Genomic DNA, 115343 nt, shown 5'->3' with positions numbered 1-115343 from the left:
CTGGCCGCGCGCGGTCTGGCACCTTGAAACCGACGGCTGGCATGCCAGCCACGCCGCGTTGCTGGCGCTTGCCGAGCAGTGCCGCGCCGACGGCGTCAAGGTGCTGCTCACCGGCGAGGGTTCCGACGAGCTCTTCGGCGGCTACAAATGGCAAGCATCGACGATCAGGGTCTGGCGCCAATCCTGGCTGCAGCGCCTGTTCCGCTCGAAGGCCAGGCAGGACCGCAAATTCGCCGAATTACGCCGCGCGCCGTTTCGAAACTCGATCGGTCGCGGCTCGCCGACTGACCGCACCATGGCGCTCAGAGCCCTGTCGCCCGAGCTGAACTTCCTGCAGACAAAGCTGTTGGACAGGCTGGAAGGCGTCGCGCCGGCCAGCGACCGCGCCTTCCTGGCAAGCTGTTTTTACGACCTCTACTCGCATCTGCAGGACCTGCTGCACCGGCACGACCGGTTGAGCATGGCGGCGTCCGTTGAGCTCAGGGTGCCGTTCCTGGAGAACCGGCTGATCGACTTCGCCCTTCACCTGCCGCGCAAGCAGAAATACCGCGACGGAACCGGTAAGTGGCTGCTGAAAAAGGCCGCCGAGCGCCATCTGCCGCGCGAAAACATTCGCGCCGCGAAGAACGGCTTCGAGATGGATGCCGCCTTTTCAGCTGGCACTCAAGGGATGCTGCGCGGCGGTGTGCTGCGCGACGCGATGAAATGGTCTGCTTCCGAATTGGACGACCTGATCGACATGGCAAGAAGCCAGGAGACGTCGCGCCTGCGTCTCGTCGGCATGGAAATGCTGCTCAGGCTTTACATGAATGGCGAGACGGCAGGCGGCCTGACCGAGGCCCTGCATGCCGAGGCGAGAAACGCGAAATAGCCAAAAGTTGGTCCAGACCGGCCAGATGCTTGGTTTAAAGCTTCGCCGACGCATTTTCGCCTTTGCCTTCCTGTTGTTGGGCCGCACTCTTTGGCGAGTCGCCTGCCCTTCCGGGTGCGGCGAGCCTCTACAGCGGACGAAGGCGCAACTATGATCGACGACGGGCCGGAAAGCGAACGCGTCTCCGCGCTGGCGCCGTTCCGGCACGGTATCTTCCGCGCCGTCTGGTCGGCCAGCCTGGTGTCGAATTTCGGCGGCCTGATCCAGGGTGTCGGCGCCGCCTGGATGATGACCACGATCGCCACCTCGCCCTACCAGGTGGCGCTGGTCCAGGCCTCGACCACCTTGCCGATCATGCTGTTCGCGCTCGTTGCCGGCGCCATCGCCGACAGCTTCAACCGCCGCAAGGTGATGCTGGTGGCGCAGACCTTCATGCTGGTCGTCTCGGCGCTGCTGACCTTGTTCACCTGGCAAGGCTGGATGACGCCATGGACGCTGCTTGCCTTTACCTTCCTCATCGACAGCGGCACGGCGCTGAACAGCCCGTCATGGCAGGCCTCGGTCGGCGATATGGTGCCGCGCGCCAAGGTGCCGGCGGCCGTCGCGCTCAACTCGCTGGGCTTCAACATCACCCGTAGCGTCGGCCCGGCCATCGGCGGCGTGATCGTCGCCGCAGCGGGTGCGGCGGCCGCCTTCGCCGCCAACGCCGTCAGCTATATCGGCCTGATCGTCGTGCTCGCCCGCTGGAAGCCGGCGCTGCCCGAGCAAACCCTGCCGCGCGAGTCGCTGGGCGCGGCGATGGGCGCCGGCCTGCGCTATGTCGCCATGTCGCCCAACATCGCCAAGGTGCTGGTCCGCGGTCTGGCCTTCGGCTTCAGCGCCGGCGCGGTGCTGGCGCTTCTTCCCCTGGTGGCGCGCGACGTCGTCAAGGGCGACGCGCTGACCTATGGCATCATGCTCGGCGCCTTCGGCATCGGCGCGGTCGGCGGCGCGCTGATCAGCGTGCGGCTCAGGCAGCTGCTGTCGAGCGAGGTGATGGTGCGCATGGCCTTTTGCGGTTTCGCCCTATGCGCCCTCAACGCCGCCGTCAGCCACAATGGCTGGCAGACGTCGGCGGGCCTGCTCATCGGCGGCGCCTGCTGGGTGATCGCGCTCTCGCATTTCAACGTCACGGTGCAGATGTCGACGCCGCGCTGGGTGGTCGGCCGCGTGCTGTCGATCTATCAGACGGCGACCTTTGGCGGCATCGCGCTGGGCAGCTGGATCTGGGGCGTCGTCGCCGACGCGTATGGCGCCGAGACCGCGCTGATCGCCGCGGCGGTCGCGATGCTCGCCGGCGGCGCCATTGGCTTCGCCCTGCCGCTGCCGCGGCAGACGGTGCTCAATCTCGATCCGCTCAACCGTTTCAAGGAGCCGATGCTGGCGCTCGATCTCAAGCCGCGCAGCGGCCCCATTGCCATCATGATCGAGTACGTCATCCGCGAGGACGACGTGCCGGAATTCCTGGCGACCATGGCCGAGCGCGGCCGTATCCGCCGCCGCGACGGCGCGCGCAACTGGACGCTCGCGCGGGATCTGGAAAATCCGTCGGTTTGGATCGAGCACTACCACACGCCGACCTGGGTCGAGTATATCCGCCACAACCGGCGCGCCACCCATGCCGACGCCGTGGTTGGCGAACGCATCCGCGCGCTGCACAGTGGCGAGAACCCGCCGCGCGTGCGCCGCATGATCGAGCGCCCGACCACCGCGGGCACGACGCTCGTCTCGCCGAAAGGCCCGATCGATCACTGACGGCACGTCGTTCGAAGCACGCTTCCGGCAAACGACATGCGCCGAAGGGTCAGGGATCAATCGGCGCTCTGGATCATGTAGAGCTTGCGGGTGGTCTCGTGGATGCACCACTCGCCCTTCCATCCCTGCGGCAGGACGAGAAGGTCGCCCGGCCCCAGCTCGCGCATCTCGCCATCGGCGCGGCTCACCTCGGCGCGGCCGCAGATGATGTGGCAGATCTCCGACGAGTTCGTGCGGTCGGCGGTGAACCGTCCGGGCGTGCATTCCCAGATGCCGATATCGATGGTTCCGTCCGGCGATTGGAAGAACGACCGCGCGGCCTCCAGCTGATCCCCTTCGAAAGAGGTCGGCTTCGGTGAAAAAGCGCCGATGTCGGCCTTGGCGAGGTCGTGGAAAGTCGAAAGATCGATCAAGCTGGTCTCCATGGATCAGGGCAATTCCAGCGGTCTGGAACTGCGCGAAAACGAACGATTGGGCGGACGCCGAACCGCCCTAGTGGCCAGTCAAGCTGTCGGCCAGGGCGGCCAGCTTCGAGGTATGCGAAAGCCCGGCCGCCTCGCGGTTATCGGCGATGCGGTAGAGCTGGTACATCGAATGGACGCCCAGCCAACGGAACGGCTCCGGCTCCCATGGCCGCACTTTGCGGTTGACCCAGGGCAGCCGCGTCAGTTCGGTGCTCTCGTCGAGCACGAGATCGCTCAGCGTGCGCCCCGACAAGTTGGAGCTGGACACGCCGAGCCCGACATAGCCGCCGGCCCAGCCGATGCGCGTCGCGGGATCGAGGCCGACTGTCGTGCACCAGTCGCGCGGCACGCCGAGCACGCCGCACCAGGCATGATCGATGCGGCATCCGGCGGTCTGCGGCAGCAGCGTCGTCAGGATCGCGTGCAGCTGGTCGATCGTCGCCTGCTGCGTCTGCCCGTTGACGTCGGTGCGCGACCCGTAGCGGTAGGGCACGCCGCGCCCGCCCATGGTGATGCGCCCCTCGCGCGTGCGCTGGGCATAGCAATAGGCATGCGCGGCATTGCCGAGCAGCTCGTGCCCCTCCCAGCCGATCTTGCGCCAGAGCTCTTCCGACAGTGGCTCGGTGACGATCTGCGCGCTGTTGAGCGCCAGCCAGGTCCGCTCCTCTCCTGGAATGCCGGCAGTGAACCCTTCCGTGGCGCGAATGACGGTTTCGGCCCGCACCGTGCCCCGGTCCGTTGTCACAACGCCCTTGGCGATCGCCGTCACCGTCGTCTTTTCGTAGATCGAAACACCGAGACGCTCGACCGCCGCCGCCAGCCCGCGCACCAGCTTGGCCGGCTGCACGCGCGCCTGGCCGTGGATGACGAAGCCGCCGAGTACATTGTGGATGTTGATGCGCGCGCGGGTCTCAGCCTGGTCTAGCAGTTCGATGCGTTCGGGGTCGGCATCCCAGGAGCGGATCGTCTCGAATTCCTCGCGCACCCGCTCCAGCTGCGCCGGATTGGTGGCAACCGTCAGATTGTCGACGCGACGGATGTCGGCATCGATGCCTTCTTCCGTCGCCACCCGGATCACCTCGTCGACACAGCCGGCCATCGCCTTCTGCATGGCGGTGACGCCTTGCCGTGTCGAGGTCTTCAGATATTTTTCGCGCGACCAGCCGAAGCCGCCCGACAGCCAGCCGCCATTGCGCCCCGAGGCGCCGAAGCCGGCAAACTCGCGCTCGACGAGCACGATGCGCAGCGATGGCTTCGCCTTCTTCAGATAGTAGGCTGTCCAAAGCCCGGTATAGCCGGCGCCGACGATCGCGACATCGGCCTCGATGTCGCCGGGCAAAGGCGGTCTCGGCGCCGGGATATGACCCATATCCGCATACCAGAACGAGATGTCGCCGTTGCGCTTGACTTGCATGGGATGGCTTCCGCTAGAGCAATTCCAGGAAAAGTGTGAAACGGTTTTCCGTCCGGGATTGCGTTAAACCAAAGAGATGGATCAGGTGAGCGTTGTGTCGGCCGTGCTGTCGTCGGGCAGGAGTTTGGCATCGGCGCCGTCGAAGCAAAGCTCGACCTTCTCGCCGAGGCCAAAGCTCTCGCCGGCGAGCGGCGAGCGCACGATCGCGGTCGAGCCGTCTGCGAGCTTCACTTCATATTTCGACCCCGAGCCGAGATAGATCGCCTCGGCGATCGTCCCCGACAACCGGTTCGTGCCGGCGGCATCCTGGCCCGATCGGCGGATGGCAAGCTTCTCCGGCCGCAGCAGCATGACCGGATTGGCTTCGCCGGCCAGCCGACGGGGCGCGGTGACCATCTCGCCGGCGACGGTCAGAGCCGTCCCGGTGCCGTCGCTTTTCGCCTCGCCGCGCAACACGGTGGAATCGCCGATGAAGCGGCCGACGAAGAGCGTCGCCGGTTCGTCATAGAGCTGGCGGCCGGTGCCGACCTGCTCGATGCGCCCGCGATTGAAGACGGCGATGCGGTCCGACAGCACCAGGGCCTCCTCCTGGTCGTGCGTGACATAGACGAAGGTGGTGCCGAGCTCGCGATGGATGCGCTTGATCTCGAGCTGCAGCCATTCGCGCAGCTTCTTGTCGAGCGCGCCGAGCGGCTCGTCCATCAGGAGCAGCGGCGGATCGAAGACGATGGCGCGCGCAAGCGCGACGCGCTGCTGCTGGCCGCCGGACAATTCGCTCGGATAGCGATGCGCGAAGTCGCCCATCTTGACCATGTCGAGCGCTCTCGCGACCCGCTTCTTGCGCTCGTCCTGCTTGATGCCGCGCAATGTCAGCGGATAGGCGACGTTGCGGCCGACCGTCATATGTGGGAACAGCGCGTAGTGCTGGAAGACGACGCCGATATTGCGCTTGTGCGCCGGCACGCCGACGACGCTCTTTCCCCCGACCAATAGCTTGCCGCTGGTCACGTCGGTGAAGCCGGCGACGACGTTGAGCGTCGTCGTCTTGCCCGAGCCGCTCGGCCCCAGCAGCGTCATGAACTCGCCTGGCTCGATCCTGAGCGAGACACCGTCCAGCGCCTTGAAGGACCCGTAGGCCTTGCTGACCATGTCGAGATCGATCGCGGCGCCGCGATTTTCCGCTCTCGGGTTCATAGGCGTCCCTTCCGCTCGCGTCCAAGGAGGAGCATGCCGCCGCCGATCAGGATCGTGGTGGCGAACAACAGGATGGTGCCGACGGCCGCGACCGTCGGGTCGGCATCGCGCGTGATCGAGGAAAATATCTGCACCGGCAACGTCTTGAGATAGGGGTTGGTGATGAAGAGCGACACCACGATCTCGTCGAAGGACGTGGCGAAGGCGAACAGCAACCCCGACAGGATGCCGGGCAGGATCAGCGGCAGCGTCACCGTGCGGAACGTGGTCAGCGCGCCGGCGCCGAGGCTCGCCGCTGCCGTCTCCAGCCGCCTGTCGAACACTTCGAGATTGGCCGAAACCGCGATCAGCACGAAGGGCAGCGCCAGGATCGTATGCGCAAGCACGAAGCCGGTCAGCGTGCCCACGAGCTGCGCATCGAGATAGACGGCATAGATGCCGATGGCCAGAACCACGCCCGGCACGACCATCGGCGTCAGCATCAGCATGCGCAAGAGATTGGCCGGTCGCGCTTTCATGCGGTCGAGGCCGAAGGCGGCGAGCGTGCCGAGCACCGTCGCCAGCACCGCCACCAGCGAGGCGACCTTGAGCGAGTTGAGAAAACTGGAAGACCAATCCGGGTTGGTGGTGAAATTCAGGTACCACTGCCAGGAAAAGCCCTGCGGCGGAAAGGCGAGCGACTTGTTCTCGTTGAACGACATCGGCACCACGACCAGCGTCGGCGCCACCAGCCATATCGCCACCAGCAGGCAGACAAGCCCGAGGACGACGCGCGTGAGCGGCTTCATCTCCATCAGCGTCGCCCCGCTTCCCGATGCCTCGACCGCATCACCGGCGCCGCAAGCGCGAGCAGCACGAAGGTCGCGACCAGCAGCACCACGCCCATGGCGCCACCGCGTCCCCATTGCAGCAGGCTGAGCACCTGCGTCTGCACCAGCGTCGACAGCATGGTCGAGCGCGGTCCGCCGAGCAGCGCCGGCGTGATGTAGAAGCCCAGCGCCAGGATGAAGACGATGATCGCGCCGGCATAGACGCCTGGCAGCGACAGCGGCAGGTAGACGGTGAAGAACGCGCGCGACGGTCGCGCTCCGAGACTCCGCGCCGCCTGCACCAGCCTGAGATCGATCCCCTTCATCACCGAATAGAGCGGCAGGATCATGAACGGCAGGAGCACCTGCGCCATGCCGATCACCACGCCCGTCTGGGTGCGGATCAGGCGGATGCCGTCGAAACCGGCCGATCTCAGCAGCGAGTTGATGACGCCGGAATCCTGCAGCAGGATCACCCAGGAAAGCGTGCGCACCACGCCGCTCACCCAGAACGGGATCAAGACGCAGAGCACAAGGACGAGCCGCGCGCGTGGCCCGACGGCGGTCATCAGATAGGCGTAAGGGTAAGCGCAGAGCACGCAGACCACAGTCACCCAGGCCGAGATCGTAAAGGTGCGCTGGAGCACCGTCAGATTGACGGGTGCGCCGAAAAACCAGGCATAGTTCTGCAGGCCCCATTGCGGCTCCGACAGGCTGCGCAGCACGATCGTGATCAGCGGATAGCCGATCACTGCGGCCAGCAGCACCAGCGCCGGCAGCGTGAGCGCGAACGGCCGCCATGCCCAGCCCGCCCGTTGCGGGGCGGAAGGCGTCGTCGGTTCGAGCGCGCTCACGGACCTCTCCTTCAGCCGGTCAGTTGCCGGCCATCAACGCCGACCACTTCTCCTGCGCCACCGCGAAGTTCGGGACCCAGAACTTGAAGTTCTGCTTGTAGCCCTGCTTCTGGCGCTCAGGCGTGTTGGTCAGGAAGGCGGCGACGGAGGCGTCGACCTTGGGCTGCGCGTCGCTGTTGATCGGCGTGTAGGACGTCTTCTCCGCCAGGATCTCCTGCGACCGCTTGCCGAGATAGGCGTTGAGCAGCGCGTAAGCGGCATCCGTGTCCTTGACGCCGACCGGGATCGTCATCTGGTCCATCACCACCAGCCAGTCCTGCCATGCGGGCGCATATTTGGCGCCGTTCTTGACAGCGGTCATGGCGCGGCCGGTCCACATCATCAGCATGTCGGCTTCGCCGGACTCCGCCAATTGCTGCGATTCAGCGCCCGTCTTCCAGAAGATGGTGTCGGGACCGAGCTTGCGGACCACGTCGATGGCCTTGTCGATATCGGCCACCGTCATCGCCTTCGGGTCGCCGCCGGCGACCTTGAAGGCCTGTTCCAGCAGCCCGCCCGTTGGGCTGCCGGAGCCGTCGATCCCGCGCACGCCCGGGAACTTTTCCGTGTCGAAGAAGTCGGCCCAGCTCTTGGGCGGATTATCCTTGTACTTCTCCTTGTTGTACATCAGCACGACGCCGTAGTTCATCGCCGGCACCGAGCATTCGCCGACCTGGCCTTCCGGGATTTTCGAGACGTCGAGCTTGGTCAGGTCGAGCTTCTGGAACAGCTTGCCGCAATAGACGTAAGGCGGCAGGTCGTCGGTATCGACGACGTCCCAGGTGACATTGCCGGATTCGACCTGCGCCTGCAGCTTGGCGATCTCGGTCGGACCGTCATTGAGCAGCTTGACGCCGGACTTGTCGACGAACTCCTTCAGCGCCGCCGCCTGTCCGTCCTGGTAGATGCCACCATAGGAGACGAGCGTCAGGGTCTTGCCTTTCAGCGACCCCTCCTTGACCTCGCCCGCCACAGGCTTGTCCTGCGCAAAGGCCGCGCCGGTCAGAACGCCGAGCGCCAGAACGGCGCCGATGCCATATCTCGATTTCAACATAACGATAACTCTCCCATTCATGCCCGCGTTTTGATCAGCTACCTGGCGGCGGGCGGTTTCCAGGTCGTGTATTGGTCGAGCTCGGCGCGCGCCGAGGTCGGCGGCGCGATGATCCACATCACTTCGGCCCGGCCGCTGCCGATGTTCTCCGTGCGATGCGGGGTGGACGTGGTGTATTCGACGCTGTCGCCCTCCTCGAGGACATGGCGCGCCTCGCCGAGCGACACCTCGACGATGCCGCGTAGGACGATCAACATCTCATGCGCGTCGCCATGCGTGTATTGGTCGGACCCCGTCGAGCCGCCGATCTCGAACTCCCCGACATAGACTTCCATGTCGCTCAACGGGGGCCGCGACAAGAGCATCTTGCGACACCCGTCGCTGGGCGGCAGGCTGGGCCGCTCGCTGCGCCGCAGCACGCCGTGATGATTTTGAGCCGTGCTTTCGGCAAACAGCAGCGCGACGCTGACTCCGAGCGCCGAAGCCATCTGGTTGAGCGATGCCGTGCTGGCGCCGGTCAGGCCGCGCTCCAATTGGCTGATGAAGCTGGCGCTGGTTCCAGTCGCCTCGGCGAGGTCGCGCAAGGAAAGGCGGCGGGCAAGGCGCAGGCTCTTGAGCCGCATGCCGAGCACCTCTTGCGCGGCTGCTGCGACCGAACCGTTCCTGTCCCCGGTTGAAGCCTGGCCCTTATCGATAGCCTTGGGCATCTCGTTTGTTCTCCACTGAACATTTTGTACAGTGAGACTGTACAGAGCGCAAGCAGCAAGAATCCGTCGCTGCAGGCGGCTTCATAATGGGAGCGAACCGACACTCACCCTTTTGGAATTGAGATCAATTTACCGGCTTGGAATTGACAGGCTGCGGACCTGCCGGCGGCCAAGATCTCGCGGTTCCCCCCGTGACCCGTCTGGTTGAGCCCTTCCAACGTCGTCATCCTCGGGTCTGCACGTCCGCTTCGCTCCCGCTCCGCCCGTGGCTGACGAAGTTTAGACGTCTCAGCTAATCTCCGGGGCTGCGATGTGCCGGGGTAGTATGCACCGGCAAGATTCCTGTGTTGAAAACTAGCCCTCGCCGGCCAGGTCGCGGCGCGCCTTGTCGAGCTCTTCGGCGTAGCGGCGCATCAGATGGCTCTCGGTGAGCAGGCCAAGCACGATGCGCTCGTCGAAGTCCTCGACCACCGCCAGTTCTTCGGCCCCGGTGCGCTGGAAGGTCTCGGCGGCGGTCTGGACATTCATCGACGGCACCAGCACCGCATCCTTGAACTGGGCGAGCGCGCTCACCGGCGTCTCGCCATCGGAGGGATCGCTGTGCAGTTCCGGCACGAGCAGCATGCCGACATACTGGTCGGCCTGTTCGACGGCGATGACGCGCTGGCCGGAGCCGAGCGGGATCTCCTTGCGGAATTCGGAGAGCGTGATCGAGGCGGGAATGGTGCGGACGTCCTTGCGCATCATCGAGCCGACGGTGAGGCTGCGCATCCAGCCGACGTCATGGGCGCTGCGGATCGTCTCGCCGCGCAGATGGAAACGCCAGGTCGAGAAGGAGTAGCCGAAGGTCTCGCGCACCAGGATCGCCGACATGATCGAGGCGGCCAGCACCACGCCGGTGAGGGTCAGGTCGCGGGTCGATTCCAACGCCAGGAACGTCATGGTCAGCGGGCCGCCGACGACGCCGACCGCAAGCGAGGTCATGCCGACGACGGCGGCGACTGCCGGGTCGATGCCGGCGGATGGCGCGGTCAGCGCCATGACGCCGGCGAAGACCTTGCCGAGCAGCGCTCCCAGGAACAGCGAAGCGAAGAACAGGCCGCCGCGGAAGCCCGAGCCGAGCGAGATGGCGGAGGCCGCCAGCTTCATCACGAAGACGCTCGCCACCACCGGCAGCGCATAATTCATGGCGAACTCGCGATGCAGCGCGCCATGGCCGCTGGAGAGCACCTGCGGCGTGACCAGCCCGAGCAGGCCGACGAAGATGCCGCCGATGAACGGCCGGACCGACGCATCGATCGACAGCCGCACGAAGAGACGCTCGACGATGCTCACCAGATGCATGATGGCGATCGAGGCTGCCCCGCCGAGCAGTCCGAGCAGCAGGAACGGCACATACTCGCTGGCGGTCAAATTCGGCAAACCTGACAGCTCCAGCGGGAACGGCACGCCGCCGAACATTTCCGCCGTCAGCGAGGCGGCGATCGCCGCCGTCATAACCGGCGCCACATTGACGACGGAATAGATGCCGATGACCAGCTCGAAACCGTAGAAGGCCCCGGTCAGCGGCGCGTCGAAGGCGGCGGCAATCGCGCCGGCCGCGCCGCAGCCGACCAGAATGCGGACGTCGTTGCGGCGCAGCCGGAACGCGCGCGCAAGCCGGGAAGCTACGCCGGAGCCGATCTGCGTATAGCCGGCTTCCAATCCCACCGAGGCGCCGAAGCCGCTGGAGATCATCGTTTGCGCCACGATGATGAAAGTGTCGGTGAGCGACATGCGCCCGCCATAGAGCGCGTTGGCCTCGATCGGGTCGACCGGAGTGCGGAACTTGCGCTTTCTCAGCCAGATGACGGAAAGGCCGAGCAGCAGGCCGCCGATCGCCGGGAACATCGCCTGCACCGGGTCGGCGAGCGAGAACATCGCCGAAAGGCGGCCGCCCGGTTGCACGTCGAACAGCAGCCAATGCATGCCTTGCACCAGCGCGCTCATGCCGGTGACCAGCGCGCCCGCGATGGCGCCGACCATGCCGGCCATCAGCACGATCGCAATGCCGCGCGCCTCGAGCACGGGGATCGAACTGATCAGCACCGCGCGAAGCCGGCGGGCATAGACTTGTGGTTCGTTTCTGGCAGGCAACGGAACGGCTCGCCGGTATGCGAAAGATAAACAACTGCCGTGCCTGATACGCGCGGCGGCCTTGCGTGGCAACCGCAATGCCGACCGCTTGTGGCGCCATTTTGGCGTTGTGCGAATTAGCGTTAAGAACGCTTGCCGCCGCGATAAAGGCGATAGATTTAGTTGGGTAACGGAATGGTCAGCGGGCCGCAGTCGTCCTCCGCGACGAAGATCGCCAGCAGTTCCGCCGGTTCGGTGGCGCTGGCATTTTCGGCGAAAGAATGGATCGCGCCTGGCGCTTCGAACCAGGTCTGGCCTCGAGTGTAAGTAACTGCCGGTCCGCCTTCCATCTGCGAACGCAGCGCTCCCTTGATGACGAAGGCCGTGACGGAACCGGGATGGCGATGTCGCGGCGTATGGGCATTGGGCGGAAACTCGACCAGCGCCGTGGTGATCGAATGCCCAGGCACATTCGGCAGCTTTTCGCAGGAGAGCGGCTTCACCGTGGTGGTCGGGCGCGCCGTCGTCCCCTCCCCGGCATCAGCCCCCGTCATGTGGACATGCGCGCCCATTCCGTCAGCGACGGTGGATGCCCTGTTGCTCTGGACTACGGCCATGCCAAGCAACCCCGCAGCGATGGCGGCGACGCCGACCCGTTTACGGCCGCGTGAAGAAACCTCTTCGATCATGACGGCAACTCCCTCGCTTACTCGGCCAGGCGAAAGCCGGCGCGCCAGCCGAGCTCGGCGGCAGCCTTGTCGGTCGTGATATGGCCGTTCGGCTCCGCGACATTGAAGGCGCCCTGCGTTCCCCGCTCGACGGCAAGCAGAGCCGCGTTGGCGGCGGCATCGACATGCACCGCCGGGTCCGAGGCGGCTGCCGCGCCGGTGCCTGGCCCGTAGAGATGACCGTAGCGCAGCACGATGCCGGCGATCGGCGAAGCGCCGAGCACATGCTTCTCCAGCGCAATGACGCCGCCGACGCTGACGGCCCGGCCGCCTTCCGCGCCACTGTCCAAAGGATCGGTTTCGTCGTGTGGCTCGGGTCCCGGCGCGTAGGCCCAGGCGATGCTTTGCGCGATCAGCCGCTTCGCACCGGCAGCCTTCGCCGCTTCGACGAGGTTGCGGGTTCCTTCATCGCGGATGCGGGCGTTCCGAACGATTGCCTCGGCCATTTTCGATGGATCGAGCCCGGCCGGGAGGTCCGTGAGCTGGTGGATGACGATCTCCGGCTTTGCCGCCAAGACAGCCGCGCGCAACCCGCTCGCATCGAACACATCGACCACCACCGGATCGGCGCCGAGCGCTCGAATATCTTCTGCTTTTGCCGCCTGACGCGTCGTCGCCGTCACCCCATGCCCGGCCGTCACCAGCTGCGGCACCAACCGGCGGCCGATCGCGCCCGAGGCGCCCGCAAGAAAAATGCGATAGCCCATCGTCTTTCGCTCCTTGACGCGATAATATCAGAATACGAACAACATATAAGAGCTATGATATTATGCGCAAGGGGAATCCATCCATTCCGTCCGCCGGTGAAGGCAAGCGCGGCGAGCAAGGCTATCTGGGCTATCTGCTGCGCCAAGCGGCTGGCGCCTACCGCCTGAAGGTGGAGCGGGCGCTGGATGAATTCGGCGTGACACAGGCGCAGTTCGCGGCCCTCACCATGATCTCGGCCTATCCCGGCCTATCCAATGCCGATCTGGCCCGGCTCGCGGTGCTGACGCCGCAGACGGTGAGCGTGATTGTCGGCAATCTGGAAAAGGCCGGTTCCCTCCTCCGTCGGCCCCATGCCGTCCACGGCCGTATCCAGCATCTCGACCTTTCGGACAGCGGCCGCGCCTTGCTGAAGAAATGCCGAGAGCGGGTTTACAAATTGGAAGGCGAGCTCACCGCCGGCCTCTCCGCCGAGGAGGAGCGTGCCGTGCGGCGCTGGCTGGTCGCCGTCGCAACCGCGGATGCGGCACAGCCGTAAATGCCTCTGACGATCAGGTCGGCGCGCCGCAGTCCGTTTCGTAAAGCGTGAGCTTGCGGTCGCCGATGCCGAGTTCCGCCCAACTCGCGCGCCATTCGGCGATATGCGCCGATTTGAAATGCGCTTCGAGCGCTGCACGGTCGCTCCAGGCCTCCGAGACATGGATGAGCCCGGCATCCAGCACGTCCTGCGCGTAGGAATAGCCGAGGCAGCCCGGTTCGGCGCGGCTCGCCAGGATCATGCGTTGCATGGCCGGCTTTGCCTGGTCGAGCCTGTCGGCTGGCAGCCGGATCGTGCCGGTGATCAGGAGCATCTGCCATCCTTTCGCAAGATCGTGGCCAGGTCCCGTAGCCACTCTCCCACCTTCGCGCAAGCTTGGAGAGTTACGGTCAAGGGCCTGCCCTGTGCGTGGCGGCCCTGGATTTGAGGACGATATGGCGATCAGCGAAACACTCCCGTCCGGCCTGGCGGTCAAGAACGGCCGCGACATCTTCTTCGCGCTGGGCATCGTCTTCATCCTGGCAGTGCTGTTCCTGCCGATCCCGGCCTTCCTCATCGATATCGGCCTTGCTTTCTCGATCGCGCTTTCGGTGCTGATCCTGATGGTGGCGCTGTGGATCCAGCGGCCGCTCGACTTCTCGTCCTTCCCGACCGTGCTGCTGATCGCCACCATGCTGCGCCTGTCGCTCAACATCGCCACCACCCGCATGATCCTGTCGCACGGCAACGAGGGCACGCATGCCGCCGGCTACGTCATCTCGGGCTTCTCCAAGCTGGTGATGTCGAGCGACTTCGTCATCGGCCTCATCGTCTTCATGATCCTGATCGTGGTGAACTTCATCGTCATCACCAAGGGCGCGACCCGTATCGCCGAAGTCGGCGCGCGTTTCACTCTCGACGCCATCCCCGGCAAGCAGATGTCGATCGACGCCGACCTTTCCGCCGGCATGATAGACGAGAAGACCGCGCAGCTGCGCCGCCGCGAATTGGAGGAGGAATCCTCCTTCTTCGGCTCGATGGACGGTGCCTCGAAATTCGTGCGCGGCGACGCCATCGCCGGCCTGATCATCACCGCCATCAATATCGTCGGCGGCATCGCTATCGGCTATCTGCGCCACGGCATGGGTCTTGGCCAGGCGGCCGACGTTTTCATCAAGCTGTCGGTCGGCGACGGCCTCGTCACCCAGATCCCGGCGCTCATCGTCTCGCTCGCCGCCGGTATGCTCGTCTCCAAGGGCGGCACGCGCGGCTCAACCAACCAGGCGGTGTTCGGTCAGCTCGGCGCGCATCCGCGCGCGCTTTACGTCGCGGCCTCGCTGCTGGTCATCCTCGGCCTGATGCCCGGCCTTCCGCTGTTCCCCTTCTTCGCGCTTGCCGGCGGCATGGCCGGCCTCGGCTACATCATCCCGCTGCGCCAGAGCCACGAACGCGCCGCCGCCGAAGCCCTGAAGACGCAGGAGAAGGCGAACAAGGTCGAGGAGGAGAAGAACTCGGTCAAGGCCTCGCTGGTCACCGCCGAGATCGAGCTTCTGATCGGCAAGCAGCTTTCGACCAGGCTGATGGTGGCGCATCAGGAACTGGTGTTCCGCATGTCGAAGATGCGCAAGAAATTCGCCCAGCAATATGGCTTCGTGGTGCCGGAGGTGCGCGTCGCCGACGACTTCGCCATCCCGCCGAAGAGCTATCAGATCAAGGTGCACGGCACTGTGGTCGCCGAATACCAGATGCGCGTCGGCGAGATCATGGTGCTGCTCGGCACGCGCGGCGTGCCGGAGATCCCCGGCGAGGAAATCCGCGAGCCGGCCTTCGGCATGCGCGCCTATTCCGTGCTCGAAACCTTCGCCGAGGACCTGAAGCGCGAGAACTTCACCTTCGCCGACAACATGTCGGTGCTGCTCACCCATCTTTCGGAAGTCATCCGCAACAACCTGCCGCAGCTTCTATCCTACAAGGACATGAAGGCGTTGCTGGAGCGGCTCGATCCGGAATACCGCAAACTTGCCGACGAGATCTGCACCTCGCACATCTCCTATCCCGGCCTGCAGGCGGTGCTGAAGCTGCTGCTCGCCGAGCGCGTCTCGATCCGCAACCTGCATCTGATCATCGAGGCGATCGCCGAGATCGCGCCGCATGTGCGCCGCACCGAGCAGATCGTCGAGCATGTGCGCATCCGCATGGCGCAGCAGATCTGCGGCGACCTCTCCGAAGGCGGCACGCTCAAGGTGCTGCGCCTCGGCAATCGCTGGGATCTCGCCTTCCATCAGAGCCTCAAGCGCGACGCCAAGGGCGAGGTGCGCGAGTTCGACATCGATCCGCGTCAGCTCGAGGAATTCGGCCAGGACGCCACCAAGGCGATCCGCAAGCATCTCGAGGCCGGCGAGCGCTTCGTGCTCGTCACCGCGCCCGACGCGCGTCCCTATGTGCGCATGATCATCGAGCGGCTGTTCACGACGCTTCCCGTTCTCAGCCATGTCGAGATCGCCAAGGGCGTCGAGATCAAGGTGCTCGGGACCATCTCGTGAACGCGCTCTCGCAAGGCGTCGTCATCGCCGCCTTCCTCGCCTTCTGCCGTATCGGCGCCTGCTTCATGCTGATGCCGGGCCTGTCGAGCGCCCGCGTGCCGGTCCAGATCCGGCTCTTCGTGTCGATCGCCGCCACCGGCGGCCTGCTCGCTTTCCTGTGGGACCGCATCTACCCGTTCGTCGATCCGCGCCCGCAGGTCCTGGCGCCCATGATCGTCTCCGAGTTGCTGGTCGGCGGGCTGATCGGCGCCATGACCAGGCTCTACATGGAGGCACTGCGCTTCATGGGTTCGGCCATCGCCATGCTGATCGGCTATGGCGGCTCGGGTGGGCCGGCGATCGAGGAGCCGGAACCGCAGGCGGCGCTCGCCGCCATCATCTCGTTCTCGGCGCTGCTTCTGCTCTTCGTCTTCGACTTCGACCACGAGATCGTCAAGGCGCTCGTCGCCTCCTATCAGGTCGCTCCGGTCAACGTGCTCTTCAACCCGCAGGCGGCGCTGGTCGACGTCACCGACACCGTGTCGGACGCCTTCTTCCTGGTCATTCGGCTCGGCAGCCCTTTCGTCGCCTATGCCATCCTGGTCAATCTGACGATCGGCTTCGTCAACAAGCTGACGCCGCAGATCCCGGTCTATTTCATCTCGCTGCCCTTCGTCATCGCCGGCGGCATGATCATCTTCTATTTCGCCGTCGGCACCTTGCTGTCGCTGTTCGTCGACGGCTTCGTCGACCTCACGCTGGCGAGATAGGCTCAATGACCGCGCGAAAGGACCGCCTGAAGAAACTGGTCAAGGTGCAGCAGCAGTTGAAGGCGCTGCACGAAACCCGCCATGCCGGCTTCCTCGCCGCCGCCGTCAAGGCCGAAGCTGAGGCCAGGGACCTGATCGAGCGTTTCGACACCGGCGCCTCGCTGGGCGCTCTCTTTCCGGAAATCTATCATCGCCGCATCACCGGCGCGCTCGAGCGCCAGAAAAAGAACCTGGAAGACGCCCGCCAGGAAGCCGCGTTGATCGCCACCGCGACGGCGCGCACCAACATGGTCGAGCGTGCCTACAAGGACGTGCGCCGCCGCGACGAGCGCGAGCGCTCTGACCGCGAGCGGCTCGATCTCATCACGCAGAAGCGAGTGGACGAAGGCTGACCTCCCGCAAGCCTGCCACAAGCTTGTTCAGTCATTGTGCGGATGACAAAAACGGCAAAGGGCGGACTTTCTTGGCCATTTCCCCACCCAGCGACATCGTCATGGACGTTGCCCGCGCAGCGGAACCGGCCGATGTCGAGGCCGCGCGCGCGACGCTTGCCAGACGAGCGAATGGCGCCTCGGCATCGTTCGCTCTCGATCCATCCGCGACGGTCGATGCCGGCTCCATCCTCTCGCGCGCGGCGGCCGACAAGGCGGAAGCCGCCAATCCGGCGAAGAAGTTCCAGCGCTTCGAGGCGATGGTGCTGACGACCTTTATCCAGAACATGATGCCCAAGGACACCGAGGGCGTTTACGGCAAGGGCTTGGCCGGCGACATGTGGAAGTCGCAGCTGGCCGAAAAGGTGGCCGATGTCATGGCCGCGCATGGCGGCATCGGCATCGCCAAATCGATGCTCGCCGACCATTATCTCGACGGCAAGCACAAGGTGCCGGTTGGCCCTGTTGCCGGGGGGCAGCAGAAAACCGAGATCGACCAGCAGACCAGGCTTTCGACCTCGATGATCGAGCAGCTTGAGCGCAAAGCCGCACGGTCGATGACGGGCGACGACACAACCATAAAAACGGACATCAAGATCTAGGGACCTACATGGCCGACCAAACGGACCTTTCCAACCTTCCCGCACGCACCAACGCAATGGAGGCGCCCGCCGCCGCACGACCCGGCAACCTCGCCGCCATCATCGGCCGTATCGAGGAAGTCGTGGACGAGGAGACCGCCGGCATCCGCAGCGGAACGGCCTATGACCTCAAGGCCTCGAACGCGCGCAAGAGCCGATACCTCTACGAGCTGAACCGCGCCTTGAAGGGCGCCAACGAGATCGAATTCCTCGAGCAGCATCGCGAAGGCCTGCTGCGGCTGCGCCAGAAGCTGGCCAGGAACGAGGCGGCGATCCTCGCCCATCTCAACGCGGTCAACGAGGTCGCCACGCTTCTGAGGAACGCCATCCAGCGCGCCGATGCAGACGGCACCTATTCGGCCGGCGAGTTCGGAATGGCGCGAGCCTGACAAAGATGATCAAGGCGCAAGGACAGACCCGGTGATAAAGTTCATCGCCGCCGCGCTGTGGATCTGCGCCGTGACGCTCGGCGCGGTCTTCTATTCCTTCCAGGCGGCCGGCCAGCGCGGCGCGGCCGAACCGCCGAAGCCGATGCTGGGCGGCCTCGACTACGTCAAGACCGACATGATCTCGGTGCCGTTGCTGCGCGACGGCACGATCGACGGCTATTTCCTCACCAAGCTGGTCTACACGGTGGAGCCGGAACAGATAAAGAAGCTGTCGGTCCCGGCGCAGGCGCTGATGACCGACCAAGTCTATTCCTATCTCTATTCCAACCCGCAGATCGATTTCACCAAGAAGGAATCGATCGATCTCGACGTCTTCCGCAAGTCGATCCGAGACACCATCAACAGCCGGGTCGGCGTCGAGCTGGTGCACGAGGTGCTGATCGACCAGGTCAATTTCCTCTCCAAGGACGATATCCGCGACAACGCGCTTCGCCGCCGCAGGAATGCCGGCGAAACCGCGGCGGCGATGACCAAGCCCTTCCAGGCAGCGCCGGAGCATTGACCGCCTGGCCGCCCTCCGGCGGCGATGGGCATGGCCCAGCTCCCCTACGCGATATGACGCAAGGTGACCGCGTTGACGTTAACGTCAACTCGAAGCTATATGCGCCTGTGGTCGCGCTAGAGCGCGGCGCGTCTACCTCGCCCAGCGGCCAAGCGCCGGTGCGCGTCAACGCAACCAACGAGGAGAACCGCCATGGGCGTTCAGGAGATTGCCGACAAGATCAAGTCGCGCGTGACAAGCGCCGGTTTCGAGCATTCCGTCAAGTTCGACACTGGCGGCGACGGCGTCATCGTCATCGACGGCGCGACCGTCTCGACCACCGACGCGCCGGCCGACTGCACGATCAAGCTGTCGCTCGACGATCTGGATTCGCTGATTGCCGGCGACCTCAACCCGACCATGGCCTTCATGGCCGGCAAGCTGAAGGTCGAAGGCGACATGACCGTCGCCATGGCGCTCAGCCAGTTGCTCGGCTAACCTTCGCAAAAAGCAAAACGCCGCCCGATGGGCGGCGTTCTTGTTTTGTCGGACCTAGAGCAATTCCAGGAAAAGTGCGTAACGGTTTTCCGTCCGGAATTGCGTGAAAACAAGACTCAAGCGACAAAGCCCGGCACCTGTTCCTTGATCTTGCGGCCGGCGGCCTTGATCGTGCCCGTGGCGCCGTCCAGCGCGCCTTCCTTCAGCTCCAGCGCCAGAAGCCGGTGCCGCTCATAGGGGCCGGGCATGGCAAGCGCTCCGGTGCGGTCGGCCGAGAAGCCGAACCGTCCGTAATAGGGCGCGTCGCCGACGAGCAGGATCGCGCCATGGCCAAGCCGCGCGGCTTCGGCGGTCGCATGCCGCATCAGCGCCGAGCCGATGCCGCCGCTCTTCAATCCCGGCTCGACCGCGAGCGGGCCAAGCAGGAGCGCCGACGGACCGCCCTCGCCCAGCCTCACATCCCACAGTCGCACCGTGCCGACGATCGCGCCCGAGGGATCGCGCGCGACAAAGGCCAGGCCTTCCGAGGGCCGGCGGCCGCGTCGCAGCTTCTCGGATGACTTCTTCCTGCGCTTCGGCCCCATGGCGCGGTCGAGCAGCGCTTCGCGTGCAGCAACGTCGCCCGCGCCTTCGCCAAGGATGACGAAGGCAGGCGCCTGGGCGGCTCCCTCGTCCGGCGCGCCGCGCGAGCCAGCCTGTGCCCGGAGGACCAGGGAGGGCGCCAACGCATTTTCAGGCGAAGTGGAAACCGGTTCGCCGTAAGAAAATGCGCCAAGAAGCACTGCCGTCGAGCCATTCTCCCCCGCGGAGAAAAGCTCAGCCGACGGTCCGGACGAGGGGGCAATTTCAGTGGCCGCGAAGGCCGATTTGGTCAGGTATTCCATGTCCGCGATCCTTCACGAGCGGAGATCTGTCCCACAAGCGAGCCCGGGTGGGCGACGGCGCCCACCTGGGATGATCTGAGCGGCCTTTGCGAGCCGCTCAGATCACGTAGGATCGGAGGGGCTCGAAGCCGTTGAAGGCAACCGCCGAGTAGGTGGTCGTGTAGGCTCCGGTGCCTTCGATCAGCACCTCGTCGCCGATGGTCAGCGACAAGGGCAGCGGATAAGGCGTCTTCTCGTACATCACGTCGGCCGAATCGCAGGTCGGGCCGGCGAGCACGCAAGGCGCGGTCTCCGAGCCGTCATGGCGGGTGACCAGCGGATAGCGGATCGCCTCGTCCATCGTCTCGGCGAGACCGCCGAACTTGCCGATGTCGAGGAACACCCAGCGCACATTGTCGTTGTCGGCCTTCTTCGAGATCAGCACGACTTCCGACTTGATGACGCCGGCATTGCCGACCATGCCCCGGCCCGGCTCGATGATCGTTTCGGGCAGCGCGTTGCCGAAATGCTTGCGCAGCGCCGAGAAGATCGCCTGGCCATAGGCCTGGGCCACCGGCACGTCCTTCAGGTAACGGGTCGGGAAACCGCCGCCCATGTTGACCATCTTGAGCACGATGCCTTCCTCGGCGAGCGTCGCGAACACCTTCTTGGCGTCGCCCAGCGCGCGATCCCAGGCCGTCAGGTCGGTCTGCTGCGAGCCGACATGAAACGACACGCCATAGGCGTCGAGGCCGAGGCCCTTCGCATGGCGCAGCACGTCGACGGCCATCGCCGGCACGCAGCCGAACTTGCGCGACAGCGGCCACTCGGCGCCTTCACCGTCGGTCAGCACGCGGCAGAACACGCGCGAGCCGGGGGCGACGCGGGCGATCTTCTCGACCTCCTCGACGCAGTCCACGGCGAACAGGCGGATGCCGAGCTGGTAGGCGCGTGCGATGTCACGCTCCTTCTTGATGGTGTTGCCGAAGGAAATGCGGTCCGCCGGCGCGCCGGCATCCATCGCCATCTCGACCTCGGCAACCGATGCGGTGTCGAAGGACGAGCCCATCGCAGCAAGCAGGCGCAGGATTTCCGGCGCCGGATTTGCTTTCACCGCATAGTAGATCTTGGAATCGGGCAACGCCTTCTCGAAAGCGCGGAAATTGTCGCGCACGACATCGAGGTCGACGACGAGGCAGGGGCCGTTCGGACGTCGGGTGGCGAGGAAATCAAGGATGCGCTGGGTGGCCATCGGGGTCTCTCCATAACGCCTTTCGGCGCGCAATAAGGCTGCGGGACGCGGGCTGTCGGCCTCGCGAACACGCGGTGGACAAAGGCGGGACGGAAATCCATGGAACCAGCCGGTGGAGACCCCGGAACCATGAAACGCCGTCTCGCGGCGGTGAACCTTGGCCTTGCCCGGCCTCGGTTCGCTTTGTCTGCCTTGGCTTGGATGGGAAACCCGTCCGCACTGCCGGCAATGAAGGTGTGCCTCTTTAGTAACCCCGGTCTTTGGACAACCGGAAGAGAACCAGAAAGGCCCGCACCGTCGTTGCTTCAAGGTGTCCTCGGTCTTGTGGTTGGCCACTGACCGACTGGAGGGGTTGGCTCCAGTTACCTTACCGATTGCCCTCACCATTCGAGGATCGGCGGACACCCACAGGCACGTGCGACTTTGGGCAAGCGCGATATAGGAGCGAAGGGTTTCACAATCAATAAAAATCGTAAGCGCAGGTTGTAAAATTTCTGGCATCGAACAATGTTTGTCGCACTGTATCCGGAAATCGAACGATGCCAGGAACTCAAGGACCGCTTAACGCCTTCCTCGATCTGCGCCAAATGCCTGTGGCGAATGCGGAATTGGGCCCGCTCGCCGGCCTGCACCTGGCCGTCAAGGACATCTATGACGTCGCCGGCTACCGCACCGGCTGCGGCAACCCGCAGAGATTCGCGGAGGCGCATGCCGCCTCGCGCACGGCGCAAGCGGTGCAGACGATCCTCGATGCCGGCGCGCGATTCGTCGGCAAGACCCAAACCGACGAGCTGGCTTTCTCGCTGTTCGGCCAGAACGCGCATTTCCCTTACCCGGTCAATCCCGCCGCGCCCGATCGGGTCACCGGCGGCTCCTCCTCCGGCTCGGCGGCCGCGGTTGCCGGCGGGCTGGCGAACATCGCCACCGGCTCCGACACCGGCGGCTCGATCCGCGCGCCGGCGAGCTTCTGCGGCCTGATCGGGCTGCGCACCACCCATGGCCGCATCCCGCTCGACGGCGCGATGAAGCTGGCGTCGAGCTTCGACACCTTCGGCTGGTTCGCCGACGACATCGAAACCTATGAGACGGTCGGCAAGCTTTTGCTCGGCCGCGATCCGCACCAGCACCCGCTCAACCGCCCGCTGTCGATCCGCTGGCTGGATGCCTTCGTCATGGGGCCGGCGGAAGCCGCCGAATATGCACGCATGAAGGCGCTGGCCGCCGGCGTCATCGGCCAGCCCGTGGAGACCGAATACGCCTTTGCCTCGTTCCCCGACGAGCTTTACTGGTGCTTTCGCCGCTTGCAGGCCTTCGAGGCCTGGCGCGAGCATGGTCCCTGGATCTCGGCCGGCGGCCGCCTGAGCCCCGGCGTCGAGGAGCGTTTCGGCTTCGGCCGCACCATCGACGCCAGGGCCGCCGCGGCCGAAGCCGCGCGCCGGCTGGCGTTCCGGGCCGAGTTCGGCGCGCTGCTCGGCAACAACGGCTTCCTCGTCCTGCCCACCGTTCCCGGCGCGGCGCCGCTCGCCGCGGGCACGCCGGAACAGTTCAAGGCCTATCGCGAAAGGGCGCTGCATCTTTTGTGCCTTTCCGGTCTTTCGGGCTTTCCGCAGATCACCTTGCCGATCGGCTCCGTCGACGGCGCACCCTTCGGCCTGTCACTGCTCGGGCCTTCCGGCAGCGACGTTGCCCTGATACGGCTCGGCCGCAAGATTCTCGACGCGGCACGAAAGGTCTGACCATGGATACATTGACGCGCATGCGCGCCTTCATCGACGTGGTCGAGGCGGAAGGCTTTTCGGCCGCCGCGCGCAAGATCGGCCGCTCCAAGGCGCTCTTGTCGAAATATGTGCGCGAGCTGGAGGACGAGCTCGGCGCGCTGCTGCTCAACCGCACCACGCGCCAGTTCTCGCTGACCGAAGCCGGCCACACCTATTATCAGCGCGCCTCCGAAATCGTGCGCGAGGTCGACAACCTGGCCGAGGCGGTGCGCCAATCTTCCGGCGACGTTCGCGGCAGGATCAAGCTGTCGGCCGCCCGCACCTTCGCCGACGCGCCGATCGGTCAGTCGCTGGTCGACTTCGCCAGGCAGCACCCCGACATCGTGCTCGACGTCCATCTCGACGACCGCTTCGTCGACCTTGTCGAGGAAGGTTTCGACCTTGCCGTGCGCATCTCGCGGCTGGAGAATTCCTCGCTCATCGCCAGGCGGCTGGCGCCGTTTTCGGTCAGGCTTTGCGCGTCGCCGGAACTGATCGCCAAACATGGCAAGCCGACACGTCCGCAGGATCTCGCCAACATGCCCTGCATCGTCGACACCAACGGCCGCTCGCTGGCCAACTGGCGCTTCAAGGGCGAGGGCGAGGATTCCATGAGCGTCGCTGTTTCAGGCCCGATCGAGGTCAACAGCCCGATCGTGGCAAGAGCCGCCGCGCTCTCCGGTCTGGGCTTCGCCATGCTGCCGGATTTCATCGCTGCTCCCGACGTCGCGTCCGGCAAGCTGGTCACCGCGCTCGACGACCGTATACCGGCCGGCACCGGCATCTTCGCCGTCTACCCGCACCGCCGCTATCTGCCAGCCAAGGTGCGTGTCTTCGTCGATTTCCTGGTGCAGTGGTTCAAGACGCGCGACACCGTCTGATGCATGTCTCCCGGACGCATGCAACGGCACGCGTCGAAAAGAAGCTGAGGCGCGTCCCAATTTCGCCCGCTTTCTGTCAACTCTGGGGCTCGCTCCCGAAATCGATGGAATCGCGGCCCGGAATGCATCTGAAACGGCAAGCAACCATGCTGGCTTCGGTCGTGGCGGCGACATTCGCAGCGGTCGAGCCGGCCGAGGTGCACCCGCATGTCTTCGCCGAGGCCCGCCTCGACGTCATCCTCAGCCAGGATCACCAAAGTGTGACGGCGCTGCGCCACCTTTGGCGCTTCGATGACCTGTTTTCGAGTACAGTGATGATGGAGTTCGACAAGAACTCCGATCTGAAGCTTGACGACAAAGAGCTCAAGGAAGTGGCCGACACCGTCCATTCCTCGCTGGCCGAGTTCAACTACTTCCAGCTCGTCACCCAGAACGGCAAGGACGTGCCGATGGTCCCGCCGCCGCATCTGATGGCGAACTTCGACAACGACCAGCTGATCATCCTGTTCGAGTCACAGCCGAAGACGCCGATCAAGCTCGCCGGCAAGATCGACATCGGCGTCTACGATCCGACCTTCTATACGGCGATCGACTTCACCGACGACACCAACCTCACCGTCGAAGGCCTGCCCTCGACCTGTACCAAGAAGGTCATCCGGCCGGATCCGGACGAGGCGATCAAGGAAAACCAGAAAACCCTGACGGACGCGTTCTTCAACGATCCGACAGGCACCGACATGAGCAAGATCTTCGCTACCAAGCTCGAATTGGACTGCCCGCCGGAAGGATGATTTGGTGATGAAACCGTCGCTGCGCGCAAGCAGGCTCCGCAAAAGTGCCCTACGGGTTTGCGATCGGACCCTGCGACAAACAAGGGAATCTAAGCGGATATTCGTGGGGCATCCCACGAATATCCGCTTAGCGCTCGTCCTGCTGGCCACCACGCTGGTGATCGCCCATTTGCCCGTCGTCGCGCACGCGCAAAGCTCGCTCGGCATCGGCACCAATGACGGCATGGCGCCAACCACCACGGGGCCGTTCGCCCATATCCTGATGTGGATCAATCTCCAGCAGCAGGGATTCTACCATTCGCTCGCCGCCGCCATGAAGGCGATGCGCCAGGACGGCAGCAAGCTCTGGCTGCTGATCGGCCTGTCCTTCGCCTACGGGATCTTCCATGCCGCCGGCCCCGGCCACGGCAAGGCGGTGATCTCCTCCTATATGATCGCCAACGAAGTCGCGCTCCGGCGCGGCATCCTGCTTTCCTTCGTCTCGGCGCTGCTGCAGGGCCTGACGGCGGTGGTCGTCATGATGCTTGCCTATTTCGTGCTGCGCGGCACCGCGATCTCGATGACCGACGCCGCCTGGTTCCTCGAAATCTCCAGCTTTGTGCTGGTCACCTTGTTCGGCGCCTGGCTGCTGTGGCGCAAGCTCGGTCCGTCGGTGCTGCGCCTGTTTGGCAGAGCGCCCGCCTACAGCCTGTCGGCGGCCCATGCCGGCCATTCGCATGGCGGGCATTCGCATGCGGGCCATTCCCACGCACATGCGCACGCCGCGCATTCCCGTACCATGCACGTGCATGACGATCATGATCATCATGGCCATTCGCATGCGCACGCCCATGATCACGGTCACCATCACGCCATGCATGACCACGCCCATCACGACCACGGCCCGGGCGAAGTCTGCGAGACCTGCGGCCATTCGCATGCGCCGGATCCGGCAATGCTGTCGGGCGACCGCTTCGACTGGCGCACGGCCTGGTCGGCGGTCGCCGCCGTCGGCATCCGCCCCTGCTCCGGCGCGCTGATCGTGCTGAGCTTCGCGCTGCTCAACGGGCTTTGGCTCGGTGGCCTGCTGTCCGTGCTGGCGATGTCGATCGGCACCGCGATCACCGTCTCGGCGCTGGCGACGATCGCCGTGCTGGCCAAGAACTGGGCGATCTATTTCGCCGGCGACGGACGCATCGGCAACCGCATCCACTCCATCGTCGAGATCGGCGGCGCCGCCTTCATCTTCCTGGCCGGGCTGCTGCTTCTGTCGGCCAGCCTGTCGGGCGGCGTCTGATCAAAAGCAGTGGCCGAAGCTGGGTCGATCTGCGGATCAGCTCAGCATCACCTGGTATCGACAGACATCAGGCGATCTTCCCGCCCAGCTCATCCTCGATATGCGCGCGAATAATTTCGTCGAAATTCTTCTCGGCGGCAAAGCCCAGTTCCCTCGCCCGCCTGGCTTCGAACCGTGTCGGCCAGCCTTTGACGATCGCCCAGATGATCTCGTCGGGCTGCTCGCGGATCCGCTTCACGACCTCGGGGCCGGCGATGCGCTCAAGCGCCTCGATCTGCTCGCCGACGGTGACGGCGACGCCCGGCATTGTGAGGTTGCGGCGGGGTCCGACCTTGTCGCCGTCGATTTCGGCAGCATGGATGAGGAAATTGACCGCCGAGCGCGGGCTGGCATGGGTGTGCAGCACCGAGCGCGGCACCGGCAGGATTGCCTCCTGGCCAGCGAGCGGCTCGCGGATGATGCCGGAAAAGAAACTCGACGCTGCCTTGTTCGGCTTGCCGGGGCGGACGCAGATCGTAGGCAGCCGGATGCCGATGCCGTCGAAGAAGCCGCGCCGCGTATAGTCGGCAAGCAGCGCTTCGCTCATCTGCTTCTGCGTGCCGTATGAAGTCAGCGGCGTCGGATGGAATTCGTCCGGGATGACCTCCGGGAACGGCGCGCCGAACACGGCGATCGACGAGGTGAAGACAAGGCGCGGCGCGAACGCCGCCAGCCGCACGGCGTCGAACAGCGCGCGCGTGCCGTCGAGATTGACGCGGTAGCCGAGGTCGAAATTGGCCTCCGCCTCGCCCGACACGATGCCGGCCAGATGGAAGATCACATCCGGGCGGGGAGCCACGAGAGCGGCCATGGCGCCGGGCGCGGAAAGATCGCCGGTGTGGACCGAGACATCCACGCCCACGAGCACCGGCGCCTGCGGCGCCACGATGTCGTGCAGGTCGAGCGCCGTGATTTTTCGCCCGCGCAAGGCGCCGTCCTTGGCCAGGCGCGCGATAAGCTTGCGGCCCACCATGCCGGCGGCGCCCGTGATCAGTATTCTCATCTTCAGAGACCTTTCTTGCGCTGGCTGCGTCCGCGCAGCCACAGGACGACGAACAGTCCGACCATGAAGACCACGGCGATAACGGCCGCCAGCACCGTCGATACCTTGCCAGCGGCCAGCATGATGACCGGCAGGAAATAGGCGGCGAGGCCGAACACAACCAGTATCACCGCCGCGGCGGCCGCGGCGTTGCGGGTGTCACGATCCATCAGCGGGCGTTCTTCATGTCGAGGCTGCTCGGTTTTGTCATCAGGCCGCGGTCAGTGATAGTGCCGGCGATCACGCGGCGCATCATGTGCGTGGTCGTGATCATGATGATGATCGTGCTCGTCATGGCTGTCCGCGCATTGGCCGAATTCGGGTTCGACGGTGGCATGCTCGATACCGTGCTTGGCCGCAAGCCGTTTCTTGATGGCGCTCACCGCTACATGCGCATCGACGCCGTCGTTCAGGCAAGCGTGCAGCGTCGCCATGTTGGAGGTGCCGTCGAGCGACCAGACGTGCATGTGATGCACCTCGCGCACGCCCTTGACCGCGCCTTCGATGTCCCTGGCGATCACGTCGCGGTCGAGCCTGGCCGGCACGCCTTCGAGCAGGACGTGGGCCGCCTCGCGCATCAGCGACCATGCCGTCGACAGGATGAGCAGCGACACCAGCACCGACAGGATCGGATCGATCGGCGTCCAGCCCGTCGCCAGGATGATGATGGCGGCGACGATGGCCGCGGCCGAGCCCAGCAGATCGCCCAGCACATGCAGGATGGCGCCACGCATGTTGAGGCTCTCGCGATCACCGCCATGCAGTACGAAGAAGGAGGCGATGTTGACCAGAAGGCCTGCCACCGCGACCACCAGCATCGGCCCGCCCAGCACTGGCGCCGGGTGCATCAGCCGGCCCCAGGCCTCGTAGACGATCCAAAGCGCGATGACGCAGATGGCGATGCCGTTGGTGTAGGCGACCAGCGTCTTCACCCGGGCGAAGCCATAGGTGAGACGGCCGGTGGCAGGACGCCCGGCGAGATGAAAAGCATACCAGGCAAGGCCGAGCGCGATGGCGTCAGCCAGCATGTGCCCGGCATCGGCGACCAGCGCCAGCGACCCGGTAAGCCAGCCGCCCAGCGCCTCGGCGACCATGAAGCCGGCGGTCAAACAGGTAGCGATCAGCACCCGCTTCTTGTCGGTTGAGCCATGCACATGCCCGGCTCCATGGCTGTGGCTATGACCGGCCGGGCCGTGGTCGTGCGAAGCATGGTCATGCGCCATCGCCAAACTCCTGTCTGCCGACCATGGTCCTGAAAACCGGTTTCCCGGCTCTCAGGATCATGATCTACGCGCCGAACTCGGCGCGGAAATCTTCAAGCCGCCGTTTCTGGCTTCCCTGGGCATCGAAATTTGCCGGATCGAGCCAGGCCTCATAGGCTTTTCGCAGTGTCGGCCACTCCTTGTCGATGACCGAATACCACGCCGTATCGCGGTTTTCACCCTTGACCACGAAATGCTGGCGGAAGATGCCCTCGAACTTGAAGCCGAACCGCTCGGCCGCGCGCTTCGACGGCTCGTTGCGGTTGTTGCACTTCCACTCGTAACGGCGATAGCCGAGCTCGTCGAAGACGTATTTCATGAACAGGAACTGCGCTTCGGTCGCCGCCGGCTTGCGCGAGATCAACGGTCCCCAATAGATGTTGCCGATCTCGATGACGCCGTTGTTGGCATCGATGCGCATCAGCGTCTGTCGTCCGGCGACCTCGCCGCTTGCCTTGTCGATGACGGTGAAGAACAGCGGATCCTCAAGCGCCTCGGCCTTGTCGAGCCATGGCTGGAAGGCGGCGCGGCTTTTCGGCGGATAGTCCGGCAGCCATGCGAAGCGCCCATCGATATCGGCGACGGACGAGGTTTCATAGAGGCCGTCGCCATGCTTTGCCGCGCTGAACGGCTCAAGGCGCACATAACGGCCTTCGAACACCTTGCGTTCCGGCCGCGGACGCGGCTGCCAATTCTTCAGATCTTCCGACACCGGCCACTCCAATCCGTTGACTTTTACCTGCGGACCGTCACAAAAACGCTCGCTCACAGAAAGAACCACAGGGACGGGAAAAATGCTCCACACGATCGCGGCCTTCGACCGTCTCGGCGAGGAAAATGCCTTCGCGGTGCTGGCGAGGGCCACCGCGCTTGCCCATCAGGGGCGCGACATCGTCAACCTCGGCATCGGCCAGCCCGACTTCAAGACGCCGCAGCACATCGTCGAGGCGGCGATCAAGGCGCTGCGTGACGGCCACCATGGCTACACGCCGGCCAACGGCCTTTTAGCCACCCGCGAGGCGGTTGTGCGCCGCACGCTGACCACCACCGGCGTCGAGGTGTCGCCCGAGAATGTGATGATCCTGCCGGGCGGCAAGCCGACGATGTTTGCTGCGATTCTGATGTTCGGCGAGGCGGGCGCCGAGATCCTCTACCCCGATCCCGGCTTTCCGATCTACCGCTCGATGATAGAGTTCACCGGCGCCACGCCGGTGCCGGTGCCGATCCGCGAGGAAAACGGCTTTGCCTTCTCGGCGGAAGAGACACTGGCGCTGATCACGCCGAAGACCAGGCTGCTCATCCTCAACTCGCCGGCCAATCCGACCGGTGGCGTCACTCCGCGGGCCGAGATCGAGAAGCTGGTCAAGGGCCTGGAGAAGCACCCTCAGGTCGCTATCATGTCGGACGAGATCTACGACGTCATGACCTATGACGGCGAGACTCACTGCTCGCTGCTGAACTTCCCCGAAATTCGTGATCGGCTGATCGTGCTCAACGGCTGGTCGAAGACCTGGGCGATGACCGGCTGGCGCATGGGCTGGTCGATCTGGCCGAACGGCGACAAGGGCGCGCATCTCTACGACAAGGTGCGCAAGCTGGCGGTCAACTGCTGGTCCTGCGTCAACGCGCCGAGCCAGTTTGCCGGCATCGCGGCGATCGACGGCCCGCAGGACGATGTCGAGAAGATGATGCGCGCCTTCGACAACCGCAGGAAGATCGTGGTCGAGGGGCTGAACGCGCTCCCCGGCATTTCCTGCATCACGCCGAAGGGCGCCTTCTATGCCTTCCCCAACGTCTCGAAAACCGGCTGGAAGGCCAAGAAGCTCGCTTCGGCGCTGTTGGAGGATGCCGGCGTGGCGTTGATCGGCGGCCCCGATTTCGGCGTTCTCGGCGAAGGCTATATCCGGCTTTCCTATGCCAATTCCGAGGAGAACATCCTGCGCGCGCTGGAACGGATCGAGGCTTTTCTGAAAAAGTGACCCGTCGGGCGTTCACCCGCGCCCGACAAACGGCATCTTCGTCGCCATCACCGTCATGAACAGCACGTTGGCATCGAGAGGCAGGCTCGCCATGTGCAGCACCGCATCGGCCACGCGCTCGACATCCATCACCGCTTCGGCGGCGATCGAGCCATTGGCCTGCGGCACGCCGACCGTCATCGGCTGCGCCATCTCGGTCAGCGCATTGCCGATGTCGATCTGGCCGCAGGCGATGTCGAAGGGCCGGCCATCGAGCGCCAGCGTCTTGGTGAGCCCGGTGATCGCATGCTTGGTCGCCGTATAGGGCGCGGAGCCGGGGCGCGGCGCATAGGCCGACACCGAGCCGTTGTTGATGATACGGCCCCCCATCGGCTTCTGCCGGCGCATGGCGCCGAAGGCTGCGCGGGCGCATAGGAACGAGCCTGTGAGGTTGACGCCGACGACGTCGTTCCAGACCTCGACCGGGATTTCGTCGATCGGCGTCGACTTGTAACCCATGCCGGCATTGTTGAAGAGCAAGTCGACGCGGCCGAAGGCCTCGAGCACGGTCTCGAACATGTCGTCCACCTCGTCGGCCTTGCTGATGTCGCAGGCGACGGCCAATGCCTTGGATTGCGTCTTCCCCGCCTCGGCGATCGCCTCCTCCAGCACTTTCTTGCGGCGGCCGCAGAACACCGTGTTCCAGCCTGCCTTGAGCAGCACCGTCGCGACGCTCTTGCCGATGCCGGTGCCGGCGCCGGTAACGATGGCGGTCTTCTGTGCTATGGCTGTCATCGTCGTCCTCCCGGTCATGGATGGAAGAACGTGGCATCGCAAATGCCATGGGTCATGGCAAGCAGCTGTTGGTGATAAAGAAGAGGTCAACAAAAAGGGCGGCCATTAGCGACCGCCCCGATCTGAACCGCGCTTGGGAGGAGGAAAAGCCGGTCCGACTGGTTAGAATGATGCGCTTGCTGGGTTAACGAGAAGTTAACGGACGGCAAGGCGTCCCCGAAGGACGTTTACCACGCCGAATCACCACGGTGAATTGGGCGCCGTTCCCGCCGGCACCTTGGCAGCCGAAACCGTCGCCTCGACATGATCGACCAGGGCGTCCGGCAGGCCGAGGCGGCCGGCGAGCAGGTCGAGATAACCGCGCTCGGCGCGCGTGTCGGGATCGATGGTCAACCGCGAGGCGGTGTAGAGCTCGAGCTTCTGCGCATCGGTCTTGGCGCCGGCGACCAGCGTGTCGAGATCGAGCGGGCTTTCGAGCTCGGCGAGCAGGAATTTTTCCGCTTCGGCGCCGATGCCTGCGAGCTTGAGCTTGTCGGCGATCTTCCTGCGCTCGTCGTCATCGACATGGCCGTCGGCCTTCGCCGCCGAGATCATCGCCCTGACCAGCGTCAGCGTGAACTCGGCTTCGCCTTGCGGCGCCTGCGAGGGATCGAAGGCGGTATCGGCGGGCGGCGGCAGCAACTCCGGCTCGCCGGACGCCGGCGCCTGGGCCGGCTCCGCGCCGTTCTTGTAGTTCTGGTAGGCCTTGTAGGCGAGGCCGCCGATCGCCGCCAGGCCGCCGAGCTTGATGGCCGCGCCCGTCACCTGCCGGCCGGTGCCGGTGCCGAGCAGCACGGCGGCAAGCGCGCCGGCGGCGAGCGGATTGTCCTTCGCCATCTGCACCGCCTGCCCCGCCTTGTCGCGGACGGTCGATCCGGTGCCGGGAATTTGCGAGCCGAGAAGGTCGTCGAGCAGCTTCTTGGGGTCGAGCATCAATGCCTCCAGAATTGGCCCGGCCGAAATGCGCGCGGGCACGGTTTCGGACCGGCAAGAGGTAGGCCCCGCGCATTGACATTACAATGACGAGGCGAGTTTTACGCGCAAGGGCGTGTGGCTCTAGCTTCCGATATGGCGCTTGCCGCCGCGCGCTTGCGCAAGTTCGACCTGACGATGGCGTTCGGCGTAGCGCTCGCGATCCGCATCGGACCGCGTTTCGAAGCAATGCGGGCATGAAACGCCGAGCACGTATTTCGGCGACAACCTGTCCTCGACCGTCAGCGGGTGCCGACAGGCGCGGCAGAGTTCGGCTTCGCCCTCAGCGAGACCATGCGAGACGGACACCCGTTCGTCAAACACGAAACATTCGCCTTGCCAGAGGCTCTCCTCGGCCGGGACGTCTTCCAGATATTTCAGGATGCCGCCCTTGAGATGAAAGACGTTTTTGAGGCCGAGCGACTTCACATAGGCCGTCGCCTTCTCGCAGCGAATGCCGCCGGTGCAGAACATCGCCACCTTGCGGCCTTCGAGCTCTCCACGGTGCTGCTCGACCCAGGCCGGGAATTCGCGGAAGCTGGTGGTCCTGGGATCGACCGCGCCCTGGAAAGTGCCGAGCGAAACTTCATAGGCGTTGCGCGTGTCGATCACCAAGGTATCGGCATCGGAAATCAGCGCGTTCCAGTCGGCCGGCGCGACATAGGTGCCTGCGCTCGCCGCCGGATCGATATCCTCGACGCCCATGGTGACGATCTCGCGCTTCAACCGCACCTTCATGCGGTGGAACGGCATTTCGGCGGCGCTGCTGTATTTGACTTCCAGTCCGGCAAGGCCTTCGATGGCCTCGAGGTGACACATCAGCGCGGCGATCGCCTCCTCGCTGCCGGCGATGGTGCCGTTGATGCCTTCATGCGCCAGAAGCAACGTGCCCTTGATGCCGCGCCCGCAACAGAAGGCGGCGAGTGGCGCGCACAGAGCCTCGTGTCCATCGAGCGGCGCGAATTTGTAAAGCGCCGCGACGCGGACTGGCTGAATTTCCATGGCTGTTGTCATGGTCATGCCACTAGACCGTGGTGAAAGCGGTTTCAAGGCTCAAAGGGCCGACGGCGATCCGCTGCGCGGCATCGCGACACGCCTGCCTTCGTGGACTTGGCAAATGCCTTCTGCTAATCGGTTGAAATCGATCGAAATGGAGACCAGCAAATGACCAGCAAGACCGAAAAGCTCCTGTCGCTTCTCAACGGTCAACCGGTCATCCCGGTGCTGAAGATCGCCAATGTCGCGGACGCGGTGCCGCTCGCTCGCGCCCTTTCGCGCGGTGGCCTGCCGGCGATCGAGATCACGCTGCGCACCGCCGACGCGCTGGAAGCGATCCGCCGCGTCGCTGCCGAGGTCGAAGAGGCGATCGTCGGCGCCGGCACCATCCTCGATGCCAAGCAGTTCGATGAAGCAGCCCGCGCCGGCTCGAAATTCATCGTCAGTCCCGGCATCACCAGCCAGCTTCTCGACGCAGCCAAGGGCAGCCCCGTGCCGCTGCTGCCCGGCGCCATCACGCCCGGCGAGATCATGGCCGCGCGCGAAGCCGGCTTGCGCTTCCTGAAATTCTTCCCGGCCGAGCAGTCCGGCGGCATCGCTTCGCTGAAGGCTTTCGCTTCGCCGCTCGCCGACGTGAAATTCTGCCCGACCGGCGGCATAACGGCCAGGAACGCCGCCGACTATCTGAGCCTGTCCAACGTCATCTGCGTCGGCGGCTCCTGGGTGGCGCCCGACGATCTCATCAAGGCCGGCAAGTGGGACGAGATCGAAGCGCTGGCGCGTGAGGCGAGCAAGCTCAAGAAGTAAATCAGCGCCCTCACCAGGGCAGCGCGCCGTTCTCATCGAAATAGCCGCCGGTCGGTCCGCCCGGCTCCAGCGTCGCCAGCCGCACGATGATCTCGGCCGCCTGCTGCACCGTGCGCCCGCCTCTGTGCGCATTGAGGTCCGTCGCGGTGTAGCCGGGAGCGGCGGCGTTGACCATGATGCCACGTGGCGCAAGCTCTCGCGCCAAGGCCAGTGTTACCGCGTTGAGCGCGGTCTTCGAACTGCCATAGCCCATAACGTTGGGCGACTGGCTGTTGCCGGCCGCGCGCGCCAGCGATCCGAGATAGCTGCTCACCATGACGATCCGTGCAGCGGGCGCCGCCTTGAGCAGCGGCAGGAACGCCTGGGTGACCCGCACCGGACCGAAGACGTTGACATCATAGGTGGCTTTCATCTCCGCGACACTCTCGCGGCTCGGCGGCCGTTCATAGCGGCCGTCCGGGCCAAGCGCATCGACATAGCCGGGCGCAATGCCGGCATTGTTGACCAGCACGTCCAGGCCGGGCGCCTGCGCGGCGACTGTCTTGACCGCGGCCGCCACGCTGTCGTCGCTGATGACGTCGAGCTCGAGCCACTCGACGTCGAACCCTTCGCCGCGCAGCGTTTGCGCCGCGGCCTCGCCACGCGCGGCATCGCGAGCGCCGAGCCACACTTTGTAATCCAGTGCCGCCAGCCGCCTGGCGGCCTCGAGCCCAATACCTTTGTTGGCGCCGGTCACCAGCGCATTCTTTTGCGTCGTCATTCCAGGTCTCCTTCTTGGCGACCTAGATTTGGCGTCAACCGACCTGCTTCGCGCGCCGGATCCTCGCGTCCTCTTGCCTAATCCTCTCAACTGGATGCGCGGCTCCGAGTCACTTGGTTGCGCGGCTTGCATGGATCGGCAATGCTGAAACGATGAATGAAGAGCTTCAGGAATTGATCGCACTCGCCAGCCGACATGCGCGCGGACGGCGGACGAAGACGGCCATTCCGCGCGTCACCATCGGCCGCAGCGAGGTGCCGACGCCGCCGCTGCCGGAGCTTTGCCAGCCGACCACGCTGTTTGTCTTGCAGGGAACCAAAACGGTCCTGATCGGCGACCGCACGCTTGCCTACGGCGCCGGCAGCTATTTCGTCTATGCGGTTGAAACACCCGCGACCAGCCAGTTGCTCGAGGCGAGCGTCGCACAGCCTTACCTGGCCATCGCCTTCTCGCTGGATACCGAGCTGATCGCCGGCCTGCTCATCGACCACAAGCCGGCGATCGACGGCGATAGCTTCGTGACCAATCAGCTCGATGACTTGCTGCTCGACGCATGGCGCCGAATGCTGCGGCTGCTCGACAAACCAGCCGAGATTCCTGTTCTCGCGCCCATGCTCGAACGGGAGATCGCGTTCAGGCTCCTGCAAGGCCCGCAGGGCGAGAAGCTGCGTCAGCTCGCCCGTGCCGATGGCCGCCTTTCGCAAATCCGCCGCGCCACCGCCTGGATCCGCGCGCACTACAACGAACCGATCGATGTGACGCAACTGGCCGAGCTGTCGCATATGAGCAACGCCGCCTTTCATCGCCACTTCAAGGCGGCGACGGCGATGAGCCCGATCCAGTATCAAAAGCAGCTCCGCCTTCTGGAGGCGCGCCATCTGCTGATCGCGCAACCGGGCAGCGCCGCGCATATCGCCTTCACCGTCGGCTACGAAAGCGCCTCGCAGTTCAGCCGCGAATATGCGCGCCAGTTCGGATTGCCGCCCGCGCGCGACGCCGCGCGGCTCCTGGCCAGGGGCGAAGCGCCCACGCTGGAAATTGACTGAGCACTAAAAGACCGGCCGGCTTGCGCCGGCCGGGATTAGTCTTGCAAACGCAACTATCTGCAGACCCTGACCTTCTCGACCACCTTGTGGTGGTGGCGCCAATGCGTCACCAGCTTGGTCACGCAATGATGTCGTCCGGTCTTGACGATCACGGTTTCGGCTTGCGAGGGAGCGACGACAGCCGAAGCCGCGGCCAGCGCCAGAACTGACGCCAATACAATCTTCTTCATGAATATCCCCAGTTTGGAACGAACCCCTTTTAACCCATCATTGGGCGCGGCGCTCCAACCTCACGGTAAGTTTAGCCTGGCGTGAAGATGCGCACACCGAACGCCTACCGAGCATTGCCATGTCTGGTTCCCGCTCATGGATTCGAACCACGATTCACGCCTTCAAAGGGCGCTGTCCTACCATTAGACGAAGCGGGAAGATCGGGTGGTCAAATAGGCCTTCGAGGATGAAAAACGAAAAGCCGCGTTGTCCTCCAACGCGGCTTTCTGGTGTCTGGCGGGGTCGCTATTTCGTTTGGAAGCGCGCGACCGAGAGGAACTTCACCGCGTTGCCGGTGAACCGGCTTGCGTCCGGCACCCCGCCATCCGCCTGGAAGCCGGCCGTATACACTTCGCTCGGCGGCGTATGCACGATGTTGTAGGCATAGCGCGGCGCTGTCGTCGGGTCGGAAACCGAGGCGATGTTGACGCCGCTGCCCAGCGCCCAGCGCGCGGCTTGCGGCGGCGTCGCCACCACCATGGCCTTGGGCCCGGGCTTCAGATCGTGGGCGGACGCCCTGCCTTCCTTGGCCGTCGTCTTCACGCCGGCGCCGATCGCCTGCGCCGGATCGGCCCCGGCCGGGAGCGCGGCGATGGCCTGGCGCGGCGAGGCCGCATCGACGCCCGACGGATCGTTGAACGCGGAGCGCGGTTCCGGTTCGGTCAGCGACGCGAGCTGGTATTCGGCGCCGCCGCCATCGGCCCCGACGGTTGCATTGGCCTGTTCGAGAACGGCTTTCACCTCATCCTGCTTGCCGGGCTGCGGCCGTGCCGTCGGCAGCACCGAGAACGCGTCGGTCGCGCTCTTGTCCTGCGAAGCGGTTTCGGCCAGCGCCAGAAGCACGTTCTTGTCCTTCGGCGCGAGTTCCGCCGGCGCCGAGCGGTCAGGACGCCAGGTCGGCAGCGGGATGTTGTTGACCGCCACCTGCGCCGGATCGGTGCTCGCGACCTCCGCGGCGCTGGCTGTGCCGAACGGAACCTTGTCCGGCACGGGCGCCTGGGCCGTCGCAACCGCCTGCTCCGTCGTCGCCGAGGCATCCGCCGTGGCGAACGGCACGTTCTGCGGCGTCTGCTGGCCGACATCGACCTTCGGACGCGGCGCGAAGTCGGGCAGCGGGATTTCCTTGGGCGGCAGGGCGGCGATGATCGTCTCCGGCGTATCCTGCTGCGGCTGCTGCGAATCGTCGGCGCTGTCATCCGCGATCTGCGGGATGTTGGCGCGCTTGGCATCCTTCGGGGCGACAATCGCGATGCCCGGAAGATTGCTGTCGCGTGCCGTGGCGGCGCCGGCGACCTGGACCTGCTTCACGGCTTTCCGCTGAGGCGCCGGGGCACTTTCGTCGGCGTCGTCATCGGCCTCGTCGGCGCCGCCGCCGAACCAGGCAAAAAGGCCGCCGGAGCGCTTGGTCGAGCCGCCCGCGCTGGCCAGTTCGATGTTCGGGGTGCCGGCGCCCTTACGCGCCTGATACGCTGCCACTGCTTGCTCATATCCGGGCAACGGGCGTCCGTCGCTCGGCACATGCAGCGTCTTGCCGTTCGGGAACAGGCTGACCAGTTCCTGGCGGCTGATGCCCGGCCAATGGCGCACGTTGCCGACATCCATATGCACGAATGGCGAGCCGGAAGTCGGGTAATAGCCGACGCCGCCGCCCTGCATCTTGAGGCCGATGTTGCGCAGTTTCTTCAGCGGCACGCCGGGAATGTAGAAATCCATCGCCTTACCCAGCATGTGCTGGCTCTTCTCGGCGACGCCGCGGCTGCGCGAACGCAACAGCGCGTTGGTTGACGGCGAACGATAGCCACAGACCACTTGGATATAGTCGGTCGCGCCGCTTTCGCGATAGGCTTCCCAGACGAGATCGAGCAGCCGCGGATCCATCTTGGTCGGCTCGTTGCGGCGCCAGTCGCGCAGAATGATGTTGATCTTGCGCAGGCCTTCCGGATCGTAGCGGCCATTGCGCTTGTAGACGATCTCGGCCTTCTCATGCGTGTGCAGGTGATAGAGCTTGAGCGTACGCACTTCGGCCCTGGCGCCCGACGTCACCACAGACAGGAACCCGACGGCCAAAATCACGAATGTCAGCCACCTCGGCCAGACGCTCATGTGTAAATGCCGCCCGTTTTTGCGTCGTTCGATTTTGTTCAAATCAAATGGCTTTCAGGCTGCCGTTTGTCCCCGGATTTGACCAAACGGATGCGTGGTTTTCACATCCGAATATCGATCCTAATGGTTAATCATCGTTTATTGAAGCCGAAATGCGGTAACACCGTGGCGATATCCCGTCAAAAATTATGCACAGCATTTCGTGGTAAACCGCTGGTTTAGATCAAGAATCCGCCTCGGCCAGAACACGATCTGTTACCGTTAGCGTTAATGCGTGATCCTCGGCAACGCCAACCGCTGAAAACCCTGTGTTTTCACGTCAAAAGCGACAATTTGACTCGGATTTTAGGCAAGCAAGCTGGTTCGAGGCTTGCCTGTCATGAGGCAAGCCGGTCGACGCGGCCGGCTTCGGGGTCAATGCCATATTCCTTCAACTTGCGGTAGAGCGTTGAGCGACCGATGCCCAACCGGCGGGCGACTTCGCTCATCTGGCCGTTGTAGTGGTCGATCGCAAGCTTGATCATCTCGAGCTCCACGTCGGCCAGCGCCCGCACATTGCCGCGCTCGTCAAGCGCGCGAAGCGTCCCGAAACGCGGCTGCGGCCTGGCTGGCGCCTCGCCATCGGGCAAGCCAGCCCCCATTGCATCGGCAGCGGTCTCATCCGCTTGCCGGGACGCGTCCGCAATCGTTTCGGCGACTGCGGATGCCGGTTCCGCTTCGAGATTGACCGTGCCTTCCACCTGCGCCCGGATCTGCGGGAACTCCTCCTCGGTCAGCACATCCCCCTCGGCAAGCACCGACGCGCGGAAGACCGCATTTTCCAGCTGGCGGATATTGCCGGGCCAGTCATAGGCCTGCAGCATGGCAAGCGCCGTGGCCGATATGCCGGCAAGGCGGCGGCGCGAATCGGTCGGCGCGACCTTTTCCATGAAATGCCGGACAAGGTAGGGAATGTCGTCGCGGCGGTCGCGCAGTGGCGGCACGAAGATCGGGTAGACGTTCAGCCGGTAGAACAGGTCCTCGCGGAACTTGCCGTCCTTGACCTGCTGCAGGAGGTTCCGGTGCGTGGCCGAGATCAGCCTTATATCGACCTTGACGGTCGAGCGGCCGCCGACCGGGTCGACCTCGCCTTCCTGCACGGCGCGCAGCAGTTTGACCTGGACGTCGAGCGGCAGATCGCCGATCTCGTCGAGGAACAGCGTGCCGGAGTTCGCCTCGACGAATTTGCCGGTGTGCTTGTCGGTGGCGCCGGTGAAGGAACCCTTCTCGTGGCCGAACAGGATCGATTCGACGAGATTGTCAGGGATGGCGCCGCAATTGACGGTGACGAACGGTTTCGAGCGGCGGTCGCCGCTGCCCTGGATGGCGCGCGCCACCAGTTCCTTGCCGACGCCGGATTCGCCCTCGATCAGGATCGGGATGTTGGAGGCCGCCGCTTTCTGCCCAAGGCGTATCACCCGGTCCATTGCCGGGCTGCGCGTGATCATGTCCTTGAAGGTGAGATGGCCGCCGCCGCGCCGCCGCGACGCGCGCTTCATCTCGTCCTCGACGGCTTCCACCTTGAGCGCGTTGGAGATCGCGGTCTGCAGCCTGTCGGGCGACGCCGGCTTGACGACGAAGTCAAAGGCGCCATGCCGCATCGCCGAGACGACGGTCTCGATGCCGCCTTGGGCCGTCTGCACGATGACGGGAATGTTGATGGCGCGCTCGCGCATCGCCTTCAGCACGCCGATGCCGTCGAGGCCGGGCATGACGAGATCGAGAATGACGACGGAGACCTCGCGCGCGTTCGGGCCATCGAGCGCGTCGAGGCCGGCCTCGCCGCTATCCGTGACGATCGCGCTGTGGCCGAACTTGGTCAACGCGGCCTCGACCAGCCTGCGCTGCACCGGATCGTCATCGACTATGAGTATGGAACCTGTCATGACTGTTTGAGTTGTCCGCCCGAGAAAATCCTCGTGGATCATCTTGGCACAGGGTTCTAAATAAGGTTTCAAAAAACCCGGTGAACGAATTCCTTAGGATTTGACCGGCTTCTCCTTTCCCTTTGATTCTGGCCCCTTGGTTCAAAAAAGGTATTGTTGATGCGCATGATGTTTGGTCAGCGGCTTGCGGCGGCGTCGTCCGGACAGGGCGCGGCGGAGCTCGGCGACCTGCCGGAGTGGAATCTCGCCGATCTCTATTCCGGCATGGAAGCGCCGGAGTTGAAGCGCGACATCGCCAAGGCGGCCAGCGACGCCATCGCCTTCGAGACCCGCTGGAAGGGTACGCTGGCCGCGGAAGCCGGGCGCGGCGCCGCCGGCCGGCTGGGCGAGGCGCTCAAGGCCTATGAGGCGCTCGAGGAACTGATCGGCCGCATCGTTTCGTATGCCGGCCTCGTCTATGCCGGCAACACGGCCGATCCGCAGCGCGCCAAGCTCTATGGCGACGTCCAGGAAAAGATGACGGACGCCAGCGCGCATCTCCTGTTCTTCGCGCTCGAACTCAACCTGATCGACGATGCGGCGATCGAAAGCGCTTTGGCCGCCGACAAGGCCTTCGGCCACTACCGGCCTTGGGTGCTCGACCTCAGGAAGGACAAACCCTACCAGCTCGAGGACCGCGTCGAGCAGTTGTTCCACGAAAAGTCGGTCACCGGGCGCGGCGCCTGGAACCGCCTGTTCGACGAGACGATGACCGACCTGCGCTTCGACGTCGAGGGCGAGGAACTGACACTCGAGCCGGCGCTGAACCGGCTGCAGGATTCGAACGGCGAGGTGCGCCGCCGCGCCTCCGAGGCGCTGGCCGCCACGTTCCGCAAGAACCTGCGCACCTTCACGCTCATCACCAACACTTTGGCCAAGGACAAGGAAATCTCCGACCGCTGGCGCGGCTTCCAGGATATCGCCGACTCGCGCCACCTCGCCAACCGTGTCGAGCGCGATGTGGTCGATGCGCTGGCCGCGGCTGTGCGCGAGGCCTATCCGCGGCTGTCGCATCGCTATTACGCGATGAAGGCGCGCTGGCTCGGCATGGAGGTGATGAACCATTGGGACCGCAACGCGCCCCTGCCGGAAACGCCGCAGGCGGTGATCAGCTGGGACGACGCCAGGGACACGGTGCTCTCCGCGTACCAGCGCTTCTCGCCGGACATGGCCGAAATCGCCCGCGGCTTTTTCGATCGCAGATGGATCGATGCGCCGGTGCGGCCCGGCAAGTCCCCAGGCGCCTTCGCCCACCCGACGGTGCCGTCGGCGCATCCCTATGTGCTGCTCAACTACATGGGCAAGCCGCGCGATGTGATGACGCTGGCGCATGAGCTCGGCCATGGCGTGCACCAGGTGCTGGCCGCCGGCCAGGGCGCGCTGATGGCCTCGACGCCGCTGACGCTGGCCGAAACCGCCTCCGTCTTCGGCGAGATGCTGACCTTCCGTTCGCTGCTCGAGCAGACCGGCGACAAGCGCGAGCGCAAGGCCATGCTCGCCCAGAAGGTCGAGGACATGATCAACACAGTCGTGCGCCAGATCGCCTTCTACGAGTTCGAGCGCAAGGTGCATGCCGAACGCAAGAACGGCGAGCTGACCTCGGACAGGCTCGGCGAATTCTGGCTGGAAGTGCAGGCCGAGAGCCTGGGGCCGGCGATCAAGCTGCGCGAGGGATACGAGGTCTTCTGGACCTATATCCCGCATTTCATCCACTCGCCCTTCTACGTCTATGCCTATGCTTTCGGCGATTGCCTGGTGAATTCGCTCTATGCCGTCTACCAGAATGCCGAGCGCGGATTTCAGGAGAAGTATTTCGAGATGCTGCGCGCCGGCGGCACGAAGCATCACTCCGAGCTTCTTGCGCCCTTCGGCCTCGACGCCACCGATCCCGCATTCTGGCAGATCGGCCTCGGCGTGATCGGTTCGCTGATCGACGAATTGGAAGCGCTCGACAGTTGACGACAACTACGGCGCGGCATCGGTCGTAATAGTTTAGCCGGGATGCATATTAGCAAGGGTCTATTCTTGCCCTAAATAGCTGCTCTTGAATAAACTCTCCGGGGCATTTTTTCAACTGGCTTTCGACAAGCCATATGATAGCGTCCGGCCTCAAGCTCAGCCGCACGCATCGCGGGCCAGAGATGGCCTGTCGCTACGCCACGGCGAATGCGATGATGGCCGTCGGCCCGGACAAGGCCGAACGCCGATGGCTCGATTGAAGCCGGCGGTTCCGCCGACCACGGAACCTTTGACGATCCTTGGCGTGCGCTCGCCTTTCCGGGCCTCGGCCGACAGATCGGACTGGAGAGGGAAATGAGCACTTTCTTCTACATGCTCCTGGCGTTCGTTGTGGGTATCCTGGTTGGCTGGTTCATCTGGGGCCGCCTGCGCGGCGAACTCGACAGTCTGCGCGGAGATCTCGACCGCAAGCGAGGCGAGCGCGACAGGCTGCGCGCCGACAGCGATCGGTTGAAGGGCGAGCTCGACGCCTGCGGCCGTGCCCGCGCCGACCTCGAAAGCCGGCTGCGCGACGCGCCTTCCGCGAAGGCCGGCGCCGATAAGGCCGCGACGCCGGCGCCGGCAGCGCTGATGACCGCGACATCGGCGGCGGCAAAGGCCGGGCCCACAAAGCCCGCCGCTGCAAAGAAGCCGGCCGCAACGAAGACTGCAGCGGCACCGAAGCCGGCGGCCAAAGCCGCCGCGCCGAAGAAGGCGGCAGCACCCGCGGCAAAGAAGGCGGCAGCGCCGCAGGCCGCGACCGGCAAGGCCGACAATCTGCGCCGCCTCATCGGCATCGGCCCGGTCAACGAAAGGCTGCTCAAAGGCCTGGGCGTCACCACCTATGCCGAGATCGCCGCCTGGACCGCCGCCGACGTCAAACGCATCGAGGAAGTGCTCAATTTCGACGGCCGCATCGCGCGCGAAAAATGGATCGAGCAGGCGAAATTGCTGGCCGCCGGCAACGAGGCCGAATTCGCCCACCAGTTCCCGACGGCCGGAACCGCAAGCAACACCTGAGCAACCTGCCTAGTTGGCAGCAAGGCGGCGTCCTTACGGGCGCCGTCTTTGTTTTGGGCCAGCCACCTTTGCGCCGCCGGACGCCGCTCCCTCGATTGCGCCCCGCCGGCCCCCCATATAGAGCGGTCGACGGCGCTTTTTGTACGCATTCGAGGCTTATGTCCCTGCCTGCAGCCCTTTTTCGCAACGACGCGACCGCTCGTCAGCTGGTCTTCGACCGGCCGCGCGAGATCATCGTCGCGCAGGCCGCGGAAGAGTTCATGCCCGCGCTTGAAAGGGCGCAGGCCGCATCGGACGCCGGCAAATGGCTGGCGGGCTATTTCTCCTACGAAGCCGGTTACCTGCTCGAGCCGAAACTGGTGCCGCTGCTGCCCGAGGGCCGCCGCGCGCCGCTGGTCTGCCTTGGCGTCTTCGATGCGCCGGTCGAGCAGGCGGTGCCGCAAATGCAGGCGTCAGCCAGCAACGGCCCGATCTTCGATGCCAGGGCAACATGGTCCGCCGAGGACTATGCCGGCCGCTTCGCACGCCTCCACGACCACATCCGCAAGGGCGATTGCTACCAGGGCAACCTCACCTTCCCGGTTCATGCGCAATGGTCCGGCGATCCGCTTGCGGCCTTCGACGCGCTGACGGAACGCCAGCCGGTCAAATACGGCGCGCTGGTCTCGCTCGGCGATCCGATCGTCCTGTCGCGCTCGCCCGAATTGTTCTTCGAGATCGATGCCGACGGCATGATCGAGACACACCCGATGAAGGGCACCGCGCCACGCGGCGCGACCAAGGCCGAGGACGCGCGGCTGAAGGCCTTCCTGCGCAATGACGAGAAGAACCAGGCCGAGAACCGGATGATCGTCGACCTTTTGCGCAACGACATCTCGCTGATCAGCGAAGTCGGCACGCTGGACGTACCGGAACTGTTCCGCATCGAGACCTATCCGACTGTGCACCAGATGGTAAGCCGCGTGCGGGCGCGGCTTTTGCCCGGCATCGGCATCCGCCAGGTCTTCGCCGCGCTCTTCCCCTGCGGCTCGATCACCGGCGCGCCGAAGATCCGCGCCATGGAAATCCTGCACGAGCTGGAAGACGCACCGCGAGACGTCTATTGCGGCGCCATCGGCTGGATCGCGCCCGGCGGCAGGATGCGGTTTTCGGTGGCGATCCGCACCATCTCGCTCTTTGCCGATGGCGAGGCCGTCTACAATGTCGGCGGCGGCGTCGTCTTCGATTCGACCGCCGAGGAGGAATATCGGGAGTGTCTGTTGAAAGCGCGCTTCGCGACGGGAACGGTGCCGGCTTCGAACTGATCGAGACCATGCGCTGGGAGCCTGGTTCCGGCTTCCTGCGCTTCGAGCGCCATCTTGCTAGGCTTTATGCATCCGCCGCCGAACTCGGCTTCGCCTGCGATCCCGAACGGATCGGCGAAGTGCTGTCGAACACCGTTGGCGGGCACGGAACTGCCTTACGCGTGCGCCTTGCCTTGCAGCGAAATGGCGAAGCGACGGCCGCGGCTCAAGCCTACGAACCGCTGCCGGCGGACAAGGTCTGGCGGCTGCAGTTGGCACGTATCCGTCTCGATTCCGGCGACACGCTGCTGCGCCACAAGACGAGCCGGCGCCAGATTTACACGCAGGCACGCGCCGAATATCTCGCGACCCGCGCCGACGAGGTGCTTTTGGCCAACGAGCGCGGCGAACTCTGCGAGGGCACGATCACCAATTTCTTCGCCGATTTCGGCACCGGCCCGCTCGCCACGCCCCGCCTCGACTGCGGCCTTTTGCCTGGAATATTGCGCGGCCAGCTTCTGGACGAAGGCCGCGCCGTGGAAGCGATATACAGCTTCGACGACCTGAAGGCGGCGAAGGCGATCCTCGTCGGCAATTCGCTGCGCGGGCTGATCCCGGCGCAACTGGGCTGATTGAGCCAGGAGACAGGAACTGGATAGAAGCCAAGCGGACATGACAATTCGCCAGCCGACCCATACGCCCTATGATGGGTCTTCGAAACTCTTCACGATCGGGCTGAAGCCGCTCGAAATCGAGCGCTGGATCGAGGTCGACGAATTCCTTCTCCCGCACCTCGCCGAAAAGCAGCGGCTCTATGCCGATATCCCCGAAAAGGTCTTTGTCGAGGAGGCCGACACCCGCGACGCGCAAAGCGAAGTGCTGGCCCTGCTCAGCCCGCATCTCATCGCGAAACACCCGCGCACCCATTTCGGCGCCGGCTCGGATGTCGAGGTCATCGGCCTCGCAAGCGCGACCGACCGGCTGCCTCCTGCCCTGCGCGAGGCGCCGCTTGCAAGAGCATCCCTGCTCGTCCAGGAAGACCTGATCCTGATGCGCCGCGACGAGCGCGGCTGGCGGCTCGCCGCCGGTTCGCTCTGCTTCCCTTCGTCCTGGTCGCTCCAGGAAAAATTCGGCAAGCCGTTGCAGGAAATCCATGCGCCGGTGCCTGGATTCGGACCCGGCACGCGGCCGGCCGAGCTCATCAACCGGATGTTCGACGGCCTGCAGGGCCAAGCGGTCGAGCGCTTCAACTGGTCGATCCAGGCCGGCGACGCACTCTACCATCCGCTCTCGAATATCCAGCGCATCGACCGTGCCACCAACCGCCCGACGCGATTCGCGGACGGCGACATCAACGCTCATGCCTTCATGCGCGTCGAGCGTCAGACGCTGCGCAAGCTGCCTGTCTCAAGCGACATCTTGTTCACCATCCGCATCCATCTCGATCCGCTCAAGGTGCTCGATGCCCATCCGGACCGGGCAACGCTGGCTGCATCCTTCGTGGAGCAGCTCCTGGCCCTCGACCAGGAACAACTCGACTACAAGGGCCTGACCGCCGACCGCGACCGGCTGGTTGCATTCCTCAACGGTATCGCCGGATCGGCTTAACCACGCCGCCAAACCGGCTTACCCGCGATTGGCGCTTTTCGCTGGTTTATGACAATGATCTGTGGTGTACGGCTTGGCCGTCGGGCGAAAAATGCCCGGTTTTGCGCGTGTTTGAAGGAGTGTGCGAAAAAATGGCGAATGAAAACTGGCCCGTTTACGGTGAAATCACCGGTCCCGTCGTGATGATCGGCTTCGGTTCGATCGGGCGGGGAACGCTGCCGCTGATCGAACGCCATTTCAAGTTCGACAAGTCGCGCATGACGGTCGTCGATCCGCGCGACATCGACCGCAAGCTGCTCGACGAGCGCGGCATCGCCTTCGTCCAGGAAGCGGTGACCGAGAAGAATTACAAGAAGCTGCTGACGCCGCTTCTGACCAATGGTGGCGGCCAGGGCTTTTGCGTCAACCTGTCCGTCGACACCGGCTCGGTGGACCTGATGAAATTGTGCCGCAAGCTCGGCGTGCTCTACATCGATACCGTCGTCGAGCCGTGGCTCGGCTTCTATTTCGACGCCGAGGCCGACAATGCCAGCCGCACCAACTATGCGCTGCGCGAGGCGATGATCCAGGAAAAGCAGGACAAGCCCGGCGGCCCGACGGCGGTCTCCACCTGCGGCGCCAATCCCGGCATGGTCTCGTGGTTGGTCAAGAAGGCGCTGGTCAACCTCGCCACCGATCTCGGTCTCGAGTTTTCGGAGCCCGCGCAGGAAGATCGCGAGGCTTGGGCCAGGCTGATGAAGAAGGCTGGCGTCAAGGGCATCCATATCGCCGAGCGCGACACCCAGCGCACCAAGAAGCCAAAGCCGATGAACGTGTTCTGGAACACCTGGTCGGTCGAAGGCTTCATCTCGGAGGGCCTGCAGCCGGCCGAGCTCGGCTGGGGCACGCATGAGAAGTGGATGCCGAAGAATGGCAAGAAGCACAAGCACGGCTCCAAGGCGGCGATCTATCTGGAACAGCCAGGCGCCAACACGCGCGTGCGCTCCTGGTGCCCGACGACGGGCGCGCAATACGGCCTCTTGGTGACGCATAACGAGGCGATCTCGATCGCCGATTTCTTCACCGTGCGCTCGAAGAAGGGCAAGCTTCAATACCGCCCGACTTGTCACTACGCCTACCATCCCTGCAACGACGCCTTGCTGTCGCTGGACGAGATGTTCGGCGCCGCCGGCAAGCCGCAGCCGGTTCACCACGTGCTCGACGAAAACGAGCTGGTCGACGGCGTCGACGAGCTCGGCGTGCTGCTCTACGGCCATGACAAGAACGCCTACTGGTACGGCTCGCAGCTGTCGCTGGCCGAGGCGCGCAAGCTCGCCCCCTACCAGAACGCCACCGGCCTGCAGGTCACCTCGGCGGTGCTCGCCGGCATGGTCTGGGCGCTGGAGAACCCGACCGCTGGTATCGTGGAGGCCGACGAGATGAACTACCGGCGTTGCCTCGAAGTGCAGTCGCCTTATCTCGGGCCGGTCAGGGGCTACTACACTGACTGGACGCCGCTGGACAATCGGCCGGGACTCTTCCCGGAGGACCTGGACAAGGACGATCCGTGGCAGTTCCGCAACATTCTGGTCCGATAGCGCCGGGACTGACCGGAGCCACCGCCTTGCAATCGCCCGGAAATCGGGCGATTGAAGGATGCGGACTGAGGAGAGGATTTTCAAAAATGACCATTGCGCGCAAACTGCTTTCGGCAGGCGCCGCGGCAAGCCTTCTGGCTGCGGCCGCCTGCACCACCACCGGTCCCTCGGACCAGCCTTCGATGGCGGCGGCGCCGAAGGGTGTCGAGGGCAACTGGATCGACGCCAAGGGCACCGGCCTGTCGACCTTCATGGCTGGCAGCTTCACCACCGTCGCCACCGACACTGGCCAGAAGCTGTCGGAAGGCAGCTACACCATGACTGGCGCGACCTCGGTCGAGATCCACGGCACCTCGTTGATCCGCCAGACGCCGGTCAGCTTCAACTGCCTGATGATCTCCACCAGCCAGCTCAACTGCACCAGCGCCAGCGGCCAGAATTTCGTGCTGACGCGCCGGGCTTGAGGTTCGCAAATCTTCGGCTGACAGGGACGGCGGCGCAAGTCGCCGTCCTTTTTTGTGCCGGCAAAACACTTCCTGATTTGTGCTTGCATCGACCGGACCCCGATGTGAACATGGCCCAAGGTTGACTGTTATTTTCCAGTCAAGCGAGGGCGTTAAGCATATTCGAAGTCAGCTTATCCGGGAGACGAAGATGAAGAAGATTGCCGCGATCCTGGCCCTGTCCGCTTCGACGCTCGGCCTGTCGGCTGGCGTATCTTTTGCCGACTACACGCTGAACATCCTGCATTTCAACGATTGGCACAGCCGCATCGAAGGCAACAACAAATACGAGTCGACCTGTTCCGCCGACGAGGAGACCAAGGGCGAATGCATCGGCGGCGCCGGCCGGCTGATCACCGCGATTGCTGAGCAGCGCAAGAAGCTCGAAGGCCAGAACGTGCTGCTGCTCAACGCAGGCGACAACTTCCAGGGATCGCTGTTCTACACCACCTACAAGGGTGCGGTGGAAGAGGAGTTCCTCAATCAGATCAAGCCCGACGCGGTAACGCTCGGCAACCATGAGTTCGACGACGGCGAGACCGCGCTGGTGCCGTTCCTCGACAAGGCGAAATTCCCGATCGTCAGCGCCAATGTCGTGCCCAACGACAAGTCCGGCGCCGCGGGCAAGATCAAGCCGTCGATCGTCGTCGAGGTCGGCGGCCAGAAGATCGGCATCGTCGGCGCCGTCACCAACGACACGCCGGAACTCGCCTCGCCCGGGCCGAACATCGCCATAACGGACGACGTCAAGGCGATCACCGCCGAAGTCGAGAAACTGAAGGGAGAGGGTGTCAACAAGATCATCGCCGTCACCCATATCGGCTATAGGCGCGAGCGCGACGTCATAGCGAAAATCCCCGGTATCGACGTGGTGGTCGGCGGCCACAGCCACACGCTCCTGTCGAACACCGATCCGAAGGCGGCGGGCCCCTATCCGACGATGGTCGACAACCCCGACGGCTATAAGGTGCCGGTGGTGCAGGCGGCGTCCTATTCAAAATATCTCGGCGAGTTCAAGGTCGTGTTCGACGACAACGGCGTCGTCAAGGAGGCCAGCGGCGACCCGATCTATCTCGACAAGTCGATCACCCCCGATCCGGCCGTGCTGGCCCGCATCAAGGAACTCGGGGCGCCGATCGAGGCGCTGAAGAACAAGGAGGTGGCCGAGACCACCAAGGCGATCGACGGCAGCCGCGAGAATTGCCGCGCGCGCGAATGCGAGATGGGCAATCTCGTCTCCGACGCCATTCTCGACCGCACCAAGGGCCAGGGCGTCGAAATCGTCATCTCGAACGGCGGCGGCCTGCGCGCCTCGATCGACCAGGGCACGGTGACCATGGGCGAGGTGCTGACCGTGCTGCCGTTCCAGAACACGCTGGCGACGTTCAAGATCTCGGGCAAGGACCTGGTCGCGGGCCTCGAAAGCGGCCTCAGCCAGATCGAGGACGGTGCCGGCCGCTTCCCGCAGGTTGCCGGCATCAAATATTCCTTCGACAGATCGGTCGCGCCCAATGCCGGCCGCGTCAAATCGGTCGAGGTGATGGAGAACGGTGCCTGGACGCCGATCAATCCCGACAAGCAGTACCTCGTGGCCACCAACAACTACGTCCGCCAGGGCGGCGACGGTTACAAGGTTTTCGCCGACAAGGCCACGGATGCCTATGACTACGGCCCCGGCCTGGAGCAGGTAGTGGCCGACTATCTCAGCGCGCATCAGCCCTACACGCCGAAGCTTGACGGCCGCATCACCGAAATTGCGGGGGCGACCGCGGCGGCCGAGCCGGCAAAACCAGCCGAGACGGCGCCTGCCGCACCGGCGGCAGAACCGGCAAAGCCGGCTGAGGCCGCTCCTGCAGCCACGACCCAGCCGCCGGCAGCCGAAGCAGCAAAATCGGCCGAGACCGCGCCGGCCGCGAGCGAACCGGCAATGCCGGCTTTGCCTTCCAGTTCCAGTGACATCGCCGGCACGCCGCCGAGTGTCTCGACCGAGGCCCCTCCGGCACCGGAAGGGACGAAGCCGGCTGAAACCGCTCCGGCGACGCCTGCTCCCGCCCCAGCCGCCGAGACGGCCAAGCCGGCGGCCGCGGCGCCCGCTGAAACCAAGCCGGCTGAGACCAGCCACACCGTCGCCGCCGGCGACACCTATTGGGACCTGGCCAAGAAAGCCTATGGCGACGCCACCCGGTGGAAGCTTATCTCCGAAGCCAACAAGGATTATAAGCCGCGTCGCCTGCCGCTCGGCGCGACGCTGACCATTCCGCCGGCCGCGAAGTAAGCGGCCACCCGGAATTCATGGCACCCGCCCGGAAACGGGCGGGTGTTCCTTTTCGGGTGCCAAACGCGATAAAGTGCGGCCAGACGCAGCATTGAAAACCGGCAGGGCATCGCTAGTTTCGCGGCGCTACCGGAGACTGTTCATGACGCTTGCCAGCCCCACCGATGCCAGAACCGCGAAGGTCCCCGGCCCGCCGCTGGCGGGCGCTCCGCCAGCCAGGACGGGCAAGATCGGCATCATGCTGGTCAATCTCGGCACGCCCGACGGCACCGATTTCAAGCCGATGTGGCGCTACCTGCGCGAGTTCCTCTCCGATCCGCGCGTCATCGAGCTCAACAAGGCGATCTGGTATCCGATCCTCTACGGCCTCGTGCTGACCACAAGGCCGAAAAAATCCGGCGCCAACTACGCGCGTATCTGGAACCGGGAGATGAACGAGTCGCCGCTACGCACTTTCACCCGCGCTCAAGGTCAGAAGCTGGCCGCTGCGCTGGCCGACTTGCCCAACGTGACGGTCGACTGGGCGATGCGCTACGGCAACCCCTCGACGGCCAGCGTCGCGCAAAAGCTGGTCGCGCAAGGCTGCGAGCGCATCCTTTCCTTCCCCCTCTACCCGCAATATTCGGCGACGACGACGGCGACCGCGAACGACCAGCTGTTTCGCGCGCTGATGAAGATCCGGCATGCGCCGGCAATCCGCAGCGTACCGCCCTATTACGACGAGCCCGTCTATATCGAGGCGCTCGCCCGCTCGATTGAGAAGCACATCGCAACGCTCGATTTCGAACCTGAGGTGGTGATCACCTCCTATCACGGCATCCCCAAACCCTATTCCGACAAGGGCGATCCGTACGGGGCGCATTGCCTGGAAACGACAAGGCTGCTGCGCGCGCGCCTCGGCTGGGACGAGAACAAGCTCATCACCACCTTCCAGTCGCGTTTCGGCGCGCAGGAATGGCTGCAGCCCTATACCGATGTCACCGTCGAGAAACTGGCCAAGGACGGCGTGAAATCGATCGCCATCGTCAATCCCGGCTTTTCCGTCGATTGCATCGAGACGCTGGACGAGATCGGCCGCGAGGCGGCCGAAACCTTCCATCACGCCGGCGGCAAGAACTTCGCCCATATCCCCTGCCTCAACGACAGCGCCGAGGGCATGGCGGTCATCGAAGCGCTGGCGCGGCGCGAGCTTTCCGGCTGGGTGTGACCGGCTTCACCGACTAATGCATGTCGCCCAGAAGTGTGCAGCGGTTCTGGGACAACGACATGCATCAAGGCAAAGACTTAAAGCGTGTCGACTGAATCCGTTTCAGCGCGACGCGCTTTAGCTTGAAACCGGTGCGCAAAAGCCTCCGCTAACCAATATTAGCGATCACCTGATTGTAACGTTGCGGAAACACACTTAAGTGATTCCGTGAAGTCGGTGCCTATTGAGGGAGATACGAAATGGGCTTCAGCGGTTTCGATATTGCCATCGTCGTTCTTGTTTTCCTGGTTATCATCCTTCTTTTCAAAGGCATCAAGACGGTGCCGCAAGGTTACAATTACACGGTGGAACGCTTTGGCCGGTACACCAAGACGCTGACGCCTGGCCTGAACATCATCAATCCGATCTTCGAGCGCGTCGGCGCCAAGATGAACATGATGGAGCAGGTGCTCGATGTGCCGACGCAGGAGATCATCACCCGCGACAACGCCATCGTCGGTGTCGACGGCATCGCCTTCTACCAGATACTCAATGCCGCGCAGGCCGCTTATCAGGTGGCCGGGCTGCAGAACGCCATTCTCAATCTGACCATGACCAACATCCGTACCGTCATGGGCTCGATGGACCTCGACGAATTGCTGTCCAACCGCGACGCCATCAACGAGCGCCTGTTGCGTGTCGTCGACGAGGCGGCGCATCCGTGGGGCATCAAGATCACCCGCGTCGAGATCAAGGACATCAATCCGCCGGCCAATCTCATCGAATCGATGGGCCGCCAGATGACGGCCGAGCGCAATAAGCGCGCCCAGATCCTGGCCGCCGAAGGCCTCAAGCAGTCGCAGATCCTCGAGGCCGAGGGCCGCAGGGAAGCAGCCTTCCGCGACGCCGAGGCGCGCGAGCGCTCGGCCGAAGCGGAGGCCAAGGCGACGCAGGTCGTGTCGGAAGCCATCGCCAAGGGCGACGTCCAGGCGCTCAACTACTTCATCGCCCAGAAATACACCGAGGCGCTGACCAGGATCGGCTCGGCTACGAACAGCAAGATCGTGCTGATGCCGCTGGAGGCCTCGTCGCTGATCGGAACGCTCGGCGGCATCGGCGAGATCGCCAAGGAAGTTTTCAGGAGTGAAGGTACGGCTGGGGCGCAGCGGCAGGCAGCACGCCCGCCGCTGGTTCGGCCGAACGAAAACTGAGATCATAGGAGGCTGCTCCCATGTTCGACCGTATCGTTTCCGAACTCGGCCCGTGGAACTGGATGGTTCTGGGCTTCGTGCTCCTGGTGATGGAGATCGTCGCGCCGGGCGTCTTCATGCTGTGGATCGGCATCGCCGCGCTCATCGTCGGCGCGGCGTCGCTGGCGATATGGGACGCCGCTTTCTGGACCTGGCACGTGCAGGTGCTGGCGTTCCTGATCCTGTCGCTGATATCGGCTTTCGTCGGCAAGAAACTGATGGCCGGCCGCCACGACGATGCCGACCAGCCACTGCTCAACCGCCGCGGCGCGCAGATGGTGGGCAAGCTGGCGACGCTGGCCGAGCCGATCAAGGACGGCCGCGGGCGCATCAAGCTCGGCGACACGCTGTGGCGCGTTTCGGGCCCTGACCTGCCCGCGGGCACGCAAGTGCGCGTTGTCGGCGCCGCCGACACCGACCTTGAGCTGACGGTCGAGGCGGCCTGAACCGAGACAGGTATCGGACGGGCTGAGACTAAGGCAATTCCAGGAAAAGTGCGTGGCTAGGCTGCGCCAATGCGCAGCAGGTCGTGGAAATGAACCACGCCCACCGGCATTTTGTCTTTGGTCACGACCAGCGCGCCGATATTGTGCTCGTTGAGCATGGCGATCGCCGTGCCCGCCAGCGTCTGCGGATCGATCGTCTTGGGCGTGCGGGTCATGACCTCATCGACGGTCACGTCGGCCAGATTGCGATGCAGATTGCGTGCAACGTCGCCGTCGGTGACGATCCCGACCAGTTTGCCGCTCGCATCGACGATGCAGACGCACCCGACTTTCTTCTGCGACAGCGTCATCACCGCTTCCGGCATCTTGGTGCCGAGCAGGGCGAGCGGAACCTGATCGCCGGTCCGCATGATCTCCGACACCAGGGTCAGGTTGGCGCCAAGCTGCCCGCCGGGGTGCAAGGCTCGGAAGTGATCCGGCGTGAAGCCCCGCGCTTCGAGCAGAGCGATGGCCAACGCGTCGCCCAGCACGAGTTGGAGAAGCGTCGACGTCGTCGGTGCCAACCCGTGCGGACAAGCCTCGGGCACGACCGGCAGCAGCAAAACCACATCGGCCGCACGCGCCAGCGCCGAGCTCTCGCCGGAAGTAATGGCGATCAGCGGGATGGAAAAACGCCTCGAATAGGCGACGATGCCCATCAATTCCTTGCTTTCGCCCGACCACGACATGGCGATGATGGCGTCGTCCTTGGCGATCATGCCGAGATCGCCGTGATTGGCCTCGGCGGGATGGACGAAAAAGGCTGGCGTGCCGGTCGAGGCAAGCGTCGCGGCGATCTTTGCGCCGATATGGCCGCTCTTGCCGACGCCGGTGACGATGACGCGGCCCTCGATCCGCGAGATCAGGTCGATCGCGGCGGCAAAGGGCTCGGTCAGCCCATTTGCGAGCGCGGCGGCCAGGGCCGCCACGCCGGTCTGCTCCGTCGCCACCGTTCTCAGCGCCGATTCGATCGCGGCCTGCTTGTCCGGCTGCTTTCTCTCTGGGGACCCCGCATGCATGGCGCAAGCGATTAGCGCTTTGCCGCGTCCCTGTCCAACAGAATTGCCGCGGCCTGCCGATCCGGGCGGCTCCAAGGCGGCTGTCTCAACCCTCCGTTAACCATCCGCATTTACGGTTCGGTAAGTATGGCGCAACCGCGCCGCGCAAGCAGTGGTGACGATGTCCGGGGGCCAGTCTGAAACGAAAATCGGTCGAAGGGGCATTGCCGTTGCGGCACTGCTGCTGACGGCAAGCGCGCTTGCCTTGCTGCGTCCCGCGCCGGCATTTTCGCAGGAAACCGAGCTGCGCGGCGAGGTCTCCGAATCGGCCATACTCGCCGACCAGCAGCGCAAGGCCAGGCAGTTGAGGGCACAAGGGTCGCTGGATCAGACCCCGCCGGCGGCCGCGGCTGTCCCGGACACGGCACCGACGACCTACCAGCCGTCGAGCCCAGGCGCCGTTCCCGATGACGATCAGACGGCGGGCGCGACAGACAGCATCTTCGACCAGTCGCAGGCAACAGACGATCCATTGGCCGACACGAAGGCGCCGGCAAAACCCCGCCGGCCCTCGACGGCTGCTCAGCGTGCCCAGGACGCCAAGGCTGACGCCAAGTCGAACACCAAGACCGCCGACAAGAAGAAGACCAAGAAGAAGGCGGGCGAGGCTACCGACGGCACGACCACCGCCGCGACCACCGCCACCGGCGACCAGACTGACGCTGCAGCGACTGAGGACGACGGCAGCAACCGCCGTGCCGTCACCATCGACAGTGTCGACAAGCAGAAGCTCGACCCGGGCCAGGAGCGCACCGCATCCATCGAAGGCCAGAAGGTCAAGCCGGAGGACGATCCCTTCGCCGCTCCCGGTGTCAAGGTCGGCACCTTTGTCTTCCGGCCGACGCTCGAGCAAGGCTTCACCGCCACCTCCAACGCCGATTCCAGCAGCACCGGCAAATCGGCGGTTCTGTCCGAGACCGCGCTGCGTTTCACCGCGACCTCCGACTGGCGCGAGAATTCAGCCTTGATCACCGGCTACGGCCAGTTCCGCAACAGCGTCTCGGGCGAAAAGATCAACGATGCGCAAGGCCGCATCGAAGGCCAGCTCAATGTCGATCTCGACAACGAGCTGCGCGCCATCGCCAAGCTGGGCTACGAAGCCGCACCCGAATCGGCCTCCGCGCCGGATGCTGTCGCCGGCGTCGACCACCAGCCGTTGCGCCAGACGGTGGACGGCAGCCTCGGCATCGAAAAGGATGTCGGCAAGATGCGTTACACGCTGACCGGCGCGGTCTCGCACGACTTCTATGGCGACGCCGAGCTCACCGACGGCACCACACTGTCGCAGAAGGATCAGGACAACACGCTCTACACGGCAACCTTGCGCACCGGCTACCAGATATCGCCGGCGCTGACGCCCTTCACGGAAGTCGAGCTCGGCCGCCGGGTCTACGATCTGCGCCTCGACACCGACGGCTTCGACCGCGCCTCGAAGAGAGTTGGCGCGCGCGCCGGCCTCGCGCTCGATATGGGCGACAAGCTTTCGGGCGAATTCTCCGTCGGCTGGCTGCGCGAGGCGCTCGACGACAGCCGCCTCCCGGCAATCGCCGGGCCGTCCATCGACGCCGACCTCAAATGGTCGCCCGAGCGCGGCACCACGATCGGGCTCACCGGAAAGACCGAAGTAGAGACCACCACGACGGCAGACCAGAGCGGCGATATCCTCTACTCCGGCCGCCTAACCGGCGAGCGCCAGATCCGCGCCAATCTGACGGCGAACTCGTCGCTAGGCCTCGACTGGCGCGATTACACCGGCTCCGACGGCCACGATTTGATCCTGAGCGCCGAGGCCGGGCTGACCTGGTGGCTGAACCGCTATGCCGGGGTCACCACCAGGGTGAGAACGGAGAAGCTGACCAGCAACCTGCCTGGACGCGACTACACGGCCAACAGCGTCTATCTCGGCCTGAAGGTCCAGCGCTGAACGCAGTGACGACCAAGCCTATGTCGAGATTCAGGTCAGGCCGGCCTCACATAGGCTAAGAGGCGGCGCCGCGCCGCTCTACCGGCTGCACCTCGTCCAGCAGCGTGCGGATGACGCCGGCCATGCTTGCGTTCATGTCGCTGCGCCACAGCGCGAAGGCGACATTGGCCTCGACGAAACCTTCCGGCGAGCCGCAGTCGAAGGTGCGCCCCTTGTAGTGATAGCCGTAGAAGGGCTGCTTTTTCTCCAGCTTCAGCATCGCGTCGGTCAGCTGGATCTCGTTGCCGGCGCCGCGTTCCTGGCTTTCCAGGATGCCGAAGATCTCCGGCTGCAGGATGTAGCGGCCGTTGATGTAGAGGTTGGAGGGCGCTGTGCCCTGCTTCGGCTTCTCCACCATGCCGGTGATGCGGAAGCCGTGATGCGTATCCTCGCCGCGGCCGACAATGCCGTATTTATGCGCCTCGGACGGGTCGCATTCCTGCACGGCGATGATGTTGTTGCCGGTCTCGGCATAGAGCTCGACCATGTCCTTCATGCAGCTCTTTTCCGACTGCATGATCATGTCCGGCAAAAGCAGCGCGAAGGGTTCGTCGCCGACCAGCTCGCGGGCGCACCAGACGGCGTGGCCGAGGCCCATCGGCACCTGCTGGCGCGTGAAGCTGGTCTGTCCCGGCGCTGGCTGGAGCCGCTGCAGTCGGGCGAGCTGGTCGTCCTTGCCGCGCTGAGCCAGCGTGTCATACAGCTCGAACTGGACGTCGAAATGGTCCTCGATGACCGCCTTGTTGCGCCCGGTCACGAAGATGAAATGCTCGATGCCGGCTTCGCGCGCCTCGTCGACCACATATTGGATGACCGGCCGGTCGACGACGGTCAGCATTTCCTTCGGGATGGCCTTGGTGGCTGGAAGAAACCGCGTGCCGAGGCCTGCGACCGGAAAAACTGCCTTGCGAACGCGCTTCATGCTGACACCCCTGCGTTTCGGCCAATTATCCGCTCGGCGACGCGCTCCGCAATCCCCCCACGCTTTTTCACGCCGGAATCATTTTCACGCCGGAATGTTGGACTACCGAACGGCCAAAGTTGAATGTGAGAGCTAAAAGCCGCGACACCTCTTTTCGTTCCCAGCGGCACCTATGGTAAACTAAATACTAACCCGGTTCGGCGTTGAATGATCCTTCCTGATTTGACGAAGGAGGAAATGATGTCCGTTCGCAACACCGCGAGGCGCATGACGGCACTGGTGACGGCCGCCGGTCTCACGCTGGCCTTGCTGATGCCCGCCGGACCCGCTTTCGCCGACGCCGGGTTCCGCCAGTGGGTCTCGGGTTTCCGCGCCACCGCGGTGGCGGGCGGCGTTTCGGGCGCTGTTTACGATCAGTCCATGAGAGGCATCGAGCCCGACCCGGTCGTGCTGGAAAAAGCCCGCACCCAGCCGGAATTCACCGCGCCCGCCTGGGACTATTTCGACAACCGCGTGCATGACCAGTCGGTGGCCAACGGCCAGGCGATGGCGAGGAAATGGAGACCGTGGCTCGACCGGATCGAGGCGCGGTTCGGCGTCGACCGCAATGTTCTTCTCGCCATCTGGTCGATGGAATCGAACTATGGCGAGATCCTCAAGCGCGACGACATCATGCGCAACGTCATCCGTTCGCTGGCGACGCTCGCCTATGGCGACCCGAAGCGCTCGAAATATGCCCGTACCCAGCTGATCGCCGCCTTGAAGATCCTGCAGACCGGCGACATCGACGAAAGCCATCTGATGGGTTCCTGGGCCGGGGCGATGGGCCAGACCCAGTTCATCCCGACCAGCTATCAGCGCTATGCGGTCGACATGGACGGCAACGGCAAGCGTGACATCTGGAATTCGATCCCCGACGCGCTGGCGACGTCCGCCAATCTGCTCAAGAAGAACGGCTGGCAGGCCGGCAAGACCTGGGGATATGAGGTCTCCATACCAGCCGGCAAGCTGCCCGGCGGCGCAAAGACGATCGCCCAATGGCAGGCGCTCGGCGTCGTCCGGGCCAGCGGCAAGCCATTCAAGAACCTGACCGACAAGGCGACGCTGAAAGTACCGGACGGCAGGGGCGGCCCCGCCTTCCTGATGATCAGGAATTTCTCGGTCATCAAGGCTTACAACAACGCCGACAAATACGCTTTGGCCGTCGGCCTTCTGGCCGACGAGATCGCCGGCGGCAACGGCCTGGTGCAGGACTGGCAGCGGCCTTTCACCAAGCTCAGCTTCGAGGAACGACAGGAACTGCAGAAGCGGCTTTCAGATCACGGCTATTATGACGGCAAGTTCGACGGCAAGATCGGCGATGGCTCGAAAGCCGCCATCATGGCCTATCAGGCCAAGGTCGGCTTGAACCAGGATGGCTATCCGAGCATGGAAGTGCTCAAATGGCTCCGCAAGCAGTAGAGCCGTCCACGCCGCCAGGCATCCTTTCAAATAGGGCAAGGATGCTGTAGCGCTTCGGTTGCGCATGACTTCCCGCGTCTGCCTAGTCATGCGCCAAGGGATGGAGAGGTGTTTGGTGTCGGTCGCGCGTATCAGGCAGGGCATTCGCCGGGCGCCGATCCTGATTCTCGCCTTGGCCGTGCTTGTCATCACCGCCGCCGGCGCTTTCCACGCACCTGCATTCGCGCAGGAGGAAAGCCGCGGCTGGTCGTTGCGTGACCTTCTGTTCCCGCGCCGCAGCGAACGCGTCGAGCCACCGGTCGAAATCCAGAAATCAAGGCCGAAACCGAAGAAGAAATCCAAGCCGCGCCCACCGGCCGAGCCGGAAACGCCGATCGTCGAGAAGACGAACGACGCCCGTGTCGTGCTGGTGGTCGGCGATTTTCTGGCGGGCGGTCTGGCCGAAGGCCTGGACACTGCCTTTGCCGACAATCCCGCCGTCAGGATCGTTGCCCGCAGCAATGGGTCGTCGGGCTTCGTGCGCAACGATTTCTATAACTGGCCGGTCGAGATCAAGTCGCTGATCGAGACCGAGAAGCCGTCGGTCGTGATCGTCATGCTGGGCTCCAACGACCGCCAGCAGATGCGGGTCGGCGAGGTGCGCGAGCAGCCCCGCTCAGAGAACTGGACCAAGGAATACGAGCGCCGCACCGATGCGTTCGGCAAGGCCATCCAGGACACCAAAGTGCCGTTCCTATGGGTCGGCATGCCGGCTTTCCGCGTGTCGAAGATGAACTCGGACATGCTTGCCTTCAACGACATCTATCGCTCGGCCGCCGAAAAGCATGGCGGCGAATTCGTCGATGTCTGGGACGGCTTCGTCGACGAGAACGGCGCTTTCGTCACCTCTGGCCCGGACATCAACGGCCAGCCGGTTCGCTTGCGTTCCGACGACGGCATCAACGTCACCAAGGCCGGCAAGCGCAAGCTCGCTTTCTACACGGAAAAGCCGTTGGCCAAGATCCTGGGCCTGGCGGCGCCGGGAAGCGTCACGACCGTGTCGGCGCCGGCCGGCGCTCCGGTCGAGGCGCCGAAGCCGGCCGCGGCGCCCGTCATCGTCAACCGCACCGCGCCGATGCTGCTCGGCGACCCGTCGCTCGACGGCGGCACCGAACTTCTGGGCGCCGCGCAGCCGGCCAGGGCCGATCCGAACCTGCCCGGCGAAAAACTGATCATCGAAGGCAAGGCGCCGGCCGCCTCGCCTGGCCGCGCCGACGATTTTTCCTGGCCGCCGAAGCCGCAGCCGGCGACCACGGCTGTAGAGTCCGACCCGACGCCGGCGACTCCGTGACCGACATTCCTGCGTAGCGGCAATTTCGCGCCAAGCCGAACAATGACATTGTTGGATTTTGGCCGAAGTCAAAGTCCGGGGGCGAATATGTCGGCAACAGGCTATGCCTTGCTTGGGTTCGTGACTTGGACCCTCTTATTGCTCATATGGATGGAAATCCTGCGCACCCATCTTGTGGTGAGCGGCCGCGTCCCCGCGAATGGCTTCGCACCGGACAACGCCGGTCTTTCGCCCTTCTTGCAGCGGCTGGCGCGCGCCCATGCCAATTGCATCGAAGGCCTTCCCATATTCGGAGGTCTCATGGCCCTGGCCATAATGAGCGCGCGCGCCTCGATTACCGATCCGCTCGCATATTGGTTTCTGGGCGCGAGGCTGGTGCAGTCGGCCATTCATTTGACGTCGACAAGTCCGACCGCTGTCAAGGCTCGATTTTCGGCGTTCTTGGTCCAGATGGCCATCGGCCTCTATTGGGCGATAAAGCTGTTGCTTAGCTAGGCTGCGCTTCGCGAAAGGCTGCGGCTCGTTAGCCCAATTTAACGCGGCAGAACCGTCGATCCCATCAGCGTCTCGTCGATCGAGCGCGCCGCCTGGCGACCCTCGCGGATCGCCCATACCACCAGCGACTGGCCGCGGCGCACGTCGCCCGCCGCATAGAGCTTGTCGATACTGGTCCTGTAGTCGCGATCGTTGGCTTCGACATTGTTCGAGCGGCGGCTGTCGGTGACGACCTTTATCTCGCCGTCGAGCTCCTTCATCAGGCTGTCGCCCGCCGGTCCGGCGAAGCCGATGGCGATGAAGGCGAGATCGGCGCGGATGACGAACTCGGTGCCGGCGATCGGCTTGCGCTTGTCGTCGACCTCGCAGCAGCGCACACCGGTCAACTGGCCTTCCTCGCCGATGAACTCGAGCGTCGCCACCTGGAATTCGCGCTCGGCGCCCTCGGCCTGCGAGGACGAGGTGCGCATCTTGGTCGCCCAGTAGGGCCAAACCGCAAGCTTGTCTTCCTTCTCCGGCGGCTGCGGACGGATGTCGAGCTGGGTCACGCGCACCGCGCCCTGGCGGAAGGCGGTGCCGATGCAGTCGGACGCGGTGTCGCCGCCACCGACGACGACGACATGCTGGCCGCCGGCGATGATCGGGTGCGAGGGCCACGCCACCGACTGGATCGGCTCGCCGCCGACACGACGGTTCTGCTGCACCAGATAGGGCATGGCGTCGTAGACGCCGCTGAGATCGGCGCCCGGAATACCGGCCGGGCGCGGCGTTTCGGAGCCGCCGCAATAAAGCACTGCGTCGAATTCCCCGAGCAGGTCAGCCACCTTCATGTCGACGCCGACATTGACGCCGCAATGGAAGGTCACCCCCTCGCCCTGCATCTGCTCGATGCGCCGGTCGATATAGTGCTTCTCGATCTTGAAGTCCGGAATGCCGTAACGCATCAGCCCGCCGGGACGGCTTTCGCGCTCATAGACATGCACGTCGTGGCCGGCGCGGCCCAGCTGCTGCGCCGCCGCCATGCCGGCCGGGCCGGAGCCGATGACGGCAACCCGCTTGCCGGTTTTCCTTTCCGGCGGATAGGGCCGGATGTGGCCGGTCTCATAAGCCTTGTCGGCGATCGCCTGCTCCACCGTCTTGATGGCGACCGGGATGTCCTCGAGGTTCAGCGTGCAGGCTTCCTCGCAAGGCGCCGGGCAGATGCGGCCGGTGAATTCGGGGAAATTGTTGGTCGAATGCAGGTTGCGGATCGCGTTGTCCCAGTCGCCATTGTAGACGAGGTCGTTCCAGTCGGGGATCTGGTTGTGGATCGGACAGCCCGTCGGCCCATGGCAGAACGGAATGCCGCAATCCATGCAGCGAGCGGCCTGTTTCTCGACCTCCTTGTCCGACATCGGCAATGTGAATTCGCGGAAATGCCGGATGCGGTCCGAGGCAGGCTGGTACTTGTGCACCTGCCGGTCGATCTCGAGAAAGCCTGTTACCTTGCCCATAGTCCAGTCCCTGCTGTCCGAGGCACGCTTTTTGTCGGCGCACCCGTTAACCCCTTAAGGCTGCCCTGGCAACCGCACCTTGTTGGAGCATGACCTTCGCCCGAAAACCGGTTCCCACTTGTCGGGGTCATGCTCTCGGGGTCAGGATTGTTGGCGAGGATGCCGGCCGGAGAGCCATCTCTCCGGCCTGCCCGATGCTTATTCCGCCGCCACGCTCATGCGCATGCGTTCCATCTCGATCAATGCGCGGCGATATTCCACCGGCATGATTTTTCGGAATTTCGGCCGGAAGTTCTGCCAGTCGTCGAGGATCTCGCGACCGCGCACCGAACCGGTGAAATGCACGTGGTTCGAGATCAGCTGGTAGAGCCGTTCCTCATCATGGCTGGTCATATCGCCGGAGACGTCGACGCGGCCCTTGTGGTCGAGGTCGCCGCCATGATGGAGCAGTTTCTCCATCAGGTCGTCCTCTTCGGGGACCGGCTCCAGCTCGACCATCGCCATGTTGCAGCGTTCGGCGAAATCGCCCTTCTCGTCCAGCACATAGGCGACGCCGCCCGACATGCCAGCGGCGAAGTTGCGGCCAGTCTTGCCGAGCACGACGACGATGCCGCCGGTCATGTATTCGCAGCCATGGTCGCCGACGCCTTCGACGACGGCCGCCACGCCCGAATTGCGTACCGCGAAGCGCTCGCCGGCGACACCGGCGAAATAGGCCTCGCCTTCGGTGGCGCCATAAAGCACCGTGTTGCCGACGATGATCGAGTCCGCCGCGACGATCTTGGCTTCTTCCGGCGGGCGGATGACGATGCGGCCACCCGACAGGCCCTTGCCGACATAATCGTTGCCGGCGCCGACGAGCTCGAACGAGACGCCGCGCGCCAGGAACGCGCCGAAGGACTGACCGGCGGTGCCGGTGAGCTTCACATGGATCGTGTCTTCACGCAGGCCCTTATGCTTGAAACGCTTGGCGACCTCGCCCGACAGCATCGCGCCGGCCGAACGATCGACATTGCGGATCGGCAGCTCGATGGTAACGGGCTGCTTGGCGTCCAGCGCCGGCTTGGCCAACTCGATCAGCTTGCGGTCGAGGACGTCGTCGATCGGATGCTTCTGCCGCTCGGTCCAGTGCAGCGCCTCATGCGGGGCGTCCGGCTTGAAGAACATCTTCGAGAAGTCGAGCCCGCGCGCCTTCCAGTGCTGGATGACGTCGCGCTTTTCCAGAAGGTCGGTGTCGCCGATGATCTGGTCGAGATGGGTGTAGCCCATTTCGGCAAGCAGCGCCCGCACCTCTTCCGCCACGTAGAAGAAGAAGTTGATGACGTGCTCAGGCGTGCCCTTGAAGCGCTTGCGCAGCACCGGGTCCTGCGTCGCCACCCCGACCGGGCAGGTGTTGAGGTGGCACTTGCGCATCATGATGCAGCCGGCGGCGATCAGCGGCGCGGTCGAGAAGCCGAACTCGTCGGCGCCGAGCAGCGCGCCGATGATGACGTCGCGACCGGTGCGCAACCCGCCATCGACCTGCAGCGCGACGCGCGAACGCAGGCCGTTGAGCACCAGCGTCTGGTGCGTCTCGGCAAGGCCCATTTCCCACGGGCTGCCGGCATGCTTGAGCGAGGTCAACGGCGAAGCGCCGGTGCCGCCATCATAGCCGGAGATGGTGATGTGATCGGCGCGCGCCTTGGCGACGCCCGCCGCAACCGTGCCGACGCCGACCTCCGACACCAGCTTGACCGACACATCGGCTGCCGGATTGACGTTCTTCAGATCGTAGATCAGCTGCGCCAGATCCTCGATCGAATAGATGTCGTGATGCGGCGGCGGCGAGATCAGGCCGACGCCGGGCGTTGAGTGCCTGACCTTGGCGATGGTCGCGTCGACCTTGTGCCCTGGCAGTTGGCCGCCCTCGCCGGGCTTGGCGCCCTGCGCGACCTTGATCTGCATGACGTCGGAATTGACCAGATATTCCGCCGTGACGCCGAACCGTCCGGACGCGACCTGCTTGATCGCCGAACGTTCCGGGTTCTTGCCGCCGCCGGGCAGCGGCAGATAGCGGTCGGCCTCTTCGCCGCCCTCGCCGGTGTTCGACTTGCCGCCGATGGCGTTCATGGCCCGCGCCAGCGTGGTGTGCGCCTCGCGCGAAATCGAGCCGAACGACATCGCCCCGGTCGAGAAGCGCTTGACGATCTCGGCCGCCGGCATGACGTCCTCGATCGCGACCTTCTTGCGGCCGGTCTCTTCCGCTGTTCTGAGCTTGAACAGGCCGCGAATGGTCTGGGCGCGCGCGGTTGCGCTGTCGATCTGCGCCGAATAGTCTTTGAACGTGCCCCAGGAGCCTTGCCGCACGGCGTGCTGCAAGGTGGCGACCGCATCGGGCGACCACATATGCGCCTCGCCGCGCATGCGGAACATGTATTCGCCGCCGACCTCTAGGTTGTTGCGCAGCACCGGATCGCTGCCGAAGCCATCGCTGTGGCGGCTGAGCGTCTCGGTGGCGATCTCGTCCAGGCCGACGCCTTCGATCAGCGTCGCGGTGCCGGTGAAATACTTCTCGACGAAATCCGACTTCAGCCCGATGGCGTCGAAGATCTGCGCACCGCAATAGGACTGGTAGGTCGAGATGCCCATCTTGGACATCACCTTGAGGATGCCCTTGCCGATCGACTTGATGTAGCGCGAGACCACCTCGTACTCGTCGACCTCTTCCGGCAGCTCGCCGCGCTTGTGCATGTCGAGCAGCGTGTCGAAGGCAAGATACGGGTTGATCGCCTCGGCGCCGTAACCGGCCAGGCAGCAGAAGTGATGCACTTCGCGCGGCTCGCCGGATTCCACAACCAGCCCGACCGAGGTGCGCAGGCCCTTGCGGATCAGGTGATGGTGCACGGCCGCCGTCGCCAGCAGCGACGGAATGGCGATGCGGTCCGGCCCGACCTGGCGGTCGGACAGGATGATGATGTTGTAGCCGCCGGCGACCGCCGCCTCGGCCCGTTCGCAGAGCCGGTCGATGGCGCCCTGCATGCCGGCAGCGCCCTCGTTCGAGCCGTAGGTGATGTCGATCGTCTTGGTATCGAAACGGTCTTCGGTGTGGCCGATGGAACGGATCTTCTCCAGATCACCATTGGTCAGGATCGGCTGTCGCACTTCGAGCCGCTTGCGGCGCGACGTGCCGACCAGGTCGAAGATGTTCGGCCGCGGGCCGATGAACGACACCAGGCTCATCACCAACTCCTCGCGGATCGGGTCGATCGGCGGGTTGGTGACCTGGGCGAAGTTCTGCTTGAAATAGGTGTAGAGCAGCTTCGACTTGTCCGACATCGCCGAAATCGGCGTGTCGGTGCCCATCGAACCCACCGCTTCCTGGCCGGTGGTGGCCATCGGCGCCATCAGAAGCTTGGTGTCTTCCTGCGTGTAGCCGAAGGACTGCTGGCGATCGAGCAGGCTGACATCCTTGCGCAGCGCGCGCGGTTCGACCGGCTTCAGGTCTTCGAGAATGAGCTGCGTGTTGGCGAGCCAGGTCTTGTAGGGGTGCTTGGTCGCGATCTCCGACTTGATCTCCTCATCGGAGACGATGCGGCCCTTGGCGAGATCGATGAGCAGCATGCGGCCCGGCTGCAGCCGCCACTTCTGCACGATCTTTTCCTCCGGCACCGGCAGCACGCCGGCCTCCGACGCCATGATGACGCGGTCGTCATCGGTGACGATGTAGCGCGCCGGACGCAGGCCGTTGCGGTCGAGCGTGGCTCCGATCTGGCGGCCGTCGGTGAAGACCACCGCCGCCGGTCCGTCCCACGGCTCCATGAGCGCCGCGTGGTACTCGTAGAAAGCCTTGCGGTCTGTGTCCATGAGCTTGTTGCCGGCCCAGGCTTCCGGGATCAGCATCATCATGGCGTGGCTGAGCGAATAGCCGCCTTGGAACAGGAATTCGAGCGCGTTGTCGAAGCACGCCGTGTCCGACTGGCCGTCATAGGAGATCGGCCACAACTTCGAGATGTTGTTGCCGAACAGTTCGGAATCGACCGAGGCCTGACGCGCCGCCATCCAGTTGTTGTTGCCGCGCACTGTGTTGATCTCGCCATTATGCGCGACCATGCGGTAGGGATGCGCCAGCTTCCACGACGGGAACGTGTTGGTCGAGAAACGCTGATGGACGAGGATCAGCGCGGTTTCGAAGCGCGGATCGGTGAGATCCTTGTAATAGGCGCCGACCTGGTAGGCCAGGAACATGCCCTTGTAGACGATGGTACGCGCCGACAGCGACACGCAATAGGCGCCGATGTCCTTGTTGTCGTTCTCGGCATAGATGCGGCCCGAAATCACCTTGCGCAGCAGATAGAGCCTGGCCTCATACTCCTCGTCGTCGGTAATGTCGGACGTGCGGCCGATGAACACCTGCCGATGGAACGGCTCGGATGCCACGATATCGGGCGCCTTCGACAGCGACGAATTGTCGACCGGGACGTCACGGAAGCCGATGAGCGGCAGCCCTTCCGACTGCGCCGATTCGGCGATGACTTCTTCGATATGGGCGCGCAGTGCCGCGTCCTGGGGCATGAACCAATGGCCGACGCCGTATTGGCCGGCCGGCGGCAGTTCGACGCCCTTGGCGGCCATTTCATCGCGGAAGAAGCTGTCCGGAATCTGCACCAGCACGCCGGCGCCGTCGCCGACCAGCGGATCGGCACCGACGGCGCCGCGATGGGTGAGGTTTTCCAGCATCGCCAGACCGTCCTCGACGATCTGGTGCGACTTCAACCCCTTCATATTGGCGATGAAGCCGACGCCGCAGGCGTCATGCTCGTTGCGCGGATCGTAAAGGCCCTGCGCGGCCACGCCGTTGGCAGTTCGCAGCTCTTTGGTCAGGACGGTATTTTTAACGGCTGCCGCTTTCGTCTGCGCGGCCTGGCCGTTGATCGCAGATGGCGTCAGTTCCGTCATCGTCCTATCCTCCGTTCTCCACCTTGGCCCCGACTGTCTCGGGGCGCTGGTTTGCCTTGGGAAGCATGATGCTTCCCCTTCATCCTGCGGCACGTCTCGCGAAATCAATCGAACCAAACGGCTATACGCCCGGTTCGCATCCGGTATCGTACAGGCCAGAGCCGGGCCGTCTACCCGCCGCTCGCGACAATGGCCGGAATGGCAGCGATCATACGCCAGTCCAGCCTGTTTTGTGCGACAAAATAAGACAGCACTACTGTCCTAAATTTTTTATGCCAGAAATCAGACAGCCGCACAAGACCGATTCACAAAAAACTTGGGCGTGCCGCGACACAAAATTTCGTGACAAGCGCAGGAAACGCAAGCTTTGGTCCGGGTCCTTTGGCCTCGATTTGCTGGCTTCACCGCTTTGCCGGCGATTGGCCCTTGCGCTTCGAGCGCCGAAGCGGTCAAGTCCCGCCGCTTTTGCCAATCACGATATGGACCTTTCGATGTTCTTTGCATCCGACAACTGGGCCGGCGTCCACCCCGACATTTCGGCCAACCTGTCGCGCCATGCCGCCGGCACCGCTGTCGCTTATGGCGACGGCGACCTGGACCGCGCCGTCTATCGTCGCTTCAGCGAGATCTTCGAGCGTGAGGTTCAGGTCTTCTTCGCCGCGACCGGCACCGCGGCCAACGCGCTTTCGATGGCTGCGTTGAACCGAATAGGCGGCGTCGCGCTCTGCCATTCCGAGGCGCACATGAATGTCGACGAGTTCGGCGCGATGGGTTTCTACACCGGCGGCGCGCGCATGGCGCCGGTGCCGGGACTGCTGGGACGCATGAACCCGGAGGCTCTCGACCGCGCGATAAGGCGCTATTCGCAGGATCTGGCGCCCGCCGGTCAGCCGATGGCGGTCACCGTGACCCAGGCGACCGAGGTCGGCACGGTCTACAGCGTCGACGACGTCAAGGCGATCGCCGAGGTCAGCCGCCGCCACAAGCTGCCGCTGCACATGGACGGCGCGCGCTTCGCCAATGCGATTGCCGCGACGGGCGTCAGCCCGGCCGAGATGACCTGGAAGAGCGGCGTCGACCTCATCTCCTTCGGCGCCACCAAGAACGGCTGCTGGATGGCCGATGCGGTGGTGATCCTCAATCCGGATGTCGGCAAGGACCTGCGCCTGCTGCGCCAGCGCGCCGGACAGACCTTCTCCAAGGCGCGCTTCATCTCGGCCCAGTTCGAAACCTATTTCACCGATGATTTGTGGCTGCGGATGGCCGCACACGCCAACCAGATGGCCGCGCATTTGGCCGAGACGATCGAGGACGCGCCGGCCGGCAGGCTCGCCTGGCTGCCGCAGGCCAACGAAGTGTTCGCCATCCTCAACCGCGAGACCGCCGACAAGCTGCAGGCGGCCGGCGCCAAATTCTACGAATGGGGCGTTCCGCAGGGTTTCGATGGCCACCTCGGCGACAATGAAGCGATCTACCGCTTCGTCGCCAGCTTCGCCACCACGACGGCAGAGATCGACCGTCTCGGCCAACTGCTGGCTTGAGCTTGTAATAGTCGAGGGCAAGCTGATGACCAGACCGCCTCTCGGCTCGACGATGCGGCTGATCCGTCCGGCGCCGAACGTGCTCGGCTTCTACGATGGCCGTGTCGATGGCGTACGCATCTGGTCCGACGAGTCGAATTGGCTCGACGACGGCGCTTACACGCTCGGCATCTGCACCTATGCGATCGTCGATGAATCGCAGGCGCTCGTCTACGACACGCACATATCCCTGCCCCATGCCCGCTTCATCCGGAAAACCCTCGAAGAGCTGGGCGTGACCTCGATACGCGTCGTTCTCAGCCATTGGCATGACGACCATATCGCCGGCAACGAGGTGTTCCAGGACTGCGAGATCATCGCCAACACCCTGACTGCCTCGGCACTCGAACGCGGCCGCGCCGAGATCGAAAGGGGCAACCCGCCGATCAAGCCGCTCGTTATGCCCAATAGGACGTTCGACAACAGCCTCAGCCTGACGGTGGGAGCGATCCCGATCGAACTGCGCCAGGTCGAAATCCACAGCCATGACGGCACGGTGCTGCTGATGCCCCAAGCTGGCCTGCTGCTTGCGGGCGATACGCTGGAAGATTCCGTCACCTATGTCTCGGAACCGGAGCGTCTGGCGGAACACTTGATCGACCTCGAGCGCATGTCTGGCTGGCGGTTCGATCGAATCCTGCCCAACCACGGTTCCTTCGAGGCAATCGAAGCCGGCGGCTATGACAGAAGCTTTATCGCGGCGACCGAGGCCTATGTCCGAAAGCTGCTTGCCTGCCGGCAAGACCCCGACCTGGCGAAGCAGGATTTGAGGACCTTCGGCGCCGACATTTTTGCGACAACGGCGGTTGAGTATTTTGCGCCTTATGAACCCGTTCACCGGCAGAACGTGGAGGCCGTTATCGCGGCGAAGCGCCGGTAATGTGCGCTAGGCGAGGAAGGGCCGCAGCAACAGCTCGACGCCGAGCAGGACCAGAAAGATCAGGAACCACCGACGGAAAGTCGCTGGGCTGATTTTCTGGCGCAGCACCTGCCCCAGCCACATGCCGAGCAAGGCCGGCAGCACGGCGAGCGAGGACATCGCCAGATGCCCGGCCTCGAAGGCGCCATGCGAGGCAAGGCCTAGCGCCAGGGCGATCGTCGACACCGTGAAGGAGAGGCCGAGCGCCTGGATGAGATCATCGCGGCTCAAGCCCAGCGCCTGGATGTAGGGGACGGCAGGCACGACGAAGACGCCGGTGCCGCCCGTGACCAGGCCGGTGAGGAAACCCACAAACGGCGACGACCAGCGTTCGGCGCGTGCCGGCACCGTCGGCTGCCGCGCGAGCAGGCTGTAGGCGGCATAGACGATCAATGCCGCGCCGAGGCCGGCGGTCGTCCATTTGACGTTGTCGCTGGCGAGCAGCCGCGAACCGGCGATGGTGCCGATCAGGATGCCCGCCATCATCAGCCACAGCCGGCGCAGGATCGCGGAAAAACTCGGGCCGGCGAAAAGCTGCCAGACATTGGTGACGAAGGAAGGCACGATGAGCAGCGATGCCGCGGTCACCGGCGGCATGATGGTGCCCAGCAATCCCATCGCCAGCGTCGGCAGGCCCATGCCGGTCACGCCCTTGACGATCCCGGCCAAAAGGAAAGTGATTGCGACGGTGAGCGTCAGCAGCAGGGAAAAATCGGACATCGCCCTTCATGATCCGCCGCTGCATGCTTCAAAAGAGCCAGAAAGGCTCGTTGCGGGTGGCACAAAAAAGCGGCGCCTCTCGGCGCCGCTTCCGTCTCGGGAGGGAGACGTCGTCTGCGATGGAGCCCCGCGGATTACGCGGCGGCCTTGGCCTCGATCTGTTTGGCCTTGTCCGAAGACTGGGTAATCGCGATCTTGCGCGGCTTCAGCTCCTCGGGAATGTTACGCTTGAGGTCGACGAAGAGCAGGCCGTTCTTCAGCGTGGCGCCTTCGACTTCGACGTGATCGGCCAGCTGGAAGCGGCGCTCGAAGGAGCGGGAGGCGATGCCGCGATAGAGCAGTTCCGAACCCTCGCCGTTGTTCTCTTCCTTGCGCTCGCCCTTGACGGTCAGCACGTTGCGGTGCGCCTCGATCGAGATCTCGTCTTCGGAGAAGCCGGCAACGGCCATCGAGATGCGATAGGCGTTCTCGCCGGTGCGCTCGATATTATAGGGCGGGTAGGTCTGCGCGGTCTCGGGCTGGCCGAGCGAGTCGAGCATGGTGAACAGCCGGTCGAAGCCGACAGTCGAACGATAAAGCGGGGAAAAATCAACGTGACGCATAGGTGTTCTCCTTTGAGCAACATGGTTTGCGTGTGACCGGTGCGAAACCCTCGAAAGGCGTTCCGTATGGGCCAGCGGCCCCGACATCGGCGGCCACAACCTTCATTTGGGAAGCTCAAAAAGCCATTTCAAGGTTTTCTTCGCGGTCGCAATGCGGCCACGTTCATGAACGGTGGATGAACCACCGCTTCGGCATCCGTTCAGTCATGCAGCGCTAGGCTTGGTCACGTTCGAGCAATTCCAGGAGAAGTGTGAAGCGGTTTTCCGTCCGGAATTGCGTCAAGACAGAGAGACAAGCGGCGCCTCTTTCCCTGCGCCGCGACGAGGCCGAACCGGGTGCAACGTCCCTTCCTCCCGGATCGACAGAGGCCGGAAGTGCGCCGCAGGCACTTCCGGCCTTCCCCCTGCGCTGGCAGCCGCGTAAATCCTCGCAACGCCTTTGCTTTTGCCGCCTGGCCGTCTATCACCATGCCGACGCCTTCCGGGCAAAAGAGCAACCATCGACGCGCCGAATGACGGATCTTTTCCATCGCACAGAAGACAACCCCGCGCCGCAGAATGCCGCAGGCGGCTTCTTCATCACGCGAGACGGCAAGAAGATCCGCTACGGCGTCTTTGCCGCTGTCAGCCGCCCGCTGCAGGGCACGGTGGTTCTGCTGACCGGGCGCAACGAATGCATCGAGAAATATTTCGAGACCATTCGCGATCTCGCCGATCGCGGCTTCAGCGTCGCTGTCCTCGACTGGCGCGGCCAGGGCGATTCCAGCCGCCTGCTGCGCGACCGCCAGCGCGGCTATGTCCGCAGCTTTCGCGACTATACGCGCGACCTCGAGCAATTCTTCGAGGAGATCGTGTTGCCTGACTGCCGCGGCCCCTATTACATCCTCGCCCACTCCACGGGCGCGGTGATTGCGCTGCTGGCCTCGCCATCGATGGTCAACCGCGTGCGCCGCATGGTGCTGCTGACGCCCTTCCTCGCGGTGCCCGACCTGCCGGTTTCGATAAGCACGGTGCGGCGCGTCTGCGCGGTCTTCTGCGCGCTGGGTCTCGGCTGGCTCTATGCCGCGCTCGGTCCGCGGCCGAAAGTGCCGCCGCCTTTCGAAATGAACAAGGTGACCTCGGATCCCGGGCGCTACCGACGCAATGTCGGGATCTACGAGGCCTGGCCGCAGCTCGCGCTCGGCGGCCCGACGATCCGCTGGCTGAAGGCCGCCGCTGCCGCCGCGGAAGCCGTCAGCGATCCGGATTTCATGGCCAGGGTGAAGGTGCCGATGCTGATCGTCGCCGCCGGCGCCGATCGGGTGGTCTCGACCAGGGCGGTGGAAGCCTATGCCAGGAAACTGCGCGTCGGCTCGCTGTTGATGATCGATGGCGCCGAGCACGAAATCCTGCAGGAGAAGGACATCTACCGCGAGCAACTCCTGGCCGCCTTCGACGCCTTCATTCCGGGCACCGGCGACGCTCCCTGAGCGCGATCGAAATCCTGCGGCGACCAGCCCTTGCCGCTTGGCGCATCAGCCGCGCAGCGCCGCCATCGCCGCAGCGTGAAGCTCGGGCGTCGCCGCTGCCAATACGTCGCCGCCCTTTTCCGCCGGTCCGCCTTCGAAAGTGGTGATGACGCCGCCGGCCTTCTCAATGATCGGGATCAGCGCCACAATGTCGTAGGGCTTCAGGCCCGGGTCGGCGACGATGTCGACGCTGCCCGCGGCCAGCATGGCGAAGGCGTAGCAGTCGGTGCCGTAGCGGGCGAGTTGCACCTTTGTCTCGAACTGGTCGTAACGCTTGCGCGCATCGCCCTTGAACAGGGCCGGCGTGGTCGTGAACAGCGTCGCTTGCGCAAGGTCGGTCGTCTTGCGGGTCGCGAGCCTGCGCGGGCCGCCCGGTCCCTCGTAGTGCGAGCCGGAAGCGTTGGCGTAGAACAGCTCGCCGGTGAAAGGTTGCGACATCATGCCCGCGATCGCGTCGCCGTCGACGGTGAACCCGACCAGCGTTCCCCACACCGGGACGCCGGAAATGAAGGCGCGGGTGCCGTCGATCGGGTCGATCACCCAGACATGCCGGCTGGTGAGGTTCTGGCTGCCATGTTCCTCGCCGAGAATGCCGTGCTCGGGATATTCGGCGGAAATCAGCGCCCGGATCGCACGCTCCGCCTCGCGATCGGCCTCCGTCACCGGATCGAAGCTTCCCGCAAGCTTGTTGGTGACCACCCCCTGGCTGCGGAAGCGCGGCAAGGTTTCGGCGGCGGCGGCATGCGCGATGCGCCGCATGAAATCGGTGCTGATATCCAAGTCGCTCTCCCCATCGCGGCCTTTGCCAGCCACTCTTTCTCACGGAACAGGCGCGCTGAAGACCGGCCAGATGCCCGTTTTCTGTTGCCCGAATGTCACATCTGAGCCGCCGAAGCGGAATTTCCACATCATATTGAATTAAAAAAGCCTGCTGTCGATTGACATTTGTGCGGCGCACAATAATTTTGTTATCGGACAGGGTTTCCTGTCCATGCCCTCCTTGGGCGTTTCCTCCCTAGACTTCGACCGTGTCGTGAAAACGATGCGGTCTTTTTTTCGAGCAATTCCAGGAAAAGTGTGAAGCGGTTTTCCGTCCGGAATTGCGTTTATAAGAACTCGGCGCGCCGACCGCGCCGTCATTCCGCCGCGAGCGGCAAATCGACGAAATGATGGTCGGGCATCGACATCAAATCGGCCGAGAAGCGGGTCAGGTTGCAGGCCAAAGCGTCGAAGCCGGCCGATTTCTGGAATGTCCGCTCGTCCATGTAAAGCCCGCGATTGACCTCGATCTGCAGCGCATGCAGATGCCTTGCCGGCCTGCCATAATGCTCGGTGATGAAGCCTCCGGCATAGGGCTTGTTGTGCGCGACCGTGTAGCCCATGCCGACAAGCAGGCTGATGGCCATCTCGGTGAGCGCCGGCGATGCCGAAATGCCGAACCGGTCGCCGATGATGAAGTCCGGCCGCACACCATTGTCGCCGACGCGGATTGAGGCCGGCATCGAATGGCAATCGATCAGAACGGCATAGCCGAACCTGGCATGTGTCCTGGTCAGGAGCCGCTTAAGCGTCTCGTGATAGGGCTTGTACACCGCTTCGACGCGTCCCACCGCCTCGGCCAGCGGCAGCCGGCCGGGATAGATATCGAGCCCCTCGCCGACCAGTTTCGGCACCGTGCCGAGCCCGCCGGCGACACGCGCCGAGCGGATGTTGCAGAAGGACGGCACTGGCTCCGCGAACATGCGCGGATCGAGTTCCCAGGGCTCGCGGTTGACGTCGAGATAGGCACGCGGAAAATTGGCGGCCAGCAACGGCGCGCCGAGCGCCACGGCGCCGCCGAAGAGCTCCTCGACATAGCAGTCCTCCGACCGGCGAATGGCGTTGCGGTCGAGCCGCGCCATGGCCAGGAAGCGCTCCGGATAGTGGCGGCCGCTATGCGGTGAGTTGAACAGGAAAGGCACGCGCTGTTCGGCGCCCGATCGGATTTCGAAGGGTGGAACGACCGAAAAATCCTCGGCTGCCGTCTTCAATTTGTACGAACCAGGAAACAGCACTGCATCATGGCATGAAATTGCCATCTTGCGTCCGGCATGTCCAGCATTTCAGGCGGTGAAACCGCGCCTCGAGCCGGATGTCGGATGCCCTTCATTCACTTGATGTTTACCGGCGCGACCGCATATACAGGATGGTTAACGGTCTTGCCCGGCGGCAGGCTTGGGGCGGGTGATTCGGACGGGATATGATGGCACGCATTCTGCTGGCGGAAGACGATGACGATATGCGCCGCTTCCTCGTCAAGGCGCTGGAGCGCGCCGGCTACCAGGTAAGCGATTTCGACAATGGCGCCAGTGCCTATGAGCGGCTGCGCGAGGAACCTTTTTCGCTGCTCCTGACCGACATCGTCATGCCGGAGATGGATGGCATCGAGCTCGCCCGCCGCGCCACCGAGATCGATCCGGACCTCAAGGTGATGTTCATCACCGGCTTTGCCGCGGTCGCGCTCAATCCCGATTCCAAGGCACCCAAGGACGCCAAGGTGCTGTCGAAGCCCTTCCATCTGCGCGACCTCGTCAACGAGGTCGAGAAGATGCTGCAGGCGGCCTGAGCCGTCTCTGGTTCGCATTGAGGCCCCATCGGCAGGCGCTCCGCCGATGCGACAAACGGAAGCCGTCTTTCCACATTCCCGCTATTGACGCGCCGGATCAAAAGTGGTGTATGCGCGGCTTCGGATGGGCGTGTAGCTCAGCGGGAGAGCACTGCATTGACATTGCAGGGGTCACAAGTTCAATCCTTGTCACGCCCACCATCCTTCCAATAACTTCGCCGATCTCCGCCACTAGACCCCGAGCACACCGGCTAGGAGCATTGCAGCCACTGGTCGCGCCCGGTGGCGACGTGAGCAGGCGGCGTCTTAATATTTGTGAAAGTGCACGCAGCCGTGCTGCGATGGATTCCCCTCGCTGAACAGCCCGTAGGCCTCTGTCGGCGGGATTTTTGTTGCGCGGCCTAATTTCATTAGTTGTCACTAAAATCATTGATGCAGAAACCTGCCAATTGGCGCATAATATTCGCCTGCCCCGCGCAGCAATCCCGGGGTAAGGGCCCGGCCTGTCTGCCCTAGTCCCCCGACTTCCCGCAGGCCGGGTATCGTATGTCTGGCCAGCTAATTCAGCCTGGGCGCCTTGTCGGCAACGAAGGGCGCCAGCGCGTCGGAGCAGCGCAAGAGCTGGACGCCTTCCCCATAGAGCGGCCCGACAGTTCCGCGTTGGGGTTTGCGTTGGGTTGAACCGCCGGGCCTAACCGACTCGGTAAGGGTGAGTCGGCCAAAGAGAAGGCTAAATTAGCATCCATGCATTGATATAGATTTCTATACCTTTCCACTGGTTTCGTTGGCCGGATACGCGGCTTGCGCAATGTTGCTCAATCATATGACAGGGCTCGTCTGAACTAAGGCGGCAAGAGCAGCACGGCCATGAGAGTGTTTGCTGCCATCCCGATCATAATCGCGCTGCCGGTAGCGCCAAACTGCGATGGCGAGCATCACGGCGCCGATGGCGGCGATGTAGGTTGAGACGGGATCGATAGCGTTCAAGGTGCGTCCGCGGCGATGGTGAACGGGCGGGCCGTGGTGCTCTCCGAGGGAACGCGAATTGCGCTACTCAACCTTCACGTTGATCGTGATGCTGTAGGATGCATGTGTGTACCGACAGGGCGATCTGGTCATGGCCTTTGAACCCTGACATGGACCGGTACAGCACCTTTATGCCGTCCACCTTACGGAAATTGCATTTCCATCGAATGTTGCTTTTGGTGAAGTGAGGAAACGTCTTCGCGTTGACGATGGAGATTTTCCCGTGACTCGGTCCGGAAACCGCCTTCAGATCGACCGGGCCCGCGTTCGAGCAGTCGGGGCTAACGCTAGCTCCGTCGTAGACTTTGATTTCCTTCCCCGAAAGCGCTGTCCTTTCGAGGGTTTTCGAGTTCCCCCATGCGGCGGCCTGGCCTCCGCCAAGTCCCAAAAAAATAAGCGCGATCCCAACAGCAGTAACGCGGTAGCCCATCTTTGTTGCCCCTTCGTTGAAGTAGATATCCCGAGTGTTCTAGAGGCGCCCCGGCAAAACACCATGTGTCGTGCTATCAAATGACCGTTATTGGCGAAGAATTCGATAACCGCTCGATTGAGTATCGTATTTTGCCGGCCCGCCGAAACGGCACCTTTTCCTTTGGCTGACACACAGGGAAGATCGCACTCTCTGGCACAGGAACGGCACAGATATTTCGAATGTTTTTGCTCTGTTCACGTTCATTTGGGGGCCCATTTCGCAATGAAATCAGAGAACGAACTGCATTGACATTGCAGGGGTCACAAGTTCAATCCCTGTCACGCCTTCCGAATAACTTAGTCAAGCCATCTGGCGGAGAACACTCCGGCGGCACAACTACTCGAGATCCCCTTCGAACATCACGAGCACGCGATTCGACGCCTTGAGCGCGAAGCGCATGGCTTCCTCATAATCCGGGTCCGCGTAACAGGCCTTGGCGATCTCCAGCGACGGAAATTCCACAAGGACCATGCGCTTGGCATCGCGCGCCTCGACGAGCAGAGGCGGCTGCTTTGTCGTGTTGGTTCGTGCCTGGTATTTTTCGCCGATCGGCATCCAGAGGCGGCTGTACTCGGCCTGCGCCTCCTGGTCCGAAATCTCGGGTCCGACGATGAGCCAGTATCCTTTCACGCTGAAGCGCTCTCCCTGATGATTTGCCGGCCTACACCATGAACTCGCCGATTGAACGCGTCTCGTTCGGACCGATCGCCGACCTTGGCAGCCGCCGCGATCGCCGCATTGCCGCGCTCATCCTGAATTTGGGAAGCGAATACGATTTGCCGGCGGAACGCAAATCCCCTCACGGGGGATCGGCTCAGACGCCCGCCGTCGCCAGCAGTGCCTTCATCCTGGCGGTAGCAAGATCGGGGTCTGCCAGCAGGCCGGCCTGGTCGGAGAGCCGGAAGACGTCCGCGTAATGGCATATGCCGCGCGCCGACTGCATGCCTCCGACCATCGTGAAATGATCCTGATGCCCGTTCAGCCAGGCCATGAAGACGATGCCGGCCTTGTAGTATTCTGTCGGCGCTTCGAAGATCTTGCGCGACAGCGGCACGGTTGGCGCCATCAGCGCGTCGTAACGGGCCTTGTCACCGTCTGCCAGCTTCGCCAGCGCGGCATTTGCCACCGGCGCGATGGCGTCGAAGATGCCGAGCAGCGCGTGCGAGTGTTTCCTGCCGTCGCCGGCGATCAGTTCCGGATAATTGAAATCGTCGCCGGTGAACATCACCACCCCGCCGGGCAGCCGGTCGCGCAGCAGCACTTCCTTCTCGGCATCGAGCAGCGATATCTTTATGCCCTCGACCTTGTCGGCATGCCGCTCGATGATGGCGACGACCGTGTCGAGCGCGGCGTCGAAGTCGTTGCTGCCCCAGTAGCCCTTGAGCGCCGGATCGAACATATCGCCCAGCCAGTGCAGGATGACCTTGCCCGACGCCTGGGAGAGCATGCGGTCGTAGACGCGGGCATAATCGTCAGGCCCCTTGGCCACCGCCGCCAGAGCGCGGCTCGCCATAATGATCGCCTTGCCGCCCTCGCCTTCGATGAAGGCGAATTGGTCTTCATAGGCGCGGATGACGTCGTCGAGCGTCTTGGCCGCAGCCGGCGCCAGATGATCTGTCCCCGCCCCCGATGCGAGGTCGGCGCCCGGCACCGTTTTAGCCTCCGCGATCGAGCGTCGGATCAGTTCCTTCGCGCTCGCCCAGTCAAAACCCATGCCGCGCTGGGACGTGTCCATGGCCTCGGCGATGCGGAAGCCGAGCCGCCACAGATGATGGCGAAACGCCATCGTCCTGTCCCAGTCGACCGCTGGCCGAGACCAGGGATTGGTCATGACGATGGGATCGGCAACGACATGGGCGGCGGCATAGGCGATGCGTGAAAACCGCGCGCCCATGCTCGGTTCGACCGGTTTGCCGACGAGCCGGTAGCTGACCCGGCCGCAGTTTGCCGCAGGCAAGACGATGTCCATGGAACTCTCCCGTTGCGACCGCTATAAATGGAACGTTCCAATAAATCAAGAACCTTTATGATTCAAGGCGCCCCAGCCGGTGGAGCATCGTGTCTCTAGAGGATAATCCTTGCATTCATTGAGATTTTGAACCGCTCCAATCAATTTTTTGAATCTTATCGGAATCGCAATTGACTCTGATTTCGAACGATGATTAGAACGTTCCAATAAATTCGTTCAAAAAACACGGAGGACGGGACGAGGATGGCCAGCCGGGCCAAGGCAACGATCCTGGACATCGCCCGCGAGGCCGGCGTGTCCAAATCGACGGTGTCGCTCGTGCTGCAGGGCAGCGGGCTGATCCGGCCTGAAACCGCGACCAAGGTGCGCAAGGCGATCGAGGATGTCGGCTATGTCTACAACCGCGGCGCCGCCAATCTGCGCAAGGCCCATTCCAACGTCATCGGCATGGTGATCAACGATCTCACCAACCCGTTCTTCGCCGAGCTTGCCGTCGGCATGGAGCGCGTCTTCCAGGCGGCGGGCGTCGTCCCCTTCATTGCCAACACGGCGGAAAACCCGGTGCGCCAGGAAGAGGTACTGAAATCGCTGATGGAGCAGGGTGTCGCCGGACTGATCGTCTCGCCGGCGCGCGGCACCACGCCGGGCGCCTTCCGCCGCATCGAGACGGCCGGAGTGCCGATCGTCTTTGCCATGCGCCGCCTGCCCGACAGCCGCATCCCGGTGATCGCGCCGGACAATCATCGCGGCGCGGTGCTTGCCACCGAGCATCTGATCCGCAAGGGCCATCGCCGCCTGGCGTTCTTCGGCGGCTCGTCCGATCTCGTCGTCTATCACGAGCGCCTGGGCGGCTTCCTCGAGGCTTGCGAAACGATCGGTATTCCGGCCTCCGACCGGCTGATTGTCGAGGGCGAGACCAGCCGCAAGGGAGGCATGGCCTGCCTGGAGACGGCGCTCGCCGCGGCCGAACCGCCAACTGCGGCACTCTGCTTCAACGACGCGGTCGCCTTCGGCGCCATGCTGGCGCTGCGTCGTCGCAATCTGGAAGCAGGAGCGGACTTTGCCGTCGTCGGCTTCGACGACGTCGCCGAGGCCGAGCACTACAGTCCGGCGCTGACCAGCGTTGCCGTCGACACAGCGGGTCTCGGCGAACGCGCGGCCCACGTCATGCTGAAGATGATTCAGTCGCGCACCACGCGCGCCGAGGACCATATCGGCGCCGTCAGCCTGGTCGTGCGGGAAAGCAGCGGCCCGGAACGCAACAGCCAGGTGGGAGACGCGGCATGAGCGTGCGATGGGGATTGATCGGCGCGAGCACGATCGCCAGACAGTTCGTGATCGATGCCATCCGCGCGCAGGCCGATGGCGAGGTCGCCGCCGTGATGAGCTCGAATCCCGAGCGCGCCAAGGCCTATGCCGGCGAGAACGGCATTCCGACCGCCGTCTCGACCCTCGACGCGCTGCTCGACGCCGACATCGACGCCGTCTACATCTCGACCACCAACGAACTGCATCTCGAGCAGGGTCTTGCCGCAATCAAGGCCGGCAAGCATGTGCTGTGCGAAAAGCCGCTGGCGCTGACCGGCGCCGATGCCCGCAAGATGGTTGCGGCAGCCAAGGCCGCCGGCATCGTCTTCGGCACCAACCACCATTTGCGCAACGCCGGCGCCCATCGCGCCATGCGCGAGGCGATTGCCGCCGGTCGTATCGGCAAGCCAGTCGCGGCGCGCGTCTTCCACTCCGTCTACCTGCCGGAGAACCTGCAGGGCTGGCGCATCGCCAAACCCGAGGCCGGCGGCGGCGTGGTGCTCGACATCACCGTGCATGATGCCGACACGCTGCGCTTCGTGCTCGGCGACGATCCTGTCGAAATTTCGGCCTTCACGCAGTCGGCAGGCATGGCCGGCGGCGGCCTGGAGGACGGTGCCATGTGCATCTGGCGCTTCAAGTCGGGTGTCATCGCGCAGTCGCATGAAGGCTTCACGACAAAATTCGCCGGCACTGGCTTCGAGGTGCATGGCTCGGAAGGCTCCCTGATCGCCACCAATGTGATGACACAGAAGCCGGTCGGCTCGGTGCTGCTGTGCACGGCCAAGGGCGAAGAAGAATTGAGCTTCGACCGCGAGGACCTCTATGCCCGCTCGCTGCGCCAGTTCCATGCCGCGATCCGCGGCGAAGGCCAGCCTTCGGCCACCGGCGAGGACGGCATCTGGTCGCTGGCCTCCGCCGAAGCGGCTTTGCAGTCGGCGAAGACCGGCAAGACTGTTTCGATCGATCCGAAACTCGGGAGCGGAAATTGAGCAAGGTTGTTTCCGCGGCCCAGGCCGCCAGCCTGATCAAGGACGGCATGGTCGTCTCGGTGTCGTCGTCGAGCGGCCTTGGCTGCCCGGACGCCGTGCTTGCCGCGATCGGCGAGCGTTTCGACGCGGAGGGCCATCCGAAGGCGATCACCACGCTGCACCCGATCGCCGCCGGCGACATGTACGGCATCAAGGGCATCGACCATCTCGCCAAGCCGGGTCTGTTGAAGCGCACTTTGTGCGGCTCCTATCCGTCCGGCCCCTCCTCGTCGGAGCCACCGCGGATTTGGCAGATGATCGGCGACAATTCGGTCGCCGCCTACAATGTGCCTTCAGGCATCCTCTTCGATATGCATCGCGAGGCCGCCGCCAAGCGCCCTGGCGTGCTGACCAAGGTCGGCCTCGACACGTTTGCCGATCCACGTCACCAGGGCTGCGCCATGAATGCGGCGGCCAGCGAGCCGATCGTTTCGGTTGAGCAGTTCGACGGCGAGGAATGGCTCTATTTCCGCGCCATCGTCCCCAACATCTCGATCATTCGCGCCACCACCGCCGACGAACGCGGCAACCTGACTTACGAGCATGAGGGCGCCTATCTCGGCGGCCTGGAGCAGGCGCTGGCGGCCCGCAACAATGGCGGCATCGTCATCGCGCAGGTCAAGCGCGTGGTCGAGAACGGCACGCTGAAACCGCATGACGTGCGCGTGCCGGGCGTTCTGGTCGACCATATCGTCATTGCGCCCGACCAGTTGCAGACGACGCAGACCCCTTACGATCCGGCGATCTCGGGCGAAATCTTCCGGCCGCTGTCGAGCTTCCGCAACGCCGAGATGAACGTGCAGAAGGTGATCGCGCGCCGCGTCGCCATGGAATTGCGCGACGGCATGGCGGTCAACATCGGCTTCGGCATCTCGGCCAACGTGCCGCGCATCCTTCTCGAAGAAGGCCAGCACGGCAAGGTCACCTGGGTGATCGAGCAGGGCGCGGTCGGCGGCGTGCCGCTGCTCGACTTCAAGTTCGGCTGCGCCTCCAACGCCGAGGCGATCATGCCTTCGCCGCACCAGTTCATCTACTTCCAGGCCGGCGGCTTCGACGCCTCGCTCCTCTCCTTCCTGCAGATCGACCGCCACGGCTCGGTCAACGTCTCGAAGCTTTCGGCGCGGCCGCATGTCACCGCCGGCGCCGGCGGCTTCGTCGACATCACCTCGCGGGCGAAGAAGATCGTCTTTTCCGGCTTCTTCAATGCCGGCGCCAAGCTCTCTCTGGCTGACGGTGCCATCCGCATCGACCAGGAAGGCAAGGTCAAGAAGGTTGTCGAGGAGGTCGAGCACATCTCCTTCTCCGGCAAGCGCGCGGTCGCGCAAGGCCAGGACATCACCTATGTCACCGAACGCTGCGTGATGAAGCTGACCCCCGACGGCCTGATGGTGACGGAGTTGGCGCCCGGCATCGACCTCCAGCGCGACGTGCTGGCGCAGGCCGAGATCCCGCTTGGCGTCGCCAACGACCTCAAGATGACGCCTGCGGCGCTCTATCAGGACCGGACGATCGGCCTGACGCTCAATGGCGGCGCCTCGCTCGGAGGCGCGCATGGCTGAGCATCTCGTCACCTTCGAACAGGACGGCGCCATAGGCATCGTCACGCTGCGGCGGCCGGATAAATTCAACGCGCTCGACATTCCGATGCTGCGTGCGCTCGAAGCAGCGCTTGACGAAGCGGAACTGGCCGAGGGCGTTCGCGCCGTGCTCATCGGCGGCGAAGGCAAGGGCTTTTGCGCCGGCGGCGACGTCGAGGCCTGGGGGACGATGAGCGCGGCCGATTTCCAGGTGCAATGGGTCCGCTACGGCCACCGCGTCTTCGACCGGCTGGCGCGCCTGCGGCAGCCGTCCATCGCGGTGCTGTCCGGCCATGCGCTGGGCGGCGGGCTGGAACTGGCGGCGGCCTGCGATTTCCGCGTCGCCGAAACCCAGGTGAAGCTAGGCTTCCCGGAAACCTCCATCGGCGTCGTGCCCGGCTGGTCCGGCACGCAGCGCGCCGTGCGCCGCTTTGGCGCGCAAGTGGTGCGGCGCATGGCGCTGGGTGGCGAGATTTTGCTGGCCTCTGACGCGCTTGCGCTCGGCGTCGTAGACCGTGTCGTAGAAACCGCCAAGGCGTTCGACGAAGCGAAAGCTTGGGGAGAAAAAATCGCCGAGCGCGGGCCGCTGGCAACCGAGGCCGCCAAGCTGATGATCGGCATTGCCGAGGGCGAGGAAAACGCCGCCGCGGCCGAGGCGCTGGCGAGTGGTTTCATAGCGCTCACCGCCGACCTGAAAACCGGCGTTAGCGCCTTCAAGGCCAAGCAGAAACCGGCCTTTTCGAGATCCTAGAGAAGAGACGATGAACGCACCGCTCAACATTGCCATGCCGGCCGAGGCGTCCCAGGCGCCCAAGACCTACAAGCTCCTCATCGACGGCAAGCATATCGAAGCGCGCGATGGCCGCGCGATCGAGCGCGCCAGCCCCGGCCATGGCTTTGTCGTGTCCCGCTATGCGCAAGCAGGCGCAGCGGACGTCGAGGCTGCGGTTCAGGCGGCGCACAAGGCTTTCGAAACCGGCCCGTGGCCACGCATGAAAGCATCGGAACGCGCGGCGGTTCTGCTGAAGACGGCCGACCTGATCGAGACTCGGCTGGAAGAGATCGCCCGCCTCGATGCGCTGGAATCCGGCAAGCCGATCGCCCAGGCGCGCGGCGAGATCGGCGGCGCGATCGACATCTGGCGCTATGCCGCCTCGCTCGCCCGCACGCTGCATGGCGAAAGCTACGCCAATCTCGGCGACGATATGCTGGGCGTCGTGCTGCGCGAGCCGATCGGCGTCGTCTCGATCATCACGCCGTGGAATTTCCCCTTCCTGATCGTCAGCCAGAAGCTGCCCTTCGCGCTCGCCGCCGGCTGCTCGGCGGTGGTGAAGCCGAGCGAGATGACGTCCGCCTCGACCTTCGTGCTCGGCGACATCCTGCTCGAGGCAGGGCTTCCTGCAGGCGTCGTCAACATCCTTGCCGGCTTCGGCGCCGATGTCGGCGCGCCGATGGTCAGCCATCCGCTCGTCGAGATGGTGTCCTTCACCGGCTCGACCCGTGTCGGCAAGATGACCATGGCGGCCGCTTCCGATTCCTTGAAGAAGGTCTCGATGGAGCTCGGCGGCAAGAACGGCCAGATCGTCTTCCCCGACGCCGACCTCGAGGCAGCAGCGGATGCCGCGGTGTTCGGCGGCTTCTTCAACGCCGGCGAATGCTGCAATGCCGGCAGCCGCCTGATCGTGCATGAGGCGATTGCCGACGACTTCCTCAACGCGGTCAAGGCGCTGTCCCAGAAGGTCCGCGTCGGCGATCCGCTCGACGACCGCACCAAGGTCGGCGCGATGATCTCGACCGATCATGTGGAAAAGGTAGCCGGCTATGTAACGGCGGCGAAAACCGACGGCGGCAACGTTTTCACCGGCGGCGCCCGGCTTGCATCCAATGCCGGCCAATATCTCGACCCGACCATCATCCGTAACGTTACAGAGGATATGGCGATCGCGCGCGAGGAAGTATTCGGACCGGTGCTGTCCGTGCTCACTTTTGAAACGATTGAAAAGGCATTGCACATTGCCAACAACACGCCCTATGGTTTGTCTGCAGGGGTGTGGAGCGCCGGCGTCGACACGTGCATGTCGGTGGCGCGCGGTGTGCGTTCGGGGACGGTTTGGGTGAATACGTTCATGGAAGGTTATCCCGAACTGCCCTTCGGCGGCTACAAGCAGTCCGGTCTGGGACGCGAACTCGGCAAGCGCGCAGTCGAGGACTATACCGAGGAAAAGACCATCCAGTTTCATCGCGGCCAGCGCACCGGGTGGTGGGTCGGCTGAGTTGGGAGACCCCGGCGGACACCCGCCGGTTATGTGTATGCAACAAGGGAGGTAGTACATGTTGCGCAAACTGCTTATCGGAACGGCTCTTGCGACGAGCTTTGCGTTCTCGGCGCATGCCGCGGACGTCAAGGAAGTGCAGATGCTGCATTGGTGGACGTCGGGCGGCGAAGCGGCTGCTCTGAACGTGCTGAAGCAGGATCTGGCCAAGGAAGGCTATGCCTGGAAGGACGTGCCGGTGGCCGGCGGCGGCGGCGACGCCGCCATGACCGCGCTGAAGGCGATGGTCGCGGCCGGCAACTATCCGACCGCATCGCAGATGCTCGGCTACACCGTGCTCGACTACGCCGCCGCCGGCGTCATGGGCGACCTGACCGAGACCGCCAAGAAGGAAGGCTGGGACAAGTCGGTTCCGGCCGCCCTGCAGAAGTTCTCCGTCTATGACGGCAAGTGGGTCGCGGCTCCGGTCAACGTCCACTCGGTCAACTGGCTGTGGATCAACAAGGCGGTGATGGACAAGATCGGCGGCACCGAGCCGAAGACATTCGACGACTTCGTGGCCCTGCTCGACAAGGCCAAGGCGGCCGGCGTCACCCCGCTGGCACTCGGCGGCCAGAACTGGCAGGAAGCCACCATGTTCGACTCCGTCGTGCTGTCGACCGGCGGTCCGGAGTTCTACAAGAAGGCGATGAACGACCTCGATGAAGAGTCGCTCAAGTCCGACACGATGAAGAAGTCGTTCGACAACCTCGCCAAGCTGGTCACCTATGTCGACCCGAACTTCTCGGGCCGCGACTGGAACCTCGCCACCGCCATGGTCATCAAGGGCGACGCGCTGGTTCAGGTCATGGGCGACTGGGCCAAGGGCGAGTTCCACGCCGCCAACAAGACCCCGGGCACCGACTTCCTCTGCTATCGCTTCCCCGGCACCGACGGCTCGGTGATCTACAACTCCGACATGTTCGGCATGTTCAACGTTCCGGACGACCGCAAGGCCGCCCAGGTCGCTCTGGCCACTGCCACCCTGTCGAAGAGCTTCCAGTCGGCCTTCAACGTGGTGAAGGGTTCTGTCCCGGCCCGCACCGACGTGCCGGACACCGACTTCGATGCTTGCGGCAAGAAGGGCATCGCCGACCTGAAGAAGGCCAATGAAGGCGGCACGTTGTTCGGCTCGCTGGCGCAGGGCTACGGCGCCCCGCCGGCCGTCGCCAACGCCTACAAGGATGTCGTGTCGAAGTTCGTCCATGGTCAGATCAAGACCTCCGACGAAGCCGTGACCGAGCTGGTCAAGGCGATCGACGACGCAAAGTAAGCGCGCCTTGAACTGAGCCTCCCCTGCCCTGGCGGGGGAGGTCTCCTACCGAAGCAAGGTCCGGGATTGCTCGGGCTGGCGCGGTTCGCGCCGGTCGGTCCCGTGACAAACCGGTACTGGACAAGCGGATGAGCACAGTTGCCGAAACCCAGATCAAGCTGACACCGGAGCACGACGCCCGCCCTGGCGCGTCGGTCCGTTCGCGGCTGCAGGACCTGCTGCCGAAGATCGTGTTGGCGCCAAGCTTCGCGGCGACGATCGTCTTCGTCTACGGCTTCATCCTGTGGACGATCTATCTGTCCTTCACCAATTCCAAGACCTTCCCGTCCTATGCCATCACCGGCCCCCGCGCCTATCAGCGGCTATGGCGCTGGACCTTCGAGAGCGACCCGCCGTCGAGCTGGTACACCTCGATCACCAATATGGGCATCTTCGGCTTCCTTTATATCGGAATCTGCCTGACGCTCGGCCTGTTCCTGGCCATTCTGCTCGACCAGAAGATCCGCGGCGAAGGTGTCTTGAGGCCGATCTACCTCTACCCGATGGCGCTCTCCTTCATCGTCACCGGCGTCGCCTGGAAGTGGTTCCTCGACCCCGGCCTCGGGCTGGAGCAGACGCTGCATCAATGGGGCTGGACGAGCTTCCACTTCGACTGGATCAAGAACAAGGATTTCGTCATCTACACGGTGGTGATCGCCGGCGTCTGGCAGGCTTCCGGCTTCGTCATGGCGATGTTCCTGGCCGGGCTTCGCGGCATCGATGGCGAGATCATGAAGGCGGCGCAGATCGACGGCGCATCCACCTTCCAGCTCTACCGCCGCATCGTCATTCCGCTGCTGCGGCCCGTCTTCCTGTCGGCCTTCATCGTGCTCGCGCACCTCGCCATCAAGTCCTATGACTTGGTGGTGGCGCTGACCAGCGGCGGCCCCGGCGGCTCGGCCTGGCTGCCCTCCAACTTCATGTATGAGTTCACCTTCAAGCGCAACGAAATGGCGGTCGGCTCGGCAAGCGCGGTGATCATGCTGATGACCATCACGGCCATCATCGTTCCGTACCTCTACTCCGAGCTCAGGGAGAAGTCGCGATGAGCGCCGTCACTTCACCCGCCCGCCAGGCCACAAGCGGCGTCCGTGCCAGAACGTTCAACCGCATCGTGATCTACGGGTTGCTCGCGCTGTTCGCGATCTTCTATTTGATGCCGCTCTTCGTCATGCTGGTCACCTCGTTCAAGACCATGGACGAGATCCAGAACGGCAACATGCTGTCGCTGCCGCATGCGCCGACCTTCGCGCCATGGATAAAGGCATGGAGCGAAGTTTGCTCGGGCCTGACTTGCGTCGGCATGAAGGGCTACTTCTGGAACTCCATCAAGATGGTGGTGCCGGCGGTGCTGATCTCGACGCTGCTTGGCGCACTCAACGGTTATGTGCTGACCAAATGGCGCTTCCGCGGCCACACCCTGGTCTTCGCCATGATGCTGTTTGCCTGCTTCATTCCATTCCAGTCGGTGCTGTTGCCGATGGCAACGATTCTGGGCAGCCTTGGCCGCTTCGGTGTCACCCTGCAGAATGCCACCGGCTTTAATTTCGGCCTCGGCAATTCGACCGTCAATCTCGTCTTCGTCCACGTGGTCTACGGCCTCGGCTTCACCACGCTCTTCTTCCGCAACTATTACGAGGCCTTCCCAACCGAGTTGATCAAGGCGGCACAGGTCGACGGCGCCTCCTTCTTCCAGATATTTCGACGCATCATGCTGCCCAATTCGCTGCCGATCATCGTTGTGACGGTGATCTACCAGTTCACCAACATCTGGAATGACTTCCTGTTCGCCTCCGCCTATGCCGGGTCCGGCGACGTGATGCCGATGACGGTGGCGCTGAACAATGTCGTCAACACTTCGACCGGCGTCGTCGAATACAACGTCAACATGGCGGCGGCGATGATTGCCGCGCTCCCCACCCTGATCGTCTATGTCGTCGCCGGCCGCTATTTCGTGCGCGGGCTGATGGCGGGCGCGGTCAAGGGCTGACCCTATTTCTGAAGGAACGATCATGGCTTTTCTTGAAATTGATGGGCTGAAGAAGCGCTTCGGGAATGTCGAGATCCTGAAGGGCATCGATGTCGAGCTCGAAAAGGGCGGCTTCCTCGTGCTGGTCGGCCCGTCCGGCTGCGGCAAGTCCACGCTGCTCAACACCATCGCCGGCCTGGAGCAGATCACCGAGGGTGAGATCCGCGTCGACGGCCGCGCCATCAACGACCTGCATCCCTCGAAGCGCGACATCGCCATGGTGTTCCAGAGCTACGCGCTCTATCCGAACATGACGGTGGCCGGCAACATCGCCTTCGGCATGGAGATGCGCGGCGTGCCGGTGACGGAGCGCCAGGCTGCGATCGACAAGGTGGCCAAGGTTCTGCAGATCGGCCACCTGCTCAACCGCAAGCCCAGCCAGCTTTCCGGTGGCCAGCGCCAGCGCGTCGCCATGGGCCGGGCGCTGGTGCGCGACCCGAAACTCTTCCTGTTCGACGAGCCGCTCTCCAATCTCGACGCCAAGCTGCGCGTCGACATGCGTATCGAGATCAAGCGCCTGCACGCCACGACCGGCACGACCATCGTCTACGTCACGCACGACCAGATCGAGGCGATGACGTTGGCGACCAAGATCGCCGTCATGCGCGACGGCGAGGTGCAGCAATTCGGCACGCCGGCCGAGATCTACAACAACCCGACCAACATCTTCGTCGCCGACTTCATGGGCTCGCCGGCGATGAACCTGATCCCGGCCAAGATCGACGGCAATGGCAGCGGGCTGTCGGTGGTGCTGGACCGCGAGGCGCGCCAGCCGATCGTGCTGCCCATGCCCGCCGCGCCTGCGGGCCTGTCGGCGTTCAAGGACAAGCAGGTGATCTTCGGCGTGCGTCCCGAAGCGCTGACCGACCCTGAGGGGGCCGAGCGGAACGGTTCGAACATTGCCACCGCCGACTGCCACATCGAAGTGGTGGAGCCGGCGGGTTCGGATACGTTCGCCGTCACCAATCTGGGCGGCAAGGGCGTCGTGGCGCGGCTGCGGGCCGATGCCAGGATCCAGCCCGGCACCAGCACGCCTTTAGCCTTCAACCTCAGCAAGGCGGTGTTCTTCGACCCCGCGACCGAGAAGCGCATCCTCTGATGCCTGTCGCCCAAAAGTGGGTCCGGTTTTGGGGCAACGACATGCAGCAAAACAAAGATCTATGAAAAATCCGGATATCGTCATCATCGGCTCCGGCATCGGCGGCGCCACGATCGCCTCCGGCTTGGCCGGCAGCGGCGCCTCGATCCTGATCCTTGAGCGCGGCGAACCGCTGCCCGCGACGCCGCATGCGCGCTCGACGCGTTCCATCTTCGTCGACGAGCACTACCGCCCGAAGGAGATGTGGCGCGAAGCCGGCGGTGCTGCTTTCAACCCCGGCAACTACTACTATGTCGGCGGCAATTCGAAGTTCTTCGGCGCGGTCCTGATCCGCTACCGCAAGGAGGATTTTGCCGAGCTCGAGCATTTCGGCGGCGTCTCGCCGGCCTGGCCGTTTTCCTACGATGAATTCGAGCCCTGGTACTCCAAGGCCGAGCAGCTTTTTCGCGTGCGCGGCTCACTCGGCGAGGACCCGACCGAGCCGTTCCATTCGATCCCCTACGCCTTCAAGCCGGTGCCGGACGAGCCGCCGATTGCGCGCGCCCGCGCCGAGTTGAAGAGCCTCGGACTGCATCCGGCATCGCTGCCGCTCGGCGTCGACATCGAGGCCTGGCTGAAAGACGGCAAGACGGGCTGGGACGCATTTCCCAACACCGGCCAGGGCAAGATCGACGCGCAGACCGGTCCGCTGACCGAAGCGCTGAAGGATCCGAACATCCGGCTCGAAACCGGCGCCTATGTCGACTGGCTCGAAACCGCGCCGGACGGCAAGTCGATCGCTGCCATCCACTATACCCAGAACGGTGCGCAAAACGCGCTGTCGCCGAAGCTCGTCATCCTGTCGGCGGGCGCGATCAACTCGGCCGCCATCCTGCTGCGCTCGCCGTCGCCCAATACCAGCAAGAAAGGGGGCAAGGGCCTCGCCAACAGCTCCGATCAGGTCGGGCGCAATTTCATGAACCACAATTCGAGCGCGATGCTGGCGATCGATCCGCGCCGCCGCAACGATAGCGTCTACCAAAAGACGCTGATGCTCAACGACTACTATCTGTCCGACGGCAAGGGCGGAAAGCCGCTCGGCAACGTGCAACTGCTCGGCAAGATCGACGGCAACATGCTCAAGGCCAATGTGAGGACGATGCCGAAATTCGCGCTCGACTACATGGCCGGCCATGCCGTCGACTGGTACCTGATGTGCGAGGACCTTCCCGATCCGGAAAGCCGCATCATGGTCGACGGCAAGGAGATCGTCATGCAGTGGCGGCGCTCCAACATGCAGTCGCTGGAAGGCCTGACCAAGGTTATGCGCGAGAACCTTCGCGCCTGCGGCTATCCACTCGTGCTGTCGCGCCCCTTCGACAAGCGCACGCCCTCGCATCAGTGCGGCACGGTGAAGATGGGCGACGATCCGGCCACCTCGCCGCTCGATCCGCTCTGCCGCGCCTGGGACCACCAGAACCTCTACGTCGTCGATGGCGGCTTCCTGCCGACATCGGCCGCCGTCAACCCGGCGCTGTCGATCGCGGCGCAGGCGCTGCGCGTGGCCGACCACATCCGCAGGACGGAGCTTTCTTCATGATCGGTCGGCGCCGCCCCTCATCCGCCTGCCGGCACCTTCTTCCCGTAAACGGGAAGAAGAGGGCTAGCCGCAACGCCGGCACTCATTCTGCAGCGCTGGCGATTGACGAAAGCGCCGGCGACAGCATCCTTCTCCCCGTCACTATACGGGGAGAAGTGCCCGGCAGGGCGATGAGGGGCAGCGCCTGCGTCCACGAGGCTAGTCTCCAATGACCCGCCCCGCGGCCATTATCACCGGCGGCGCGCGCGGCATCGGCCTCGCTTGCGCCGAAGCGCTGGCGGATGCCGGATTCGACGTCCTTGTCGCCGACCTTGCCGAGAAGCCCGCCAAGGGCCTTGCCGAGAACATCGCCGCGCGCGGCGCGAAATTCGCCTATGCCCAATGTGACATTGCCGACATCGCTGGTCATTCGAGGCTGATCGAAGCCGCAACCAAAACCTTCGGCCGCATCGACTGCCTGGTCAACAATGCCGGCGTCGGCGCCGTGCTGCGCGGCGATCTGCTGGAGCTGAAGCCGGAGAATTTCGACCGCGCCTTAAACATCAACCTGCGCGGCACCGTGTTCCTCAGCCAGGCCGTCGCCAAGGCTATGCTTGCGGCGCCTGCCGGTTCAGTTAGGTCGATCATCACCATCACTTCGGTCAGCGCCGCCATGGCTTCGCCGGAACGCGCCGATTACTGCATCTCCAAGGCCGGGCTTTCGATGTGGGTGAAGAACCTGGCGCTGCGGCTCGCATCCGAAAATATCGGCGTGTTCGAGGTGCGGCCGGGCATCATCCGCACCGATATGACGGCGGGCGTTTCCACCAAATATGACGCGTTGATCGAAAGCGGCCTGGTGCCGGCAAAACGCTGGGGCGAAGGCGCCGATATCGGGGCCGTCGTGGCCGCGCTTGCCTCCGGAAAGTTCGGCTTTTCGACCGGATCGGTCATCGATGTCGACGGCGCGCTCTCCGTGCCACGCTTGTGAGGAACAATGGCTGATTACATCATTGTTGGCGCCGGTCCGGCCGGCTGCGTTCTCGCCAACCGGCTGAGCGAGGATCCGTCGAATTCCGTCCTGCTGCTCGAGGCCGGCGGCAAGGATTGGCATCCCTATATCCACATGCCGGCGGGCTTCGCCAAGATGACCAAGGGCATCGCCTCCTGGGGCTGGTCGACCGTACCGCAGAAGCACATGAAGGACCGCGTCTTCTGGTACACGCAAGCCAAGGTCGTCGGCGGCGGCTCGTCGATCAACGCGCAGATCTACACGCGCGGCAATGCTCGCGACTACGACGCCTGGGAGAAGGAGGAAGGCCTCGCCGGCTGGGGCTATCGCGACGTGCTGCCCTATTTCAAGCGCGCCGAAAACAACCAACGTTTTGCCAACGATTTTCACGGCGACCAAGGACCGCTCGGCGTCTCCAACCCGATCTCGCCGCTGCCGATCTGCGAGGCCTATTTCCGCGCGGGCCAGGAAATGGGCATACCCTTCAACCCGGATTTCAACGGCGCCAGCCAGGAGGGCGTCGGCTACTATCAGCTGACCCAAAAGAATGCGCGGCGCTCATCCGCCTCCGTCGCCTATCTGAAGCCGATCGGCGCCCGCAAGAACCTGACGGTCAGGACCGATGTGCTGGTCACCCGCGTCGTCGTCGAGAAGGGCCGCGCCATCGGTGTCGAGGTGGTCGACAGACCTGGCGGCGAAAAGACGATCCTGCGCGCCGAACGCGAGGTGATCGTTTCCTCCGGCGCCATCGGCTCGCCCAAGCTCCTGATGCAGTCGGGCATCGGCCCGGCCGACCATTTGAAATCGGTCGGCGTCAGGCCCGTTCACGACCTGCCCGGCGTCGGCTCCAACATGCAGGACCATCTCGACCTGTTCGTGATCGCCGAATGCACCGGCGACCACACCTACGACAATTACGCCAAGCTGCACCGCACCCTATGGGCCGGTCTGCAGTACCTGCTGCTCAAGAAGGGGCCGGTCGCCTCGAGCCTGTTCGAGACCGGCGGCTTCTGGTACGCCGACCCGACGGCCGCCTCCCCCGACATCCAGTTCCATTTGGGCCTCGGCTCCGGCATCGAGGCCGGCGTGGAAAAACTGAAGAACCCTGGCGTGACGCTGAACTCGGCCTTCCTGCGTCCGCGCTCGCGCGGCACGGTGCGGCTGAAGAGCGCCGACCCGGCCGATCATCCGCTCATCGATCCGAACTACTGGTCCGATCCCTATGATCGCGACATGTCGATCAAGGGCCTTAGATTGGCGCGCGAGATCATGCGGCAGAAGGCGCTTGCCCCCTACGTACTTCGCGAGGTGCTGCCCGGGCCAAACCTAGAGAGCGATGCCGACCTCACCGACTATGCCTATCGCACCTCCAAGACCGATCATCACCCCGTCGGCACCTGCCGAATGGGCCATGATGCGATGGCCGTGGTGACGCCGGACCTGAGGCTGCGCGGCATCGAAGGTCTCCGGATCTGCGATGCGTCGGTGATGCCGCGCGTGCCGTCCTCCAACACCAATGCGCCGACGATCATGGTCGGTGAAAAAGGTGCCGACCTCATTCTCGGCCGCGAGCCGCTGCCGCCGGCCGTGTTCAAGGGCAACCAGGCGGCGTGAGGCACCGATAATGATCCGTCACTGCGTCTTTGTCCGCTTTCGCAACGACGTTCCTGAAACCGAGCGGGCGGCGATCCATGCCGATCTCGAAGCCTTGCGCGCCGTCATCGAAGGCATGAGCAAGGTGGAGTTCAGCGCCAATGTCAGCCCGGAGCCGTTCGGGCGCGGCTTCGGCCACGGCTTCACCATCGACTTTAAAAATGCCGCCGCGCGTGACGCCTATCTGGTGCACGAAGCGCATCAGCGCGCCGGCGCCCGTCTGGTCGCCGCCCTCGAAGGCGGCACCGAGGGGCTGATGGTCATCGATCTCGAGGTGACGCAAATGTGACCGCTCGCCGGCTTAAAACCGGCAGCTGTCCGGTTCTCTTTTACCCGCCCTGGAACATATCGTTGCTTTCGGGGGATGCAAAAGGAGGACCGCCTTGAACCTTACCACCGAGCAGAAGAAAACCGTACTCGCGTCGTTCCTCGGCTGGACGCTCGACGCTTTTGATTTCTTCCTTCTGACTTTCCTGCTCACCGATATTGCAACGGAATTCCAGACCGACGTGCCGGCGGTCTCCAAAGCGCTGTTCCTGACCTTGGCGACGCGTTTCATCGGCGCGTTCTTCTTCGGCATGCTTGCCGACAGATACGGCCGCAAGCCCATTCTGATGCTCAACATCGTCAGCTATTCGGTGATCGGCGCTTTGGCCGCCTTCTCGCCCAATCTCGGCATATTCCTGGCGCTGCGCGCCCTGTTCGGCATCGCCATGGGCGGCGAATGGGGCCTCGGTAGCTCACTTGCCATGGAGTCCATTCCGCCAAGCGCGCGCGGCATGGTCTCGGGCATCCTGCAATGCGGTTATCCGGCCGGCTACCTGCTGGCCGCGGTGGTCTACGGGCTGCTCTACGGCCAGAAGATCGGCGACTTCACCTTCGGCTGGCGCGCCATGTTCCTCCTGAGCTTCATACCGGCGCTGATCGTGCTCTTCATCCGCTCGCATGTGCCGGAATCGCCAGCCTTCGTCGAAGCCCGCCAGCACGTGAAGCCAGGAATGCTCGAAACGCTGCGGAAGCACTGGGGCATCGCGCTCTATGCCGTGGTGCTGATGATGTTCTTCAACTTCTTCAGCCACGGCACGCAGGATCTCTATCCAACCTTCCTCAAGAAGCAGCATGGCTTCGATCCGCATACGGTGAGTTGGATCACCATCGTCGCCAACATCGGCGCCATCGTCGGCGGACTGGCCTTCGGCGCGCTGTCCGAGAAGATCGGCCGCATCAATGCCATTACGCTCGCTTGCCTGATCGCGTTGCCGGCACTGCCTCTATGGGCCTATTCGACGACACCCTTCATGCTGGCCGTCGGAGCCTTCGTCATGCAGGTGGCGGTTCAGGGCGCCTGGGGAGTCATCCCGGTGCATCTCAACGAGCTCTCGCCAGGCGCCGTGCGCGCGACCTTGCCCGGCTTCATCTACCAGGCCGGCAATCTGGCGGCATCCTATGCCGGCCCGTATCAGGCGGGCATCGCCGAGGCGCCTGGCAGCAGCTATGGCTACGCGCTGGCGCTCTTCGCCGGTGTGGTCGCGGTCTGCATCATCATCGTCATCCGCTTCAGCCCTGAGAAGCGCGGCCAGGTGATGACCGTGTTGGACCATGAGGTTGGAGCAATTCCGGAAAAAGTGTGAAACGGTCAGGCTCGGCGACTTCGCCGCAGCCCGTCCGCAATTCTAAAAACGAAGAGATAGAGGGCGCCGTTTCCGCGAGACGGCGCCCTCTATCCGAGCCTGAGCGCCGCGACTCCGGCAACGATGCCGAGCGCCGCGGCTGCGCGCCAGGCCGTCATCTTTTCACCCAGCGCCAGCACCGAGATCAGCATGGCGAACAGGATCGAGGTCTCGCGCAGCGACGCGACCGAGGCGATCGGCGCCTTGGTCATAGCCCACATCACGATCCAGTAGGCCGCGCCGCTGAGCACGCCGGTGAACAGGCCGGCTTTCCAGTCGCGTGCCAGCACCGGAAGCGACTGCGGTCCGCGGACGGCAATGCACAGCACGAGCGCCCACGCCGCATCGCAGACGAACAGCCAGGCCGCATAGCTTTGCGCGGTTGCCGCGAGCCGCGCACCGCTGCCGTCGGAGAGCGTGTAGCTGGCGATGAAGATCGATGTGCCGAGCGCGAAGCCGACCGCGCGCAGATTGAGCTTCTCCAGATGCGCCCCGCCCCGGAACGACATGACCAGCGTGCCTACCGACAGAAGCACGATGCCGACGATGGCGAACGGCGCCGGAACCTCACCGACCACGAAGATGCCGCCGAGCGCCGAGAGCAGCGGCGCGGTGCCGCGCGCCAGCGGATAGGTCTGGGCGAAATCGCCCGCCTTGTAGGCGCTGACCAGAAAGGTGCGATAGCCCATGTGGAAGATCACCGAGGCGATGATATAGGGCCACACTTCGGCCCTCGGAAACTCGACGAAAGGCAGCGCGAACAGCGCCGCAAATCCCATGCCGAGCGTCATTAGCGTGATCGACAGGAAGCGGTCGAGATGCACCTTGACCAGCGCGTTCCAGATCGCGTGCATGGCCGCCGCCGAGAGCACCGCCAGGAAGACGAACAGCGTCATGTCGGTTTCATCGACCTTGTCGAGCCGAAAGGCGTTTCGAGATCGATATCGACCCTGAGCGGAAAATGGTCGGAAGCCACCTCGCCGATATCGGCGGTTACCGAACGCACACGATCGGCCAACCCGCCGCCGACGAAACAATGGTCGAGCCGTCGTTTCGCCAGCCTGCCATCGATGATCTTTTCGTGCGTATGGAAGTCCGGCCCGGACTCGCCGGCGACCGCTACGGCATCGACGAATCCGTCGATGTAAGCGGCGCCTCGATGGTAGGGCGTGCTACCGGCAATACGCCGGTATTCGGCGCTGCCCGGCTCCATGTTGAAGTCGCCCAGCCAGATCGCCGCCAATGGATTCTCCGGTTCCGTCTGGCCGTTCGTCCAGTTGCGCTGCGGCTCGTCGTCGACGCCGCTCCAAGGGCCGCCGTCGGACGGCGCGCGGCGATGCTCGGCATTGAGATAGTCGATCTGCTCCAGCCGCTCCTCCGCCGCGATATGCGCCAGATGCAAGGAAAGCACCCGCACCGGTCCCGCCGGCGTGCGGATCATGCATTCCAGCGCCGCGTTGCGGGTGTTGAGCGGCCTCAGCGTGCGCCGTAGCGGCAGCGTGTGCAGGCGCGACCAGACAATCGGCAGCTTCGACAGCACCATCGTGCCGAACTGCCGCCGGCGGTTGACGACGCGGCCGTCGCGCCTCTCGCTGGCGTCCATATCGAAGGCCGGGCCGTAGGCCCAGTAATAGTCGGGCAGCAGGCTGGACAGGATCTCGGGCTGGTCGTCCTCATTGCTGCGCTGCCAGTGCCGCTCGACCTCCTGCAGCGCGATGATGTCGGCGCCGTTCACCAGCCTGGCGCAGCGGCTGAGGTCGTAGCGCCCATCGCTGCCGTAGCCGTACTGGATGTTGTAGCTGATCAGCTTCATTGATTAACCGGCTCACTTCTCGTGATCGCAGTAGCGCAATTCCAGGAAAAGTGTGAGCGGTTTTCCGTCCGGAATTGCGTCAAAACAAAGGGATAGAGTGGTTCGCCGTCTTCGAGGAGCCGCTCTATCGCCCCGCCTCTTGCGTTGCAATGTGCCGCGAGGCGAGGCGGAATAGTCCAACGGAGACCAGCGAACCGCTGCGCCTAATAGGTCGTCAGTGGCTGGAAGCTTCCGGCGGGCGACGCCGCCAGTTCCGACCAGTCGATCTCCTCTTCCAGCCGGTGATAGGCCTCGTCGCCGATCGTGCCGTTGCTGCGCAGTTCCTCCAACCTGTCGCGCTGCCGCTTGATGGCGTAAAGACGCAACCGGTCGTATTCCGTCGCGGCTTGTGCGTCGTCGGGATTTTCGGCAACCCGCCGCTGCGCCTCGTACTGCTCGCGCACGACGGCGGCAGCGGCCGATGTCTTGCGGCTCAGCACATCGAGCGCGGCCTGCATGATCGCCACCCGCGCCTCGGCCACCTCGCGGTCGATCGAGGTATCCCGCTCGAAGTTGAGCCGGCGCAACAGCGGCTTGAGGCTCATGCCCTGCAGCACGAGCGTTCCGAGGACGACCGCGAAGGCGGCCAGCACGATCGGATCGCGACCGGGGAAGTCGGCCGGCAAGGCAATTGCCACTACCAGCGTCACCAGCCCGCGCATGCCGCACCAACCCACAAGCACGGCGCCGCGAAATGTCGGTGCATCGCGCCTTTCTTCCTCGCTGTCATGGCGGGCAAACCAGCGTATGACCGCGACATAGCCCGCCACCCAGACGAGACGCGCCACGATGACGACCGCAAGCACCGTTGCGGCGAAGAGAAAGGCTTCGCCTTGCCCGTCGCCGGAAAGCCGGCCGACAATCGAACGGGCCTGCAAGCCCATCAGCACGAAAGCCAGCACATTGAGTACGAACACGGCCGATTCCCAGACCGAATAGGTGCTGACGCGGCGTCGGGCCGACATGCGGCGTGGCGCGGTGCGCGCGATGGTGATGGCATAAACGACGATGGTGATGATGGCAGAAAGGCCGAGTCTGTCGGCAATGATCCAGACGGCGAAGGTTCCGGCGAACTGCACGACAGTACTGCTCGCCGCGTCCTCGATGCGCGTCAGCGTGAGCAGCGAGAAGCGGCCGAACAGATAGCCGGCGACAACGCTGCCGACCGTCGCAAGCAGGATGACGGGCACTGCGTCTTTCAGCATGAGCGTGCCGACGGCTGCCGCGACCGAAATCCGGTAGATCAGCAGCGCCGTGGCATCGTTGAGCAGGCTCTCGCCCTGCAGGATAGCGGTGAGGCGGTGCGGCACCTTGAATTGATTGAGCACCGCGCTTGCCGCGACCGCATCCGGTGGCGCGACGATGGCGCCGAGCGCGATCGCCGCCGCGATCGGCAGCCCAGCCATTTTCCAGCCGACGAAGGCAACCACCACGGTGGTGAAGACGACGGCGCCGAGCGCCAAAAGCACCAGCGACAGGCGATAGCGCTTCAGGTCGCGCAGCGAGGTATCATAGGCGGCATCGAGAAGCACCGGCGCGATGAACAGTGCAAGCGCCAGTTCCGGATCGATCTCGATCACCGGCGCGCCCGGCACGAAGGCAAGCCCGACCCCGGCAAGCGCCAGCAGCGACGGGTAAGGTACCTCCAGCCATCGCGATACCGCCGTCAGCGCGACGGCGATGAGAAGCAGGATCAGAGTAAGTTCGAACAGCGCCATGGCTTATCGTAACGGCGAAGCACGAAGCTTGGCAGTACCCTGAAGCAGGATACTGTTGATTTATCCGACAAGGCTTGTGTGCCCGGCAGGCCGCGTCCCCGGCCGATCGATGGATTACCCCTCGGCCGGCGCAAAGGCTTCGCCTGTCTTATCGGCGTCAAGACGGCCAGGCCGTCAGTGCAGGACCAGCATATCGCCCGACGAGAACGAAATATCCGCCTTGTCGCCAACGATCGGCGGCGGTGTCGTCGAGTTGTTGAAGGTGTCGAGCGACACCGTGTTGCCGCCGATGCCGACGCGCACCCGGATGACCGAGCCGAGGAAATGCACTTCGGCGATCTCGCCCGAAAGGCTGGTGTCGTGCCCGGGCTGGCGCGCCAGCGAAATCGCTTCCGGCCGCAGCGCCAGCGACAGCGTATCGCCGGACTTCGAGCCATTGAGCTTGCCCTTGAGCGAGACTTCCTGGGCGTTGACCTGCACCTTGCCCGTTGAAGCGTCGGTGACCTTGCCTTCGAGCACGTTGAGCGTGCCGACGAAATTGGCGACGAACTTGGTCGCCGGCCGGTTGTAGATCTCGAATGGCGTGCCGACCTGTTCGGCTTTGCCGCCATACATCACCGCGATGCGGTCCGAGATCGACAGCGCCTCTTCCTGGTCATGGGTGACGAAGATGGTGGTAATGTCGAGCTTCTTCTGGATCGATCGGATTTCCTCGCGCAGCGACACGCGCACCTTGGCGTCGAGCGCCGACAGCGGCTCGTCGAGCAAAAGCAGTTTGGGTTTCGGAGCAATTGCCCGCGCGAGCGCGATACGCTGCTGCTGGCCGCCGGACAGCTGATAGGGATAGCGATCGGCCATCTGCGGCAGCTTGATCATGTCGAGCATCTCTGCAACGCGCTTGTCCGCGTCAGGCTTCGACATGCCGGCCACCTTCAGACCGAAGGCGATGTTTTGCGCCACCGTCAGGTTCGGGAACAGCGCGTAGGCCTGGAACACCATGCCGACATTGCGCTGATTGGGCTTCAGCCTGGTGATGTCCTTGCCGGCGACGACGATCTTGCCGGCCGAGGGCTCCTCGAACCCGGCGACCATGCGCAGCACAGTGGTCTTGCCGCAGCCGGATGGCCCCAGGAAGGAGACGAACTCGCCGGGCTCGACGTCGAGGCTGAAATCCTGCACCACGGTGTTGGCGCCGTAGGACTTTCGCACATGCTGGATAGACAGGAATGGCTCGGCCATGGCTTTTCTCTCAGGTCAATTCGGGCGGTTCGCCGATTTCGGCGCGAAACGGGACAGGATTTGGATCAGCGACATGCAGCCCCAGGTAATGGCGAAGGCGATGATGGCAAGTGCCGCCGGCTCGTAGGCGCGGTTGGCGCCGATGTTCTGCAGATAGGGGCCGAAGGCCGGACGGTTCAGCAGGCTGGCTATCGTGAACTCGCCGATGACGATGGCGAAGGTCAGGAAGGCGCCCGACAGAACGGCGATCAGTACATTGGGAAGAATGACCCGGGTGATGATCGTGGCCCAACCGGCGCCGAGGATTTGGGCGGCTTCCGTCAGCGTTCTGACATCGATGGTACGAAGACCGGTGTCGACGGCGCGGTACATATAGGGCAACGCCAGCGTCGCATAGCCGATCACCAGCAAGGCGCTGGCGCCGAGATCGCTGGCCAGGAACGGCAGTGGCGAATTCGAGCCGTACATGCGGATATAGCCGAACACGATGACGATCGCCGGAATGACCAGCGGCAGCAGCGTGATGAATTCGACGATCGGCCTGATTTGAGGCAAACGCAGACGGATCCAATAGGCGGCCGGCACCACGATCAGCACGCCGAGAATGATGGTGAAGATCGCGGCGACCACCGAATACAGGAACGTCGCCTGGAAGCGCGGATCGCCGAGCACGACTTGATAGGCGTCGAAGGAATGGACGCCGCGCCGCATGCGCAGCGAAAACTCGAACGTCGCCAGCAGCGGGATGAAGAAATAGGCCGTGCCGATTCCGAAGACGACCCAGGCCCAGAATTTGCCCGACTTCATTTCAGCCACCTCTCGGAACGGGTCCGGAACCAGATGTAGAAGACATTCGCCAGTCCGGTGATGACGATCATGCCGAAGGCGATCGCGTAGCCGAGTTGCGGGTTGTGCAGCACATCGCCGTTGATCTGCGAATAGAGCTTGATGGGAACGATGTTGAGCTGCGGGCCGGCGAACGCATAGGCCGTTGCGATGGCGCCGAAGGCGTTGGCGAACAGAAGGATGACGGTGCCGAGGAAGCTCGGAAACAGCACCGGTATCACCACCATACGCCAGTACTGCCACTGGGTGGCGCCAAGCGTGGCGGCGGCCTCATTCCATTCCTTCTTCAAACCGTCGATCGCCGGCACGATGATGACCACCATCAGCGGGATCTGGAAGAAGAGATAGACCACGATCAGGCCCCACGTGGTCAGGAAATTGAACCCCATCGCATAGATGTTGAGATTGAATATGTCGCGCAGCAGCACCGTCACGATGCCGACGCGGCCAAGCGTGGCGATGAACGCGAAGGCAAGCGGCAAGCCGGCAAAATTCGAGGCGACGCCCGAGAAGGTCAGCGTCGCGGAGCGAACCCAGCTGGGCAGGCCGCCGCGCACGATGGCCACGGCGATCGCCAGTCCGGCAAATGCGCCGACGATGGCCGACCAGAAGCTGATCTTGATCGAGACCCAATAGGAATTGCTGATTGAAGGATCGCTCACCAACTGCAGAATGTTGTCGAGCGTGAACCCACCTTCCCCGGTCTGAAACGCGCCGATGACGAGATAAAGCGTCGGCATGATCAGGAACATCAGGGTGAAGACGAAGAATGGCGCCACACCGATCCATTGCGTCGGCAGGCGAAAAGCGGTCGCCGCGTTCGGCGGCACGGGCTTGGTGGCAACTGACTGATTTGAAAGCGATAGATCGGTCATGCGCCCGGCACCGTCTTCGAGGGAAAGCCGGGCGGCCAAGTGGCCGCCCGGTGCACTTCAAGTCTTACTTAACGTTGGCGCCGACAGTGGCGTCCCAGTTCTTGCTGATGGCTTCCTTGGCCTTGCCCTGCTCGTCGAGCGTCGGGAAAGCCGCCGAGGCGTAGGACTCAGCCGGCGGCAGCTTGGCCAGCACGTCCGCCGGGATCTTGCCGTTCTTGGCGAGATCGTTGAAACGGATCGGGTGACAGTAGCCCTTCAGCCAGCCGATCTGGCCTTCGTCGGAATAGAGGTATTCCATCCACAGCTTCGCGGCATTCGGATGCGGCGCGTAAGCGCTGATCGCCTGCACATAGACACCGGCGACAACGCCGGTCTTCGGCACGATCACGTCGACGGGCGGGTTGCCCTTCAGCGTGTCGCGGCCGGCAAGCGCGTTGTAGTCCCAGTTGATCAGGATCGGCGTCTGGCCCTGGGCCAGCGTCGCCGGCTTGCCGACGACCGGAACGAAGTTGCCGGCGGCATTGAGCTTCTTGAAGAAGTCGAGACCAGCGGTACCGGCGGCTTCACCAGCGGCGGCGCCCGACGACAGACCGGAGGCATAGACCGCCTGGATGGCCTGGTTCGAAGCGCGCGGATCACCGGCGAGCGCGACCGAATTGGCGAATTCCGGCTTCAGCAGGTCGGCCCAGTCGGCCGGCGATTCCTTGACCAGGTCCTTGTTCACCATGAACGACAGCACGCCGTAATAGTCGCCGTACCAGGCGCCATCGGCATCCTTGGCGCTGTCCGGAATCGAGTCCCAGGTCGACACCTTGTAAGGCATCAGCAGGCCGTCGGCCTTGGCGGTCGGGCCGAACGACAGACCGACGTCGATGACGTCGGGCGCTTGCGGGCCCTTGTTGTCCTTATTGGCCTTGATCGCCTCGACCTCGTCGCCCGAGCCGGCGTCCGGGTTGAGTTCGTTGATCTTGATTTCCGGATACTTAGCCTTGAAAGCGTCGATCACTGCCCCGTAGCCACACCAGTCATGCGGAAGCGCGATGGTGGTGAGCTGGCCTTCAGCCTTCGCGGCCTTGACGAGATCGTCCAGCGAATCCGCGGACGAAATCACCGTCGACGCAAAGAGCGCCGCAGCCGAGAGGGAAAGCACTTTCCCCGTGAACTTGAACATGTGTTCTCTCCGTTGAACTGGCGCTGTTGAGCGCCTGCGATGCGGGTATCGTTTTCGTGTGACAGCCAGATGAAGACTTTTTGAAACCCGAGCCCCGCGGCCAAAAAAGTTAACTCTTTTTAACGGACTGTAGCAATTAGCCCGCGCTTAATTTTCCGGCTAATGGTTAGTCGCCTTGCCTTTTGCCCTCTCCCTCCGCTCTGGAACGCCCCTTCATTCAACTCTTCGGCATTGAAAGCCGGCTCTCAGACGGAGCCGGCGATCGCATTTTCGAGCAGCGTCAGCGCCGCTTTCTTGGTGAGCTTGACCGGATTGCCGCCAGCGGTCGGATCGACCACCGCCATGTCGGCGATCAGTGCCTTGCGCTTCTTGTCCATGTCGAGGCCCTTGATCAGGCCCGGCAGCGCGTGCGGCACCTTCAATTCCTTGCGCAATTTGATGATCGCCTTGGCGAAGCCGTCGAAGCCGCCCTTGATGCCGCAATAGGCGGCGAGCCGGGCGATGCGCTCCTCGATGCTCTCCCTGTTGAAGGCGAGCACATAAGGCATGAACACGGCATTGGTCATGCCGTGATGGGTGTCATAGAGCGCGCCGATCGGATGCGACAGCGAATGGATGGCGCCGAGCCCCTTCTGGAAGGCGGCGGCGCCCATGGCGGCGGCGCTCATCATATGGGCGCGGGCGACCAGATCCTTGCCGTTGGCGAAAGCCTTGGGCAGGTTCTCGAACACCAGCCGGATGCCTTCCACCGCGATGCCGTCGGCCATCGGGTGATAGCCCGGCGCGCAATAGGCCTCCAGGCAATGGGCCAGCGCGTCCATGCCCGTGCCGGCGGTGATGAAGGCCGGCATGCCGACCGACAGCTCCGGATCGGCAATGACGATCGCCGGCAGAAGCTTCGGATGGAAGATGACCTTCTTGGTGTGGGTCGCCTCATTGGTGATGACGCCGGCGCGGCCGACCTCGGAGCCGGTTCCCGCCGTGGTCGGCACGGCGATGATCGGCGCGATCGCGTCCGAGTTGGCTCTGGTCCACCAGTCGCCGACGTCCTCGAAATCCCATACCGGCCGGGTCTGCCCGGCCTGGAAGGCGATCAGCTTGCCGAGGTCGAGCGCCGAGCCGCCGCCGAAGGCGATCACGCCGTCATGCTTGCCCTTCTTGAACACGGCGATGCCGGCGGTGAGGTTGGACTCGACCGGGTTCGGCTTCACCTCCGAAAACACGCCATAGGGAACCTTGGCGTCGTCGAGGATTTTCAGCGTCGAGGCGACAACCGGAAGCTTTGCCAGGCCCGGGTCGGTGACGAAGAGCGGGCGCTTGATACCCGCCGCAGCCAGTACGTCCGGCAGTTCCTTGATGCGGCCGGCGCCGAAGCGAACGGTGGTGGGATAGTTCCATTTGGAGATGAGCTTGGACATGTCTTGTCTTTCAAAAAGTCAGATCGCTTCACGCAGGTGATAGGATTTCGGCCTCGTCAAATTGTCGTAGCCGATGGCCGAAAGCGCCGCCCCCTTGCCGGTGTCCTTGACGCCGGTCCAGACCAGCGCCGGGTCGAGATAGTCGCAGCGGTTCATGAACACGGTGCCGGTTTCGACACGGTCGCCGATGGCAATTGCGCGCCCCGTGTCGCGCGTCCAGATCGAGGCGGTCAGCCCATAGGGGCTGTCGTTCATCAGGGCGATCGCCTCCTCGTCGTTGCGCACCTTCATGATGCCGACGATCGGCCCGAAGCTCTCCTCGCGCATGACGCTCATCTGGTGATCGACTTCGGTCAGCACTTCCGGCGCCAGATAGGGCGAGCCCGGCTTGTCGTTCTCGACCTTCATGTTGATATGCGCCTTGGCCCCCTTGCGCAGCGCCTCTGCCTTCTGCTCGCGGATCAGGTCGGCGAAGCGCGCCTGTGCCATCGGCCCCATCGTAGTCGCCTGGTCCAGAGGATTGCCGACGACATAATTCCTGGTCTCGGCGACAAAACCCTCGACGAACTCGTCATAGACCTTCTCATGCACATAGACGCGCTCGATGCCGCAGCAGCACTGGCCTGAATTGTAGAAGGCGCCGTCGACCAGATTGGCGACAGCATGGTCAATCTTGGCGTCGGGCAGCACATAGGCCGGGTCCTTGCCGCCGAGTTCGAGGCCGAGCGTCATGAAAGTGCCGGCGGCCGCCTTTTCGATGGCGCGGCCGCCGCCGACGGAGCCGGTGAAATTGACATGGTCGATCTTGCCCGAGCCGAGCAGCTTCTCGGTCTGGGCGTGGTTCATGACCAGGTTCTGGAACAGTCCCTTCGGCAGGCCGGCCTTGTCGAAGGCTTGGCTGAAGCGTTCGCCGACCAGCAGCGTCTGCGCGGCATGCTTGAGGATGACGGCGCTTCCGGCCATCAGCGCCGGGACGATGGTGTTGACCGCTGTGAGATAGGGATAGTTCCACGGCGCGGTCACCAGCACGACGCCGAGCGGCACCCTCTTGACATAGCGGCGGAAGCCGTCCTTCGGATTGGAGGCAAGCACCGGCTTCAGCGCGGCTTCGGCGATCTCGACCATGTAGTTGGTGCGTTCCTTGACGCCGCCGAACTCGCCGCCATAACGTACCGGCCGGCCCATCTGCCAGGCGATCTCGGGCACGATCTCGTCGGTCATCGCAACCAGGGCTTCTAGCATCGCCAACATGTATTTGCCGCGCTCGACGACCGGCGTCTCGGCCCACTTCTCTTGCGCCGCCCTGGCGCGCTCGACGGCCGCGTTGATCGCCTGGTCGCTCGCGACCGGCCGCTCGGCATAGATCGAGCCATCGATGGGGGATTTGAGTTTGACCGTTTCGGTCATTTCTTCCTCGCAGTTTTACAACAATCGAAATCACTTGGCTTGGCGCCGCCCCTCATCCGCCTGCCGGCACCTTCTCCCCGTATAGTGACGGGGGAGAAGCTCCCGCGCTGGCGACCCCTCTCCCCGTTCTTCACGGAGAGGGTAAGGGTGAGGCGCGGCGCCGACGCTAACCCGGCCCCCCTAGTACCGCTCGAAGCCCCGGTGCAGCTCCCAATCCGTGATGCGGCGGTCGTATTCGAACTGCTCCCAGCGGGCGGTGTGCACATAGTGCTCGATCACGTCGTCGCCGAAGGCCTGCTTCAGCATCTTCGACTTGGCCAGCGTCTCGGTGGCGTCGCGCAACGTCTTCGGAATCTCGGGCAGGCGCGAGGCCTGATAGGCGTCGCCGACGAAAGGCTTCTGCAGCTCCAGCTTCTCGTCGATGCCGGCAAGGCCCGACGCGATCAGCGCCGCGAAGGCGAGATAGGGATTCAGATCGGCGCCGCCGATGCGGCATTCCATGCGGATGCCCTTGGTCCCCTCGCCGCAGAGCCGGAAGCCGGCGGTTCGGTTGTCCTCGCTCCACATGATCTTGGTCGGCGCGAAGGTGCCGGCCTGGAAGCGCTTGTAGGAGTTGATGTAGGGCGCCAGGAACCAGGTGAACTCCTTGGCGTATTTGAGCTGCCCGGCCGCCCATTGCTGGCCGAGCGCGGACAGCGTCCAATCGGCCTTCTTGTCGAAGAACAGCGGCGTCTTGCCGTCCGCGCTCCACAACGAATTGTGGATGTGGCTGGAATTGCCGGCGAGCCCGTAATTGTACTTAGCCATGAAGGAGATGGCCTTGCCCTCGGAATCGGCGATCTCCTTGGCGCCATTCTTCAGGATGACGTGGCGGTCGGCCATGTCGAGCGCTTCGGCATAGCGCACGTTGATCTCTTCCTGCCCAGGGCCCCACTCGCCCTTGGAATTCTCGATCGGGATGCCCGCCGCTTCCATCTCGTTGCGCAGCCGGCGCATCACGCCTTCTTCCTTGCTGGTGATGCCGATCTGGTAGTCGCCGATATAGGGCGAAGCGCTATCGAGCCCCTGCCAGTGCTTCTTGCGGGCGGACTCGTAGGTCTCGCTGAACAGATAGAATTCGAGCTCGGAGGCGAAATAGCCGATATAGCCGCGCTCCTGCAGACGCTTGACCTGCTTCTTCAGGATGGCGCGCGGCGAGTGTGCCAAATCCTCATGGTCGTGATGGTCGAGCACGTCGCAGATGACCAGCGCCGTCTTCTCCAGCCACGGAATGCGCCGCAGCGTCGACAGGTCCGGCTTCATGACGAAATCGCCATAGCCCTTCGACCAGCTCGCCGCTTTGTAGCCCGGGACCGGTTCCATATCGATGTCGCAGGCCAAGAGATAGTTGCAGCCATGCGTCTCGCCATGCGCGGAATCGACGAAATACTGGGCCAGGAAGCGTTTTCCCGAGAGACGGCCCTGCATATCGACGATGCAGGCCAGCACCGTGTCGATCTCGCCGTTCGAGACCGCTTTCTTCAACTGATCGAACGAGAAATTCCCGGCCATTCCTTTGGCACTCCAGCGCTTGTCGATTGAGGGGAAACAAAACCATGGCCGGCGTTGCGCCGGCCATGGCCATGAGGCGAAGTGTCAGTGGCCGGTCTCGCCGACCGCCTGTTCGGCCGCCTTGATCGCTGCCTGGCGCGCCGCGATGATGTCGCCAAGCGGCGGACCTTGGAAGCGGTTGCGCTCGAAGGCGAACCAGACGACCGCCGTCAGGATGAAGAAACCGACGGTGATATAGAGCGCCCAGTCGTTCGGCGGCTGGATGCCGATGACGAAGATCAGGATCATCGACAGGATCGAGAGAACGCCGAACAGCATGAAGACGGCGCGCCCCATGTTCCACGGGCCCATCTTGTCCCACTTCGGCGTTCCCCAGGCCATCATGCCGAGCACGATAGGCACAATGAAGGACAGAAACAGGAAGATGACCGTGCAGGATACAACGATCGTATAGGCCGAGGTGCCGGCGACCGAAACCAGGGTCGAACCCCACACGAACAGCACCGACAGGATCGAGGCCGTCCAGATCGCCGCCACCGGCGTGCGATAGGTGGGGCTGACCTTGGCAAGCGCTGCCGAGCCCGGCAGGCCGCCGTCACGCGAGAAGGCGAAGATCATGCGCGAGGCCGAGGTGACGGTGGCAAGACCGCACAGCAGCTGCGCGATGAACACGACGAGGTAGACGAACTCCTTGAGGCCGGGGCTGACGCGCTGGTCGAAAGCCCAGAAGAACACGTTCCAGCCCTGCTTGGCGGCGTCGTCCATGTTCGGGATCATCAGCACGAAGGCGGCCAGGAACAGGTAGCCGAACAGCGCCGACCAGACGACCGACATCACCATCGCGCGCGGCACCGAAGAGGCTGCCTTGATGGTCTCTTCCGACGTATGCGCCGAGGCGTCGTAGCCGGTGATCGTGTAGATCGGCAGCAGGAGGCCGAGCGCGAACACCCAGGCGTTCGAAACCGATGGCCACACACCGCCGCCGGCGTCGCCGGAGTAGTTATGGAAGGTGAACAGGCGGCTGAAATCCCAGGTCTCGGCCGAAAGCAGGCAGACCACCGCGATCAGGATCGAGCCGAAGAAGATGAGATATCCCGAGAAATCGGTCAGTTTCGCTGTCAGCTTGATGCCGAGATGGTTGATCAGCGCCTGGGCGCCGGTGATGACGACCAGGAAGATCATCTGGTTGGTCAGCGTGCCCTCGATGCCGAGCGCTGGTCCGAAGGCGCCGATGAAGAAGGTCCAGGTGCCGACATTGATGGCGCCCAGCACGGTGATCAGGCCGAGCAGGTTGAGCCAGGCCGTCACCCAGCCGGTGCCGCGATTGCCGAGGATCGAGCCCCAGTGATAGAGGCCGCCGGCCGTCGGATAGGCCGAGCTGATCTGCGACATGGCAACCGCGAAGGTGAGCGACACGAAGCAGCCGACCAGCCAGCCGATGCCGATGCCGATGCCGCCGGCGCCCGACGTGGCCTGGGCCAGCGAATTGATGCCGCCCGACAGGATGCAGATGATCGAGAATGAAACCGCGAAATTCGAGAAGCGGCTGAGCCGCCGCTCCAGTTCCTGGGCATAGCCCATGCTGTGGAGGGCTTTCACGTCCTCCGCCTTGTCGACGTCTGTATAACCCGGTGTCGTCATGTTGGAATTCCCCTATGGTTCTTGGCTGGCCGGTCCTGCACCGTGATGCCCGATCGACCTGAGCCGACCGGGCGATATTGCGTTTGCCGTTAGCCCGCTGTCTGGCCGACTGCTTTTTCCGCGGCCGCGATCTCCGCCGCGCGACGAGCAATGTCGGCACCGATCGGCGGCCCCTTGAAGCGCCGCGATTCGATACCGAACCACAGAACGGCCAGCAGGATGATCAATCCGATGGCGTAGTTGATCAGGATGTCGAAGGGCGGCTGGATGCCGGCATACATCAGCACCAGAACCCCGAGCACGGTGACGATGGCGAAAGGCTTTGACCAGACGCCGAGACGGAACGGGCCGAACTCCGTCCAAGTCTTGCCTTCCGCAAACAGGCCTGCCGCCACCGGCATGGCATAAGACACGTAAAGGAAGAGAGCGCAGCCTGCTGCCAACGCCGCGAAGGCCGGCGAATAGAGCGTGGCCGCGATCGACAGCACGACGCCAAGCCAGATGGCCGGGACGGGCGTGCGCCAGGTCGGCGAAACCTGCTTCCACAAAGACGACCCCGGCAGGCCTCCGTCACGCGAAAAGGCGAAGATCATACGCGAGGTCGACGTGAGCCCGGCCAGCGCGCACAGATAATTCGCCAGCACGATGCAGATGCCGAGCAGATCCTTCAGCCAGGTTGGCGCCGGCAGGTTGTTGAAGAGGTTGAACCAGGCATTGCCGCCGTCCTTTGCGGTCGCCACGAGATCGGGGCTCGCGAGGACGAAGGAGACCGCCATGACGAAGCCGAAGACGAGAGACCACAGGACTGCGTGGATCATGCCCCTGGGCACTGCGATGCGAGCATTGTGCGTCTCCTCGGCGGTGTGCGCCGAGGCGTCAAAGCCGGTGATTGTATAAAGTGGGTAAAGCAGGCCGATCAAGAAGGCCACCAGCGCCGTGCGGGCCGTCGGAACATAGCCACCGCCGGCATCGCCGGTCGTGTTGACGAAAGTCGTCAACCGCGAAAGATCGAAGCCATGCGCGCCCCAGATCAGGAAGGTCAGCGTCAGCACGACCGCGACAACGAGGATGAGGTAGCCCGAAAAGTCGGTCAACATCGTCGTCGTCTTGATGCCGAGGTGGTTGAACAGGCCTTGGGTGACGGTGATGATGACAACCGCCGTCGTCTGCTGCCAGAAACCCCAGGTCGATGTGTCCAGGCCAAGGATCGGTCCCGCGACGAGCCCGGAAAACAACAGGTAGACGCCGACATTCACCGAAGCGACGACGAAGATCAGGCCGAGCAGGTTGATCCAGGCCGTTGCCCAGCCCCAGCCGCGCCCGCCCAAGATCGACGACCAATGGTAAAGCCCGCCGGCGGTAGGATAGGCCGAACCGATTTGGCCGAGCGAAGCCGCGACCACAAGGGCGAACAGACCGCCTATAACCCAGCCGATGGTCGCCTCGAAACCGCTGCCGGTGCCCATCGCCAGCGGGAACGACGTGATGCCGCCGGCTAGAATGCAAATGATCGAGAAGGAAATGGCGAAGTTGGAGAAGCCGCTCATGCGGCGGGCCAATTCCTGGGCATAGCCCATGCTGTGAAGGATTTTTACGTCCTCCGATTTCTCTGCGTGATCTGTTGTCATGTTGGAGTTCCCCTATCGTTCTTGGCTGGCCGTTCCTACTGACTTTCCCATTGCGCGCGGTCGGAAGCCCCTGGCCTCGTCGGGCTCCAGATTCGAGAATATGCCGGTGAGCAGATCCGCCCATTTCCGCTGCCCGGCATCGCCGGCGATTTCGTCGTTGCGGATTTCGATCATCGCGCAGGCAAGGCCGCGCGAACGCGCGTGCCGTTCCAGCGTGAAATAGACGCGGTCGGCCGGCGAATAGGGTTCGTTGACGCCGACCGTGACGCCGGAGAGCCGCTGCAGCGCCGATATCAGCGGCGCCGCCAGGCGGCGATCCTCGTCATGGATGATGCCGATATGCCATGGCCGGCTCTTGCCCTTGTAGATCGGCGTGAAGGAGTGCACCGACACCAGCCGTGTCTCCTGGCCGCGCGCCAGCCGCTCGTCGATGATCCGGGCGATCGTGTCGTGGAACGGGCGCCAGGCAAGGTCGATCCGCGTAGCGCGCTGCTTGTCGGACAGGCCCGAATTGCCGGGAATGGCTGTCGTCTCGCTGACCGGCGGAACGAGGTCCGGCGCGTCCAGCGGCCGGTTGCAATCGATGACGAGCCGCGACACGCGGGTCTCGATCAAAGTGGCATCGAGCGCTTCGGCCATGCGGCGTGCGACGGGAAGCGCGCCCGGGTCCCAGGCGATATGGCGCGAAAGGTCCGCGGCCGGGAGGCCGAGCGTCCCAAACTCGGCGGGAAGGACGTTGGAAGCGTGGTCGCAAGTGATGACGAAGGGGCTTGAGCCGCCAGGGTTGGTCACCCTTACGGTTTCAGACGGTGCAAGGCTGACAGGCCGTGCTTTCTCCATGCTGCCGTCCCCTGGGGGGAGCGCTGTATCGTATGTTACGTATTTTGTCTCATTGCGTCCCTGTGAATGATTTCATACAGTTTGACCGGCTTTGTCAAACGCGAATTCGGGAAAACGGCGGCGGGCGGCCAACAGGCGGGGGAAACATGATTTCCAGCATTGCCGAACTGATCTCGGACCGCATCGGGACGATGCCGGCCGGCGAGCGCCGCGCGGCCCAGACGCTGATTGCCAACTATCCTTTGACCGGGCTGAAGACGGTCGCCGAATTCTCGGCCGCGGCCGGCGTGTCCTCGCCGACGATCTTGCGCTTCGTCGCCAGACTCGGCTTCCAGAACTATCCTGAATTCCAGTCGGCGCTGCAGGATGAGTTGGCGGCGCAATTGCAGTCGCCCGCTTCGCGCACGCTCGATCCAAGCTCGGCCGGCGGCGCCGTCTCGCCGATGCTCGAGGCGACGCTCGACAACATGCGCGAGACCTTCCGGCACCTCACCGACAAACAGCTTGCCGACATAGCCGCACGGCTTGCCGAGCGGCGCGGCAAGACCTTCCTCATCGGCGGTCGCTTCACCGATCCGCTGGCCCGCTACATGGCCGCCCATCTCGCCATCATTCAGCCGGATGTCTATCACCTCGCCGGCCAGGAGAGCATCTGGCGTGACCGCCTGATCGACATGGGCAAGCGTGACGTTCTGGTGATCTTCGACATCCGCCGCTACCAGGAAAGTCTCGTCCGCTTCGCCGAGAAGGCGCATCACCGCGGCGTGCAGATCATTCTCTTCACCGACCAGTGGCTTTCGCCGATCGCCCGCTTCGCCCGCCACGTGATCGCCGGGCGCACCGCCGTGCCTTCGGCCTGGGATTCCTCCGCCGCCTTGTTCGTGGTCGCCGAAACCCTTATCGGCGCCGTGACCAGGCAATTGGAAGCGGCCGGCGCCAAGCGCATCCGCGATCTTGAAAGCCTCCGCTAGCGAGGCGGAAGCCGGCGGCGAAATGCGGCAAAACGCAAGAGTCCGAACGGCGTCCGGGCCTCAGGTTACCGAGATTTAATGTGCACGATTGCGTGATAATTGCCATAAACCGCTGATATCGGGGTGTGGCGTGGCCGGTTTTCGCCCCCAGCCCGTATCGTCGAAGTGCCTGCTTCCGCTGGAATCCGGCAGACGAGCCCTGCCGCTGGAGTGTCGATGTCGAGCTGGAAACAGATTGTTGCAGCGTTTGTGATTCTGGTCGCCGCCGTGGCCGCCTGGGCACGCTTTTATCCCGGCGCGCCTCAGATACTGGCGCGCTGGGGAATGGACTGGGCCATCGCCGGGACACCTCCTGCAACAGAGAGCGCCGCCGCTGGTCCCGGCCAGTCCGGACGCAACCGCAGCGGTCAGATCGTCACCATCGTCGCTTCGCCTGCCGGCACCGCCACCATCAACGACAGGCTGCAGGCGATCGGCACCGGCCGCGCCAACGCGACCGTCACCGTCAATCCATACTCGTCCGGACGCCTCACCGAACTGCTGGTCCAGTCCGGCACGCATGTCGAAAAGGGCGATGTCATCGCCAGGCTCGATTCCGAGACGGAAGTGATCGCGCGTGACCGCGCCCAGGTGGCGATCGAGGATGCGCAGTCCAAGCTCGACCGGGTAAAATCGCTCAGGGCGTCCAATGCGGCGACGCCTGTAGCCGTCGCCGACGCCCAGGTGACGCTCGCCAACGCCAGGCTGGCGCTGCGCGATGCCGAGCTCGCGCTCGAGCGCCGCTCGATCGTGGCGCCGATCGAAGGCACCGTCGGCATCCTGCCGATCGCCGCCGGCAACTATGTCACCAATCAATCGGCGATCGCCACGCTCGACGACCGCTCCAGCATCCTGGTCGATTTCTGGGTGCCGGAACGCTTCGCCGCCGCGGTCAAGGTTGGCGCCCAGCTGTCGGCCACGCCTCTGGCCAACCCCAACCAGGTCTATACCGGCACCGTCTCGGCCATCGACAACCATATCGACGAGAACAGCCGCACGCTGCTCGTCAAGGCAACGATCGCCAATCCCGCCGATTCGCTGCGCGCCGGAATGTCCTTCCAGATCGGCATGCGGTTCCCCGGCGATACCTATCCGGCAGTCAGCCCGCTCGCCATCCAGTGGGGGACCGACGGCGCCTATATCTGGGCCGTCGACAACGGCAAGGCCAAGCGCGTTCCGGTGCGCATCATCCAGCGCAACACCGAGACCGTGCTGATCGATGCTCCGGTCGTGAGCGGCGACTTGGTGGTGACCGAAGGCACGCAGAGCGTCAGCGAAGGCGGCGATGTCCGCATCGCCGGCGAGGATCGCGCCGCCGGGACCGAGGGCTCATGAGCGGCGTCGGCGACGCCGCCGCGGGATCTGGCCTGACGGCGCTTTTCATCCGCAGGCCGGTCATGGCCTTCGTGCTCAACACGCTGATCGCGGTTGCCGGGCTTGCCGCCTTCTGGGGCGTCGAGATTCGCGAATTGCCGGATGTCGACCGCCCCGTCATCACCGTCAACACCACCTTCGAGGGCGCGGCCGCCGAAACCGTCGACCGTGAGCTGACCGATGCGATCGAAGGCGCCGTCGCGCGCGTTTCGGGCGTCAAGTCGATCTCGTCCACCTCCTCCTTCGGCCAAAGCCGCGTCACCATCGAATTCAACGACGGCGTCGACCTCAACGTCGCGGCCTCCGACGTGCGCGATTCCGTCAGCCGGATCACCAATCAGTTGCCCGAGACTGCCGACGCGCCGCGCATCGTCAAGGCCGACGCGAATTCGGACCCGGTGATGCGGCTGGCGGTCACCTCCGACACCATGTCGGTGCAGGACATGACGGTGTTCGTGCAGGACCGCATCGAGGACGAGCTCGCCGCGGTGCCGGGTGTCGCCGACGTCCAGGTCTCCGGCGACCGCGACAAGATCTTCCGCATCGACGTCGACCAGAACAAGCTGGCGAGCCTGGGCTTCACCGTCGCCGACCTTCGAAAGGCTCTTGCCTCGGTCGCCTTCGATTCCCCGGCCGGCTCGATCACCACGACCAATCAGGACCTCATCGTTCGCACGACCGCCGACGTGACCACGCCGGAGGAGTTCGAGAACATCGTCATCGGCGGCGCGACCCGTATCCGCGATGTCGCCACCGTGACGCTCGGGCCCGATATCGGCCAGACCTCGCTGCGCTCCGACGGCAAGACCGGTATCGGCCTCGGCATCATACGCCAGGCGGAATCGAACACGCTCGACATCTCGACCGGCGTGAGGGCCGCCGTCGCCAAGCTGCAAGAGGCGTTGCCTGCCGGCATGTCCATCAAGGTGACCAGCGACGACGCCGTCTTCGTCAATGGCGCCGTGCACGAAGTCGAGATCGCGCTGGCGCTGTCGGTCTCGATCGTGCTCGTCGTCATCTACGCTTTCCTGCTCGACTGGCGCGCCACGCTGATCCCCGGCCTGGCGATGCCGGTCGCCATGATCGGCACCATCGCCGCGATCTATCTCGCCGGCTTCTCCGTCAACATCCTGACGCTGCTGGCGCTGGTGCTGGCGACCGGCCTTGTCGTTGACGACGCCATCGTCGTGCTCGAAAACATCGTGCGCCGCCGCAACGAAGGCATGGGGCCCCGCGCAGCGGCGGTGCTTGGCACGCAGGAAGTGTTCTTCGCCGTCGTCGCCACCACGCTGACGCTGGTCGCAGTCTTCGTGCCGATCTCCTTCCTGCCGGGACAGACAGGCGGCCTGTTCCGCGAATTCGGTTTCGTGCTGGCGATGTCGGTGCTGCTCTCCTGCGTGGTCGCGCTGACGCTCTGCCCCATGCTTGCCTCGCGCATGCTGACCAGCGCATCGCTTCACCATGAAGGCGGTACCGGCATCGGCGCGCGCATCGGCGGCGCCTTGCACGGGCTCTACAAGCATTGCCTGCGTCTTTGCCTCGACGCGCCCTGGATCGTTGTCCTGGCCGCGCTCATTTTCGCCGGCACCGCCTTTACGCTGTTCGGCACCATCCGCCAGGAACTGACGCCGACGGAAGATCGTGCCGTGGTGCTGTTGCGCATCAGCGCGCCGCAAGGCGTCAGCCTCGACTACACGACCGAGCAGATGCGCAAGATCGAGCGGCTGATCCAGCCGCTGCGCGATTCCGGCGAGATCCGCTCAACCTTCGAAAACGCCGGCAACAACGGCTCCTACAATTCGGGCTTCATGGTGATGACGCTGGCGCCCTGGGACGAGCGCAGCCGCAGCCAGCAGGAGATCATGGCCGACATCAGCCGCCTGACCAGGCAGGTGCCGAGCGTGCGCGTCTTTCCGGTGCAGCCGAACAGCCTCGGCATTCGCGGCGCCGGCAACGGCCTGCAATTCGCGCTGGTCGGCAACGACCGCAAGGCGCTGAGCGAGGCGGCGGTGAAAATCGTCGACGAGATGCGTCAGGAT

103 protein-coding genes and 2 tRNA genes (2 of these 105 cut by a window edge) are annotated in these 115343 nt (G+C 64.1%); 55 read left to right on the top strand and 50 right to left on the bottom strand.

All coding sequences use genetic code 11. From position 1 onward, the window contains the following. Both asnB and FJ424_RS04530 read left to right on the top strand, forming a co-directional pair. Positions 1-871, top strand: partial view of an asparagine synthase (glutamine-hydrolyzing) gene (asnB, locus tag FJ424_RS04535; protein WP_140651584.1) — the end only. 995 nt of this gene lie to the left of the window's left edge; only the last 871 of its 1866 coding nucleotides appear in the window; its start codon lies off the left edge, out of view; it ends in the stop codon at positions 869-871. Between the two features lie 150 nt (positions 872-1021). Continuing rightward, complete coding sequence (locus FJ424_RS04530; RefSeq protein ID WP_140651583.1) at positions 1022-2665, top strand: MFS transporter; 1644 nt, start codon at positions 1022-1024, stop codon at positions 2663-2665. A gap of 56 nt (positions 2666-2721) precedes the next feature. Here the strand turns inward: FJ424_RS04530 and FJ424_RS04525 are convergent, their stop codons facing one another. The 10 genes from FJ424_RS04525 to FJ424_RS04480 all read right to left on the bottom strand — a co-directional run bounded on the left by FJ424_RS04525 (position 2722) and on the right by FJ424_RS04480 (position 12750). Continuing rightward, positions 2722-3090, bottom strand: coding sequence for a cupin domain-containing protein (locus FJ424_RS04525; protein WP_140651581.1), 369 nt, complete (start codon positions 3088-3090; stop codon positions 2722-2724). 67 nt (positions 3091-3157) lie between these two features. Beyond that, positions 3158-4543, bottom strand: a complete 1386-nt coding sequence (locus FJ424_RS04520) for an FAD-binding oxidoreductase (protein ID WP_140651580.1) — start codon at positions 4541-4543, stop codon at positions 3158-3160. Between the two features lie 81 nt (positions 4544-4624). Continuing rightward, a complete protein-coding gene (locus FJ424_RS04515) occupies positions 4625-5737 on the bottom strand; it encodes an ABC transporter ATP-binding protein (RefSeq protein WP_140651578.1) in 1113 nt (370 codons plus the stop codon). Then, positions 5734-6531 (bottom strand): ABC transporter permease, encoded by a 798-nt coding sequence (locus FJ424_RS04510; RefSeq protein ID WP_140651576.1) that lies wholly within the window; start codon positions 6529-6531, stop codon positions 5734-5736. Before FJ424_RS04510 ends, FJ424_RS04515 begins: the two co-directional genes overlap by 4 nt. Beyond that, positions 6531-7400 carry an ABC transporter permease gene (locus FJ424_RS04505; RefSeq protein WP_140642177.1) on the bottom strand — a complete coding sequence of 290 codons (870 nt, stop codon included), beginning with the start codon at positions 7398-7400 and terminating at the stop codon, positions 6531-6533. The genes FJ424_RS04510 and FJ424_RS04505 overlap by 1 nt, the downstream gene beginning before the upstream one ends. 19 nt (positions 7401-7419) lie before the next feature. Further along, positions 7420-8493, bottom strand: coding sequence for a PotD/PotF family extracellular solute-binding protein (locus FJ424_RS04500; protein WP_140651575.1), 1074 nt, complete (start codon positions 8491-8493; stop codon positions 7420-7422). 38 nt (positions 8494-8531) lie between these two features. Next, on the bottom strand, positions 8532-9200 hold the full coding sequence (locus FJ424_RS04495; RefSeq protein ID WP_140651573.1) for a cupin domain-containing protein: 669 nt from the start codon (positions 9198-9200) through the stop codon (positions 8532-8534). A gap of 354 nt (positions 9201-9554) precedes the next feature. Next, on the bottom strand, positions 9555-11336 hold the full coding sequence (locus FJ424_RS04490) for a chloride channel protein (RefSeq protein WP_140651571.1): 1782 nt from the start codon (positions 11334-11336) through the stop codon (positions 9555-9557). 158 nt (positions 11337-11494) lie between these two features. Further along, on the bottom strand, positions 11495-12004 hold the full coding sequence (locus FJ424_RS04485) for a cupin domain-containing protein (protein WP_140651570.1): 510 nt from the start codon (positions 12002-12004) through the stop codon (positions 11495-11497). A gap of 17 nt (positions 12005-12021) precedes the next feature. Beyond that, complete coding sequence (locus FJ424_RS04480; protein ID WP_140651568.1) at positions 12022-12750, bottom strand: NAD(P)-dependent oxidoreductase; 729 nt, start codon at positions 12748-12750, stop codon at positions 12022-12024. Positions 12751-12812: 62 nt separating this feature from the next. On the opposite strand from FJ424_RS04480, the gene FJ424_RS04475 reads away from it, so the two are divergent. Continuing rightward, entirely contained in the window at positions 12813-13286 is a 474-nt protein-coding gene (locus tag FJ424_RS04475; protein WP_140651566.1) for a MarR family transcriptional regulator, read from the top strand. 13 nt (positions 13287-13299) lie between these two features. Here the strand turns inward: FJ424_RS04475 and FJ424_RS04470 are convergent, their stop codons facing one another. After that, positions 13300-13599: a putative quinol monooxygenase gene (locus FJ424_RS04470; protein ID WP_140651564.1), complete on the bottom strand. Its 300-nt coding sequence runs from the start codon at positions 13597-13599 to the stop codon at positions 13300-13302. Between the two features lie 121 nt (positions 13600-13720). Between FJ424_RS04470 and flhA the strand changes: the two genes are divergently transcribed. The 7 genes from flhA (at position 13721) to FJ424_RS04435 (ending at position 19057) form a co-directional block, all read left to right on the top strand. Beyond that, positions 13721-15808 (top strand): flagellar biosynthesis protein FlhA, encoded by a 2088-nt coding sequence (gene flhA / locus FJ424_RS04465; RefSeq protein ID WP_140651562.1) that lies wholly within the window; start codon positions 13721-13723, stop codon positions 15806-15808. Further along, positions 15805-16557, top strand: coding sequence for a flagellar biosynthetic protein FliR (gene fliR, locus FJ424_RS04460; RefSeq protein WP_140651561.1), 753 nt, complete (start codon positions 15805-15807; stop codon positions 16555-16557). The genes flhA and fliR overlap by 4 nt, the downstream gene beginning before the upstream one ends. Positions 16558-16562: 5 nt before the next feature. Next, positions 16563-16949, top strand: coding sequence for a hypothetical protein (locus tag FJ424_RS04455; protein WP_140651559.1), 387 nt, complete (start codon positions 16563-16565; stop codon positions 16947-16949). A 71-nt stretch (positions 16950-17020) separates the two neighbouring features. Then, positions 17021-17590 (top strand): rod-binding protein, encoded by a 570-nt coding sequence (locus FJ424_RS04450; protein WP_246677138.1) that lies wholly within the window; start codon positions 17021-17023, stop codon positions 17588-17590. Between the two features lie 8 nt (positions 17591-17598). After that, positions 17599-18018 (top strand): hypothetical protein, encoded by a 420-nt coding sequence (locus FJ424_RS04445; protein ID WP_140651557.1) that lies wholly within the window; start codon positions 17599-17601, stop codon positions 18016-18018. A 31-nt stretch (positions 18019-18049) separates the two neighbouring features. Then, positions 18050-18580 (top strand): hypothetical protein, encoded by a 531-nt coding sequence (locus tag FJ424_RS04440; protein WP_140651555.1) that lies wholly within the window; start codon positions 18050-18052, stop codon positions 18578-18580. Between the two features lie 192 nt (positions 18581-18772). Beyond that, on the top strand, positions 18773-19057 hold the full coding sequence (locus tag FJ424_RS04435) for an SCP2 sterol-binding domain-containing protein (RefSeq protein WP_140651553.1): 285 nt from the start codon (positions 18773-18775) through the stop codon (positions 19055-19057). Positions 19058-19173: 116 nt separating this feature from the next. Here the strand turns inward: FJ424_RS04435 and FJ424_RS04430 are convergent, their stop codons facing one another. Beyond that, a complete protein-coding gene (locus tag FJ424_RS04430) occupies positions 19174-19698 on the bottom strand; it encodes an N-acetyltransferase (RefSeq protein WP_246677141.1) in 525 nt (174 codons plus the stop codon). A 340-nt stretch (positions 19699-20038) separates the two neighbouring features. Beyond that, positions 20039-21172, bottom strand: a complete 1134-nt coding sequence (gene odc2 / locus FJ424_RS04425; RefSeq protein WP_095817118.1) for an ornithine/lysine decarboxylase — start codon at positions 21170-21172, stop codon at positions 20039-20041. A gap of 539 nt (positions 21173-21711) precedes the next feature. Here odc2 and FJ424_RS04420 point away from each other — a divergent pair. The 4 genes from FJ424_RS04420 (at position 21712) to FJ424_RS04405 (ending at position 25877) form a co-directional block, all read left to right on the top strand. Next, positions 21712-22908 (top strand): amidase, encoded by a 1197-nt coding sequence (locus FJ424_RS04420; RefSeq protein ID WP_140651551.1) that lies wholly within the window; start codon positions 21712-21714, stop codon positions 22906-22908. Positions 22909-22910: 2 nt separating this feature from the next. Continuing rightward, positions 22911-23810, top strand: coding sequence for a LysR family transcriptional regulator (locus FJ424_RS04415; RefSeq protein ID WP_140651550.1), 900 nt, complete (start codon positions 22911-22913; stop codon positions 23808-23810). A 122-nt stretch (positions 23811-23932) separates the two neighbouring features. Further along, positions 23933-24601, top strand: coding sequence for a DUF1007 family protein (locus FJ424_RS04410; protein WP_140642208.1), 669 nt, complete (start codon positions 23933-23935; stop codon positions 24599-24601). Positions 24602-24704: 103 nt separating this feature from the next. Further along, positions 24705-25877, top strand: coding sequence for a nickel/cobalt transporter (locus tag FJ424_RS04405; protein ID WP_246677137.1), 1173 nt, complete (start codon positions 24705-24707; stop codon positions 25875-25877). A 67-nt stretch (positions 25878-25944) separates the two neighbouring features. Here the strand turns inward: FJ424_RS04405 and denD are convergent, their stop codons facing one another. From denD to FJ424_RS04385, 4 genes are all read right to left on the bottom strand, one after another. Beyond that, positions 25945-26919: a D-erythronate dehydrogenase gene (gene denD, locus FJ424_RS04400; protein WP_140651546.1), complete on the bottom strand. Its 975-nt coding sequence runs from the start codon at positions 26917-26919 to the stop codon at positions 25945-25947. Positions 26920-26921: 2 nt separating this feature from the next. Beyond that, positions 26922-27128 (bottom strand): hypothetical protein, encoded by a 207-nt coding sequence (locus tag FJ424_RS04395; RefSeq protein WP_140642214.1) that lies wholly within the window; start codon positions 27126-27128, stop codon positions 26922-26924. Between the two features lie 51 nt (positions 27129-27179). Then, a complete protein-coding gene (locus FJ424_RS04390; protein ID WP_181181974.1) occupies positions 27180-28181 on the bottom strand; it encodes a cation diffusion facilitator family transporter in 1002 nt (333 codons plus the stop codon). A 64-nt stretch (positions 28182-28245) separates the two neighbouring features. Beyond that, positions 28246-28932, bottom strand: coding sequence for a GNAT family protein (locus FJ424_RS04385; RefSeq protein ID WP_140642218.1), 687 nt, complete (start codon positions 28930-28932; stop codon positions 28246-28248). Positions 28933-29014: 82 nt separating this feature from the next. Here FJ424_RS04385 and FJ424_RS04380 point away from each other — a divergent pair, with 82 nt between their 5' ends. Beyond that, entirely contained in the window at positions 29015-30199 is a 1185-nt protein-coding gene (locus FJ424_RS04380) for a pyridoxal phosphate-dependent aminotransferase (RefSeq protein WP_140651542.1), read from the top strand. 12 nt (positions 30200-30211) lie between these two features. Here the strand turns inward: FJ424_RS04380 and FJ424_RS04375 are convergent, their stop codons facing one another. The 3 genes from FJ424_RS04375 to FJ424_RS04365 all read right to left on the bottom strand — a co-directional run bounded on the left by FJ424_RS04375 (position 30212) and on the right by FJ424_RS04365 (position 32986). Further along, positions 30212-30973 carry an SDR family oxidoreductase gene (locus tag FJ424_RS04375; RefSeq protein WP_140651540.1) on the bottom strand — a complete coding sequence of 254 codons (762 nt, stop codon included), beginning with the start codon at positions 30971-30973 and terminating at the stop codon, positions 30212-30214. A gap of 240 nt (positions 30974-31213) precedes the next feature. Further along, complete coding sequence (locus FJ424_RS04370) at positions 31214-31945, bottom strand: tellurite resistance TerB family protein (protein WP_140651538.1); 732 nt, start codon at positions 31943-31945, stop codon at positions 31214-31216. Between the two features lie 123 nt (positions 31946-32068). Further along, positions 32069-32986 carry a rhodanese-related sulfurtransferase gene (locus FJ424_RS04365; protein WP_140651536.1) on the bottom strand — a complete coding sequence of 306 codons (918 nt, stop codon included), beginning with the start codon at positions 32984-32986 and terminating at the stop codon, positions 32069-32071. On the opposite strand from FJ424_RS04365, the gene FJ424_RS33440 reads away from it, so the two are divergent. Beyond that, positions 32985-33152 carry a hypothetical protein gene (locus FJ424_RS33440; protein WP_181181973.1) on the top strand — a complete coding sequence of 56 codons (168 nt, stop codon included), beginning with the start codon at positions 32985-32987 and terminating at the stop codon, positions 33150-33152. The two genes, FJ424_RS04365 and FJ424_RS33440, sit on opposite strands and share 2 nt — an antisense overlap. Further along, a complete protein-coding gene (locus tag FJ424_RS04360; RefSeq protein WP_140651534.1) occupies positions 33149-33787 on the top strand; it encodes a 2-dehydro-3-deoxy-phosphogluconate aldolase in 639 nt (212 codons plus the stop codon). The genes FJ424_RS33440 and FJ424_RS04360 overlap by 4 nt, the downstream gene beginning before the upstream one ends. Before the next feature lie 10 nt (positions 33788-33797). On the opposite strand, the gene FJ424_RS04355 is transcribed toward FJ424_RS04360, so the two are convergent. Then, on the bottom strand, positions 33798-34547 hold the full coding sequence (locus FJ424_RS04355; protein ID WP_140651532.1) for an SDR family oxidoreductase: 750 nt from the start codon (positions 34545-34547) through the stop codon (positions 33798-33800). A gap of 152 nt (positions 34548-34699) precedes the next feature. On the opposite strand from FJ424_RS04355, the gene FJ424_RS04350 reads away from it, so the two are divergent. Beyond that, a complete protein-coding gene (locus FJ424_RS04350; protein WP_140651530.1) occupies positions 34700-35593 on the top strand; it encodes an AraC family transcriptional regulator in 894 nt (297 codons plus the stop codon). Positions 35594-35646: 53 nt separating this feature from the next. Here the strand turns inward: FJ424_RS04350 and FJ424_RS33435 are convergent, their stop codons facing one another. From FJ424_RS33435 to FJ424_RS04335, 4 genes are all read right to left on the bottom strand, one after another. After that, entirely contained in the window at positions 35647-35823 is a 177-nt protein-coding gene (locus FJ424_RS33435) for a hypothetical protein (protein ID WP_181167050.1), read from the bottom strand. A 124-nt stretch (positions 35824-35947) separates the two neighbouring features. Further along, positions 35948-36021 (bottom strand) — tRNA-Gln (locus tag FJ424_RS04345). Positions 36022-36109: 88 nt separating this feature from the next. After that, a complete protein-coding gene (locus FJ424_RS04340) occupies positions 36110-37966 on the bottom strand; it encodes a DUF882 domain-containing protein (RefSeq protein ID WP_140651528.1) in 1857 nt (618 codons plus the stop codon). A gap of 377 nt (positions 37967-38343) precedes the next feature. Then, positions 38344-39891 (bottom strand): sigma-54 dependent transcriptional regulator, encoded by a 1548-nt coding sequence (locus tag FJ424_RS04335; RefSeq protein ID WP_140651527.1) that lies wholly within the window; start codon positions 39889-39891, stop codon positions 38344-38346. A 159-nt stretch (positions 39892-40050) separates the two neighbouring features. On the opposite strand from FJ424_RS04335, the gene FJ424_RS04330 reads away from it, so the two are divergent. From FJ424_RS04330 to FJ424_RS04280, 11 genes are all read left to right on the top strand, one after another. Continuing rightward, a complete protein-coding gene (locus tag FJ424_RS04330; protein ID WP_181181972.1) occupies positions 40051-41889 on the top strand; it encodes a M3 family oligoendopeptidase in 1839 nt (612 codons plus the stop codon). Between the two features lie 354 nt (positions 41890-42243). Then, the gene (locus FJ424_RS04325; protein ID WP_140651525.1) at positions 42244-42948 is read left to right on the top strand and encodes a proton-conducting membrane transporter; all 705 of its coding nucleotides are present in this window, start codon (positions 42244-42246) and stop codon (positions 42946-42948) included. A gap of 158 nt (positions 42949-43106) precedes the next feature. Next, entirely contained in the window at positions 43107-44252 is a 1146-nt protein-coding gene (locus FJ424_RS04320) for an aminodeoxychorismate synthase component I (protein ID WP_140651523.1), read from the top strand. Next, positions 44201-44863 (top strand): aminotransferase class IV family protein, encoded by a 663-nt coding sequence (locus FJ424_RS04315; protein WP_140651521.1) that lies wholly within the window; start codon positions 44201-44203, stop codon positions 44861-44863. Before FJ424_RS04320 ends, FJ424_RS04315 begins: the two co-directional genes overlap by 52 nt. A 40-nt stretch (positions 44864-44903) precedes the next feature. Further along, positions 44904-45839 (top strand): DUF3445 domain-containing protein, encoded by a 936-nt coding sequence (locus FJ424_RS04310; RefSeq protein WP_140651519.1) that lies wholly within the window; start codon positions 44904-44906, stop codon positions 45837-45839. Between the two features lie 131 nt (positions 45840-45970). Then, positions 45971-47416: a homospermidine synthase gene (locus tag FJ424_RS04305; RefSeq protein ID WP_140651517.1), complete on the top strand. Its 1446-nt coding sequence runs from the start codon at positions 45971-45973 to the stop codon at positions 47414-47416. Positions 47417-47502: 86 nt separating this feature from the next. Continuing rightward, complete coding sequence (locus FJ424_RS04300) at positions 47503-47880, top strand: hypothetical protein (RefSeq protein ID WP_140642250.1); 378 nt, start codon at positions 47503-47505, stop codon at positions 47878-47880. Positions 47881-48070: 190 nt separating this feature from the next. Beyond that, a complete protein-coding gene (locus FJ424_RS04295) occupies positions 48071-50194 on the top strand; it encodes a bifunctional UDP-sugar hydrolase/5'-nucleotidase (protein WP_140651516.1) in 2124 nt (707 codons plus the stop codon). 142 nt (positions 50195-50336) lie between these two features. Further along, positions 50337-51401 carry a ferrochelatase gene (gene hemH / locus FJ424_RS04290; protein WP_140651514.1) on the top strand — a complete coding sequence of 355 codons (1065 nt, stop codon included), beginning with the start codon at positions 50337-50339 and terminating at the stop codon, positions 51399-51401. Positions 51402-51640: 239 nt separating this feature from the next. Then, complete coding sequence (locus FJ424_RS04285; RefSeq protein ID WP_140651512.1) at positions 51641-52591, top strand: SPFH domain-containing protein; 951 nt, start codon at positions 51641-51643, stop codon at positions 52589-52591. A gap of 20 nt (positions 52592-52611) precedes the next feature. Next, positions 52612-53076 carry an NfeD family protein gene (locus FJ424_RS04280; protein WP_140651510.1) on the top strand — a complete coding sequence of 155 codons (465 nt, stop codon included), beginning with the start codon at positions 52612-52614 and terminating at the stop codon, positions 53074-53076. 56 nt (positions 53077-53132) lie between these two features. On the opposite strand, the gene FJ424_RS04275 is transcribed toward FJ424_RS04280, so the two are convergent. Continuing rightward, positions 53133-54134, bottom strand: a complete 1002-nt coding sequence (locus FJ424_RS04275) for a KpsF/GutQ family sugar-phosphate isomerase (protein ID WP_140651508.1) — start codon at positions 54132-54134, stop codon at positions 53133-53135. Between the two features lie 160 nt (positions 54135-54294). Between FJ424_RS04275 and FJ424_RS04270 the strand changes: the two genes are divergently transcribed. Next, on the top strand, positions 54295-56097 hold the full coding sequence (locus FJ424_RS04270) for an outer membrane beta-barrel protein (protein ID WP_140651506.1): 1803 nt from the start codon (positions 54295-54297) through the stop codon (positions 56095-56097). A gap of 55 nt (positions 56098-56152) precedes the next feature. Here FJ424_RS04270 and galU read toward each other — a convergent pair whose 3' ends face one another. Then, positions 56153-57058 carry a UTP--glucose-1-phosphate uridylyltransferase GalU gene (galU, locus tag FJ424_RS04265; protein WP_140651504.1) on the bottom strand — a complete coding sequence of 302 codons (906 nt, stop codon included), beginning with the start codon at positions 57056-57058 and terminating at the stop codon, positions 56153-56155. A gap of 240 nt (positions 57059-57298) precedes the next feature. Between galU and FJ424_RS04260 the strand changes: the two genes are divergently transcribed. The 3 genes from FJ424_RS04260 (at position 57299) to FJ424_RS04250 (ending at position 60344) form a co-directional block, all read left to right on the top strand. Continuing rightward, positions 57299-58519 (top strand): lytic murein transglycosylase, encoded by a 1221-nt coding sequence (locus FJ424_RS04260; RefSeq protein WP_140651502.1) that lies wholly within the window; start codon positions 57299-57301, stop codon positions 58517-58519. Between the two features lie 112 nt (positions 58520-58631). Further along, a complete protein-coding gene (locus FJ424_RS04255) occupies positions 58632-59849 on the top strand; it encodes a DUF459 domain-containing protein (RefSeq protein WP_140651500.1) in 1218 nt (405 codons plus the stop codon). Between the two features lie 87 nt (positions 59850-59936). Beyond that, entirely contained in the window at positions 59937-60344 is a 408-nt protein-coding gene (locus FJ424_RS04250; protein WP_140651499.1) for an MAPEG family protein, read from the top strand. A gap of 38 nt (positions 60345-60382) precedes the next feature. Here FJ424_RS04250 and FJ424_RS04245 read toward each other — a convergent pair whose 3' ends face one another. Together FJ424_RS04245 and gltB are read right to left on the bottom strand one after the other, a co-directional pair. Further along, complete coding sequence (locus tag FJ424_RS04245; RefSeq protein WP_140651497.1) at positions 60383-61837, bottom strand: glutamate synthase subunit beta; 1455 nt, start codon at positions 61835-61837, stop codon at positions 60383-60385. 198 nt (positions 61838-62035) lie between these two features. Continuing rightward, positions 62036-66772: a glutamate synthase large subunit gene (gltB, locus tag FJ424_RS04240; RefSeq protein ID WP_140651495.1), complete on the bottom strand. Its 4737-nt coding sequence runs from the start codon at positions 66770-66772 to the stop codon at positions 62036-62038. Positions 66773-67263: 491 nt separating this feature from the next. On the opposite strand from gltB, the gene FJ424_RS04235 reads away from it, so the two are divergent. Together FJ424_RS04235 and FJ424_RS04230 are read left to right on the top strand one after the other, a co-directional pair. After that, the gene (locus tag FJ424_RS04235; protein ID WP_140651493.1) at positions 67264-68313 is read left to right on the top strand and encodes a low specificity L-threonine aldolase; all 1050 of its coding nucleotides are present in this window, start codon (positions 67264-67266) and stop codon (positions 68311-68313) included. 25 nt (positions 68314-68338) lie between these two features. After that, on the top strand, positions 68339-69232 hold the full coding sequence (locus FJ424_RS04230) for an MBL fold metallo-hydrolase (RefSeq protein ID WP_140651492.1): 894 nt from the start codon (positions 68339-68341) through the stop codon (positions 69230-69232). 6 nt (positions 69233-69238) lie between these two features. Here FJ424_RS04230 and FJ424_RS04225 read toward each other — a convergent pair whose 3' ends face one another. After that, entirely contained in the window at positions 69239-69991 is a 753-nt protein-coding gene (locus tag FJ424_RS04225) for a sulfite exporter TauE/SafE family protein (protein WP_140651490.1), read from the bottom strand. A gap of 134 nt (positions 69992-70125) precedes the next feature. Continuing rightward, positions 70126-70593: an Hsp20 family protein gene (locus FJ424_RS04220; RefSeq protein ID WP_140642283.1), complete on the bottom strand. Its 468-nt coding sequence runs from the start codon at positions 70591-70593 to the stop codon at positions 70126-70128. A 512-nt stretch (positions 70594-71105) separates the two neighbouring features. Here FJ424_RS04220 and FJ424_RS04215 point away from each other — a divergent pair. After that, positions 71106-72062, top strand: coding sequence for an alpha/beta hydrolase (locus FJ424_RS04215; protein WP_140651488.1), 957 nt, complete (start codon positions 71106-71108; stop codon positions 72060-72062). 45 nt (positions 72063-72107) lie between these two features. On the opposite strand, the gene hisN is transcribed toward FJ424_RS04215, so the two are convergent. Next, a complete protein-coding gene (hisN, locus tag FJ424_RS04210) occupies positions 72108-72881 on the bottom strand; it encodes a histidinol-phosphatase (protein ID WP_140651486.1) in 774 nt (257 codons plus the stop codon). A 356-nt stretch (positions 72882-73237) separates the two neighbouring features. Continuing rightward, positions 73238-74179, bottom strand: coding sequence for an N-formylglutamate amidohydrolase (locus tag FJ424_RS04205; RefSeq protein WP_140651484.1), 942 nt, complete (start codon positions 74177-74179; stop codon positions 73238-73240). A 164-nt stretch (positions 74180-74343) separates the two neighbouring features. Between FJ424_RS04205 and FJ424_RS04200 the strand changes: the two genes are divergently transcribed. Together FJ424_RS04200 and FJ424_RS04195 are read left to right on the top strand one after the other, a co-directional pair. Further along, positions 74344-74706: a response regulator gene (locus tag FJ424_RS04200; RefSeq protein ID WP_006199474.1), complete on the top strand. Its 363-nt coding sequence runs from the start codon at positions 74344-74346 to the stop codon at positions 74704-74706. A gap of 126 nt (positions 74707-74832) precedes the next feature. Beyond that, a tRNA-Val gene (locus FJ424_RS04195) sits at positions 74833-74907 on the top strand. Between the two features lie 618 nt (positions 74908-75525). Here FJ424_RS04195 and FJ424_RS33430 read toward each other — a convergent pair. The 4 genes from FJ424_RS33430 to FJ424_RS04180 form a co-directional block, all read right to left on the bottom strand. Then, positions 75526-75693 carry a hypothetical protein gene (locus FJ424_RS33430; protein ID WP_181181971.1) on the bottom strand — a complete coding sequence of 56 codons (168 nt, stop codon included), beginning with the start codon at positions 75691-75693 and terminating at the stop codon, positions 75526-75528. Positions 75694-75760: 67 nt separating this feature from the next. Continuing rightward, on the bottom strand, positions 75761-76162 hold the full coding sequence (locus FJ424_RS04190; protein ID WP_140651483.1) for a hypothetical protein: 402 nt from the start codon (positions 76160-76162) through the stop codon (positions 75761-75763). 378 nt (positions 76163-76540) lie between these two features. Continuing rightward, positions 76541-76834: a DUF1330 domain-containing protein gene (locus FJ424_RS04185; protein ID WP_140651481.1), complete on the bottom strand. Its 294-nt coding sequence runs from the start codon at positions 76832-76834 to the stop codon at positions 76541-76543. Between the two features lie 184 nt (positions 76835-77018). Beyond that, the gene (locus tag FJ424_RS04180) at positions 77019-78173 is read right to left on the bottom strand and encodes a dihydrodipicolinate synthase family protein (RefSeq protein WP_140651479.1); all 1155 of its coding nucleotides are present in this window, start codon (positions 78171-78173) and stop codon (positions 77019-77021) included. Positions 78174-78416: 243 nt separating this feature from the next. On the opposite strand from FJ424_RS04180, the gene FJ424_RS04175 reads away from it, so the two are divergent. From FJ424_RS04175 to FJ424_RS04100, 14 genes are all read left to right on the top strand, one after another. After that, positions 78417-79460, top strand: a complete 1044-nt coding sequence (locus FJ424_RS04175; RefSeq protein ID WP_140642298.1) for a LacI family DNA-binding transcriptional regulator — start codon at positions 78417-78419, stop codon at positions 79458-79460. Next, positions 79457-80473, top strand: a complete 1017-nt coding sequence (locus FJ424_RS04170) for a Gfo/Idh/MocA family oxidoreductase (protein WP_140651477.1) — start codon at positions 79457-79459, stop codon at positions 80471-80473. The genes FJ424_RS04175 and FJ424_RS04170 overlap by 4 nt, the downstream gene beginning before the upstream one ends. Then, positions 80470-82071: an acyl CoA:acetate/3-ketoacid CoA transferase gene (locus FJ424_RS04165; protein ID WP_140651475.1), complete on the top strand. Its 1602-nt coding sequence runs from the start codon at positions 80470-80472 to the stop codon at positions 82069-82071. Before FJ424_RS04170 ends, FJ424_RS04165 begins: the two co-directional genes overlap by 4 nt. After that, complete coding sequence (locus FJ424_RS04160) at positions 82064-82840, top strand: enoyl-CoA hydratase/isomerase family protein (protein WP_140651473.1); 777 nt, start codon at positions 82064-82066, stop codon at positions 82838-82840. The genes FJ424_RS04165 and FJ424_RS04160 overlap by 8 nt, the downstream gene beginning before the upstream one ends. 10 nt (positions 82841-82850) lie before the next feature. Further along, positions 82851-84362, top strand: coding sequence for an aldehyde dehydrogenase family protein (locus tag FJ424_RS04155; protein ID WP_140651471.1), 1512 nt, complete (start codon positions 82851-82853; stop codon positions 84360-84362). Between the two features lie 58 nt (positions 84363-84420). Continuing rightward, positions 84421-85674, top strand: a complete 1254-nt coding sequence (locus tag FJ424_RS04150; protein WP_140642310.1) for an ABC transporter substrate-binding protein — start codon at positions 84421-84423, stop codon at positions 85672-85674. A 128-nt stretch (positions 85675-85802) separates the two neighbouring features. Continuing rightward, positions 85803-86762 (top strand): sugar ABC transporter permease, encoded by a 960-nt coding sequence (locus tag FJ424_RS04145; RefSeq protein WP_140651469.1) that lies wholly within the window; start codon positions 85803-85805, stop codon positions 86760-86762. After that, positions 86759-87703, top strand: coding sequence for a carbohydrate ABC transporter permease (locus FJ424_RS04140; protein WP_140642314.1), 945 nt, complete (start codon positions 86759-86761; stop codon positions 87701-87703). Before FJ424_RS04145 ends, FJ424_RS04140 begins: the two co-directional genes overlap by 4 nt. 22 nt (positions 87704-87725) lie before the next feature. After that, positions 87726-88841: an ABC transporter ATP-binding protein gene (locus FJ424_RS04135; RefSeq protein ID WP_140651468.1), complete on the top strand. Its 1116-nt coding sequence runs from the start codon at positions 87726-87728 to the stop codon at positions 88839-88841. A gap of 61 nt (positions 88842-88902) precedes the next feature. Further along, positions 88903-90420 carry a GMC family oxidoreductase gene (locus FJ424_RS04125; protein ID WP_140651466.1) on the top strand — a complete coding sequence of 506 codons (1518 nt, stop codon included), beginning with the start codon at positions 88903-88905 and terminating at the stop codon, positions 90418-90420. A 208-nt stretch (positions 90421-90628) separates the two neighbouring features. After that, positions 90629-91390, top strand: a complete 762-nt coding sequence (locus tag FJ424_RS04115; protein WP_140642322.1) for a 3-ketoacyl-ACP reductase — start codon at positions 90629-90631, stop codon at positions 91388-91390. A gap of 6 nt (positions 91391-91396) precedes the next feature. Continuing rightward, a complete protein-coding gene (locus FJ424_RS04110; protein WP_140651464.1) occupies positions 91397-93025 on the top strand; it encodes a choline dehydrogenase in 1629 nt (542 codons plus the stop codon). Positions 93026-93035: 10 nt separating this feature from the next. After that, positions 93036-93353 (top strand): Dabb family protein, encoded by a 318-nt coding sequence (locus FJ424_RS04105; protein WP_140651462.1) that lies wholly within the window; start codon positions 93036-93038, stop codon positions 93351-93353. 94 nt (positions 93354-93447) lie between these two features. Further along, positions 93448-94695, top strand: a complete 1248-nt coding sequence (locus FJ424_RS04100; RefSeq protein WP_140651460.1) for an MFS transporter — start codon at positions 93448-93450, stop codon at positions 94693-94695. A gap of 89 nt (positions 94696-94784) precedes the next feature. On the opposite strand, the gene FJ424_RS04095 is transcribed toward FJ424_RS04100, so the two are convergent. The 13 genes from FJ424_RS04095 to FJ424_RS04030 all read right to left on the bottom strand — a co-directional run bounded on the left by FJ424_RS04095 (position 94785) and on the right by FJ424_RS04030 (position 110920). Beyond that, entirely contained in the window at positions 94785-95630 is an 846-nt protein-coding gene (locus tag FJ424_RS04095; RefSeq protein WP_140651458.1) for an EamA family transporter, read from the bottom strand. Beyond that, a complete protein-coding gene (locus tag FJ424_RS04090; RefSeq protein WP_140651457.1) occupies positions 95627-96547 on the bottom strand; it encodes an endonuclease/exonuclease/phosphatase family protein in 921 nt (306 codons plus the stop codon). The genes FJ424_RS04095 and FJ424_RS04090 overlap by 4 nt, the downstream gene beginning before the upstream one ends. A gap of 203 nt (positions 96548-96750) precedes the next feature. Next, the gene (locus FJ424_RS04085; RefSeq protein ID WP_140651455.1) at positions 96751-98304 is read right to left on the bottom strand and encodes a sodium:proton antiporter; all 1554 of its coding nucleotides are present in this window, start codon (positions 98302-98304) and stop codon (positions 96751-96753) included. A 174-nt stretch (positions 98305-98478) separates the two neighbouring features. Beyond that, entirely contained in the window at positions 98479-99543 is a 1065-nt protein-coding gene (locus FJ424_RS04080) for an ABC transporter ATP-binding protein (protein ID WP_140642338.1), read from the bottom strand. A 15-nt stretch (positions 99544-99558) separates the two neighbouring features. After that, positions 99559-100350, bottom strand: a complete 792-nt coding sequence (locus FJ424_RS04075) for an ABC transporter permease (RefSeq protein ID WP_140651453.1) — start codon at positions 100348-100350, stop codon at positions 99559-99561. After that, complete coding sequence (locus FJ424_RS04070; RefSeq protein ID WP_226892226.1) at positions 100347-101141, bottom strand: ABC transporter permease subunit; 795 nt, start codon at positions 101139-101141, stop codon at positions 100347-100349. Before FJ424_RS04070 ends, FJ424_RS04075 begins: the two co-directional genes overlap by 4 nt. A gap of 187 nt (positions 101142-101328) precedes the next feature. Further along, positions 101329-102435, bottom strand: a complete 1107-nt coding sequence (locus tag FJ424_RS04065) for an ABC transporter substrate-binding protein (RefSeq protein WP_140642344.1) — start codon at positions 102433-102435, stop codon at positions 101329-101331. Between the two features lie 245 nt (positions 102436-102680). Beyond that, positions 102681-103853 carry an iron-containing alcohol dehydrogenase gene (locus FJ424_RS04060; RefSeq protein WP_140651450.1) on the bottom strand — a complete coding sequence of 391 codons (1173 nt, stop codon included), beginning with the start codon at positions 103851-103853 and terminating at the stop codon, positions 102681-102683. Between the two features lie 18 nt (positions 103854-103871). Then, on the bottom strand, positions 103872-105260 hold the full coding sequence (locus FJ424_RS04055) for an aldehyde dehydrogenase family protein (protein WP_140651448.1): 1389 nt from the start codon (positions 105258-105260) through the stop codon (positions 103872-103874). Positions 105261-105440: 180 nt separating this feature from the next. Further along, complete coding sequence (locus FJ424_RS04045) at positions 105441-106811, bottom strand: glutamine synthetase family protein (RefSeq protein WP_140651446.1); 1371 nt, start codon at positions 106809-106811, stop codon at positions 105441-105443. An 84-nt stretch (positions 106812-106895) separates the two neighbouring features. Continuing rightward, positions 106896-108452, bottom strand: coding sequence for an amino acid permease (locus tag FJ424_RS04040; protein WP_140651444.1), 1557 nt, complete (start codon positions 108450-108452; stop codon positions 106896-106898). Positions 108453-108541: 89 nt separating this feature from the next. After that, entirely contained in the window at positions 108542-110080 is a 1539-nt protein-coding gene (locus tag FJ424_RS04035; protein ID WP_140642355.1) for an amino acid permease, read from the bottom strand. A gap of 12 nt (positions 110081-110092) precedes the next feature. Further along, positions 110093-110920, bottom strand: a complete 828-nt coding sequence (locus FJ424_RS04030) for an N-formylglutamate amidohydrolase (protein WP_140651442.1) — start codon at positions 110918-110920, stop codon at positions 110093-110095. Positions 110921-111066: 146 nt separating this feature from the next. Here FJ424_RS04030 and FJ424_RS04025 point away from each other — a divergent pair, with 146 nt between their 5' ends. The 3 genes from FJ424_RS04025 to FJ424_RS04015 all read left to right on the top strand — a co-directional run. Beyond that, the gene (locus FJ424_RS04025; protein ID WP_140642359.1) at positions 111067-111891 is read left to right on the top strand and encodes a MurR/RpiR family transcriptional regulator; all 825 of its coding nucleotides are present in this window, start codon (positions 111067-111069) and stop codon (positions 111889-111891) included. Positions 111892-112107: 216 nt separating this feature from the next. Continuing rightward, on the top strand, positions 112108-113265 hold the full coding sequence (locus tag FJ424_RS04020; protein WP_140651440.1) for an efflux RND transporter periplasmic adaptor subunit: 1158 nt from the start codon (positions 112108-112110) through the stop codon (positions 113263-113265). Continuing rightward, positions 113262-115343 carry the 5' portion of an efflux RND transporter permease subunit gene (locus FJ424_RS04015; protein ID WP_140651438.1) on the top strand. Its footprint extends 1050 nt past the window's final position, so only the first 2082 of its 3132 coding nucleotides appear in the window; the start codon lies at positions 113262-113264; its stop codon lies off the right edge, out of view. The genes FJ424_RS04020 and FJ424_RS04015 overlap by 4 nt, the downstream gene beginning before the upstream one ends.

This window comes from Mesorhizobium sp. B3-1-8 (assembly GCF_006439495.1).
GTDB lineage: Bacteria > Pseudomonadota > Alphaproteobacteria > Rhizobiales > Rhizobiaceae > Mesorhizobium.
This window is presented reverse-complemented; position numbering and strand designations above follow the sequence as displayed.

Excerpts from the sequence above, each read along its gene's own strand:
- FJ424_RS04375 (WP_140651540.1), bottom strand. The coding sequence starts at position 30,973 with ATGACAGCCATAGCACAGAAGACCGCCATCGTTACCGGCGCCGGCACC.
- FJ424_RS04525 (WP_140651581.1), bottom strand. The coding sequence starts at position 3,090 with ATGGAGACCAGCTTGATCGATCTTTCGACTTTCCACGACCTCGCCAAG.
- FJ424_RS04475 (WP_140651566.1), top strand. The coding sequence starts at position 12,813 with ATGCGCAAGGGGAATCCATCCATTCCGTCCGCCGGTGAAGGCAAGCGC.
- FJ424_RS04075 (WP_140651453.1), bottom strand. The coding sequence starts at position 100,350 with ATGAAGTCGGGCAAATTCTGGGCCTGGGTCGTCTTCGGAATCGGCACG.
- FJ424_RS04370 (WP_140651538.1), bottom strand. The coding sequence starts at position 31,945 with ATGCTCGACCCCAAGAAGCTGCTCGACGACCTTCTCGGCTCGCAAATT.
- FJ424_RS04500 (WP_140651575.1), bottom strand. The coding sequence starts at position 8,493 with ATGTTGAAATCGAGATATGGCATCGGCGCCGTTCTGGCGCTCGGCGTT.
- FJ424_RS04275 (WP_140651508.1), bottom strand. The coding sequence starts at position 54,134 with ATGCATGCGGGGTCCCCAGAGAGAAAGCAGCCGGACAAGCAGGCCGCG.
- FJ424_RS04135 (WP_140651468.1), top strand. The coding sequence starts at position 87,726 with ATGGCTTTTCTTGAAATTGATGGGCTGAAGAAGCGCTTCGGGAATGTC.
- FJ424_RS04420 (WP_140651551.1), top strand. The coding sequence starts at position 21,712 with ATGCCAGGAACTCAAGGACCGCTTAACGCCTTCCTCGATCTGCGCCAA.
- FJ424_RS04330 (WP_181181972.1), top strand. The coding sequence starts at position 40,051 with ATGCGCATGATGTTTGGTCAGCGGCTTGCGGCGGCGTCGTCCGGACAG.
- FJ424_RS04410 (WP_140642208.1), top strand. The coding sequence starts at position 23,933 with ATGCATCTGAAACGGCAAGCAACCATGCTGGCTTCGGTCGTGGCGGCG.
- FJ424_RS04140 (WP_140642314.1), top strand. The coding sequence starts at position 86,759 with ATGAGCGCCGTCACTTCACCCGCCCGCCAGGCCACAAGCGGCGTCCGT.
- FJ424_RS04055 (WP_140651448.1), bottom strand. The coding sequence starts at position 105,260 with ATGACCGAAACGGTCAAACTCAAATCCCCCATCGATGGCTCGATCTAT.
- FJ424_RS04530 (WP_140651583.1), top strand. The coding sequence starts at position 1,022 with ATGATCGACGACGGGCCGGAAAGCGAACGCGTCTCCGCGCTGGCGCCG.
- FJ424_RS04080 (WP_140642338.1), bottom strand. The coding sequence starts at position 99,543 with ATGGCCGAGCCATTCCTGTCTATCCAGCATGTGCGAAAGTCCTACGGC.
- FJ424_RS04350 (WP_140651530.1), top strand. The coding sequence starts at position 34,700 with ATGAATGAAGAGCTTCAGGAATTGATCGCACTCGCCAGCCGACATGCG.
- hemH (WP_140651514.1), top strand. The coding sequence starts at position 50,337 with ATGACGCTTGCCAGCCCCACCGATGCCAGAACCGCGAAGGTCCCCGGC.
- FJ424_RS04455 (WP_140651559.1), top strand. The coding sequence starts at position 16,563 with ATGACCGCGCGAAAGGACCGCCTGAAGAAACTGGTCAAGGTGCAGCAG.
- FJ424_RS04060 (WP_140651450.1), bottom strand. The coding sequence starts at position 103,853 with ATGTCCAAGCTCATCTCCAAATGGAACTATCCCACCACCGTTCGCTTC.
- FJ424_RS04515 (WP_140651578.1), bottom strand. The coding sequence starts at position 5,737 with ATGAACCCGAGAGCGGAAAATCGCGGCGCCGCGATCGATCTCGACATG.
- FJ424_RS04220 (WP_140642283.1), bottom strand. The coding sequence starts at position 70,593 with ATGCGTCACGTTGATTTTTCCCCGCTTTATCGTTCGACTGTCGGCTTC.
- FJ424_RS04175 (WP_140642298.1), top strand. The coding sequence starts at position 78,417 with ATGGCCAGCCGGGCCAAGGCAACGATCCTGGACATCGCCCGCGAGGCC.
- flhA (WP_140651562.1), top strand. The coding sequence starts at position 13,721 with ATGGCGATCAGCGAAACACTCCCGTCCGGCCTGGCGGTCAAGAACGGC.
- FJ424_RS04245 (WP_140651497.1), bottom strand. The coding sequence starts at position 61,837 with ATGGGCAAGGTAACAGGCTTTCTCGAGATCGACCGGCAGGTGCACAAG.
- FJ424_RS04200 (WP_006199474.1), top strand. The coding sequence starts at position 74,344 with ATGGCACGCATTCTGCTGGCGGAAGACGATGACGATATGCGCCGCTTC.
- galU (WP_140651504.1), bottom strand. The coding sequence starts at position 57,058 with ATGAAGCGCGTTCGCAAGGCAGTTTTTCCGGTCGCAGGCCTCGGCACG.
- FJ424_RS04485 (WP_140651570.1), bottom strand. The coding sequence starts at position 12,004 with ATGATCGAAGAGGTTTCTTCACGCGGCCGTAAACGGGTCGGCGTCGCC.
- FJ424_RS04310 (WP_140651519.1), top strand. The coding sequence starts at position 44,904 with ATGACAATTCGCCAGCCGACCCATACGCCCTATGATGGGTCTTCGAAA.
- FJ424_RS04435 (WP_140651553.1), top strand. The coding sequence starts at position 18,773 with ATGGGCGTTCAGGAGATTGCCGACAAGATCAAGTCGCGCGTGACAAGC.
- FJ424_RS04110 (WP_140651464.1), top strand. The coding sequence starts at position 91,397 with ATGGCTGATTACATCATTGTTGGCGCCGGTCCGGCCGGCTGCGTTCTC.
- FJ424_RS04355 (WP_140651532.1), bottom strand. The coding sequence starts at position 34,547 with ATGACGACGCAAAAGAATGCGCTGGTGACCGGCGCCAACAAAGGTATT.
- FJ424_RS04305 (WP_140651517.1), top strand. The coding sequence starts at position 45,971 with ATGGCGAATGAAAACTGGCCCGTTTACGGTGAAATCACCGGTCCCGTC.
- FJ424_RS04365 (WP_140651536.1), bottom strand. The coding sequence starts at position 32,986 with ATGGAAATTCAGCCAGTCCGCGTCGCGGCGCTTTACAAATTCGCGCCG.
- FJ424_RS04230 (WP_140651492.1), top strand. The coding sequence starts at position 68,339 with ATGACCAGACCGCCTCTCGGCTCGACGATGCGGCTGATCCGTCCGGCG.
- FJ424_RS04035 (WP_140642355.1), bottom strand. The coding sequence starts at position 110,080 with ATGACAACAGATCACGCAGAGAAATCGGAGGACGTAAAAATCCTTCAC.
- FJ424_RS04070 (WP_226892226.1), bottom strand. The coding sequence starts at position 101,141 with ATGTTCCTGATCATGCCGACGCTTTATCTCGTCATCGGCGCGTTTCAG.
- FJ424_RS04170 (WP_140651477.1), top strand. The coding sequence starts at position 79,457 with ATGAGCGTGCGATGGGGATTGATCGGCGCGAGCACGATCGCCAGACAG.
- FJ424_RS04235 (WP_140651493.1), top strand. The coding sequence starts at position 67,264 with ATGTTCTTTGCATCCGACAACTGGGCCGGCGTCCACCCCGACATTTCG.
- FJ424_RS04155 (WP_140651471.1), top strand. The coding sequence starts at position 82,851 with ATGAACGCACCGCTCAACATTGCCATGCCGGCCGAGGCGTCCCAGGCG.
- FJ424_RS04085 (WP_140651455.1), bottom strand. The coding sequence starts at position 98,304 with ATGGCGCTGTTCGAACTTACTCTGATCCTGCTTCTCATCGCCGTCGCG.
- FJ424_RS04270 (WP_140651506.1), top strand. The coding sequence starts at position 54,295 with ATGTCCGGGGGCCAGTCTGAAACGAAAATCGGTCGAAGGGGCATTGCC.
- FJ424_RS04160 (WP_140651473.1), top strand. The coding sequence starts at position 82,064 with ATGGCTGAGCATCTCGTCACCTTCGAACAGGACGGCGCCATAGGCATC.
- FJ424_RS04285 (WP_140651512.1), top strand. The coding sequence starts at position 51,641 with ATGGGCTTCAGCGGTTTCGATATTGCCATCGTCGTTCTTGTTTTCCTG.
- FJ424_RS04225 (WP_140651490.1), bottom strand. The coding sequence starts at position 69,991 with ATGTCCGATTTTTCCCTGCTGCTGACGCTCACCGTCGCAATCACTTTC.
- FJ424_RS04390 (WP_181181974.1), bottom strand. The coding sequence starts at position 28,181 with ATGGCGCATGACCATGCTTCGCACGACCACGGCCCGGCCGGTCATAGC.
- FJ424_RS04380 (WP_140651542.1), top strand. The coding sequence starts at position 29,015 with ATGCTCCACACGATCGCGGCCTTCGACCGTCTCGGCGAGGAAAATGCC.
- FJ424_RS04260 (WP_140651502.1), top strand. The coding sequence starts at position 57,299 with ATGTCCGTTCGCAACACCGCGAGGCGCATGACGGCACTGGTGACGGCC.
- FJ424_RS04470 (WP_140651564.1), bottom strand. The coding sequence starts at position 13,599 with ATGCTCCTGATCACCGGCACGATCCGGCTGCCAGCCGACAGGCTCGAC.
- FJ424_RS04340 (WP_140651528.1), bottom strand. The coding sequence starts at position 37,966 with ATGAGCGTCTGGCCGAGGTGGCTGACATTCGTGATTTTGGCCGTCGGG.
- FJ424_RS04300 (WP_140642250.1), top strand. The coding sequence starts at position 47,503 with ATGACCATTGCGCGCAAACTGCTTTCGGCAGGCGCCGCGGCAAGCCTT.
- FJ424_RS04025 (WP_140642359.1), top strand. The coding sequence starts at position 111,067 with ATGATTTCCAGCATTGCCGAACTGATCTCGGACCGCATCGGGACGATG.
- FJ424_RS04030 (WP_140651442.1), bottom strand. The coding sequence starts at position 110,920 with ATGGAGAAAGCACGGCCTGTCAGCCTTGCACCGTCTGAAACCGTAAGG.
- FJ424_RS04360 (WP_140651534.1), top strand. The coding sequence starts at position 33,149 with ATGACCAGCAAGACCGAAAAGCTCCTGTCGCTTCTCAACGGTCAACCG.
- FJ424_RS04145 (WP_140651469.1), top strand. The coding sequence starts at position 85,803 with ATGAGCACAGTTGCCGAAACCCAGATCAAGCTGACACCGGAGCACGAC.
- FJ424_RS04320 (WP_140651523.1), top strand. The coding sequence starts at position 43,107 with ATGTCCCTGCCTGCAGCCCTTTTTCGCAACGACGCGACCGCTCGTCAG.
- FJ424_RS04180 (WP_140651479.1), bottom strand. The coding sequence starts at position 78,173 with ATGGACATCGTCTTGCCTGCGGCAAACTGCGGCCGGGTCAGCTACCGG.
- gltB (WP_140651495.1), bottom strand. The coding sequence starts at position 66,772 with ATGACGGAACTGACGCCATCTGCGATCAACGGCCAGGCCGCGCAGACG.
- FJ424_RS04520 (WP_140651580.1), bottom strand. The coding sequence starts at position 4,543 with ATGCAAGTCAAGCGCAACGGCGACATCTCGTTCTGGTATGCGGATATG.
- FJ424_RS04335 (WP_140651527.1), bottom strand. The coding sequence starts at position 39,891 with ATGACAGGTTCCATACTCATAGTCGATGACGATCCGGTGCAGCGCAGG.
- FJ424_RS04065 (WP_140642344.1), bottom strand. The coding sequence starts at position 102,435 with ATGTTCAAGTTCACGGGGAAAGTGCTTTCCCTCTCGGCTGCGGCGCTC.
- FJ424_RS04045 (WP_140651446.1), bottom strand. The coding sequence starts at position 106,811 with ATGGCCGGGAATTTCTCGTTCGATCAGTTGAAGAAAGCGGTCTCGAAC.
- FJ424_RS04190 (WP_140651483.1), bottom strand. The coding sequence starts at position 76,162 with ATGGGCTACCGCGTTACTGCTGTTGGGATCGCGCTTATTTTTTTGGGA.
- FJ424_RS04495 (WP_140651573.1), bottom strand. The coding sequence starts at position 9,200 with ATGCCCAAGGCTATCGATAAGGGCCAGGCTTCAACCGGGGACAGGAAC.
- FJ424_RS04215 (WP_140651488.1), top strand. The coding sequence starts at position 71,106 with ATGACGGATCTTTTCCATCGCACAGAAGACAACCCCGCGCCGCAGAAT.
- FJ424_RS04415 (WP_140651550.1), top strand. The coding sequence starts at position 22,911 with ATGGATACATTGACGCGCATGCGCGCCTTCATCGACGTGGTCGAGGCG.
- FJ424_RS04280 (WP_140651510.1), top strand. The coding sequence starts at position 52,612 with ATGTTCGACCGTATCGTTTCCGAACTCGGCCCGTGGAACTGGATGGTT.
- FJ424_RS33435 (WP_181167050.1), bottom strand. The coding sequence starts at position 35,823 with ATGAAGAAGATTGTATTGGCGTCAGTTCTGGCGCTGGCCGCGGCTTCG.
- FJ424_RS04395 (WP_140642214.1), bottom strand. The coding sequence starts at position 27,128 with ATGGATCGTGACACCCGCAACGCCGCGGCCGCCGCGGCGGTGATACTG.
- FJ424_RS04250 (WP_140651499.1), top strand. The coding sequence starts at position 59,937 with ATGTCGGCAACAGGCTATGCCTTGCTTGGGTTCGTGACTTGGACCCTC.
- odc2 (WP_095817118.1), bottom strand. The coding sequence starts at position 21,172 with ATGGCCACCCAGCGCATCCTTGATTTCCTCGCCACCCGACGTCCGAAC.
- FJ424_RS04510 (WP_140651576.1), bottom strand. The coding sequence starts at position 6,531 with ATGGAGATGAAGCCGCTCACGCGCGTCGTCCTCGGGCTTGTCTGCCTG.
- denD (WP_140651546.1), bottom strand. The coding sequence starts at position 26,919 with ATGAGAATACTGATCACGGGCGCCGCCGGCATGGTGGGCCGCAAGCTT.
- FJ424_RS04150 (WP_140642310.1), top strand. The coding sequence starts at position 84,421 with ATGTTGCGCAAACTGCTTATCGGAACGGCTCTTGCGACGAGCTTTGCG.
- FJ424_RS04125 (WP_140651466.1), top strand. The coding sequence starts at position 88,903 with ATGAAAAATCCGGATATCGTCATCATCGGCTCCGGCATCGGCGGCGCC.
- FJ424_RS04205 (WP_140651484.1), bottom strand. The coding sequence starts at position 74,179 with ATGGCAATTTCATGCCATGATGCAGTGCTGTTTCCTGGTTCGTACAAA.
- FJ424_RS04020 (WP_140651440.1), top strand. The coding sequence starts at position 112,108 with ATGTCGAGCTGGAAACAGATTGTTGCAGCGTTTGTGATTCTGGTCGCC.
- FJ424_RS04090 (WP_140651457.1), bottom strand. The coding sequence starts at position 96,547 with ATGAAGCTGATCAGCTACAACATCCAGTACGGCTACGGCAGCGATGGG.
- FJ424_RS04115 (WP_140642322.1), top strand. The coding sequence starts at position 90,629 with ATGACCCGCCCCGCGGCCATTATCACCGGCGGCGCGCGCGGCATCGGC.
- FJ424_RS33440 (WP_181181973.1), top strand. The coding sequence starts at position 32,985 with ATGGCTGTTGTCATGGTCATGCCACTAGACCGTGGTGAAAGCGGTTTC.
- FJ424_RS04040 (WP_140651444.1), bottom strand. The coding sequence starts at position 108,452 with ATGACGACACCGGGTTATACAGACGTCGACAAGGCGGAGGACGTGAAA.
- FJ424_RS04105 (WP_140651462.1), top strand. The coding sequence starts at position 93,036 with ATGATCCGTCACTGCGTCTTTGTCCGCTTTCGCAACGACGTTCCTGAA.
- FJ424_RS04480 (WP_140651568.1), bottom strand. The coding sequence starts at position 12,750 with ATGGGCTATCGCATTTTTCTTGCGGGCGCCTCGGGCGCGATCGGCCGC.
- FJ424_RS04295 (WP_140651516.1), top strand. The coding sequence starts at position 48,071 with ATGAAGAAGATTGCCGCGATCCTGGCCCTGTCCGCTTCGACGCTCGGC.
- FJ424_RS04325 (WP_140651525.1), top strand. The coding sequence starts at position 42,244 with ATGAGCACTTTCTTCTACATGCTCCTGGCGTTCGTTGTGGGTATCCTG.
- FJ424_RS04095 (WP_140651458.1), bottom strand. The coding sequence starts at position 95,630 with ATGACGCTGTTCGTCTTCCTGGCGGTGCTCTCGGCGGCGGCCATGCAC.
- FJ424_RS04445 (WP_140651557.1), top strand. The coding sequence starts at position 17,599 with ATGGCCGACCAAACGGACCTTTCCAACCTTCCCGCACGCACCAACGCA.